Raw genomic sequence first — 115,343 nt, 5'->3', positions numbered from 1 at the left:
TGGTTACGAGGCGACCACCCTGGGTGACATCGCGGACCGGGCCGGTTCGGCGCGCGGCCTGGTCTCGTACTACTTCCCCGGCAAGCGGCAGCTGCTGCAGTCCGCCGTGCACCGGCTGATGCACCGGACGATCCGCGAGGCGCTGGAGCGCGAACCGAGCCCGGCCGAGGGTCCACAGGTGCTCGCGCGGGCGGTGGACGCGGTGCTGGGGCTCGCGAACGAGCGTCCGGTACTGATGCGCACGCACATGGCGGGCATCCTCCAGGCCGAGGGTTTCGTGCAGTGCCCCGAGCAACGGCAGCTCGCGGAGGTGCTGAAGGGCGCAGTGCGGCGGTACGGGGCGCCGGACCCCGACTCCGCGTACCCGTTGCTGCGGGCACTGCTGATGGGGGCGGTCTTCGCGATGCTGCTGCCGGGGGCGGCGATGCCGCTCGCGGAGCTGCGGGCCGAGCTCTTCCAGCGGTACGGACTGGACTGGGAGATGGGGGTGCCGCCGGACGGGGCTCCGCCCGGCGGCACGGTCGCCGCGGGCACGCCGGGCCGGTGAGGAAGCCGGTTCAGCGGCGGTTGTGGCGGGGAGCCAGGTACCCCTCGTCGCGGGCGCCCGCGATGACCTTGAGGGACTTGCGGCGGCTGCGCCCGGTCGCGTACATCACCGCGAGCACCGGGTCCTTGCCCTCCTCCTGGGCCGCCCGGTAGGCCTCGGCTGCGACTCTGCGGCCGGCGCTGCCGCGCGGCCAGGAGGGGCGGGCCCGGCGCTTGCCCGGGGGCTCCTCGTCGAAGCCCGGGCCGCCGGCGCGGAAGCCGCGCGAGGACGTCGCACCGGCTGCGTACTGCTCGGCGACGACCCGGCAGGCGTCCTCCAGCGGGCCTTCGATCCAGTCGGCGAGTGCGGCGAAACCGTCCAGCGACAGCGGTGGTTCGGCCCGCATGTCCTCGACGGCGACCCGCCCCTCGAAGACCACGGCGAGCACGTCGATCCGGGCTCCGTCGGCGAAGGTCAGCCGTACGTTGAACCAGGGCGGAAGGATGTCGCGGCGCGGACCGGCGCCGCAGCCGGCCCCGTCGGGGTCGGCGGTCACGGTGCCGTGGCCCTGCAGTTCCCAGACAGGCCATACCGAAACCGCACCATTGGGTTCATAACGGGCAGTTGCGTCACAATAGGTACTTTCCGTCACATAGGGCAACGTAGCTTCACCCGCCCGCAGCGGCGCCACGGCACGCACGCGCCCTCACCACATGGCACTCCGTTAGCGCAGCACCCCCGGCACCCCTCCGTGGCACTCCCCCGAGCACCTCCCTGCCGCCCTCTGCCGCTGCCGCCGCAGCGGTGCGATGCTGGAGACCCCTGCGGGAGGGAGCTTCGCCGTGCTTCGCGTCGCAGTCGTCGGGTCGGGCCCCAGTGGGGTCTACACGGCCCAGGCCCTGGTCCAGCAGACGGTCGTGCCCGATGTCCGGGTGCACGTACTGGACCGGCTGCCGTGTCCGTACGGCCTGGTCAGGTACGGCGTCGCCCCCGACCACGAGAAGATCAAGTCCCTTCAGGGCACGCTCCGTACGGTCCTGGAGCACGAACGGGTCACCTTCGTGGGCAACATGGAGGCAGGTACGCCCGAACTGCCCGCCCACCGGCTGCTGGAGCTCTACCACGCGGTGGTCTACTGCGTCGGCGCCGCCACCGACCGACGGCTCGGCATTCCGGGCGAGGACCTGCCGGGCAGCTTCTCCGCCACCGAGTTCGTCTCCTGGTACAGCGCCCACCCTGACGCGGACCCGGGCGGCTTCGCGCTGGGGGTGCGGTCGGCGGTGGTGATCGGGGTCGGCAACGTGGCGGTGGACGTGGCGCGGGTACTGGCGCGCGGCGCCGGTGAGTTGCTGCCCACGGACGTGCCGCAGCCCGCCCTGGACCTGCTGTCGGGGTCGACGGTGCGCGAGGTGCACATGGTGGGGCGGCGCGGCCCCTCGCAGGCCAAGTTCACCACCAAGGAACTGCGCGAACTGGGCGCGCTGCCCCAGGCGTCGGTCTCGGTGGAACCGGCCGAACTCGCCCTGGATCCGGCGTACGTCGACCCCTCGGGACTGCCCACCGCGCTGCGCCGCAACGTGGAGGTGCTGCGCGGCTGGGCCGCCGCACCGCCGCCCCCGCGCGCACGCGTACTGCGGCTCCGCTTCCATCTGCGTCCCGTCGAACTCCTCGCCGGGGCGGGCCGGGTGGCCGCCGTACGGTTCGAGAGGACGGTGCCGGACGGGACGGGCGGGGTGCGCGGGACGGGATCGTACGAGGACATCGAGGCGCAGCTGGTGCTGCGTTCGGTCGGCTATCACGGGATGCCGGTGCCGGGGCTGCCGTTCGATCCGGCGCGCGGGACGGTGCCGCACGCGGCCGGGCGGGTGCTGCGGGAGGGTGCGCCCTCGCCCGGGGAGTACGTCGCGGGGTGGATCAAGCGGGGGCCCACGGGGGTGATCGGCACCAACCGGCCTTGCGCGAAGGAGACGGCGGGCTCGCTGCTCGCGGACGCGGCGGTGCTCGCCGAGCGCCGGGTCGCCGATGAACCCCTGGATGTCATGCGGGAGTTGGGGCTGTGTCCGGTGGAGTGGCCGGGGTGGCTGGCGATCGAGGCGGCGGAGTCCTCGCTCGGGGCCTCGCTGGGGCGGCGGTCCGTGAAGATCGCCGACTGGGCGGGGCTGCTGGCGGCGGCGCGCGGCGGGGTGAGCTGACCGGCTTCGGCGGCGGACGGGCTCCGGTTCGGCTGCGGGCGGACCGCCTCGGTTCAGTCGCGGGCGGCCTGCGACTCGGCTGCCTCCAGGACGGTTTCCAGTAGGCCGGGGAAGAGTTCTTCCAGGTCGTCGCCGCGCAGTTCGTTCAGCTTCGTGGTGCCCCGGTAGACCTGCCGGATGAGGCCGCTCTCGCGCAGGACGCGGAAGTGGTGGGTGCTGGTCGACTTGGTGACCGGCAGCCCGAAGGCCGAACAGGCGAGCTCGTCCTCCGCCGTGGCCAGTTCACGCACGATGCGCAGCCGCATGGGGTCGGACAGGGCGTGCAGCACTCCTTCCAGCCGGATGTCGGCGCGGGTGGGGTGGACGAGTTCGCGGCTGCCGGCTGCGGCGGCGGCGGCAGTGGCGGCGGTGGCGGCCATGACGGCCTCCCTTTTGCTCGGAGTACGGGCCCTTCGGCCTCGACGGCATTGTACGAGACCCCTCGTAGTTTGACAGGCGTCGTACTACGATGCTTATCGTACTACCGGCAACCGGCCCTCCGAGAACGGATTCCGCTGTGAGCAACCTCTTCACGCCCTTCACCCTGCGCGAGCTGACCATCCCGAACCGGATCTGGATGGCTCCCATGTGCCAGTACTCGGCCGCACCCGACGGACCCGGGGCGGGAGTTCCGTGCGACTGGCACTTCGCCCACTACGCGGCGCGGGCCGCCGGCGGCACCGGACTGATCCTCGTCGAGGCCACCGCGGTCAGCCCGGAGGGCCGGATCAGCCCGTACGACCTGGGCCTGTGGAACGAGACCCAGCAGGAGGCGTTCCGGCGCGTCACCACCTTCCTGAAGGGGCAGGGCACCGTCCCCGGGATCCAGCTCGGCCACGGTGGCCGCAAGGCGTCGACCGACCGGCCCTGGAAGGGCGGCGAGCCCGTGGGCCCCGAGGCGCACGGCTGGCAGCCGGTCGCCCCCAGCGCGGTGCCCTTCGCCGAGGGGCACCCGGTGCCCGAGTCGCTGAGCACCTCGGACATCGAGCGGATCGTCGGGCAGTTCGCGGACGCCGCGCGCCGGGCGCTCGAAGCGGGCTTCGAGGTGGTCGAGATCCACGGCGCCCACGGCTATCTGATCGGCGAGTTCCTCTCCCCGCACTCCAACCGGCGCACCGACGCCTACGGGGGCTCGTACGAGAACCGCACCCGGTTCCCGCTGGAAGTCGTGGACGCCGTGCGTGCGGTCTGGCCGCAGGAGAAGCCGCTGTTCTTCCGCATCTCCGCGACGGACTGGCTGGAGGACGGCGAGAGCGGGACGCCCGGCTGGACTGCGGACGAGACCGTCCGGTTCGCCGCGCAGCTCCACGAGCACGGTGTCGACCTGCTCGACGTCTCGACCGGCGGCAACGCCTCCGGGGTCCGCATCCCCACCGGGCCCGGGTACCAAGTGCCCTTCGCCGCCCGGGTGAAGAGCGAGACCTCGCTGCCCGTCGCCGCCGTCGGTCTCATCACCGAGGCGGCGCAGGCGGAGAAGATCCTCGCCAACGGGGAGGCCGATGCGGTGCTGCTGGGGCGGGAGTTGCTCCGTAACCCTTCCTTCGCGCGGCAGGCGGCGCGCGAGCTCGGGGCCGAGGTCCGGGTGCCGGACCAGTACCACCGGTCGGTCTGATCAGTAGCCGTGGGCCCTCGGCGGTCAGTCCTTGACGGCGAGCCGTTCCTCCTCGCGGGGCCGCTCCGCCGGGGTGGGCGCGGCGGTCCTGCGCAGGACGGTCAGCGCGATGAGGACGGCGGCGACCAGGAGCGCGGCACCGAGGGTGAAGGCGAACGCGTAACCCGCGCTCAGGGCGTCGGGCGCCGTGCTCGTGCCGGTGCGCTGCTGGGCCGCCGAGCCCAGGGCCGCGAGGCCGAGCGCGGCGCCGAGCTGGCGTGAACTGCCCAGCAGCCCCGAGGCCATGCCCGCCTCGTGGGCCGCGACACCGGCGGTCGCGAGGGAGACGACCGGCCCCAGGCAGAGCCCGAAGCCGATGCCGCCGAGCAGCGAGGGGCCCAGGACGTCCACGAGGAAGGTGCCGTCCGGGGTGATCGTGCCGAACCAGGCCAGCGCGAGCGCGGTCAGGACGCCGCCGCCGGCCAGCAGGACCCGGGGCGGGAACCGGTAGCCCAGCTTGATGGCGAGGACGGAGCCCCCGATCACTCCGAGGGCCATCGGCAGGAACATCACGCCGCTCGCCGCCGGGCCCGCGCCGAGTACCCGCTGGAGGTAGAGGGACATGAAGTAGAAGGACGAGGCCAGTGCCGCGCCGACGAGGAGGTTGAAGGCGTTGGCGCCGACCACCGCGCGGTTGGCGAACAGGCCGAGCCTGACCAGCGGTTCACGGGTGGTGGTCCGCTCCACCTGGAGGAAAGCGGCGAGCAGCGCGACGGCGAGGGCCAGGGTCACCAGAGTGACGGGCGAGGTCCACGCGTACTGGTCGGTGCGCACCACTCCGAACACCAGCAGGGTCATGCCCGCGGTGACCAGCACCCCGCCGAGCACGTCCGGCCGCCCGCCACGGGCCGCCGAAGGCCCGGCCGCGATGCCCCGCCGGGCCATGAGCAGCGCGCCTGCCGCCATCGGTACGTTCACGAACATCACCCACCGCCAGCTCGCGTACTCGGTGAGCACTCCGCCGATCAGGACGCCGAACGCGGCTCCGGCGGCGTTCGTCGCGCTCCACACCCCGAAGGCCTTCACCCGGGCCTTTCCGCTGGGGTAGGCCGAGGCCAGCAGGGCCAGTGCGGCCGGGGCCAGGATCGCGGCGCCGACGCCCTGGGCCGCGCGGGCGGCGACCAGATGGCCGGGTTCCTGGGCGAAGCCGCCCAGGAGCGAGGCGAGGCCGAACAGCCCGAGGCCGAACAGCAGCACCCGCTTGCGGCCGTAGGTGTCGGCCGCCTTGCCGCCCAGCAGGAGCAGCCCGCCGAAGGTGAGGGCGTACGCGTGGATCACCCAGGTCAGTCCCACCGCGCTGAAGCCGAGGCCCGCCGCGATCTGCGGAAGTCCCACGTTCACGACCGACAGGTCCAGCGACACCATGAACTGGACGACGGCCACCACGGCGAGCGTGAGTCCGGGACCGCGGCCCGCCTGTGATCCCCGTTGCTCCTTTCGCCTCTCGCCCGAACTCCCCGCGCGAATAGCCCTGTTGGCCATGGCATGACTCCGTCCCCGCTTCACGTCCCGACTTTCGGAACATGTTCCGAAAGTAGCATCACGGCAGGGCGCTGTGAATACGGGAAGGCGGAAATCGACACCCTTCACGGGGCGGGCAAGCCCGGGGCGGCATGATGGGGCCATGTCCCCCGCACCCGCATCGCAGGGCCGAACCGGCCGCCCGCCCCTGACCTCACGTGCGCAGATCCTGGTCGCGGCCCGCCGGCTCATCGACCGGGACGGCTGGGAGAAACTCACCATCCGCCGGCTGGCCACCGAGGTGGGCATCGGGGCGACGACCCTGTACCACCACATCCGGAACAAGGACGACCTGCTGGTCCTCCTGCTCAACGACTACCTCGGCCGGGTCGAGTACCCCGAACTGCCCGACGATCCGCGCGAACGCATCCTCGTCGCCGCCCTCATCACGCGCGACGTCCTCGCGGAGTGGCCCTGGGCGGTGGAGATCCTCACGGCCGACGGCTTCCTCGGACTGCTCGACGAGTCGGCGCTGTCGATGGTCGAAGTGATCCTGGCGGGGGCGCAGGACTACGGCTGCACGCCCGAGCAGTCGATCGAGTTCTTCCGCAACATCTGGTACTTCACCGTGGGCGAACTCCTCGTCCGCGCCCGCTCCCCGCACCGGAAGCCGGACGGGAAACTCCCCGTCTACCGCACCGGTTTCGACGCCTCGCAGGTGCCGCGGCTGGCGGGTGTCTACGAGCAGTGGGCCGTGGTGGCGGCGCGGGACACCTACGCCGAAGGGCTCCGCGCGTTCGTCGACGGGCTGCTGGCGCGGGCCGTCGCGGCGAACGGGCGGAGCTGATCCGGGCGGTCCCGGTCGTTCCGCGGAGCCGTCCCGGTCACCCGACGGTGAAGGGCTCCGTCGCACCGCTGAAGGGGCCGCCGGTGGCGCTGTCCCCGTGATAGCGCAGGCGGTAGGTGCCGGGCACCGGTCCGTACGGACCGTGCGGGCCGTCGGGAATCGTCCAGGTGACGGTGGCCGTCGAGGTGGTGCGGCCGGTGCGGGCCCAGCGGAAGGTGGTCGACCAGTCGCCGTCGTCGGCGACCCGGGTCCAGGTGCTGTCGCTGTCGTTGTCGCTGCCCGCTCCCCCGGGCTCGTTACGGCGTTCCACGGTGAGGTAAGTGCCGCCCCTGCGCAGGTCGTTGCCGGGGTGGGCGGCGACGAAGGTGGCGGTGACGCGTTCGCCGATGCGGGCGAAGGAGAGTACGTCGCCGTAGGCGCGGCCCTCGTGCGGTTCGTCGGGGGCCGGGGTGCGCTTGGCGATCCGGGCCTCGGGCAGCGGTTCGGGGGTGCCCCGGCGGACGGGCCGGCCCTCGCGCATCGCGGTGGCCAGGGTCGCGGCCGTCTGGCACAGCGCCGGGAGCTGCCACTTGCCGAAGAGCGTGCTGCCGCCCTCGTACTCCTGGGCCTCGTACTCCTCGGGCGTGGTGACGTAGTGGAAGTAGCCGTTGCTGTAGCTCGCGACGAGTACGTCGTCGAGGTCCGCGCCAACGATTCCGGCGACCGTACGGCGCAGTCGCAGGCCCGCGACGATGGTGACCTCGCCGGGGATGCCGAGGAGGTAGAGCCGGCCGACGCGCAGGAGCTGGACGGGAACGCGCTCCTGGACCATGGGCCGCAGCCGGTTGAGCGGGCCCGCGGGCAGGACCAGGGCCTTGGGGGCGTGGGCGGCGCGCAGGGCGGGCGAGAGTGCGTAGATCACCCGCTGGGAGAGGGCGTCCCAGACAGGGTTGCGGCCCTCCCGGAATCCGGCGAAGCCCTTGCCGTCGGCCCAGGCCCCCGCGAGGGCCGCCGCGCCGCCGACCGGCCTGCCGGTGCGGTGGGCGCGGCCGTCGCCGGTGAACTCGGGGCCGACCTCGGTACGGGAGAGGTCGATGTGGGTGATCCGGTGGTCGAGGGGACCGGTCAGCGGGGTGGCCGTGTCGAGGAGTTCGGTGGCCGACCGCTGCTGCCGGGAGCCGGTGATGCGGGTGTTCTCGTACTCGTCCTCGGTGGGCCCGCTGCCCGGGCGGAGATTGAGGTTCGGGGACATGTCACCGGCGTTGGTCTGGGCGAACGCGGTGATCAGGGGCGGGGGTTCGGCCGCCAGATAGTCGGCGCCGGCCTCCAGTCGTTCCCATGTGTAGGCGGCGTACCCCTTGTTGTCGCCGGTGATGAGGGTGTTGGTGTTGGTCATGCTGGTGTTGTGCACGGGGAACCAGTGCACCGCGCCTGCCAGTTGGCCCTCGCGCTCGATCCGCAGCAGGGTGGTGTGCGGGTCGACGGCCTGGGGGAAGTACGCGCGGTCGCGTTCGGGGTTGCGGTCGAAGGCGCGGCGGGAGCGGTTGGCGCTGGTGTCGTGGAGTTCGCCGTGGGCGAGGGAGAGCGCGGCGGGGGCGAGGTCGTCGAGGGCGGCGAGGGCGGCCTGGGTGATGCCGTCGACGATCGCGGCGAAGGTCTTGGGGCGGAAGCCGCCGGTGTTGCTGTTGTAGAGCGCGTGGTGGAAGTAGCCGCCGGGGCCGCAGTGGGTGTGGGTGGCGGTGATCATCACATTGGACTCGCTCCAGCCGTCCGGCAGCCGCCCCACCACCTCCTGGACGAGCCCGCCGGATATCAAGGGCAGGTCGCAGATCACCAGCAGCAGACGGCGGCCGCCCCCGGCCACGCCGTCGGCGGTTCCCCCGGTATTGCCTTCCGCCAGGGCGAAGGCACGCGCGCGCAGGCGCGTGTGGATGCCGGTGGTCTGCTGCTCGGCCTTGCCGTAACCGAGCATTCCGCACTCGGCGGCCTCCCCGGTGATGTCGGCGATGCCCCGGCCGGCCAGGTGACTCATGTGCGCTCGCTCTCCGATGCGGGTGGTACGGGTGGAACGGGTGTGGTGGACGAGGTGGGCGTGGCGGGTGCGGTGGGGGCCTTCGGTGCGGAGCGCTGGAGGAGATACCCCGCCGCGGCCGCCGCGAAGAACATCAATACCCCGTAGGTGGCCCCGGGGACGGCCATTTCACTGCTTCCGAGGATGCCGAGGGAGATGGTGATGGCCAGGGTGGTGTTGTGCAGGCCGATCTCCATGCAGGAGGCGACGGCCTGGCGGCGCTCCACCCGGAACAGCCGGGGCGCCCAGTAGCCGATGGACAGGCTGCACACCAGCAGCGCGGCCGAGACGGGGCCGACCTGGCCGAGGTAGGTGCCCAGGTTGTCGAGTTCCTGGGACGCCGCCCCGACGATGATCAGTACCAGCACGACCACCGAAGCGATCTTGACCGGCCGGTCGGCGCGCTCGGCGAAGCGCGGGGCGCGCGCCCTGACGTACATCCCGATCACGACCGGGATCAGCACGACCGCGAAGACCTGGAGGGTCTTGCCGAACTGGAGCCCCAGCGCGCTGTCGTCGCCCAGGAAGTACTGGGCGGAGAAGTTGAACACCAGGGGCAGGGTGATCACGGAGATCACCGAGTTCACGGCGGTGAGCGTGATGTTGAGGGCCACGTCGCCGCCGTAGAGGTGGCTGAAGAGGTTGGCCGTGGTGCCGCCGGGCGAGGCGGCGACCAGCATCATCCCGGTCGCCAGGACCGGTGACAGGTCGAAGGCGAGCACCAGGCCGAAGCAGACCGCGGGAAGCAGCAGCACCTGGCAGACCAGGGCCACGACGGTGGCCCTGGGATGGGCGAGCACCCGCCGGAAGTCGGCGGGGGTGAGCCCGAGCCCGAGTCCCAGCATGATGACGGCTAGCGCGAACGGCAGTGCTATGGCGGCGAAGCCCATGGCGGCGAGTCCCTGCTCTGGCGGTCCGGAGTACCTGGCGGTGGAACCGCGTTCCGGTCGGTGACCGGCGTACGCGTCATGGCGGGGGCGTAGGAGCGGACGTACGGGTGCGGGCGTACGGGTGCGGGCGTACGGGTGCGGGCGTACGAGCCTGTCAGTCGAAGAGGTCGGGGTCGGAGGCGGTGATCTGGTCGAGCAGCGGCTGGGCCTGGAACCAGCCCGCGAAGGAGCCGCCGAGCTGGCCGCGCGTGATCAGCGCGGTCTCGCGGTCGATGTGCTTCGGGGTGCCCGCGGCCATCGCGAGGAGTTGGGCCTGGCAGGAACGTTCCATGGTGATGAACCACCAGACGGCCTCGGCGACGGTGCCGCCGACGGTCAGCAGGCCGTGGTTCTGGAGGATGACCGCCTTGTACGAGGCGAGGGCCTTGCCGATCCGCTCGCCCTCCTCGGCGTCGCTGACCACGCCCCGGTAGTCGCTGTAGAGGCCGTGGTCCTCGAAGAACGCGCAGGCGTCCTGGGTGATCGGGTCCAGCGGGATGCCGAGGCTGGAGAAGGCCTTGCCGTGCAGGGAGTGCGAGTGCGCGGCGGCGATGGCGTCGGGGCGGGCCTGGTGGACGGCGGCGTGGATGACGAACGCGGCCCGGTTGACGGGGCGGTTGCCGTGCAGGAGTTTGCCCGCGTGGTCGACCAGGATCAGATCGGAGGCCTTGATCAGGCCGAACGCCATGCCGAACGGGTTCACCCAGAAGCGGTCGGGGTGCTCGGGGTCGCGGACGGTGATGTGTCCCGCCACGCCCTCCGAGAAGCCGAATTTGCCGAACAACCGGAATCCGGCGGCGAGTTGCTCCTTGCGGTACTGCCGCTCCTGCTCGACGGTGTCGAAGACCGGGGGCGTCGGGACGGAGGCACCGGGCGGCATGGGGCCCGCTGCGGCGGCGATGACCTGGTCCATGGTGGGTGACGTCACGGCTGACTCTCTTCGGCTCGGCGAAGCGGCGAATTGCCGGGTCGGCGAATTCGGCGTACCGACTGGATGGTTTCCAAGGGTGCGGGGGCTGTCAAGGAATTCGACGGGGAACGCGGGCGAGCACTGCGGAAGACCGCTTGGATAATCCCGGCTTACCGCCCTGACCTGGGCGAATGCCTGCTGCCGGGGCCATTGTCAGTGGTGGGGTGCAGACTGGCCGATACCTGGAGACAACGACGTCTGGGAGGTGTCGGCCATGTCCGACGTACTGCTCGCTGTAGGCACACGCAAGGGACTCTTCCTCGGCCGCAGGCGCGGCGGCGGGGAGTGGGAGTTCGACGGACCCCATTTCAACGCGCAGGCGGTGTACGCGGTGGGGATCGACCGGAGCGGTCCCGCGCCCCGGCTGCTGGTCGGCGGGGACAGCGCACACTGGGGCCCCTCGGTGTTCCACTCCGACGACCTCGGCGCGACGTGGACGGAGCCCGACAAACCGTCCGTCAAGTTCCCGAAGGACACCGGGGCTTCACTGGAGCGGGTGTGGCAGCTCCATCCGGCGGGCCCTTCCGCCCCCGGTGTGGTGTACGCGGGGACGGAGCCCGCCGCGCTGTACCGCTCCGAGGACAGGGGCGAGACCTTCGAGCTGGTCAGGCCGCTGTGGGAGCATCCGACGCGCTCCCAGTGGGAACCCGGCGGGGGCGGTGAGGCGGTGCACACCGTGGTGACCGATCCGCGCGACGCGGACTCGGTGCTGGTGGCGGTGTCGACGGCCGGGGTGTTCCGGTCCCGGGACGGCGGGGCGAGCTGGGCCCCGGCGAACAAGGGGGTGTCGGCGGTCTTCCTGCCGGACCCGAACCCGGAGTTCGGCCAGTGCGTGCACAAGGTCGCCCAGGACTGCGCCGACCCCGACCGGCTGTACCTGCAGAACCACTGGGGAGTCTTCCGCAGCGACAACGGGGGAACCCACTGGACGGACATCGGCGAGGGCCTGCCCTCGACCTTCGGCTTCTCGATGGCGGCGCACCCGCACCGGGGGGACACCGCGTACGTCTTCCCGATCACCGCGGACTCCGACCGGGTGCCCGCCGACCGCAAGTGCCGCGTCTACCGGACCTCGGACGCGGGCAAGAGCTGGCAGCCCCTGTCGGCGGGCCTGCCGCAGGAGGAGCACTTCGGCACGGTGCTGCGCGACGCCCTGTGCACGGACGACAACGACCCGGCGGGCGTCTACTTCGGCAACCGCAACGGCGAGGTGTTCGCGAGCGACGACGACGGCGACAACTGGCAGCAGCTCGCCTCGCACCTGCCGGACGTGCTGTGCGTAAGGGCGGCGGTGATCGGCTGAGCCGTCGCGGCGGCGGCTTTCCGCGTACGGAAGTCGCCGCCGGACGGGCCGGTTTCCCGGTGGGCTACGTGAAGGCCCGGTGCGCTACTTGATGGCCAGGGGGTTGATCGGCGAGCCCACCGCGCGGGTGAACTTCAGGGGCGACCCCGCGTAGAGGAACTCGTACCTGCCGTCGGCCGCGCAGGACGCCGCGAGGCCCTCCAGGTCGAGAATCTCCGCGAGGGTGACGCCCATGTCCCGGATCAGCACCATGTGCAGTTCGAACATGCCCGCCTTGTTCTCCCCCGGCACCACCTCGATGGCGTGGTTGTCCGCACCGACCACCGCGACGTCCCGCTCGCGCAGCCACTGGGCGCAGGCCAGGCCGAGGCCCGGCTCGGTGTCCATGAACGCCGTGGCGTCGCGGTCGGTGGTGAACTTCCGCCACCAGCCGGTGCGCAGCAGCAGGATGTCGCCCCGGCCCACCGTGACGCCGTGGGCCCGTTCGGCCTCCTCCAGGTCGGCCGGGGTGATCACGTGGCCGCCGGGCAGCCAGTCGACGCCGTTCAGCCCGGCGATGTCGAGCAGTACGCCACGGCCGGTGATGCCCCTGGCCTGGGTGTGGATGCCGCAGCGCTGGGCGCCCTTGCTGGTGACGTCCCGGCTGGGGTGGCCGTTGTAGAGCCGGCCGTCGTAGTGGATGTGGGCGAGTGCGTCGTACTGGCTGCCGGACTGGAGCGGCATGAAGACGTAGTCGTCCGCCCAGGTGAGGCCGCCGGGCAGGTCCTGCTCCTGGCCGCTCTCCGACATCAGCCGGATCGGGTTGACGCGGAACCCGCCGGGCTGCGGTCCTTCGGCATCGAGGGGGATGCCCAGGTCGAACACCTCACCGGTGCGGACCAGTTTGGCCGCCTCGACGATGTGCTCGGGGGTGATCAGGTTGGTGGTTCCGCGTTCGTCGTCCGCGCCCCAGCGGCCCCAGTTGCTGAGCCGGGCTCCCAGCGCGCGTACATCAGGCACTTCCCTGTCAGCGGTGGTGGCGGGGTCAGTCATGAGCAGACCTTTCGGTGGTACGGGGCTCCCGTGGAGCCGGGTCACTTCAGGCCGGCCAGATCGATGCCCCGGGTTTCCCGCATCGTCAGCGCCGCGACCGCGCTCAGCAGGCACAGCACGGTGACGTACAGGGTGAAGAGCCAGGGCAGGCCGGCGTTCTGCAGCAGTTGTCCGAGGTAGGGCGCGCTGCCGCCGAACACGGTGTTCGCCAGCGACGTCGCCATGCCTATCCCCCTGCTGCGGAAGCTGGTCGGGAGCATCTCCGAGACCAGGGCGGGGTAGATGGCGGCCATCATGGCCCAGAGCAGGATGGCCACCAGTTCCGAGGCGAACAGCGACCGCGGCTCGGATCCGACCATCAGCGTGATCGGGAAGGCCAGCACGGCACTGCCCAACGCGTAGCCGAGCGCCAGGGGCCTGCGCCCGTAGCGGTCGGAGAGGCGGCCCCAGAACGGCAGGCTCAACAGGCCGATGAACTGGGCCAGGAATCCCGCCGTGAAGGCCTGGTCCGCGGGCATCCCGTGCCGGGTCACGGCGTTGCCGACGCCGAAGACGATCCAGGAGTAGTACATGACGCCGATGCTCGCGGTGATGATCACGATGCGGAGCCCGGCGCCGATCAGCCTGCGCCTCGGCCAGGCCGCCCGCTCGGCCGCCCCGGTGCCGCCGTCCGACCGCCCTTCGAACACCTCGGTCTCCACGGCGGCGCGGCGCAGGTAGAGGGCGAAGACGCCGAGCAGCCCGCCGACCACGAAGGGCACCCGCCACCCCCACGAGGCGAGGGCCTGCGCGGGGAGCGCCGCCGTCAGGGCCGCGCCCAGGCCGGTGGCCAGCAGCGTGCCCGCGGACACCCCGGTGAAGACCGAGCTCGACCAGAGGCCGCGCCGGGCGGGCGGCGCCAGTTCCGACACGTACGCGAAGGCCGCCGCGGACTCGCCGCCGTGCCCGAGGCCCTGGGCGAGCCGGGCGAGGAGCAGGATCACCGAGGACCAGACGCCAATGCTGTCGTAGTCCGGCACCAGGCCGACGACCAGGCTGCTCGCCGCCGTCAGGAGCATCGTCGCGACGAGTACCGCCCGCCGCCCGATCCGGTCGGCCAGCGCGCCGAACAGGATGCCGCCGAGCGGGCGGGTGACGAAGCCGACCGCGAACACGGCGAACGTACTGAGCATCGCCGACAGCGGGTCGGAACCGTCGAAGAGCGCTGCCGCGAGGAAGGTGGCGAAGACCGCGTAGACGTTCCAGTCGTACCACTCCAGCGCGTTGCCCACGACGCTGGCGAAGAGCGACCTGCGCACCACTCGGCGGTCCTGCCCGGCACGCGGAGAGCCGGAACCGGAGTCGGAACAGGAGTCGGAAGCGGAAGCGGAATCTGGCAGCACGGGGTCGGAGACCTTCGCGTTCCGGCGGGTCATGTCAGCCCCGGCGGGTTCACGAGGGAGGTGGTGATCATCGACGATTCCAGCCCCCACTTGCGCATGATCCTCTGGTACGCGCCGCTGTCCATGAGCTGCTGGGTGGCGAGGTGGACGGCCTTCGTCAGCGGGGAGCCGGCCTTCAGCAGGAAGCCGATGTGCTCGTTGTAGATCTTGTTGACGTAGGTGAGCCGGTGCGGCTGGCGTTCGGCGGCGTACTGGAGGAAGACGCTGGACAGGACCAGGACGTCCATCTTGTTCTGGGACAGGGCCAGCATGCTGTCGGCGGTGCCCCGGTAGACGGCGACGCGGTAGTCCTCCTTGCCCTGCGCCGCGCACTTGGCCGCGTTGTTGTGCAGCAGCTCCTCGAAGCTGGTGCCCGCGTTGGTGCCGATGCGCAGTCCGCAGAGGTCGGACACCTGCCGGACCGGCGGCTGTTTGCGCTGGGAGCGCACCAGGAAGCCGAATCCGTCGTCGTAGTACGTGACGAAGTCGCTCTGCTTCTTGCGTTCCTCGGTCACCCCGAAGTTGCCCTGCCCGATGTCGTAACGGCCGGACCGGATCGCCGGGATGATCTGGTCGAAGGTGGCTTCCTCGCTCTCCATCCGCACCCCGAGCACCTTGCCCACCGCCTTCTGCAGGTCGATCTCGACACCGACCAGTTCCTCGGTGTCCTCCGTGTAGTAGCGGACCGGCGCGCTCCCCTTGGCGGCGGTGGCGACCTTGATGCGTCCGGACTCGCGGATTTCCGGGGGGAGTTGGGCCGCGATGGCGGCGACGCGCCGGACCTGGGACACCACGTCCTGCGAGGGGTCGACCTCGCCGGGCAGCCGGGATCCGGAGGTGCCGCACGCGGTCGCCGTCAGCAGGGCGCCCAGCGCGAGCGCCACACGGGCACGGATACGGATACGGATACGGATATGGGCACCGGCCCGCCAGGAGCGCACCCTGCTCATCCGCCCTCCCGGTCCGCAGGGGCGTGCTCCAGGACGCGGGACAGGAACTCCCTGGTCCTGGCTTCGCGCGGATCGCCGAGCACCTGCTCGGGCGGCCCGCTCTCGACGACCGCTCCGGCGTCCAGGAAGACGACCGTGTCGGCGGCCTGCCGGGCGAACGCCATCTCGTGGGTGACGACGACCATGGTCATCCCGCTGGCGGCGAGGTCGCGCATCACGTCCAGGACCTCGCCGACCAGTTCCGGGTCGAGGGCGCTGGTGGGCTCGTCGAAGAGCATCAGCTTCGGTTGCATCGCCAGGGCCCGGGCGATGGCGACGCGCTGCTGCTGGCCGCCGGAGAGCTCGCGCGGATACGCGTCCTGCCGCCCGGCGAGGCCGACCCGCGCCAGCAGTTCGCCCGCGGTGCGTACGGCGTCCTCCCGGGGCGACCTGCGCACCGCCGTCGGGGCTTCGGCCAGGTTCTCCAGCACCGTCATGTGCGGGAACAGGTTGAAGTTCTGGAACACCATGCCGATGTCGGCCCGGTGGCGGGCGACGGCGGACTCCTTGAGTTCGTGGAGCTTGCCGTTGCGGCGCCGGTGGCCGATCAGCCGTCCGTCGATCTCGACGGTGCCGGCCTCGATCCGCTCCAGTTGGTTCAGGCAGCGCAGCAAGGTGCTCTTGCCGGAGCCCGAGGGGCCGATGACACAGGTGACCTCGCCGCGCCGTACGTCCAGGTCGATGCCGTTCAGCACCGGGGCGGTGCCGTAACGCTTGGTCAGGCCGCGCACCCGGACCGTGTCGGACCGGGCCATGCCGGACTCGTTCACCGGGCCTCCTTCACGGACGCCCGGCGGACGCTGCCCCGGGCGTAGTGGCGTTCCACGTAGTACTGGACGGCGGACAGCACGCTCGTCACGACGACGTACCAGAGGGTGGCGACCACCAGCAGCGGGATGATCTGGTAGTTGCGGTTGTAGATGAGCTGGGTGGCGTAGAGGAGGTCCTCGACGGCCAGGACGCTCACCATGGAGGTCCCCTTCAACGTGCCGATCAGCATGTTTCCGGCGGCCGGGATGATCGACCGCATCGCCTGCGGCAGCACGATCCTGCGGAACGTACGGAACCTGCCCAGGCCGAGCGCCTGGGCGGCCTCCGTCTGACCGTGCTCCACGGAGAGCAGGCCGCCCCGGATGATCTCCGCGGCGTACGCGGCCTCGTGCAGTGTCAGTCCGATGAGCGCGGCTGCCGTGGGGCCGATCAGATTGACCATGTCGACGGTGGGCAACGCGGGCCCGCCGAAGGGCAGTCCGAACGTCAGCGTCGGGTAGAGCGCACCGATGTTGAACCAGAACAGCAGCTGTACGAGGAGCGGTGTGGAGCGGAAGAGCCAGACGTACCCCCAGCTCAGCGAGGCGAGCACCGGGTTGCGGGAGAGCCGCATGGTCGCGAGCACCGCGCCCAGCAGGAAGCCGATGACGACCGTCACGGCGGTCAGCCACAGCGTGAGGACGAGCCCGTCCAGCACGCTCTGGGCGGTGAAGTACCGCCACACCACGGGCCAGTCGAAGTTGCGGTTGGTGACCACCGACCGGCCCACCACGAAGAGGACCAGCAGGGCCGCCGCCACGGCCACCCAGCGTCCGTAGTGCCGCAGCGGGACGACCGGTTCGGGGACCTCCTGGGTCCGCGGCGGGGTGCGGGTGCCCAGCCCGCCGCTCATCGCGCCCTCACATCTGGCTCTGCCCCGGGCGCGGCGTCGGCCCCCGCGTCCGCCGTCTGCCGAGGTACCTCGGCAACAGCCCCCGCATCCTTGCCCCGCCCGGCGCGGCCCAGCAGCAGGATGACCAGCAGTGCGGCCAGTGAGGTGCCGACCAGCAGCCACATCGCGGCCTGTTCGCCCGCCGTGAAGAGGGAGTTGAGCAGGGTGTCGGCGTCCTTGCCGGTCACCGAGCCGTGCTCCTTCAGCAGGTCCACCGCCGCGTCGGGGTTGGTGACGGCCTCCTTGGTCCACGGGCCGGTCTCCACGCCCCGCGCGGTGAGGTCGTCCACCAGCGTGCCCTCGGCGGACGAGCGGTAGACCGTCATGCCCAGGGCGAGACCGACCGCCCCGCCGAAGTTGTGGAAGGTCCAGGTGGAGCCGACGGCGAGCCCGGCCATCCGGTCGGGCACCGACGAGAGCGCGGCCACCGCGGCCGGGCCCAGGACGAGCGCCCAGCCGACGCCCATCAGCGCGAACGAGAAGACGACGAAGCCGAGGTTGCTGTCGGGCTCCAGCAGCGACTGGCAGAACGCCGACAGTGCGAACGCCACGAAGCCCAGCGACAGCAGCGGCCTCGGCCCGACCCGCTCGACGAGCCGCCCCACGAACGGCGAGGCGATCGCCATCGTCGCCGTGGTCGGCAGCATCATCAGCCCGATGGTGAGTTCGCCGTAGCCCCGCACCCAGCTCAGGTACAACGGCATCAGGAACAGGGCGAGGGTGTAGAAGAACGCCAGCGCGAAGTCCGCCGACAGGGCGCTGACGAACAGCCGGTTGCGGAACAGTTCGAAGCGGATGATCGGGAACTCCGCCTTCCGCTCCACCAGCACGAACAGCACCAGCGCGACGACCCCGACGGCGAGCGGGCCGAGCACCTGCCAGGACCCCCACCCGAAGGTGTCGTTGAAGGTCAGGCCGAAGATCAGCCCGGACAGCGCGAGCCCGACCAGGACCAGCCCCGGCCAGTCGATCCGCGCCCCGTCCTCGCCGCCGCGCGACTCACGGACGCTGAACGCGCAGATCAGCAGCGCGAGGGCGGTCAGCGGCACGTTGATCCAGAACACCCAGTGCCAGTCCAGCCAGCCCACGATGAATCCGCCGAGCATCGGCCCGACCGCGAGACCGACGCCGTTGACGCCGAACAGCGCGCCGATGGCCCGGCCCCGCTGCTCCTCGGGGAAGGCGTCCGCGACGATGGTGCTGGAGCTGGTGTAGAGCACCGAACAGGCCGCGCCCTGGAGGAAGCGGAAGGCGATCAGCCACTCGATCTCCGAGGCCAGTCCCGCGCCGAGCGACGCGAGACCGAACAGGGCCGCCCCCGCGTAGAGCACCCGGCGCCTGCCGAACAGGTCGGAGAGCCTGCCCGCCGTCACCATGAACATGGACAGCGCCACGATGAAGATGTTGACGATCAGCTGGAGCTGCGCGACGTCCGCGTCCAGCTCCTCGCGGATGGCCGGCGCGGCCGTGTTCACGATCGTGAGATCGATACAGCCCAAGAAGCTCAGGGTGCTGACGCCGACCAGCACCCACCATTTCCGGTTGGTCTCAGTGATCACGCCGCCCCATTCCCACACACACGGTTGTTCTCTCGTTTCCTGTTGTCGTTGGCTTGTGCGCCGCTGCCGTTCACACGGGCGGCGCCGACGGGCCGGGCGCGTCGAGCGGGTCCAGCGCCTCCGCGAGGACCGGCCCGATCGCCTTGAGCGCCTGCGGCCGCATCAACTCGCCGTGCGGCCGGTGCACGTCGTGCTGCACGATGCGGCCGCCGACGTACGGTTCCCACTCCCGGTCGAGCGGCCTGACCTCCGGCACTCCGCCCGCCACCGGTCCGTCCGGCACCGACCGGAACAGCAGCAGGTCCCCGGCGTACCTGCTCGGCTCGAACTCCTGCCGCAGCCGGTAGTGGTGGCGTATGACGTCCACGAGGGCACGGAGTTCGCGCTGCGCGGGCAGTACTCCGGCCGGCGCGCCACCCGCCTGGACCGCCTCCGCGACGCCCTCGGGACCGGTCACCCCTGCCGGGAGTTCCGTCGCGTCCACGCCGACCGCCTCGCACAGCAGCCGCAGCACGTCGCGGTCGATGGGCTCGGCGTCCCTGTCGCGTACGGAGGGGCCGATGTCGACCACCGCGAGGAGGTCCACGCGCTCGCCCGCCGCTTCGAGTTGGGCGGCCATGGTGTGCGCGACGATGCCTCCGAAGGACCAGCCCAGCAGGCGGTAGGGACCGGCGGGCTGGACCGTGCGGATCTGCGCGAGGTAGTCCGCCGCGATCTCCGCGATCGAGGCGGGACGGGCCCCGGGCTCGGTGACGCCCCGGGCCTGGAGCGCGTACACCGGCCTGCGGCGGTCGACGTACGGCAGCAGCCCGGCGTAGGACCAGCCGAGGCCGCCCAGTGGGTGGACGCAGAAGAGCGGCGGCAGTTCGCCCTTGGCACGGAGCGGGAACAGCACGTCCAGCCCGTCGCCCTCGTCGTCGGAGCCGACCCGGCGGGCGAGCCCGGCAGGGGTCGGCGCCTCGAACAGCGCTCGTACGCCGAGCTCCGCACCGAACGCCGAGCGCACCTTCTCCACCAGCCGGGTGGCCAGCAGCGAGTGTCCGCCCAGGTCGAAGAAGTTGTCCTCCACACCGACCGAGGGCAGCCCGAGCACCTCCGCGAACAGGCCCGTCAGCACGTCCTCCACCAGGGTGCGCGGCCGCCGGGATTCGCCTCCGGTGTGGAACACGGGGGCGGGCAGCGCCTTGCGGTCGACCTTGCCGTTGGAGGTCATGGGCATGGTGTCGAGCACCACCACCGCCGCCGGAACCATGTAGTCGGGGAGCCGTCGCCGGGTGAACTCCCGGGCGGCGGCGCCGAGCGTCCCCACGTCACGGGAGGCGGCGGGGCTGTTGCTGAAGGAGGCCCGGTCTCCGACGGGGCGCGCGACGGTCACGACCACAGGCGCGACCACGGGCGCACCCGGCCCGTCCGGGGCGGTGCCCGCTGCCAGGTCCGAGGCGGTGCCCGCCGCCAGGAAGACCGCGTCGAACAGGTCGTCGCCCTCCGGTGACCACAGTGTCCGCACCGGCCGCCCGAGCCCCTCGCCCAGCAGGTGCAGGCTCTCCGGCGCCACCGTGCCGGCAGGCGGCCCGGCGGCGAGGGCGTGGCGGGCGTCGCCCGTCGGGCGTCCCTCTTCCAGCATCCGTACGGCACGGACGTCCGCCGCCAGCCGCCGGTTGGGCACTCCGGTGACCCGCACGGCCGACGGCAGCGCACGCAGCCGCCGCGCCAGCTCTTCCGCGGACCCCACGTCGTGGCCCCAGCGCAGCACGGGCAGCGACCCGGCCGGTACCGAGGGTGGGGCGGCGGTGTGCAGGACGACGTCGTAGCGGTAGCGGGACAGCTCGTTGTCGTACCAGCCCCGCTTGAGGGTGATGCCGGCGGCGGCGAACTCCGGCACGTCGTGGCTGAGGGCGGCGAAGAACTCGGGGGCGACCAGCAGTTCGTTCTCCCGCAGGGCCCGCTGTTCGACCGCGTGGCGTGCGCGGGCCGGTTCCGTCGCGTCGGTGAGGCGGTGCAGCTGGGTCGCCCCGTGGAAGGTGCGGGCCAGACGCAGGTTGCGTACGTCGCCGACGAAGACGGTGCCGCCCGGTGCGAGCAGGGACGTCACGTCGCGCAGGACCTCGGCGAGGTAGGCGCCGCTGGGGAAGTACTGGACGACGGAGTTCAGGACGACGGTGTCGAAGTGCCCCCTCGGCAGCGCGGAGAGGTCGTCGGCGGGCGCGGTGCGCAGCCGTACCCGGTCGCGGAGCGCGGGGTCGGCAGCGACCTTGGCGCCCAGCGCGCCGACGACCTCCTTCGAGAGGTCCGTGCCCCAGTACTCGTCGCACTCCCCCGCCAGCCGGGACAGCAGCAGGCCGCTGCCGACGCCGATCTCCAGGATCCGGCGAGGACGCAGCTCGGCGATGGCCCCGACGGTGCGGTCCAGCCATTCGGTCATCTCGTCCAGCGGGATGGGGGCTTCGTCGTAGCTGGAGTTCCAGCCGGAGAAGTCCGCGCCGAGGGTGTTGGTGTCCGCCGCCCGGTAGACGTCGTTCCAGATCTGCTCCCAGTCGCCGAGCTGCCGGGCGCGCAGTTCGTCCTCCGCCTCGGTGTCCTTGGCCGGTACGACGTAGCCGATGAGCTGCTGGGCCCCGGAGGCGTCGACGCGCGGCGCGACGACAGCACGGGCCACACCGGGGGAGGCGGCGAGCGCACTCTCGACCTCGCCGAGCTCGATGCGGAACCCACGCACCTTGACCTGGTCATCGCCACGCCCCAGGTATTCGATCGTGCCCTCGGCGGTCCAGCGCACGAGGTCACCGGTGCGGTACATCCGCTCACCGTCACCGAACGGATCCGGCAGGAAGCGCTCGGCCGTCAGCCCAGGACGGCCCAGATAGCCACGGGCCAGCCCCACCCCCGCCAGGTAGAGCTCACCGGGAACCCCCACCGGCACCAGCGAAAGCTCCGAATCCAGCACGTACGCACGGGTGTTGGGCAACGGCCGACCGATGGTGACCGGGCTGCCGGGGCTGACCTCGCCGCCCGTGGAGTAGATGGTGGTCTCGGTCGGCCCGTAGAGGTTGCTCAGCCGTACGCCGAGGGTGCAGAGGTCCTCGGCGAGCTCCCTGGGCAGCGCCTCGCCGCCGGTCAGCCCGGTGAGCCCGGTGAGGCTGGTGGGGGCCTCGCTCACCAGGGTCTTCCAGAGGGAGGGAGTGGCCTGGAGGTGTGTCACGTCGTGCGAGGTGATCTCCTTCGCCAGGGCCTGCGGGTCGCGTACGGTGTCGCGGTCGGCCAGGACCAGGGCGATGCCGCTGGTCAGCGGCAGCAGTAGCTCGACCGTCGCGATGTCGAAGGCGAAGGTGGTGATCGCCAGCCAGCGGTCGTCCTCGCCCAGGGCGAACCGGTCCGACAGCGCGGCGAGGAGGTTGTCGAGCGCCCGGTGCGGCAGGACCACACCCTTGGGGCGGCCCGTGGAGCCGGAGGTGTAGATGACGTACGCGGGCTGCTCGGGATGTACGGCGGGCCGGTCGGGGCGTACGTGAGGCCGCTGGGTCGCGGTGTCCGGATCGTCCAACAGGGTCCAGGACGCGCTGAGTTCGTCGAAGCGATCGGCGGTCCCCGTGGTGGAGAGCACCAGGGCGGGAGCCGCGTCGCCCAGTACGTACGCGACGCGTTCGGCCGGGTAGTCCGGGTCCACCGGAAGATACGCCCCACCCGCCTTCAGTACGGCGAGTACGGCGATCACCATGTCGACCGAACGCGGCAACACCAGCCCCACCACGGACTCCGGCCCCACACCACGCGCCACCAACAACCCCGCAAGACGCTCCGACGCAGCGTCCAACTCCCCGTACGACACCCGCCGATCACCGAACACCACCGCATCCGCACCCGGCACCCGAAGCGCCTGCGCCCGGAAACGATCCACCACCGACTCCTCCGGCGCCGGAACCACCGGCCCGTTCCACCCCACCAGCAACCACTCCCGCTCACCGTCGGCCAGCAGGTCGATCCGGTCGAGGGGGAGGTCGGGGGCGTCGACGGCGGCGCGCAGCAGTTGTTCGAGGCGGTCGGAGATCGACTCGGCGGTCTCCCGGTCGAAGACGTCCAGGTTGAACTCGATGTGTCCTTCGAGTCCCTGAGGGTCGCCGTCCTCGGTGCGGTGCTCGAAGAAGTGCAGCACCAGGTCGAACTTCGAGGTGCCGTTGTCGACCGGCAGCGGGGTCACGTCGAGGCCGGGCATGGTCAGCTCGCCCCGGGTGATCTGCCAGGCCAGGCTGACCTGGAAGAGCGGGTGGTGGGCGAGCGAGCGGGTCGGGTTGACGGCTTCCACGACCCGCTCGAAGGGAACGTCCTGGTGGGCGAAGGCGTCGAGGTCCGTCTCGCGGACCCGTGCCACCAGTTCGCGGAACGAGGGCCGGCCCGAGGTGTCGGCACGCAGCACCATGGTGTTGACGAAGAAGCCGACCAGGTCGTCCAACGCCTCGTCCAGCCGGCCCGCCGTGGGCCCTCCGACCGGAACGTCGTCCCCCGCGCCGAGCCGGGACAGTAGGGCGGCGAGTCCGGCGTGCACCACCATGAACAGGCTCGCGTCCGACGCTCGGGCCAACTCAGCGAGTTTGGCGTGCAGTTCGGAGTCGAACCGTACGGTGAAGGTCTCTCCCCTGTGCGACATGACGGCCGGGTGCGGCCGGTCGGTGGGCAGGTCGATGCGGTCGGGAAGTCCCGCCAACTGTTCGCGCCAGTAGTTGACTTGTTGTGAGGTGAGGCTGTTGTGGTCCTGCGGGTCGCCGAGGAGTTCGCGCTGCCAGAGCGCGTAGTCGGCGTACTGGACGGGCAGCGGGGCCCAGTCGGGTGCGTTCCCGGCCCGGCGGGCGGTGTACGCCGTCGCGAGGTCGCGCCACAGCTTCCCCATCGACCAACCGTCGCCGGTGATGTGATGCAGCATCAGGAGAAAGACGTACTGCGGTTCATCCCCTTCGATCTCGTACAGCCAGCCTCGTACGGGGAGTTCCTCGTCGAGCCGGAAGGCGTGGCGGGACGCCTCGCGCATCCTGGCGTCGAGGTCCTGCTCGCGCACGGTGCGGACGGTGACCTCGGGGCGGGCGGCTTCGCCGGTACGGATCTCCTGGCGCGGCACGCCGTCCACGTCGGGGAACACGGTGCGCAGGCTCTCGTGCCGTTCGACGACGTCACCCAGCGCGGCGGTGAGGGCCCGCACGTCGAGTTCGCCGGAGAGCCGGATCGCGGAGGAGATGTTGTACGTCGGGGACGGGCCCTCCACGCGGTACAGGAACCAGAGCCGGGCCTGCGCGAACGACAGCGGCAGCACGTCGGGGCGCGCGCCGCCGCGCAGTGCGGGCCTCGCGGTCCGGGCCCCGGACAGGCGCCGGGCGAGTGCCGCCACGGTGGGCGCCTCGAAGAGTTCCCTGAGGCCGAGTTCGAGGCCGAAGACGGAGCGGATCCGCGCGGCGAGCCGGGTGGCGGTGAGGGAGTGCCCGCCCAGGTCGAAGAAGCTCTCGTCGACGCTCACGTCGTCCAGTCCGAGCACCTGCCCGAACAGCCCGGCGACGACTTCCTCCACGGGCGTCCTGGGGCCGCCCGACGCACCACCGAACACGGGGGCGGGCAGGGCGCGCCGGTCGAGCTTGCCGTTGGGCGTCAGCGGCAGCTCGTCCAGGACGAGCACTGCGGCGGGCACCATGAATTCGGGCAGTCGGCCGCGCAGCCCGTCGCGCACGGCGGTCGGGTCCAGGGTCGTGTTCGTGTTCGGTACGACGTAGCCGATGAGCTGCTGGGCCCCGGAGGCGTCGACGCGCGGCGCGACGACGGCACGGGCCACACCGGGAGCTGCGGCGAGCGCACTCTCGACCTCACCCAGCTCGATCCGGAAGCCACGCACCTTGACCTGATCGTCCCCACGGCCCAGGTATTCGAGGGTCCCTTCGGCGGTCCAGCGGACCAGGTCACCGGTGCGGTACATCCGCTCGCCGTCACCGAACGGATCCGGCAGGAAGCGCTCGGCCGTCAGCCCGGGCCGCCCCAGATAGCCACGAGCCAGCCCCACCCCCGCCAGGTAGAGCTCACCGGGAACCCCCACCGGCACCAACGACAGCTCCGAATCCAGCACGTACGCACGGGTGTTGGGCAACGGCCGACCGATCGGCGGCACCTCCCAACTGTCCCAACCGTCGGCACCAGTTCCTTCGCCGCCGAGGTCGTCGCTCATGGTGGCGCACACGGTCGCCTCGGTGGGGCCGTAGATGTTGACGAGCCGACGGCCCTCGGCCCACGGGGCGAGGAGGCTCTTCGTGCTCGGCTCACCGGCGACGGACAGGGTGAGTCCGGCCGGGAGGCCGTCCGGCGGAACTGCGGCGAGCGCGGTCGGCGGCAGCTTCAGGTGCGTCACCCCGTACCGCCGTACGGTCTCGGTCAGCGCCGGCCCAGGCAGCAGCCGCTCCACCGGTGCGACGACCAGCGTCGCCCCCGAGCAGAGGGCCACGAACATGTCGGACACGGAGGCGTCGAAGCTGGGTGACGCGAACTGCAGCACGCGGCTGTCCGGGCCAACGTCGAGCCGTTCCGCCTGGGCGGTGATCAGGTTGGGCAGCCCCGCGTGCGGGACGACGACTCCCTTGGGACGGCCGGAGGAACCGGAGGTGTAGATGACGTACGCGGGATCCTGTGGCCGTATAGCGCGCTGCGTGCGCGCCAACCCACTATGAATCGCGTCAAGTTCGGAGAGCGTGTCGGGGTCGTCCAGGTTCAGCCACTCGTGCGGGTGCGCACCGCACTGCTGGGCGGGGCCGGTGGCGGAGAGGACGAGAGCGGGGGCCGCGTCGTCCAGCAGGTACGCGACGCGCTCGGCGGGGTAGTCCGGGTCCACCGGCAGGTACGCCCCACCCGCCTTCAGTACGGCGAGTACGGCGATCACCATGTCGACCGAACGCGGCAACACCAACCCCACCACGGACTCCGGCCCCACACCACGCGCCACCAACAACCCCGCGAGACGCTCCGATGCCGCGTCCAACTCCCCGTACGAAACCCGCCGATCACCGAACACCACCGCATCCCCACCGGGCACCCGCGACGCCTGCGCCCGGAAACGATCCACGACCGACTCCTCCGGCGCCGGAACCACCGGCCCGTTCCACCCCACCAGCAACCGGTCCCGCTCACCCTCGGCCAGCAGGTCGACGTCCGCCGGCGCGACAGACGCCGCGTCAGGGGAGGTGAGGGCCCGGACGATTCGGCGGAGCCGGTCCACGTGTGCGTCGACGGCGGCGCGGCCCCCGGCCGAGGTCAGTTCGACCAGTGCCGACGCCCCGTCGGCGAACGGCCGGACCACGACGGCCAGTTCGGCGCGGTCTCGCCCGGGCACCTGGTGGGCCGTCGCCTTGAGCGGTCCGAAACGCGCGGGGGCCGCGTCCGGGGCGCAGCGGACGGTCGCTCCGGTGAACTCTCCTGATCCGCCTCGCAGCGAGAGGTCGCGGGCGATGTCCTCACCCCGGTAACGCTGGTGTGCGCGGGCTTCGGCGGACCGCTCGGACACCTGTCGTACGAGACCGGCCAGGGTCGCGCCGGGCCGCAGGGACAGCCGGAGCGGCAGGATGTTGGCGGCGGGACCGGGCACGCGGTCGAGCGCTGCGCCGGAGCGCGCGGGCAGGGACAGGCCGACCACGAGGTCGCCGCTGCCGGTGAGCCGGTGCAGATAGCAGGCCAGGGCGGCGGTCACCAGGTCGACCGCGTCGTCGCCGGACACCTCGAACGTGCCGATGTACCAGGGCTCTTCGGGATCCGAGGCAGCCTCTGGCGGCCGTACGGGTTCGGGCAGGCCCGCCAACCGGTCGCGCCAGTAGCGCCGGTCGGCGTCCGAGGCCGGAGAGTTCCGGTACTCGTGGTCGCTGTCGACGAGCGTGCGCAGCGGGCCGAACGGCGTGGGAGACGCCTCGTGGCCCGTGGCGCGCGCGTACAGCTCGGCCACCCTGGCGGCGAGGAGCGACATGGCCCACTCGTCCATGACGAGGCGGTGCGGCCCCTGGTACAAGAGGGCCCTGGCCGGTCCGACGAGCAGCAACGCGAAGGAGAACGGGGGCTGCTGAGCGAGGTCCAGCGTCCGGTCAAGGTCCGCCCGCATCCAGGCACGGGCCGCGCGGAGCGGATCGGGCTCGGCACGGAGGTCGACGACGGGGAGGGTCCAGTCGGCGTCGTCCCACCGCCGGAGGATCCCGCCGACACCCTCCTCGCCTTCCCCGCCTTCCGTGAACCTGACGTGGAGCGGCTCCGCCTCGGCGACCGCTTCCCGGAGCGCCGACTCGAAGAGGCGGATGTCGAGGGCACCTTCGAGCTCCGTGTACTCGCCGATGCGCAGGCCGTGCCCTCCGGGGTTGAGTTGGTGCGCCAGCCACGCCTCGTGCTGGGCACGCGAAAGACTGAAACGTGCTTCTTGCGCGTCTTGAGCGGTCATTCGCATTTCCCGTCCCTGAAATCGGCGTGGCGAGGCCGCGCACCGCCGGTGCGGCGGTGCGCTGGGGATGTGGCGTTGGGGTTCCTGGGGGCTGGGGTCAGCTCCAGTAGACGAGCGGCCGGTCCTCACCGAGGTAGCCGATGAAGCTGCCTATCGTGATGCGGGTGGCGTCCTCCGACGGCCGTACGGCGTGGATCAGCCGGGGGTTCAGCAGCGCCAGGTCGCCCGGCTCGGGCTTCACCACCACGGTGGGTTCGGGGAGTTCGGCGCGGTCGATTCCGTAGGCGCGGTCGCCCACCCGGCGCTGGTACTCCTCCTCGTCGAGCTCGATGTCCCACATTTCGAGTTCACCGCCCACTTCGGGAATGTTCACGTAAATGTTGGTGGAGAGCTGCGCCTGCAAATGGGCTTGGTATCCCTCGGGCAGGAACCGTTCCACCCGGTCGCTGTGCGGTACGAGGTCCACGTTGTTCCCCTGGAAACGGCACACTCCGACGAAGCACTTCTCGCCGTTCACCCGCATGAGTTCCGCACCGGCTTTCCAGCGCTCGTCCAGCGCCAGCCGGAGTTCGTCCTCGGGGGAGGCGAAGGGAGCGAATATGCTCCGCAGCCTGGCCATCGCCGGGAGTGCCTCGTCGTGGTACTTGCGTCGTGTCGTCTCGTCGGTTATCTCGGAATAGGGGAACCCGATGCGCCAGAAGTCGCCGTCGACGGTGGATTGTTCGCGTGCACGATAGGAGGAGAGTTCGTCCTGTATCCGCTTCAGGCTCTCCGGGCTGCACCAGTTCTTCACCAGTACGGCGAAGTATTCCTTCTTGGCCACCGCGAGGATGTGCTCGTGCGAGAAGTCGTCCTTTGTCGTCAGCAGAACCCGATCCATGATTCTCCGCTCTCCTACGCGACCGGTTGAAGCACCTCAAGCAGTCAATAGGCAGGCACGGTCAACGGGAAAGTGATTCAGGGGTCAACTTCGTGAAATGGCAGTCAGATTGGTCAACTTGACCAGCCGCACCGCTGGTGAGCGCACCCCTGGGGCGGCTGGGGTCACACGCGACAGGGACGCGCGTACGAAAATCGGGCACCCGCTCTGGAGAGCGGGTGCCCGTATCGGTGGTGCCTGTCGGTGGTGCCTGTCGCTGGCGCGTGTGCGCTCAGCCCTCCAGGTGCGCCAGCCGGGACACTTCGAGCACGGAGCCGAGGAAGTCGTCGATCCTGTCCGCGATTTCACGGACGGCGGCGGTCCCGGCCGCGCGGTCCGCATCGTCACCGGTGCACAGGGCGGCCCCCGCGCCGCCGCCGGCCGCGTAGCGGCGCAGTTCGGCCGCCGCGTTGCGCAGGGTCAGCATGACCATGTTGATCAGCTTCTCCGGCTCCAGAGCGAACACCGGCTCCAGGACCTCGCGGGCGCCTTCCCAGTTGTTCAGCCGGAGCCTGGCCCGCATCAGGTCGACCCTGGCCAGCACGTCCACCGCGTAGAAGCTCTGGCCCGCCGGGAGCCGCTCGGCCCAGTCGAGCGCCGAGGTCAACTCGCGCAGCGCCCACTCGGGTTCGTTCAGCGTCAGCAGGGTGGCTCCGGCGAGGTAGCGCTGTCTGTCGTACTGGAGCGAGAAGAGGCCGATGCAGTTGCTGACGGCGTCGCCCTCCCCCGCGCTCTCCCACTCGCGCAGCGCCTCCACCGCCCGGTCGGCGAAACCGGCCGCCGCCCAGGACCTGGCGGCCATCAGCTTGAGGAAGACGTCGAGCCCGTCCCTGGAGGGCCAGGTCGTCCCGTCGACGGCGTGCTCGGCCGACTCGACGAAATTCCGCGACCAGTAGGACTGCCGGGCCTGCACCACGCGCACCCAGCGCCGCGCCTCGTTGTCGTCGGCGAGGTCCGCGAGGTCCCAGGCGGCGAGCGCCTGGTTGTACGCGGCGTGGCCGTCGCCGAGGTCGTCCGACATCCAGGCCAGCAGGGCGCAGGACTTGGCGCCCAAAGAGAGGAGCACGCGGCGCTGCGCCGGTTTCTGCCGCCCCTGGAGCAACCGCCCCAGCCGGTCCCGCAGCATCACCGCGCGGTAGACCAGCGAGCCAGGCGGTACGTGCAGATAGGAGCTGGAGATGGCGCTCAGCTCGCGCCCCAGCTGTTCCAGGGTCGAGTCGTCCGCGTTGGTCTCGGAGGCGTCCTCGACCAGCCGGGCCGAGCTGCACGAGTCCTTGACCAGCGGAGTGAGGCCGGGCGCGCTGGGTTCGAGCGGCACGGTCGCGGCCGGCGCGGCTCCGTTCGGGCGCGACTGTGGCCATACGGAAGCGATGTCGACCGTCTCCTTCAGGTGCTGTGACAGGACCTGGGCAACGGCTTCAGGAATCTCTCGGCGCGGATACGTACCGCGCAGCCAATGATAGGGAGCTTTGGCACTGACCGTGCCGTCACCGCAGAGCCGATTGATTTCGCGTGCGAGTCGTTCCGGCGACCAATTCAATCGTTCCAGGAAGCCTGCTAATCCTACAGCGCCAGCCATGGGATAGAACGTCACCCCTGTACATATCCCGATCCGAAAGTTCGCCGATTACGGTAACACGACGGGCAACCATAAAGCCACTCATTGTGACGGCAATGTTTCGTCATGAAACCATCGCAGGTAGCGGCCGTGCCAACCGTCCGCCCGAGGGCCCATCAGGTCCTGACAGGCCCTGCCGGGCGGAACGGTCGGCCCCCGACATGATCGGCACTGGCCATGTCCGGCCTCGCCGGTGCGCGATCACCCGGTATGCGATCACCGGGGCGGAATCACCCGCGCAGACTCAGCGGACGCATGTCATTCCAGTGCTCTTCCACATATGCCAGGCAATCCGCCTTCGAACCGGAGAATCCGGCCACTTGCCAACCCTGCGGAATCTCCCGGTCCACCGGCCAGACCGAGTACTGCTCCTCGTCGTTCCGAACGACGGAGTAGGTGCGCTGCTCATCTTCGGACATTCGATACCTCCGTGACGAATAAGCGAATTCCGGAAGCAGTTCGGCCGCCGGGACGAATAGCATAATGGCAGCCGAATAACCGCCCGTCCAGACTGCTTGGAATTCCCCGGAACCGCCATTTCATTCGCCGTGCCGAATGAACAGTCGCCGCACTTCCTACGGCAGTCGCCAGTCCACCGGTTGAACGCCCTGCCCGGCGAGGAGCTCATTGGCCCGGCTGAACGGCCGCGAGCCGAAGAAGCCCCGGTCGGCGGACATCGGGGAGGGATGCGCGGACTCGATCGCCGGAAGGTCTCCCAGCAGGGGCCGCAGATTGCGCGCGTCACGCCCCCACAGGATCGACACCAGCGGCTTCCCGCGCGCCACCAGGGCCCGGATCGCCTGCTCGGTGACCTCTTCCCAGCCCTTGCCCCGGTGCGCGGCGGGCTTGCGCGGAGCCGTCGTGAGCGCCCTGTTGAGCAGGAGGACGCCCTGCTGCGTCCAGGGGGTGAGGTCACCGTTGGAGGGCCTGGGGGTGCCGATGTCGTGGTGCATCTCCAGGAAGATGTTCTCCAGGCTGCCCGGGAGCTTCCGCACGTCCGGGGCCACCGCGAAGCTGAGCCCGATGGCCATTCCCGGCGTGGGATAGGGGTCCTGTCCGACGATCAGGACCCGTACGTCGTCGAAGGGCTGCTGAAACGCACGGAGCACGTTCGGGCCGGAGGGCAGGTACGTGCGGCCGGCCGCGATCTCGGCCCGAAGGAAGTCCCCCATGGCGGCGACTCGTTCGGCTACGGGTTCGAGAGCTCGCGCCCATCCGGGTTCGACAAGCTCGTGCATAGGTCGTGGTGCCATGATCGGTCACTCTACTGGGCTAAACGCGAGGTGGAGGCCCGGACCAACGGGGGTGCCATCGGGCGCTATTCTTCGTCGTCGTCCAGGGAGGGGAGCCCGTGCGTCCAGTGATCGATCCGCTCAGTTACGTCCTCGGGGTCGACTCCGGTGGGTCCGGCATCCGGTTCGCGCTGGCGCGCGCCGGGGACGGTGTGCTGTCGGGGGCGCCCGTGGTGTCCCGCGTCCCGGTGCGGACCGGGCCCGCCGGGATCGATGCCGGGCATCTCGCGGAGCAACTGGTGCCTGCGGCGAAGGAGTTGCTGGAGCGCGTCGGGGGCCGGGAGTTCGCCTCGGTGTGCGTGGGCGCGGCCGGGATGGCGACGCTCGGAGACGATCTGCGGGCGCGGCTGCCGGGCGTGCTGGAGCGGGAATTGGGTGTGCGGCGGCTGGCGCTGGCGGCGGACGGGGTCACGGCGTACGCCGGGGCGCTCGGGCTGCGGGCCGGGGCGGTGGTCGCCGCGGGCACCGGGCTGATCGGGCTGGGTACCGACCTGGTGGAGTGGCGCCGGGCGGACGGGTGGGGGCACCTGCTCGGTGACTGCGGGGGCGGGGCCTGGATCGGGCGAGCCGGTCTTGAGGCGGCGATGCGGGGGCACGACGGGCGGGCCGGGGGTTCTGCCGCACTGCTGGAGCGGCTGCGCGTGGTGTTCGGGGAACCGGCGGAGCTGCCGGGGCAGCTGTACCCGCGGCCGGACCGGGCCGCGCTGCTCGCGTCGTTCGCGCCCGAGGTGGCGGGGTGCGCCGCGGAGGATCCGGTGGCGGCGGCGATCCTGCGGGACGCCGCACGGCACATCGCCGAGACGGCTGCGGCGGTGTGCCCCGGTCCTGACGCGGGGCATGAGCCGGGGGAAGCCGAGGAGCCCGGGCAGGGCAAGGACACCGGGAAAGGCAGCGAGGCGGGTGCGGTGGCGCTCACCGGGGGGCTGCTGAAGCTGGGGGCACCGCTGCTCGGACCGCTCCGGGAGGAGATCGCGGTGCGGCTGCCGCACGCGCGGCTCGTGGCGGCGGCCGGGGACCCCCTGGACGGAGCGCTGGCGGTCGCTTCGGGAATCGCGAAGAGCGGTCCGTCATTTCCGTACGATTCGCACTTGTTGCACGTATCAGGACATCAAACCCGCTGAATTGCCGCGCATTCACCATCATTCAATGGATAAATCGGGACAGATACCTCTCGAATACACCCTCCCCGAACGCCCGCCCCCGCAAAGCCAGTAGCATGCGGCGCCATGAGCTCCCCCACTGGGCCCGCTTCCGGCCTGCCTGTACGAATGCCGCGCCCCCGCCAGCCCGGACGCCACCGTCGTCCGGAGCCTGTGGCGGCTCCCGAGGGCGCGCCCGCCCTTGTTCTCGCCGTTCCCGGCGAGCCGACCACCGCCACGCGCAGCCTGGCGGAAGAACTCCTCAGCATCGCCCGCTCCGAGCTGCCGGGCCTCGACGCCCGGATCGGCTACCTCGACGGTGACGACCAGGGCGAGTACCCGACGCTGGACGCCGTGCTCACGCACGCCGCCGCCGAGCGCACCGCCCGTTACGAGCTGGCCCTGGCCGCCGGACGTGAGGTGTCGGCGCCCGAGGGCCCCGTCGCCGTCGTGGTGCCGCTGCTGGCCGGTCCCGAGGCGTCCACGATGCGCCGCATACGGCAGGCACTCGTGGACAGCCACGCCGCCGCCGAACTGACCGACGTCCTCGGCCCGCACCCGCTGCTCGCCGAAGCCCTGCACGTACGCCTCTCCGAGGCCGGTCTGTCGCGTGCCGACCGCGCCCGGCTGTTCACGGTCGCCACGGCGGCCGACGGCATCGTGCTCGCCACCGTCGGCGGCGAGGAGGCCGTCCAGGCGGCCGGTATCACCGGCATGCTGCTGGCCGCGCGCCTCGCCGTCCCGGTGATGGCCGCGGCCCTCGACGAGGAGGGCTCGATCGCCTCCATCGCCGACCAGCTGCGCGGTTCGGGCTCCGCCAACCTGGCGCTCGCCCCGTACCTGATCGGCCCGGAGGTCGCCCCCGACCTGCTGGAGACGGCCGCGAAGGAGGCGGGCTGCGCGTTCGCCGAGCCGCTCGGCGCGTACCCCGCGATCGGCAAGCTGGTGCTGTCGCAGTACGCGACCGCGCTGGGCATCACGCCCCAGCAGCCGCAGGGCGCCCCGGTCCACTGACCGCGGTCGACCCGTACGAGGAAGGGCCCGCACCGGTTCGCCGGAGTGCGGGCCCTCTCTCGTACTCGCGTGCTCCCGCGCTCGCGTGTTCTCGTGCTCCCGCGCTCCCGTGCGCTCAGCCGAAGACCACGCAGGACGCGGCGGGGGCCTCGATCGAGCCCGCCCGGTGCGGGATCCCGGTCTCCGGGTCGATGTCGAACCAGGTGACGTCGCCGGAGCGCTCGTTGGCCGCGTACAGCCGGCGGCCCGCCGGGTCGAGGGCGAGGTCGCGCGGCCAGTGTCCGCCGCAGGGGACGGTGGTGCGCGGTGCGGGGCGCTCGCCGTCGGCGGAGAGGGAGAACACCGAGATGCTGTCGTGGCCCCGGTTGGCGACCCACAGGAAGCGTCCGTCGCGGGCGACGACGACCTCGGAGGCGTAGCTGGGGCCCTCGGTGCCCGCCGGGAGCAGGGGGACCTCCGAGAGGGGCGTGAGGGTGCCCGTGGCGGCGTCCCAGCGGCAGACGGTGAGGGTGGGCGTGAGTTCGGCCGCCACGTACGCGTGCGTGCCTGCGGGGTGGAAGGCGAGGTGGCGGGGGCCGCTGCCGGGGGTCAGGGCGGTTTCCGCGTGCACGGCGAGGGTGCCGGTGGTGGCGTTGAGCGCGCAGACCCGTACGGAGTCGGTGCCGAGGTCGACGCTCAGCACCCAGCGGCCCGTCGGGTCGGGCAGCACCTGGTGGGCGTGCGGCCCCTCCTGCCGGGACGCGTCCGGGCCGCTGCCCAGATGGTGCAGGACGCCGGAGGGCCCTTCGAGGGTGCCGTCGGCGTGCAGCGGCAGCACGGTGACGCTGCCGGAGCCGTAGTTCGCGGCGAGCAGGTGGCCGTCGGCGGTGGCGAGGTGGGTGGGCGAGCCGCCGCCGACCGGCACCGGCTCCCCCAGCGGGCGGGGCACCGCGTCGCTCACGTCGAACACGGCCGCCGCGCCGTCGTCCGTCTCGCTCACGGTGTAGAGCAGCCGGCCGTCGGCGGCGAGTGCCAGGTACGAGGGGTCGGCGACGGCGTCGGTCGCGCCGAGCGGGGTCAGGGCGCCGGTCAGCGGGTCCACGGCGGCGGCGATGACGCCCCGCCCGCCGGCCGAGGTGAACGAGCCGATGAAGGCCCGCTGGCCGCGTCCCTCCGACGCTCCTGCGGGCTGTGCTTCCGATGCCGTGCTGCTGCTCACCGTGCAGCCCCTTTCCGCGAGTTCGAGTGCGTGCCGGGGCCGACGGTAGCAGGGCGGTCTAGACCAAAGCCGGGGAGTCCGGCCCTCATGCGGGGGCCTCGCCCCTGGCCCGTACCAGTGCGTCGTCGTGGTGCGTGAACAGCGGGCTCAGTTCGGTGTTGTCGTACGTCCGGTGGAAGACCGGGGTGGCCGCGCCCGACATCGGCGGAACGATCCACGACCAGTCGGCGGCGACGTCGCGTCCCTTGGCCTCCTCGCGGTCGATGTGGGTGAGGAAGCGTTCCGCCTCGGTGTGGTGGTCGGCCATGGTGACGCCCGCGCGGTCGAAGGAGTGCAGCATGGCCCGGTTGAGCTCGACGAGCGCGCGGTCCTTCCAGAGGGAGCGGTCGTTGCCGGTGTCGAGGCCGAGGCGGTCGGCGAGGGGGCGCAGGAGGTTGTAGCGGTCGGTGTCGGCGAGGTTGCGGGCGCCTATCTCGGTGCCCATGTACCAGCCGTTGAAGGGGGCGCAGGGGTAGCAGATGCCGCCGATCTCCAGGCACATGTGGGAGATCGCGGGGACGGCGTGCCAGCGCAGGCCCCATTCCTGTGCCCAGGTGTCCTCGGGGTGCTCGATCGGCACTTCGAGTACGGCGTCGGCGGGCAGTTCGTACTGCCGGGGCTTGTCGTCGCTGCCCTGCACGATCAGGGGCAGTACGTCGAAGGGGCTGCCGGGACCGCCGGGCCAGCCGAGGCGGAGGGCGAGGTCGGTGAGACCGGTGTTGCGGGGGTCGCCGACGGTGGCGCCCTCCGGGGTGGTGTATCCGGCGTATCTGATGAGCTGTTCGTTCCAGATGCGAGGGCCGGGGCGGGCGGGGGTGTCCGGGGCGAAGATCGTGATCAGCGGGCGGATGCGGCCGTCGTTGCCCGCTTCGCGGAGGTGGTCGGCGCACTCGCGGGCGACGGTGTCGGCGTCGCTGATGTGGCGGCGGTCGCGGACGCGGAGAGAGTTCCAGTAGAGGCGGCCGATGCAGCGGTTGCTGTTGCGCCAGGCGACACGGGCGCCGAAGGCGAGTTCGCCGGGGGTGTGGCGGTAGGTGCCGGTGGCGTCGATCTCCGCGTGGACGGTGGTGAGGCGGGGGGTGGGGTCGCCGTGGGCGGGTTGTTCTCTGTGGTGGAGGCGGATGAAGTCTTCGGCGAGGTGGTGGAGGGTGGTGGGGGTGAGGGTGTAGGCGCGGTTGGGGGGATCGGTGGGGGTGGGGTGGCTTGGGTGGGGGGCCTGGCCCTGGCCCGGGCCCGGGCCCGAGTGGCTGGAGTGGGTGATAGGGCAGCGGGGGGTGGGGGGTTCGGGGGCGCGGTCGTGGCGGTCGGGGCCGCTGTGGGGGTGGGGCGGGGTGGGGCGGGGGTCGAAGGTGTGGCTCCGCCGGGGGCCGCCCCCTTGCCCGCCCGTTCCGCCCCCGGGGGGCGGCCCCGCCGCCCAAGGAGGCGGGGGTGTGGGCTGCCCCGCCGGCCGAGGGGGCGGGGCATCGCCCGCTGCCCAAGAGGGCTCGGCGGGGGCCGCCGCCCAAGGGGGCTGGGGTGCGGAGACGGGTATCGGGGTGGGGGGTTGAAGATCGTTTTGCATGGTGCTCGCATCCCCAGGCGTCGGCGGATCACGCGGGTCTTGGCCCGGAATTCCGTGTCCTGGGCCGTTCCCACCGCATGATGCCGCCGGGTTTACCCCCGATGTACGCCGATCACCCGGTTACGCGGGGACCAGCGGGGAGCGTGGAGAAGTGCGCAGGGGCGTGGCCAGTGCGGTGAGCGCCCCCTCCAGTTCGGTGAGGTGCGTCAGTGCGGCCTCGGCGCCGGGGTGGTGCCGTTGCGCCGGCATGAGGTTCAGCGGAACCGGTACGACGGCTTCCGCTGTGGCCCGCTCCCCCGCCGGGCCCGCCGGAACCAGCGCTTCCACCGCCGCCTCGACCCGTTCGCAGGCTGCGGTCAGCCGGGCGTCGTGCGAGGCGTCGGGGTCGGCGGCCACCTCGGCGAAGGCGCGGACCAGGCGGGCGCAGTCGTCGAGCAGCGCCACCACCTGACGGGCCCTGGCCTTGCGGGCGCGCAGCGGGCTGAGCGGGTGGAGCAGCGGAGCGAGGGTGAGCCGGACCCGGCCCAGGAGCAGTTCGAGTTCGGCGGCGCGCGGGGCGGGGTCGGCGTGCGCGTCCCCGGCGAGGCGGCGGGCGGCCTCGGTGGTGCACTGGCGGACGCAGTGCAGGGCCCGCTGGATCCACGCGTCGGTGGAGGAGTGCGTGGTGATGGGCAGGATCACGGCCACCGCGAGGGCGGCACCGAGTGCGCCGACGGCGGTCTCCTGGACGCGCAGCAGGAGCAGCCCCGGGTGGAGCACGCCGAGCAGCCCGTACAGCAGTCCCGCCATGACGGTGACGAAGAACATCATCCAGCTGTAGCTCGGACCCGCCGTGTAGAAGATGCCGAAGACGCACACCGCGACGAGGGCCGCCGTGGGCGCGGGCGCGCCGTGCAGCGGGACGGCGATCAGGAGCCCGGCCGCGATGCCGAGGACGGTGCCAAGCACCCGGCGGAAGCCGCGTACCAGGGTCTCGCCGCGCGAGGTGGTGTTGACGAAGATCCACCAGGCGGCGCCGACGGCCCAGTACCAGCGGTCCTGCGAGAGCAGCTGGCCGATGGCGAGGGCGAACGCGCAGGCGGCGGTGACCTGGAACGCCTGCCGGGTGGTCGGCCGGGCGAAGCCGAGTCCGGTCAGCGGGGCCGGTGCGGCGGGCGGCGGGGTGCGCTTCTCGATGCGCCACAGGCCGAAGCGGACCGTGGCCGCCACCGCGACGGCGAGGGCCACCGCCCCGTACAGCTCGGGGAGCTGCCCCGGGACGGCGTGCAGGAACTGGGTGACGAAGAACATCATGAAGCCGAACGTGCCGAGCGCGTGCCCGCGCGGGCCCCATCGCCTGGCGTACGCCCCTGCCAGGACCACGGCGAGGAAGCCCAGGTCACGCGGGAGCGGATGGTCGTGCAGCAGGGTTGCCAGGGCGAGGACGGGGAAGCCGGCGGCGGGCAGCAGTGCCGTGGTGAGGGCCTGGCCCCTGACGGTCGGGTCCTGGACGGTGAAGAGCGCGAGCAGCGCGGCGAGACCCCCGACGATGGACGCGGTCAGCGACATGCCGCACAGTTCGGCGACGGCGACCGCGCCGCCGATGCCGATGACGGCGCGGGTGGAGACCCGCAGGCGCAGCAGTCCGGGATCCGGTGCGTGGAACATCCTCTTCACAGCGGTAGCCCCGCCCCCTCGTGTCGTGTGCCTTGCGCGCCGTTGCTCGTGCCGCGCCCCTGTCCGTGGGCCTCGTGGGCATGGAAAAGGCGCCGCGGGCCGGGGTACGGCGACATCGCCGTACCGGCCGCTGCGCGGCGCCGTGCGAGGCAGCGATCAAGCAGTCAGTACCCAGAGGAAAGCATTAAGTGGGACAGTGGCTCAACTCGCACCGCGAGGACTGGGCCAATGGCCCAGTGCCGGGAAGCAGGACAGGACCACGAGGAGACCAACGGACCATGACCGTCGACGCACTCGACACCCGGATCCTCAGGCTGCTGATCGAGCAGCCGCGCACCAGCGTGCGCGAGTACGCCCGGATCCTGGGCATCGCACGCGGCACCCTCCAGGCGCGGCTCGACCGTCTGGAGCGGGAGGGCGTGATCACCGGAACGGGTCCTACCGTCTCCCCCGCCGCGCTCGGACACCCGGTGCTCGCCTTCGTCCACGTCGAGGTGACCCAGGGGTATCTGGACGAGGTGGGGGACGCGCTGTCCGAGGTGCCGGAGATCGTGGAGGCGTTCTCGATCACCGGTGGCGGGGATCTGCTGACGCGGGTGGTGGCGCGGGACGCGGGGCATCTGGAGGACGTGATCCAGCGGCTGATCCAGCTGCCCGGGGTGGTCAGGACGCGCACGGAAGTGGCGCTGCGGGAGCGGGTGCCGCACCGGCTGCTGCCGCTGGTGGAGGCGGTCGGGAGGGCGGCGGGGGCCCGTGGCGACGGTGCTCGGTGAGCGGTGAGCGGGATCCCGGACGCCGGTGGGCCAAGTTCCCGCGCTCCGATGTCCCAGACTGATCACATGAGCACTTCGCGCACCCTTTCGGTCATCTTCGATCTCGACGGCACGCTGGTGGACAGCGAGCCGAACTATTACGAGGCGGGGCGCAGGCTCCTCGCCCAGTACGGCGTGCCGGACTTCAGCTGGGAGGAGCACACCCGGTACATCGGGATCGGGACGCGCGAGACGCTGGAGTCCCTGCACGCGAAGTACGGGCTCGACGCGGACGTGGACACCCTGCTGGCCGAGAAGAACCGGCTCTACCTGGAGCTGGCCCGCGCCTCGACCGACGTGTTCCCGCAGATGCGGAGGCTGGTGGAGCGGCTGTACGCGGACGGGGTGCCGATGGCGGTGGCGTCGGGGTCGTCGCGGGCCGCGATCGAGGCGGTGCTCGCGGGCACCGGCCTGGACGCGCAGCTCGGCGAGGCGGCGGGCGGGGTGCTCGTGTCGGCGGAGGAGGTGGCGCACGGCAAGCCAGCGCCGGACGTGTTCCTGGCCGCCGCCGCCCGGCTGTCGGCGGAACCCGGCTACTGCGCGGTGTTCGAGGACGCGGCTCCCGGGGTGACGTCGGCGTTCGCGGCGGGGATGCGGTGCGCGGCGATTCCGTACGTACGGGGAAGCGAGAACGATCCGGCGTTCGGCACGGCGGACCTCCTCTTCCGGGGCGGGCACGCGGACTTCACGGCGGAGGCGGCGTACGTCTGGCTGGGGCTCTGACGGCGGCCGGACAGCACGGAGTCACGCACCTCGCAGCGATGGTCTGACGGCCACCGGTCACGGCTCCACCACGATCTGGCAGCGAAGTCCGCGCGTCCTGGAGGAACTGGGTCTGGTCCGGCGGACGCACGGGGTGCGTACCCGGTGGAGAGCGCGGGCTACGGGCCCCTCTGGCGTCCCGCACCGTGCGGCACGCGCCGCAGAAGGCCCGGATCGTCACCGACACCTCACTGCCGGCGAACGAGGCCCATCGGTATGCCCTGGTGGGGCCGCAGATCGTCCGCGCCCGACAGCGGACAGGGCCGTACCGCGGCGGGGCCCATAACGCGTGGCGTATGCCCTTCCGGGATGCCCTCAGTAGTCATGTCCACGCCCATACTCGCGTCGTACGTGTGAAGCACGTGTGGCGCACGGGTAAGGCCCTGCACACATTTGCACGTGCGGCAACGAGCAGCTCTCTCCCACCCCCACCCACGATCGGAGTGGACGTTGCAGCCCACCAGATGGACGGCCACCGTGGCAGCGCTGGCGCTGACCGCGGGCCTCGTGAGTACGCTCGCGGGCACCGCGGCCGCCGCGCAGCAGGAGCCGAAACCCGCCCCGTCCCCGCAGGCCGAACCGGCCGCGCGGGCGATCGCCGCGGCCGACCAGGCCGTGCGGAGCGGGTTCGACACCGCGGTCAACGCCGCGTCGGAAACGTATGAAAGACGCCTGGTCACACCCTGGGTGAAGAACCTCTACTCGGTGTCGTACGAGCGAAGATACCGAGGTCTGCCGGTCGTCGGCGGTGACGCGGTGGTCCTGGCGGACGGCGCGGGCAAGGTGCGCAGCCTCCAGTCGGCGACCTCGGACCGTATCGACGTGTCGATCACGCCCACGGTCAGTGCCGCACGGGCCGAGACCGTCTCCCGTGGCAAGCAGGTCAGGACCGACAAGGTCGACAGCAGCCGACTGGTCGTCAGGGTCAAGGACGGCAAGCAGACCCTCGCCTGGGAAACGGTGCTGACCGGCCGTCAGGCCAAGGCGCCGAGCAAGCTGCACGTCTTCGTGGACGCGCGGACCGGCAAGGTGGTCGACAGTTACGACGACGTGGTCGCGGGCACCGGCAACAGCAAGTGGAACGGCCCCAACCCGCTCACCATCGACACCACCAACTCGAACGGCACCTACTCGCTGCGCGACCCGAACCGCCCCGGCCTGAGCTGCGCGGACTACAACGGCGGCGTCTTCTCCAAGAGCACCGACACCTGGGGCAACGGCAACCCGACCTCCAAGGAGACCGGCTGCGTCGACCTCATGTTCGGCGCCCAGAAGCAGTGGGACATGCTGAGCCAGTGGCTCGGCCGCAACGGCGTCAACGGCCAGGGCCGCAGCTTCCCCGCCAAGGTAGGGCTGAACCAGCTCAACGCGTACTGGGACGGCAGCTCCGTCACCATCGGTCACAACAGCGCCAACGAGTGGATAGCCGGCGCGGACGTCGTCGCCCACGAGTACGGGCACGCCATCGACTCCAACACCCCCGGCGGCACCAGCGGCCAGGAGTCCGGGCTCGGCGAGGCGACCGGTGACATCTTCGGCGCACTGACCGAGGCGTACATGAACCAGCCGGCCCCCTACGACGTCCCCGACTTCACCGTCGGCGAGATGATCAACCTCCAGGGACGCGGCCCGATCCGGAACATGTACAACCCGTCCGCGGTCAACAACGACCCGTCCTGCTACAGCTCCTCGATCCCCGGCACCGAGACGCACGCCGCAGCGGGCCCGATGAACCACTGGTTCTACCTGCTCTCCGAGGGCACCAACCCCGGTGGCGGCAAGCCGAGTTCGAGCACCTGCAACCAGTCGACCCTGACGGGTGTCGGCATCCAGAACGCCGGCAAGATCTTCTACGGCGGAATGCTGCTCAAGACCAGCAGCATGTCGTACAAGAAGTACCGTACGGCGACGCTGAATTCGGCCAAGAACCTCGACCTGGCGACCTGCAACCTGTTCAACAAGACGAAAGCCGCCTGGGACGCGATCAGCGTGCCCGCCCAGCCGGGTGACCCGACCTGCACCCCCGACGGCCAGAACGCCGACTTCTCGATGGGGCTCAACCCCACCTCGGGCACGGTCCAGCAGGGCGCGTCGGTGAACACCACCGTCACCACCAACACCACCTCGGGCAACGCCCAGCAGGTGACGCTGACCGCGAGCGGGCTGCCCGCCGGGGTCACCGCGTCCTTCAACCCGGCCACCGTGCAGTCCGGCCAGTCCTCGACCCTGACGCTGTCCGCCACCGCCAACGCGGCCCCGGGCACCTCCACCATCACCGTCAAGGGCCAGGGCACCACGCTCTCCCACACGGTCGACTACTCACTGAACGTCGGCGGCACCACTCCCCCGACCGACCCGCCGAACATCAGCGTCGACAACGTCCGCGCGCACCTCACCCAGTTCAACACCATCGCCACCCAGAACGGCGGCAACCGCCGTGCGGGCAGCGCCGGTTACATCCAGTCCCTGGCGTATGTGAAGGGCAAGCTGCAGGCGGCGGGCTTCACCGTCACCGAGCAGAACTGCACCACCTGCACGTACCCCTCGAACAACCTGATCGCCGACTGGCCGGGCGGTCCCGCCGACCAGACGATCATGTTCGGCGCGCACCTCGACGGCGTCTCCGCGGGCCCCGGCATCAACGACAACGCCTCCGGCTCCGCGACGCTCCTGGAGAACGCGCTCGTCCTGGCCCAGAAGAACCCGACGATGACCAAGCACGTCCGGTTCGCCTGGTGGACGGACGAGGAGCAGGGCCTCAACGGCTCGGAGTTCTACGTCAACCGGCTCAGCGCGGCCGACCGTGCCGCCATCAAGGGCTACTACAACTTCGACATGGTCGGCTCGACCAACGCCGGCTACTTCATCAACAACGTCAACTCCACCACCTCGGCCCCGCTCAAGGCGTACTGGACCTCGCTGAACCTCGCCCCCGAGGAGAACGTCGAGGGCCAGGGCCGCAGTGACGACGCATCCTTCCAGGCGGTCGGCATCCCGACCTCCGGTTACGCGGCCGGCGCCAGCGCCCGCAAGACGGCGGCCCAGGCACAGAAGTGGGGCGGTACGGCGAACTCGGCGTACGACCCCTGCTACCACAGCGCCTGCGACACCACCAGCAACATCAACGCCACCGTCCTGGACCGCAGCGCCGACGGCGTCGCGCACGGCATCTGGAAGACCTCGGTCGGCACCGGCACCCCGTCCCGGGACTTCTCGGTCGGCGTCAACCCGGCCGCGGGCAGCGCCAACCCGGGCGGCAGCACCACCGCGACCGTCAACACCACCACGGTGAGCGGTGATCCGCAGCAGGTGGCGCTCTCGGTCTCCGGCGCGCCCTCGGGCGTCACCGCGACCGTCAGCCCGGCGACCGTGCAGTCCGGCAGCAACGCCACGCTCAACGTCCAGGTCGGTGCGGCCACCGCGCCGGGCACCTACACCCTGACCGTCACGGGCACCGGCACCGCCACCCGCAGCACCACGTACACCCTGACCGTCGGCGGCGGCACCGGCTGCACACCGCGCCAGCTGGTCACCAACGGCGGCTTCGAGAGCGGCAGCAGCGGCTGGACCGCGACCGAGGGCGTCATCACCACCCAGGCGGGCCAGCCGCCGCACGGCGGCAGCTACAAGGCGTGGCTGAACGGCTGGGGCTCCACCCACACCGACAGCGCCGCCCAGACGCTGACGATCCCGGCGGGCTGTGCCTCGTACAAGCTCTCCTTCTTCCTGCACATCGACACCGACGAGTACGAGAACGTCGTGTACGACCGGTTCACCGTCCAGGTCGGGAACAAGACACTCCAGACCTTCTCCAACGTGGACGCCAACACCGGCTACGCGGAGAAGACCTATGACCTCGCGCAGTTCGCGGGGCAGACCGTCACCCTGAAGTTCAACGGTACGGAGGACCAGTCCCTCCAGACCTCGTACGTGGTGGACGACGTCACCGTCCAGGTGAGCTGACCACCGGGACACCAGACGGCGCCCGCTCCGGCCTCACCGCCGGGGCGGGCGTCGCTGTATGTGGCCGAGGCGTGAGATCCGGCCAACTACCGGACCCAGAGGGGGTGTTGTGACGCAGGACACACCACAACTCCACCATTACTTAGGTAAGCCTAAGCTAAGTTGATCCACGTCGGCCTCCACTCAGGGGGCACTTCTTCCACAGGAGACGTACCCGGTATGTCCACGCTCACTCGTCACCTCCGCCGCACCGCCGCCACCGCCGTCGCCCTCGCCGCGGGCAGCACCCTCGCCCTCACCGCGACCACCACCGCGCACGCGGCGAAGCCCGCCGCCGGATCGACCGTGACCAGCGCGCAACTGACCGCCGGTCTCTACCAGTCCTCGTACTCCGAGCGGAACAACGTCCTGTGGACGACCGCTGCCGTGGGCCGCCCGCCGGTCACCAAGTCCTCGCTCATGAAGGTCGATCCGGGCACGCTCAAAGTGAAGGCCACCTACACCCCGCCGGTCACCGACCCCGCCACCGGCGCCGTCGAGGCCGTCTACGGTGTCGCCGTCGACGACGAGCACAACACCGTCTGGACGACCAACACCCGCAACAACTCGGTCTCCGTCTACAGCCAGCGCGACGGCAAGCACCTGGCCAGCCTGCCGAACGTGGCGCACGCCCGCGAGATCGTCGTCGACGAGCGGCACAACACGGTCTGGGCGAGCGGCTTCGGCGACGGCACCCTGGTCGCCTTCGACTCCCGTACGTTCAAGGAGAAGAAGCGCGTCACCGTCACCGGCTCGCAGCCCACCGGCCTGGCCCTCAACGAGCGCACCGGCACCGTCTACACCGCCGACCTCGGTGGCGACCGCATCATCGAGGTCTCCCCGTACGCCAAGGAGCCCCGCCTCATCCCCACCGGCGACGGCCCCATCTCGGTCGCCCTGTCCGCCGACGGCCGCACCGCGTACACCGCCGACCAGGCCGCGGGCACCCTCTCGGTGGTCGACCTGCGCAAGGGCGCGGTCACCGGGACCGTCCCGACGGGCGCGGGCGCGGTCTCCGTCGCCGCCGACGCGCGCACCGGCCGCGTCCTGGTCGCCAACCGCACCGCCGGCAACGTCACGGTCGTCGACCCGCGCAAGGGCGCCGTCGTCGAGACCCTCGCCACGGGCGCCAACCCGAACCACATCACCACCGTCCGCGGCACCGCCTTCGTCGTGGACAAGTCGGCCGTCGGCCCGGAGCGCCAGGACCAGGCGCACCGCATCCGCATCGGCCGCTGAGACGGCGGACCGGTGACCCGGCGGCCCAGGTCACCGGCTCCGCTGAACACCCGGGATGCCCGGGACCCGAGGTGACGGGTCCCGGGCATCCCTCATGTGCGGGCGCGTACGGGCACGTGGGTACGGCCGTACGTCCGTGGAGAGCCGAGGACGTCCGAGGGGCCCGGCGCGTTCCCGCACCGGGCCCCTCGGACGTCCTCGGCTTCCGCCGGGGATCAGCGGATCACGCGCCGCTCTCCCGCAGCATGTCCTCGCGCTCGACGTACTTCACGCGCTCACGGCCCTCGGCCGCGCCGAGCGCCTTCTCCGCCGCGTCGAGCTTGTACCAGCCCTCCCACGTGGTGAACCGGACGTTCCGCTCGCCGAGGAACGCCTCGACGTCCTCCGGTGCGGGCGCGGCCGGCTCGGGCAGCCGCCCGTTGGTGAAGTCGTCCAGCAGGTTCGCGACCGTCTCGTTGGCGTCGCCCTTGGTGTGCCCGATGAGGCCCACCGGACCGCGCCGGATCCACCCGGTCACGTACGTCGACGTCAGGTGCTCGCCGGACTCCTCGATGACCCGGCCGCCCTCGTCGGGAACGGTCCCCGACGCGACGTCCCAGGGCAGCTTCGGCAGCTCGTCCGAGAGGTAGCCGACGGCCCGGTAGACGGCGCCGAGCTCCCAGTCCTTGAACTCGCCGGTGCCCTTGACGTTGCCGGTGCCGTCCAGCGCGGTGCGCTCGGTGCGCAGCCCGACGACCCGGCCGTCCTCGCCCAGGATCTCCGACGGGTTCTCGAAGAAGTGCAGGAACAGCTTGTGCGGGCGGTCGCCGATGTCGCGGATCGCCCAGTTCTCCAGGGTCTTGGCGACCATGTCGGCCTGCTTGTTGCCGCGCCGGGTGGCGATGGAGCCCTCGTCGTAGTCGATGTCCTCGGGGTCGACGATGACCTCGATGTTCGGCGAGTGGTCGAGCTCGCGCAGCTCCATCGGGCTGAACTTGGCCTGCGCGGGACCGCGCCGCCCGAAGACGTGCACCTCCAGCGCCTTGTTGGCCTTGAGGCCCTCGTGGACGTTCGGCGGGATCTCGGTCGGCAGCAGCTCCTCGGCGGTCTTCGCGAGGATGCGCGCGACGTCGAGGGCGACGTTGCCGACGCCGAGCACGGCGACCTTCTCCGCCTCCAGCGGCCAGGTGCGCGGCACGTCGGGGTGCCCGTCGTACCAGGAGACGAAGTCGGCGGCGCCGTAGGAGCCGTCGAGATCGATGCCCTTGATGTCGAGGGCGCGGTCGGCGGTCGCACCGGTGGAGAAGATCACCGCGTCGTAGAACGAACGCAGGTCGTCGAGGCTGATGTCGCCCGGGTAGTCGACGTTGCCGAACAGCCGCACCTGGGGCTTGTCCAGCACCTGGTGCAGGGCGGTGATGATGCCCTTGATACGGGGGTGGTCGGGGGCGACGCCGTAACGGATCAGGCCGAACGGGGCCGGCATCCGCTCGAAGAGATCGATGGACACACCGGGTTCGACCGCCACCGCGGATTTCAGCAGCGCGTCGGCGGCATAGATACCGGCCGGACCGGCTCCGACAATCGCTACTCGCAGGGGGCGAGGCATGATCAGGTTCCCTTCGAGGAATGGCAAACGGAATCAGCCCGAAGCCTAAACTAAGGCAAACCTAAGTCAGTACCCGGGTCCGACCTATGACCTCATAAGTCATCCTTATGGGATCCCAAACCGGCACACGACATCGGCGGACGCGAAAAACCGACCGACGACGTGCAGGATCGACGGCTCACCGGAGTGTCGGCATGGGAAAGGTCAACGACCGCAGCGCACAGGCGAGGAGGTAGAGCGCGAGCACTGCGGTGGCTGCGGCTTCCGGTGTCGGTCCGGCGAGGTGGACATGGGCCGATTCGCTCCCGTCGTGGTGCGTGAGCATCATCCAGGCCATCGCGGCCATACCGGCCGCGTGGGGAAGCCGTTGTGCGAGCGTGTTCGCCCGGTGCGCCGGGTGGCGGCCCCCAGCTGTCACCAAAAACCACAGCGCGGCGGCCACGAAGAAGGCGGCTGTCGCCCCGAAGGGCAACAGCCGGACCGTACTCCAGGGCATCACCGCCATGGACAGCGCCATGACGGCGTGCAGGAGATGGTCCACCCGCTCACGGCGTCCGGCCCTCGTGGACCAGACGCCGTATCGCAGCCCGTGGGCCGCCAGAGGGACGAAGACGCCGGCTCAGGCCGAGGGGCGGGGGGCCCGCAGGTGCGCCCGCTCCGCAAGTTCCTTCTCATCGACCAGTTCCAGCATGGGCTTGCCCGGCGCGCACAGCATGACGACCACGAACCGGGTCCGGGCGTCGCTCAGCGCGTTGCCGTCCTGATAGTGGATCGCATCGCCACCGGGCTCCCAGAAGGTGCCGCCCGCCTCGACGACGCGCTCCGGTTCGCCTTCGAGCTCGAACCTGACCGCGCCCTCGACGACGTATCCGAAGGCGGGCCCGGAGTGGCGGTGCGGCGGGGTGCCCGGGTCGCCGGGCTCCCACTCGACGTGGACAGTCATCGCTGAGGCGCCCTCGGGGACGGTGAGCGGGCCGGCGTCCTGGAGCATCTGCGCGGCCTTCATCCAGCTCGCCGAGCCGTCCGGGTCGCCGTGGGTGGAGTGGTCGTGTGCTGACGTCTTCTCCGACACTGTGTTGCACCTTCCGTAGGTCTCGAACCGTTCGCCATGGGTGACCGGTCATGCGCCGGCTCTGTGACATCCATTGATGCCTTCTGCCCCGCGACACGTCATCGAGGAGATCCGCCGACGGGTGACGGGCGTTCGCACCGGTCGTCCTCGGCGAGCAGATGTCACAGGTTCCGCGTGTCACCGGTCATCCAGTAGTCAGAAATCTGGACGTCCACCGAGCACTGCAGAGCACACGACAACGGAGCCATGACGTGACCGAACGGATCCAGTTGCCCGACCTGTCGACCGAGAAGGACTTCGACGGGAACGTCTTCGCGCCCATCTACACGACCACCGTGACCGTCGACGGCGGTGCTGCCGCTCACGGAAGGGCCTCCGGGAAGGCGCGCTCGGCAGACGGCGCCCTCGACCTCGACCTGCGCATGCCCGCCGAACTGGGCGGTGACGGCCAGGGAACCAATCCCGAGCAGCTGTTCGCAGCGGGATTCGCAGCCTGCTACCACGGGGCTCTGAGCCTGGTGGCGCGGCAAGCGGCACTGGATCCCGATGCCCTCTCCGTGGCGGCAACCGTGGCCTTCGGGCGTGACCCGGACGACGGGGGCTATCTGCTGCACGTCGACCTGGAGGTGGAGTGGCCCGGTACGGACCCGGGGGTGGCCACCGCCCTGATGCGGAAGGCCGATTCGCTGTGCCCGTACGCACGGATGGCCTGGCAGGGCACACCGACGACCATCAAGCTCATCTCCTGACCGCAGCGCTGCCCGTCGGCCGACGTGGGACGCGACGGCGGGCCATTGAGGTGGTACAGCGGCACACCTTCCGTCCACGGCCCGTGTCACAAAGAAGGGCGAGGCCCGGTCGTCATGGGTGACCACTCCACAGCGATCGGAGCATTCGTGGCTGCCACCGAACAACGTCTTTCCACCACCGTCCTGGTGATCGGCACCGGCGGATCCGGGCTGCGGGCAGCGATCGAGCTGGCGGAAGCCGGCATCGATGTACTCGCCGTCGGCAAGCGGCCCAAGGAGGACACGCACACCTCGCTCGCCGCCGGAGGGATCAACGCGGCCCTGGCGACGATGGACGCCGAGGACAGCTGGCAGCAGCACGCCGCCGACACCCTCAAGGAGAGCTATCTCCTCGGCGATCCCCGCACCGCCCAGATCGTCACCCAGGGCGCCGCCCGGGGAATCGACGACCTGAAGCGCTACGGCATGAACTTCGCCAGGGAAGAGGACGGCCGTATCTCCCAGAGGTTCTTCGGCGCACACAAGTTCCGCCGCACCGCCTTCACGGGCGACTACACCGGCCTCGAAATCCAGCGCACGCTGATCCGCCGCGCGAGTCAGCTGAAGATCCCCGTGCTGGACAGCGTCTACATCACCCGCCTGCTGACGCACGACGGTGCCGTTTTCGGGGCCTACGGCTTCGACCTCACCAGTGGCACCCGCCACCTGATCCATGCGGACGCGGTCATCCTCGCGGCCGGCGGTCACACCCGGATCTGGCGGCGGACCTCTTCGCGGCGCGACGAGAACACCGGCGACTCGTTCCGCCTGGCGGTCGAGGCCGGGGCCCGCCTGCGCGACCCCGAACTCGTCCAGTTCCACCCTTCCGGGATCATCGAGCCGGAGAACGCCGCCGGCACCCTGGTCAGCGAGGCTGCCCGCGGTGAGGGCGGCTTCCTGCGCAACGCCCTGGGCGAGCGCTACATGAGCCGCTACGACCCGCAGCGCATGGAGCTCTCCACGCGGGACCGCGTCGCCCTCGCCTCGTACACCGAGATCAAGGAGGGGCGCGGCACCCCCAACGGCGGAGTCTGGCTCGACGTCTCCCACCTGCCCCGGCAGACCATCATGAGCCGCCTGCCGCGCGTCTATCAGACCCTCCTCGACCTCCAGATGCTCGACATCACCCGTGACCCCGTCGAGGTGGCGCCCACGGCGCACTACTCCATGGGCGGGGTCTGGGTCCGTCCCGAGGACCACAGCACCGACGTCCGCGGCCTGTACGTCATCGGCGAGGCCGCCAGCGGCCTTCACGGTGCCAACCGCCTCGGCGGGAACAGCCTCATCGAGCTGCTGGTCTACGGCCGGATCACGGCTCGGGCCGCCGCCGCGTACGCCGACTCGCTCACCGCTCAGCCCCGCTCCGCGGCGGCCACCCACCAGGCCCGCACCGAGATCGACGAACTGCTCGCCGCCGACGGGCCCGAGAACGTACGCGCCCTTCAGCGCGCCATCCGGAACCTGATGACTGAACACGCCGGCGTCGTCCGGGACGAGACGGGGCTGCGCACCGGCCTGGCGGAACTCGACACCGTGGAAAAGCGCATGACGAACGTCGGGGTCCACCCCGACATCGCCGGATTCCAGGACCTCGCCCACGCCTTCGACCTCAAGTCGGCCGCGCTCTCCGCCCGCGCCACCCTCGAAGCCGCGCTGGAGCGGCGTGAGACCCGTGGCTGTCACAACCGCAGCGACCACCCGGACATGGACCCGGAGCTCCGCGTCAACCTCGTCTGGTCGCCCGTCACCGGAGTCACCCGGGAGAGCATTCCGCCGATCCCTGACGAGATCGCCACGCTCATGGAGAGCATCTCCACCGAGGGAAAGCTCGTCGAATAGATCCGACGCGACCGTGATCCTCCTCTTCCGATCTTTCCGGCAGCTCCTCTGAACAAATAGTCCAGGTTTCCCGCAAACCTGTCACAGAACGAGCTCGCACCCGGTCTTTCTCAGTACAGGCGAAAACGCACCACTCCCTCTTCCGAAAAGGAAACTCATCATGAAGGTCGTAGTCATCGGCGGTACTGGACTGATCGGCTCGAAGCTGGTCGCCAAGCTCAACGAGCACGGTCACGAGGCCGTTGCGGCTGCCCCCAACACGGGCGTCAACACTCTGACGGGTGAGGGCCTGACCGAGGTACTGAACGGCGCCTCGGTCGTGGTCGACGTCTCCAACTCCCCCTCCTTCGAGGACGACGCCGTCATGGAGTTCTTCCGTACTTCGACCGCGAACCTCCTCAAGGCGGAGGCGAACGCCGGGGTTACCCACCACGTCGCACTTTCCGTGGTCGGTACGGAACGGCTCCAGGAAAGCGGCTACTTCCGGGCCAAGCAGGCGCAGGAGGAACTGATCAAGGCCTCCGGAATTCCGTACTCCATCGTCCACGCGACGCAGTTCTTCGAATTCATGAAGGGAATCGCCGCCGCGGCAACCGAGGGGGACACCGTCCGGCTGGCCCCGGTCAAGATCCAGCCCATCCAGTCGGACGACGTGGCCGCCACCGTCGGCCGTACGGCAGTCGGCACCCCGGTCAACGGCGTGGTGGAGGTGGCCGGCCCCGACACGTTCCAGCTGGACGAGCTGATCCGCAAGGGTCTGGCCGCCAAGAACGACCCGCGCAAGGTCGTGACCGACGTGCACGCCCCCTACTTCGGCGCCGAGTTGCAGGAGACCACGCTGCTGCCCGGCCCCGAGGCCCACCTCGCGGAGACCCGTTTCGCCGACTGGCTCGCACAGCAGCACTGAGTCGCCCGGCGCCGGCTCCGAGACACGGGCCGCCACCGGTGCGGGGCCTGTCGTCCGCACTGCGGAACGGCAGGCCCCTTTCCACGTGAACCACCTCGCCACGTCCGTCACAGAAAGGCTGTTCAGCATGTTCACGCAACGCGGTGAAATCGTTCGTCCGGGTCCCGACACGTACCCCGAGGTGACCGGTGACTACATCATCGACCCGGTCCACAGCACGGTCGGCTTCTCGGTCCGGCACGCCATGATCTCCAATGTCCGCGGGAGGTTCGACAAATTCGAGGGCCTCCTCATGCTCGACGGCTCCGACCCTTCCCGCTCGGAGGCCCATGTGAGCGTCCAGACCGAAAGCCTGGACACCGGAATACAGCAGCGCGACGCGCACCTGAGAGGGCCGGACTTTTTCGATTCGGCGGCCTTCCCTCTGATGGCTTTCCGTTCCGTCGGGATCGTCCCACTGGGCGACGACAGGTTCCGCCTTTCCGGGGACCTGCGGATCAAGGACGTCGAACTTCCTCTCGACATCGAGGTCACTTTCGGCGGCGCCGGCGAAGACGCCTATGGGAAATACCGCGTCGGCTTCGAAGGCACGGCCACCCTGCGGCGCTCGGACTGGGGACTCACCTGGAACACGGCGCTGGAAACCGGCGGTGTCCTCGTCAGTGACAAGGTCACCCTGGCCCTGGACATCTCCGCCGTGAGGAACGATCCGACAACAGCTGCCTGACGCACGGAATGCGTGGGGGCGGGTGAGGAACACCTCACCCGCCCCCACGGCGCTTTCACCCACTCGGGAATCTCGGGAATCTCTGGAACTCTGGAATCTCAGGAATCGTGATCACATGAGTCAGCCAATGTTCGCCTCCTGTGCCTGGTACCGGCCGATGCGCGCCCGCCACGCCGGCGAGGAGCATCGCAGCGCCACGGCACTGGAGTTGTTCTTCGACCTCTGCTTCGTCGCCGCCGTCGCCCAGGCGGCCTCCGCGTTCGAGCACGAGATCGCCGCGGGCCGGGCGGGGCACGGTCTGGTCGGCTACGCCCTCGTGTTCTTCGCGATCTGGTGGGCCTGGATGAACTTCACCTGGTTCGCCTCCGCCTACGACACCGACGACGTGCCCTACCGCCTGCTCCCGCTGGTCCAGATCACCGGCTCCCTGGTCCTGGCCGCCGGTACGCCCGCCGCCCTGGAGCACCAGGACTTCACGGTCATCACCTGGGGTTACGTCATCATGCGACTGGCCATGGTCAGCCAATGGCTGCGCGCCGCGTACACGGACAGGCAACGGCGCCGCTCCGCGCTCCGGTACGCCCTGGGCATCTTCGTACTGCAACTCGGCTGGCTGGTGCGCCTGTTGCTGCCCGATCACGGAGGCATCGTCTCGTTCACCGTCCTCGCCGCCCTGGAGCTCGCGGTGCCGGTCTGGGCCGAACGCGCTGCCCGGACCACCTGGCACCCGCATCACATCGCCGAGCGGTACGGCCTGTTCACGCTGATCGTGCTCGGCGAGTCCGTCACGGCCGCCGTCCTCGCCGTCCGCGCGGCCCTGGACGCCGAAGGGGAGCTCGCGCCCGTCCTCGGCGTCGCACTGGGCGGAGTGTTGACCGTCTTCGCCCTGTGGTGGCTGTACTTCGCCCAGGACGCGCCGCACCGCCTGGGCACCTCGACGACGGCCATGCTGTGGGGCTACGGCCACTACGTCGTGTTCGCCGCCGCGGCTGCCGTGGGCGCCGGCCTGGCCGTCAACGTCGCCCGTCTCTCCGGCCACAGCACCTTGACCGAAGCCCAGGCAGGGGCCGCCTACACGGTGCCCGTCGCCGCGTTCATCACCTGCGTGTGGCTCCTGCACCGGCGTACCGTACGGCTGTCCGCCGCAGCCGACGTGCTCCCCCCGGTCGCCGCCCTCGGCGTACTCGCCGCCACTTTCTCCACTGCCGCCGTGCTGTGCGCGGGCGTCGTGGCGGCCCTTCTGGTCGCTGTGTCCCTGGTCGTGGCGCGCCGGGAGGCCGATGAACTCTGAACTTGCGGCCGGTCAGCGTGGGCCAGGGCTCACGCCGCCGGTTCCGGCACGGCCGGAGGCGCTTGTACGGCCGGGGGCTTCCGGTGTACGGCCGGCGGCTTCCGGACCGTTCGGCGCCGTGCCGCGCGGCGTTCCGCCTCCGTCGTGCCGCCCCAGATGCCCTCGACGGGCTCCGCCGCGAGGGCGGCTGCGAGGCACTGCTTCCGTACGGGGCAGCGGCGGCAGACTTCCTTGGCCTCGTCCGCCTGTATCAGCGCGGAAGCACTGTTGAGCGTGCCGACCGGGAAGAAGAGCTCGGGGTCCTCGTATCGGCAGAGCGCCAGGTTGCGCCAGTACATGGAGCACCTCCTGTGGGGTGGGCGAATGCGTTCTCCTGTCAGTTGAGACCGGGCCGCGGGCGAAGGTGTGACAGCAGTTCCCACCCGCAAGTCACTGTCTGACACCGTGTGTCCTGTCGTACGGTACCTCGCCCGTACGTCACCGGCCGGGGCGGTTCCAGGCGAGCAGTTTGTCCGGGTTGAGGATCACCCACACCTGCACGACCAGGGAGCCGGCGATGTCGAGGGTGACGACCGCGGAAACCTGGTCGGCGTAGCGGGCGACGAGGCCGGTTGACCCGTTGACGGAGTGGGTGTGCAGGGTGGTGAGGGGATGCCGCGCGAGCAGCGTCAGCAAGCTGCGGGCGACCTGTTCGCCGCCGTGAACGGGCCGGGTCAGCGCGCGCACCCTGCCTCCGCCGTCGTAGAAGACGGTCGCGTCGGGGTCCAGTAGCGACGCCAGGCGGTCGGCGTCCTCGTCCACACAGGCCTGCCGCACCGCTCGGGCGATCTTGTCCTGCCGGCGTGGCGGCGTGGACTCGGACCTGCGGGCCCGCAGACTCTGGCGGGCCCGTTCCGCCAGTTCGGCGAACTCCGGTTCGGTCTGTCCTACGATGCCGGCGACCGCATGTGGCGCCATGCCGAACACGTCGTGGAGCACGAACGCCGCTCTCTGCGTCGGCGGCAGCTCGCCCAGTGCGCGAAGAGGCACCGCGTCGGCCGGGCCCTCTGGCGCGGCGGCAGCGAGCTCGTGGTTGTCGGGCCCGGCGTCCCCGGGCCCGACGTCCCCGGGGCCGGCCAGCCGTGCGAGGCAGATCCCGCCGACCACCTGGGTCAGCCATGCCCGGGGTTCGGTGACGCGGGCCCGCTCGGTGTCGGAGAGTCCGTACCACTGCCTGTACGCGTCGTTGATCACGCCCTCTCCGGCGATGCGGTTGCCCAGCATCCAGTGGGCAACCTCCAGCAGGTGCCGCCGTTCGTCGAGCAGCTCCACGATCGGCACGTGGTCATCGGCGTGATCCATCCCGCATCCTCCTCTCCAACGGCCCTCCGGGGAACGGCACGCTGTTCTCGTCATCTGTCGGCTTGTCAGCTAGACCGGACAGGAAGGAGAGTTGTGACACCGCGGAGGACAGGAGTAAAGGCATGGTGGGGACGGGATGGATCAGCCGATCGGCTCGGAACCCGCCGGCTGTTCGCTGTGCCTCGGCATGCCACTGGAGACGAAGGCCTCGCGCGGATGCTGGACCGAGGCGAGAGAGACGATGTCGCGGCCATAGAGGGCGGCGGTGATCCACACCGCGAGCACACGCACCTTGCGTTCCCAGGTCGGTACGGCCAGCACGTGGTAGCCGCGGTGCATCAGCCAGGCCGGGAAGCCTTTCACCACCAGGCGCCGGTACTGGAAGATGCCGCGCCCCAGTCCCAGCGTGGCCACCACGCCCAGGCTGTGGTGCGCGTAGTCGCTGGTGGGCCGGCCACGCAGTGCTGCCACGATGTTCTTCGCGAGGAGCTTGCCCTGGCGTACCGCGTGCTGTGCGTTGGGGACCGTGTGCGCGCCGGGCCGCCCGGATGCGAGGTCGGGCACCGAGGCGTCGTCGCCCGCGGCCCACGCGTCGGCCACCGCCTGCTCGTCCGTCCCGACGCGGAGGTCGGCGCGGACAGTCAGCAGGCCGCGCTCGTCGACCGGAAGGTCCGTGTGGTTGTGCACGATGGGGTTGGAAGCGTTGCCGGCCGCCCATACGAGGAGGCCGGAGTCGTACGCCTCACCGTTGGACAGCACGATGTGTCCGGCTTCCGCGGAGATCAGCTGGGTGTTCAGGTGCACCCGTGCGCCCCGCTTCTCCAGCGCACGCACCACGTACTCCCCCGGCCCGTCGCCCACTTCGGGCAGGATCCGGGCCCGGGCCTCGACCAGGTGGAAGACCGGTTCCTGCGGACCGATCTCCGGATAGTGCTTGAGCAGCGCGGCCGCCAGTGCCAGCAGCTCGCCGAACCCCTCGACGCCGGAGAAGCCGCCGCCGACGAAGGTGACGGTCATCAGCCTCCGGCGTTGGCTCCCGTGGGGAAGGGTCGCCGCGCGGTCGAACGAGGTCAGCAACCGGTCGCGGATCGCCACGGCTTCCTCGACGTGCTTGAGCCCGTACGCCTGTTCGCCGAGTCCCGGGATCGGGAACGTGCGGGTGACCGCCCCTGCCGTCACCACGAGCACGTCGTAGGCGAGGTCGATGTCGGGGCCGCTCTCCGGCCGGATGGTCACCGCGCGCTCACCGTGGCGGATCTCCGTGACCGTGCCTGCGACAAGGCGGGTCCGGCGGAGGTGACGCCGCAGCGACACCGCGGCGTGCCGGGCCTCCACCGAGCCCGCCAACACCTCTGGAAGGAAGGGCTGGTACGTCATGTACGGACGCGGGTCGACGACGGTGACCCGTGCTTCGTCCCTGCGCAACTTCTTCTCCAAGCCCCACGCGGTGTAGAAACCCGCGTAACCACCACCCACGATCACGATTTCACGCACGGTTTCCACCGCTCCTCTCGATTTCCCCTTAAGACCGGCCAGAGCCACCTGTTGTGACACGGTGCCGCACTGTCCCTGCCGACCGTGTCACACGAGAAACCTCCGGCCGATTCTTTCGGCAGCCGGGCGGTGTCCCGTACATCGCCTTCTGGCCGGGGAGATCACGATCGTCACCGTCCCCGCGCTGTTGGCGGAGCCGGACGTGCCCCTCGGTGTTTCCCTTCCGGAATGACGACAACTCCCCGGTGGCCCACAGGTCCCGGGGAGTTGTCGTGTGTTCGGCGTCGGTCGGCCCCGGGGGTCTCGCGTCAGTCGGTTCCGAGGGCCTTGCGCAGGACGTGGACGGCCTGTTCGACCGCTGCGCCCGACGCCCCGGTTCCCCGGACCGGGTTCAGCATCATGAAGTCGTGCAGGGTGGCGTTGTAGCGGATGCTCGTGGTCGGTACGCCGGCCTGGAGAAGCTTGCGCGCGTAGGCCTCGCCTTCGTCGCGCAGCACGTCGTTCTCGTCGACGACAACGAACGCCGGCGGCAGCCCGCGAAGGTCCTCCACCGTTGCACGCAGCGGGGACACGGTGATCTCGGCGCGTTCGGCGGGATCGGTGGTGTAGGCGTCCCAGAACCACTCCATGGCCTTCACCGTGAGGTGCGGGCCATGGGCGAAAGTTCGGTAGCTCTCGGTGTCCTGAGCCGCGTCGGTGACGGGGTAGTACAACGACTGATGCAGGAAGGTCACGTCTCCGCGCCGCTTGGCCAGGTGGGTGAGTGCGGCACTCATGTTGCCGCCGACGGAGTCGCCGGCGACCGCCAGACGCGAGGCGTCGAGGCCCTCCTCGGCTCCCTTGGCAGTGATCCACTGCGCGGTGGCGTACGCCTGCTCGACGGCGACGGGATACTTCGCCTCCGGGGACCGGTCGTACTCGACGAAGACCAGGGCTGCCCCGACGCCGACGGCGAGCTCGCGCACGAGGCGGTCGTGAGTACCGGCGTTGCCGAGGATCCAGCCTCCGCCGTGCATGTACAGGATCACGGGCAGTACCCCGGTGCTGCCGACGGGCTTGACGATGCGTACGCGGACCTCGCCGACTTCGGCGGGCACGGTGAGCCACTTCTCGTCCACGTCGGGCTTCTCGACAGGCTGTGCCTGCACGTCGTCGAGCAGCTTGCGGGCGCCCTCGACGCCGAGCTCATGGAGCAGCGGCGGCTTGGCGGTCGCGTCGGCGAAGTCCTGTGCGGCGGGTTCGAGAACGATGTCACTCACGAGATCCCCTTTCCGGGGCATGGGAGGCTTTCCACTCCATGTGACCGGGTGCCGGATCAGGGTGTGACACACCGTGGCAGTGAGCGGCGTGGTGGGATGCTCAGGTGGAGGTCCCCTCGGCAGGGGTCGGCAGCAGGACTCCGTCGACATACAGGTCCACGCGCTCGTTCTCGAACGCGGCCAGGCCCGCGACTCGCTGGGCCTGGATGGTCGGGAAGTCGTAGGTCCAGGCGATGTTCTCGTACCGGGCAGATCCGTTCACGAAGGACCAGTAGCCGCTTGTCCATCGTGTCCGAGTGCTGCAGCCGGGTCCAGTCGATGTGCGTACGGCCGAGGTAGTAGCGCGTCGGCATCCCGGTCTCGAACAGCTTCACGCAGTGCGGGGCCTCGGCCAGTACGACGCCGTCCAGTTCCACCCGGACGCTGCTGGAGGACGGCAGGGCGTCGACCCGGGAGTACGGGCTCCTGGGGTGTACGAACACCGGCTCGTCCTCCTCGAACCAGGAGTCCAGCGCCTCCCACGCGAAGCGCACCGTGCCGTGCAGGAGCTTCGGGGCGCCCTCGCCCCAGACCCATGCCGCGCCCGCGCGGACCTCGGAACCGACCGTCAGCGTGTGCCGGTGCGCGGGGCCGGCGCCGAACTGCGCCGTGTGCTTGTCGTCGTGGAGCACACCAATTCGGTGTCACACATCGCGGGGCGGCTCGGTCAGTCAGCTGTAGAGAGTTCCCTTGTGGAGAGGTTCCGTCATGGACGCGCGCATCAACTACTTCGGCAACGCCCTGGCCGGCAAGGTCATGAGGCACCTGAACTCGGTCGGCCAAGTGGTGCAGTCGGCTCTTCCGGGCGCCACGCAGGAACTGGTGAAGATTCGCGCCAGTCAGATCAACGGCTGCGGCTTCTGCACCGACATGCACACCAAGGACGCTCTCGCCGCAGGCGAGGAGCAGCAGCGTCTGAACCTGATCGCCGTATGGCGGGAGGCCACGGTGTTCAGTGAGGCCGAGCGGGCGGCGCTCGAACTGACGGAACAGGGCACCCGCCTCGCTGACGGTGCGAGCGGCGTCACTGACGAGGTATGGGCGAACGCCGCGAAGCACTACGACGAGGACCAGCTCGCCGCATTGATTTCGCTGGTGGCGGTCATCAACGCGTACAACCGCATCAACGTCATCAACCGGCAGCCCGCCGGAGGTTACAAGCCCGGCATGTTCGGCTGAGACACCGGCTCCGGCCACTGGTCGTCGACCGGTGCCTTGTGGTCAGGCAGGCCCCGCCCAGGGTTTCCCCGCATATCGCCGAACGGGGTTCGCATCTCCATGAAGTGAGCCCGGCAGCGCGCTGCCGGGCTCACCGCCGCATTCACCCACCCACGCCGGGGCCAACGGCCCCTGGATGGAGGAGTTCCAGATGAGAATTGTTGTCGCAGGCGCCACCGGCCTTATCGGCTCCAGAACCGTTGCCAGGCTCCGGGACCATGGAGCGGAGGTCGTACCCGTCTCCCGTGCGAATGGCGTCGATCTCGTCACCGGGCAGGGCCTGGAGCAGGCGTTGCACGGTGCGCGGGTTGTCGTGGACGTCACCGATGCGCCGTCGAGGGACCAGGCGGTGAGTACCGAGTTCTTCACCGTGGCGACCGGCAACCTCCTCCGGGCGGCAGGCGCAGCGGGTGTCGAGCACTACACGGCGCTGTCGGTGGTGGGCGTCGACCGTGTCGAATCGGGCTACTACCGCGCCAAGGCGGCACAGGAGGAGCTGGCGAGGCACTCCGGCATTCCCTGCTCCCTGGTTCGTGCCACACCGTTCTTCGAGTCGGTGGAGGCTGCCGCCACCGCGGGTGCCCGAGCGGACGGGGTACACGTTCCGCCGCTGCTGGTGCGGCCCGTGTCCACGGACGACGTCGCGGCGACGATCGCCCATGTCGCCGTAGGACTGCCCCTGTTCGGGGTGCTCGAAGCCGCCGGGCCCGAAGAGCTGCGGCTCGACGACCTCACCGCTGAACTGGTGACCGCGCTCGGCAGGACCGGCCGGGTCGTCGCCGACGCGCAGTTCCCGTTCTTCGGAGCGCTGGTCACGGAGCGCACTCTGCTTCCGGGCCCGGACGCCCACCTGGGGCACCACACGTTCTCCCAGTGGCTCAAGTCGCACTGACACCTCAGCGGCCGGGTGCCGGCCCGTGAACGCCGCGCCACCGGGTCCGTCGGCTGCGCCTACCACCGGTACGGCACCTCCCATGTCCGCGACCGCACTCCCACCCCATGCCGTGCCAGGAAGGCAGCCATGAGTGATCCGTCCCGGCCCACTGCGTCCTCTGCGCCCAGCGAGCTCGACCAGCTTCCCGACCTCGACCGCGAGGAGACCGCCGAATGAACGACCTGTACCCCGACGCCGAGGGGTGAGTTACCGCCGATGCGGCCGGCCCCGGTTCCGAGAGGAGCCGGGGCCGGCTGTGATTCACCCGTCTCACTGGTGTTGTACGAAGAAATCCGCAGCGGAGTCAGCGCACCTGACGGGCCGCGTCCTTGATGACGGCGGCCACCTTGCCAGGCTGCGAGACGCTCACCGCGTGTGACGCCCGGACCTCACTGATGTGCGCTCCGGCCCGCTCGGCCATGAACTTCTGCGCCTTCGGCGGGATGTTGAGGTCCTCCGTGGCGATCAGGACCCACGAAGGGATGGTCCTCCACGCGGGCTCTGCCGCACCCTCGGCTAGAGCCGCCTCGGTGACGGGCCGCTGCGTGACGGCCATCAGGTCAGTCTCGTCGCGGGGCACGTCCGCGGCGAACTGGCCCCGGAACTTACCGTTCTGGATGTAGAGGTCGGTTCCCCGGCTGCCGTCGGGAGGGGTGATCGGCACGGGGCGCAGCGCCTCGCCGAGGGTGCTGCCGGGGAATTTGCCCGACAGGTCGACCGCACTCTCGCCCTTCTCGGGAAGGAATGCGGCGAGGAAGACCAGAGCCTTGACGTTGGTGTTGCCGGTGGCGGCGTTGCTGATGACCGAGCCTCCGTAGGAGTGGCCCGCCAGGACGATCGGGCCCTTGATGCTGGTCAGAACGTCCTTGAGGTAGTCGGCATCACCGCTGAGGGAGCGCAGCGGGTTGGCGACCGCGACGACCGGATAGCCGTCGTGCCGAAGCTTCTTGACGACACCGTTCCAACTGGTGGAGTCGGCGAACGCACCATGGACCAGGACCACGGTCGGCCTGGGCTGCTGAGGGCGCGACGCAGGGGCGGCCTTGATCGCTGAGGCCGGGGCGGCCGTGGTGGCCAGCAGCCCCGCGAAGATGCTCACAGTGGCAAGTGCGGTGAGCGAGGTGCGCGTGCGGCCTTTGAGGGAGATCCGGTTCATCATGTCGCGATGCCTTTCGGGCGGGAGGTTCGGGGTCGGCCGCCCCTGCGGTCCTCGGGGGGCGGCCTGCACCCGAATGACAGGGGAAGGGCCCACGGTGTGACACAGCATTTCTGTCACAAGCAGGGGCAGCGGTCTGTCTTGCTGGGTATGTCCACTGCCGCAGCGACAGCTCCCACCCTCCCTACGCATGTTGACTCCTACGCCGTCACCGCGGAGTTCTACGACATCCTCCAGGCCCGCGAGGACGAGGTGCGCGTCCGTGACCTCTACGGTTCCGAGGTCGCGAAGGCACGTCTGGGGGTGCTGGACGTCGGTGCGGGCACGGGGCGCGTCACCCTGATGAGCCTGGCGGAGTCCCGGGCCGACATCCATGCCGTCGAGCCCGCCCGGGCCATGCGCACACCTTTGATGACCCGTCTCTCCGGCCTTCCGGCGGGGCTCCGGAACCGAGTGACCGTGTATCCGCACACGCTCGATGAGGCCACCCTGTACCGGGTGGCGGACGTGGCCGTGTGCCACAACACTGTCGCTTGTCTGCCTCCAGCTGCGCGCCACACCCTCTGGCCGGCGATCAGCGCGGCTCTGGTCCCGGGTGGATCACTACTGCTCGGTCTGCCGCCCGACCGCCTCCCCTCCCGGGAGGTCGTACGCGTCTTCCCTGAACGACGGATCGGCGGGCACCAGTACGGCGGGCGCATGGTGATGTCGGCGGCCGATGACCGTATCCAGGCGCGTGCGTGTTACTGGGTCCGCAAGGGGGAGCACGTACTGCGGGAGCACGCCGAGACGTTCTGGATGTGGCCCGCCACACGTGCCGAGATACTCGTTGACCTGGAGCGTCACGGGTTCGCTGTGCAGCCGTGGCACGGCGATGCGGCCGTACTGGCGGTGACTCGCAGGCGTTCGTGAACCAGCGCGGTGTGTCACGGCTCCCGGGGTTGTCCGGTCAATGCGAGTGGGGGGCCGGCCGCCTCCGCCCGGGTACCGATCGTGAAGAAGGATGCCTGATGCCCCAGATCCCCGACGAACACCATGACGCCGCCGCCACCAGTGTGTACCTGGCAGCGGAGTCCGCCGTGCTGGAGGCACGTATCCGTATGCTCCAGTCGACCCTGGACACGGTCGACGCGCGCATCCGGCAAACCTCCGCGAGGCTCCACCAGCTGTGTCACACGCCTCCCTCTCCCGCCACCGGGCAGCTTGTGCCCACGGACGCGCCGGACTGAGCACCACGTTCCTCCGGGCCGTTGCGTTTTCACCGGGACGGTGGCAACAATTGACTCACGGAGCTTCCGTCGAGGAACACACGTGTGGCCTTCTGGTTGCACTCGCGAGGAAGACCATGCTCCCGCATAGACTGTCCTGAAGTACCCATTTCGGCGTCCGGGCCGAGCGGCACCGCAGGTGAGCCGGCCCGGCGTGGCACGAAGGGGCGAGCATGAAAGGAAGTCATGGTCCCGGCAACTCGCGCGGCGCACAACATTGAGACCACTGCTGAGAGCCTCCAGGGGGATCTGGCCCGCCTGGAGCTCCAGAAGCACGCACTGGAGCGGGAGTTGGCCGCTGTTGTCGCCCATCTCGACTCCGTGCAGCGGGCCTTGGGCGCGATGGAGGTCCTGATGGCAGGGGCCGCGGACGCCCCGCCTCCCATGGTCGAGAAGGCTGCGGAAACCGCCACCGCCCCGGCTGCCCCGGAGGAATCGATCCGGGCGCGACGGCGACCGGGCACGCCGAAGCAGGCGAAGAAGCCCGGGAAGGCGAGGAAGCCCGGCAAGCCGGCTTCCTCCGTGGGAATCGGTGAGGAGGACCGGTCCTACGGCAAGTTGACCGAGCAAATCCTGGAGTACTTCGCGCAGGCCGGCGACGTGGACGCCCGGGCCCGTGACGTCGCGGCGGCGCTGGGCCGTGACGCCGACAGTGGCAGCATCAACGCGGTACGCAGCACGCTCGACCGTCTCGTCGGAGCTTCCCGGATCAGCCGGGCCGGCCGCGGACTCTACCGCGCCAAGTAGTCCCAGAAGCGCTCCAGCAGCGGCAGCACGTGCCCAGGACGCCGACTCGCGGGGGATCGAGCGGCGCCCTGGACGGCATCTGCCCGGCCCTGGCCGGGGATGCCGAAGTGTTCCTCTCGGCTGCACGGGGTACATCGCGGGGCCGGGAACACCGTGCTCACAGTATCAAGGAATGACACTGTCTCCGCGTGTGTGTCACACATTCCTTCGGGACACGGTCAATGGAGCACTGCTCGTTCCCCGTCCCCCCTAGGAGTCAGGGTGCTCTCCACCCAGTCGTCGCACATCGTCCGCAGCACGCTCCCGGCCGTGGGCGCCTCTCTCGGCACCATCACCGAGCTGTTCTACCACCGCATGTTCCAGGAACAGCCGGAACTGTTGCGGGGCTTGTTCAACCGCGCGAACCAGGCCAACGGCTCGCAACGCGAGGCCCTCGCGGGTGCTGTCGCGGCCTTCGCGACCGCCCTGGTGGACCGCCCGGGAGAGCGCCCCGACGCGATCCTCGGCCGTATTGCCAACAAGCACGCGTCCCTCGGCATCACCGCCGACCAGTACACCCTCGTGGCCCGCCATCTCCTCGGGGCCGTCGCCGAGGTTCTGGGCGACACTGTCACACCATCGGTGGCGGCGGCCTGGGACGAGGTGTACTGGCTCATGGCCAACGCCCTGATCGCCAGGGAAGCGCGCCTGTACGCCGAGGCCCACGTCGACGACGGCGCCGTCTGGCAGAGGATGGAGATCGCCGAGCGCCACGAGGAGACCCCGGACGCCGCCTCCTTCGTCCTGCGCCGCCCCGACGGGCTGCCCACCGGGCCGTTCGTCCCGGGCCAGTACGTCAGCGTTCGGGTCGAACTCCCCGACGGCGTGCGCCAGATACGTCAGTACAGCCTTTCCTCCGCTCCCGGCCGGAAGACGTGGCGCATCACCGTCAAGCGGGAACGCTCCGCGGATTCCCTCGTGCCCGAGGGGGAGGTTTCCTCCTGGCTGCACGCCCACGCCCGCCCCGGTGACACTCTCGACGTCTCCCTGCCCTTCGGCGACCTCCTGCTCCCGGGCGGCGACAGCCACCTGTTGCTGGCATCGGCCGGTATCGGCATCACTCCCATGCTCGCCATGCTGGAGCACCTGGTCGCCGAGACGCCGGAGCGCCCCGTCACCGTGGTGCACGCCGACCGCTCCCCCGCCCACCACGCCCACCGGCTCGAACTGGCCGAGCTCCTCAGCCGGCTCCCGCACTCCTCGCTGCACCTCTGGTACGAGGACACCGCCGGCCACCCGGAGGCCTCCGCGCCCCACGTCAACGAGGGCTGGGCCGACCTCAGCCGGCTGGCCCTGCCGACAGGGACGACCGCATTCCTGTGCGGGCCGCTGGCCTTCATGCAGATCGTCCGCACGGACCTGCTCACCCACGGACTCAGCCCCGCGGCCATCCACTACGAAGTCTTCGGCCCCGACCTGTGGCTCAGCAAGTGACGCACCCTCATGAGAAACCGCGCCCGTCACCTTCGCCCAGTGCCGCACGCAACCTGGTGCGCGAGGTAACGCCGAGCTTGGTGAACACCTTGCGCAGGTGCCATTCGACCGTACGAGGGCTGAGGAACAGCTCGGCACCGATCTCGGGGTTCGTCATGCCGTCGGCGGCCAGCCGGGCGATGTGCGCCTCCTTCGTCGTGAGGGCCTCCCGGCCGTCAGCCACCTGGGGGCGCACGGATTCGCCGGTGGCCAGGAGTTCCCGCCGGGCACGCTCGGCGAAGGCGGTGGCACCGAAACCGTGCAGCATCTCGTAGGCGGTGCGCAGGTGTTCTCGCGCCTCAGCATGCCGCTCCTGTCGGCGAAGCCATTCGCCGTACACCAAGTGGGTGCGGGCGAGGTAGACGTTGACCTTGCTGCGTTCGAGGTGCTGGATGGCCTCGCGGTACAGCGCGTCGGCGGACGGGCCGTCGCTGAGCAGTGCTCGCGAACGGGCCAGGATGCCCAGGGCCCAAGGTGTGTCCCAGGCCACGGCCCGTTCCTCGATCCGCCTCAGGGCCGAGCCCGCTGCGACGGCTGCGTCCGGGCCGTCGCAGCGGGCGCTCGCCTCGACCAGCTCGGCCAGGGAGAAACCGGAGACCGCCAGGTCTTCGTACTCTCCGGCGCTTTCCACGCTCTCCCGGGCTTCCTGGAACCGGCCCTGGCCGTTGAAAAGAACCGCGAGCAGATATGCGGCGAGGCCGATCGCCCGGCCCTCGCCCCAGGAGGACGCGAGGCGGCCCCCTGCCCTGATCGATTCGGCTGCCCCGGGGTCCTCACCACGCCAGGCCGTGAGCAGCAGGGGGGCATATCCGAGGGCCGAGTTGCCGGTCGTCCGCGTGAGGTCGGTGGCTTCGTCGATCAGTACGGAGGCAGCGTCGAACTCTCCGGTGTGCACGTGCACCGCGGCACGGTAGGACAGGGCCAGCGGAAGGACGTTCAGAGCTCCCGCTTCGCGAGCCGCACGGACCGCGTGCACGGTCAGTTCCCGCCACGACTCGTTGTCCCAGGTCTCGGCAGCGACCAGCCAGGTCAACCAGAGCCAGCGCATGACGTGATGGTGTTCGGCGGCACGCCTGAACTCCTGCAGCGCCTGCTTCAGAAGGGGCGCGGCCGCAGCGCACCCGGCGGTCCATCGCACGGCCAGACCGTCCAGCAGTATGTCCGCCGGTTGTGGAGGGTGCGGCCCACGTGGCGCCGCGCGAGCCGCCTCGGCCACCTCCCGCACTCCCACGGCTCCGTGGAGGCGGCCCGCGAAGACCGCGGCGCCAACTGCTTCGAGGTAGGCCTCCCGCGCCTGTTCGCCGTCGACTCCCTCCAGCTGCCGGGCCGCGTCGAGCAGCAGCGGCAGCGCCTCGCCGCCGCGTCTTCGCGCGAAGACGATCTGCGCGCGGAGCAGGGCCAGTCGTGCCCGCCGCAGTTCGTCCAGCGGGCCGTCCTCCGCCGCGGTGAGAACCTCAAGTGCCGCCTCGTTGGCACCGGCTTCGAACGTGACCTGCGCGGCGGCCAGCAACCTCGCTCCCCGGTCGGCCGGGTCGGGTGTGAGTTCAGCCGCGCGTCTCAAGAACGCGGCCGCTGCGGCGACTCCGCCGCGCGCCCGCGCCCGGTCGGACGAACGGCTCAGCTCCCCGGCCACGGCCTCGTCGGGTTCGAGAGTCGCGTACGCGCGATGCCAGGCTCGGCGGTCCAGGTCGAAACCGGGTGACGTGGCTTCCGCCAACGCCCGGTGCACTTTGCGTCGTTCGCCGGGATGGGCCGCCCGGTAGGTCGCCGAGCGCACCAGCGGATGCCGGAACCGCACCCGCGCCCCGAACTGGATCAGTCCCGCGGCCTCGGCCGCTTCCTCGGCCCGCGGTCCGATGCCCAGCAGTCCGGCGGCGCGCCTCAACAACGTGATGTCGCCGACCGGTTCGGCTGCGGCCACCAGGAGCAGCTGCTGCGCGCCGTCCGGCAGCTCTGCGACGCGTCGCAGGAAGCTCTGCTCGATCCGGCCGGTCAACGGCCACGTGTCAGGACGCCCGAACCCGCCTGCCACGTCCAGCGCGGTCAAGCCCCGCGTCAGTTCCTGCAACGCCAGGGGATTGCCACGGGTCTCGGCGATGATCCGGTCTCTGACCCGCTCGTCCAGCCGTCCGGGGACCGCCGCGTCGAGCAGCGCCCGTGCATCGTTGTCGCGCAGGCCCGTCACCACGAACTCCGGCAACCCCTCCAGGGGGTCCTCGCTCGAAGCGACGGACGTCGAGGTGCGTACGGCGAACACTGTCGCGATGCGCTCGGCGAGCAGCCGCCGGGCCACGAAGGCCAGCGTCTGCGCCGACACACGGTCGATCCACTGAGCATCGTCCACGACGCAGACGACCGGCTGTTCCTCGGCTGCCTCCGCCAACAGGCTGAGCGCCGCCAGCCCGACCATGAAACGGTCCGGCGCTGCCCCCTCGCGCAGACCGAAGGCAACAGCCAGGGCGTGCTGTTGGGGTTGCGGAAGCCGGTCGAGGTGCTTCAACAGGGGCATGCACAGCTGGTACAGCCCGGCGAAGGCCAACTCCCTCTCTGACTCGATGCCGGCCGCCCGCAGGACCTGACACCCCGTCGCGCTCCCGGCCAGGTACCCCATCAAGGCGGACTTGCCGACTCCGGCCTCGCCGCGCAGTACGAGCACCTGGCTGTGCCCCGCCCTGGCTCCGACAACGACCCGGTCCAGCGCCTCGCACTCGCCCCGTCGCCCGCGCAGGCCGTACCGAGGTGCGCCGCTGGACATTCATCACCACCGCGCAGATCAAGGGTGTCGGAATTTGATCATTTCGAGCTGTCCACATGATGCACCACCGCTTGTGGCCTGGACAATCCGCCGAATCAGCGGCGGTCCGAGGCCGACGGGCTCCGGATCCCGTGGGCACCCCCGGGGTCCCTGGCCCCGGGGCCAGGGTGTGGACCAGGCACTCCCCGGGGCGCCGTGGCGGGGCTCGGCGGGCGACGGTGGACACAGCTCACCAACGGTTGCCGCGAACGCACGGTGCCGACCGTGCGGCCTACGGGAACCAAGAACTTTTCACACTGTTCGAGTGGCATGAGGCACAGCGCGTCACACACGGTTTCCGGCCTTCCTTCGGGGCCGAACCGTGTGCCCAGAGGAACTGCTCGTCCGACGTCCCCGGACAACGGCGCCGCTCAGAGCTCTCCCACTCGTCAGAACGGAGACAGCAGGCTCATGCATCCCGACACATCCCACCCCAATGACACGCTGGATGAGGCCATTTCTGTCTTCGTGGAGCTCCGCCCACGTCTCTTCGGCATCGCGTACCGCGTCCTGGGCAGCACGGTCGAAGCCGAGGACGTGGTCCAGGAGGTGTGGCTGCGCTGGCAGAAGACCGACCGCTCAGCGGTGCTGAGCCCGGTGGCATTCCTGTCGAGCGCCACCACCAGGCTGGCCATCAACGTCGCTCAGTCCGCCCGGGTACGCCGCGAGACCTACATCGGCCCCTGGCTGCCCGAACCCGTCGACACCAGCAACGACCCGGAGGCCGGCGCCCAGCAGGCGGAGACCCTCGGGCTGGCGCTGCTCCTCGTACTGGAGAAGCTGCCCCCCACCGAGCGGGCCGCGTACATCCTGCGCGAGGCCTTCGACTACGCGTATTCCGACATCGCCGACATGCTCGGGCTCAGCGTGGTCAACGTACGGAAGATCGTCAGCAGAGCCCGCAAGCACCTTCTGGACGATCAGCGGAAGACCGTGGACGTGGCGGAGCACCGAAAGCTGCTGGAGGCATTCGTCGTCGCGGCGCGGACGGGAAACCTCCACTCCCTGGAGGCGTTCCTTGCCCCGGGACAACCCGTGCCCGGGGAAGCACACGAGCAGACCGGACCTGGTGCCCCTCGGACCGGGCCGGTGCTGCAGAGGGGCGATAAGGTGAACGCAGATCTGAGATGCAGCGCCGGTATCCCTGTCAGAAGGTGATCACCGGCCCGAGGACGCGCAGTCGGCGGGGACGGTATCCATGTCAAGTGAGTTTCCCCGGATACGACTTCACGGTCGGCAGACCGAGTGCAGGGTGCTGGACCGGCTCATCGCGAACGTGCAGGCAGGCCAGAGTTCCGTCCTGGTGGTGCGTGGTGAGGTGGGTATCGGCAAAACCGCGTTGCTCGATTACGCACGGGACAGCGCGGACGGATGCCGAGTGGCCAGGGCGGTGGGTGTCGAGTCCGAGATGGAACTCGCCTTCGGCGGCCTTCATCAGCTGTGTGCACCGTTCCTGGACCGTGTCGGCCGACTGCCCGCACCTCAACGCGACGCGCTCGGCACGGCGTTCGGCATGAGTGCGGGCACTCCGCCGGACCGCTTCCTCGTGGGACTCGCCGTGCTCAGCCTGCTCGCCGACGTAGCGTCGAAAGAGCCGCTGATCTGTGTGGTCGACGACGCCCAGTGGCTGGACGAAGTCACCGTGCAAACGCTCGCGTTCGTCGCCCGGCGTCTGCTCGCCGAGCAGATCGGGCTGGTACTCGCCGTGCGCGAGCCCTCACTCGCCTCGGAGTTGGCAGGGCTGCCGCAACTCACGGTGGAACCGTTGGGCGACAGCGACGCGCGTGCCCTGCTGGACTCGATGATTCCCGGACGGCTCGACGAGCGTGTCCAGAACCGCATCATCGCCGAAACACAGGGAAATCCGCTCGCCCTGCTGGAACTTCCCCAGGGGCTGTCCCCGGCGGAGCTGGCGGGTGGGTTCGGGCGGCCCGACGCGCGACCGCTGGCCAGCCAGATCGAGCAGAGCTTCCTCCGACGTATCCAGGCGCTGCCGCCCACAACACAGCAGTTGCTGCTCATCGCGGCGGCCGAGCCGGTGGGTGACGTCGGTCTGCTGGCCAGGGCGGCGGAGCTGCTGGGGGTCGAGGAGTCCGCCGTCTCACCCGCCGTGACAAGCGGGCTGATCGCCATCGGCACCCGGGTACGGTTCCGGCACCCCGTCGTGCGCTCGGCCGCATACCGGGTGGCGACCGCCGAAGCCCGCCAGCACGTGCACCGTGCTCTGGCCGACGCAACGGATCCCGCCGCGGATCCCGACCGCCGGGCCTGGCACTTGGCGAACGCCACAGGTGGTTCGGACGAGGCCGTGGCCGCGGAGCTGGAACGCTCGGCAGGCAGGGCCCAGGCGCGCGGCGGGATCGCCGCCGCGGCAGCATTCCTGGAGCGGGCAGCCGAGTTGACTCCCGACCCGCTGCTGCGCGGGGAGAGAACCCTGGCGGCCGCCCGGGCCAAGTACCAGGCGGGCGGATACGACACGGCGCGCGAACTCCTGGACGCCGCTGCCATCAGCCCCCTGGACGCACGCCAGCTCGCCCAGTCCGACCTGTTGCGCGGTCGGATCGCGTTCGCTTCCACGACCGCGGGCAACGCTCTGCCGCTCCTCCTCAAGGCGGCCGAGCGCCTTGAGCCGCTGGACCCGGCTCTGGCTCAGGAGACGTACCGCGACGCACTCAATGCCGCGCTCATCACCGACCGGCTGCCGAACGGTCTGCGGCTTCAGGACATCGCCAGGGCCGCACTCGCCTCGCCCGCGGGCCCCTCGTCGAAGGGCCAGACCCTCCTTCTGCGGGGCCTGGCCACCATGATCGTCGACGGATACGCGGCGGGCGCGCCCATGGTCCTGGAGGCGTTGAACACCTTGCGCACGGCGAAAATGTCCGTGGAGGAGAGCCTCGGCTGGTTCCCCCTCGCCGCCCGCATGGCTTTCAACGTCTGGGACTTCCCCAGCAACACAGAGCTCTCCACGAGGCTCGTCGACCTCGCTCGCGAAACAGGGGCGCTGTCGGTCCTGCCGTCCGCCCTGCTGCAACTGGTCTCCAACCGCGTACTGGCCGGCGAGCTCGACCACGCGGACACCTTGATCAAAGAGGCGCAGACCATCGGCGAAGCGACCAGCAGTCGCTACCTCGCCCACTATGTCTCCCTGGTGACCGAGCCATGGAGGGGTCAGGAAGCCTCGACCCTTCAGGCAATCGACGCGATGACCAGGGACGCGGACATGCACCAGGGCCGTCGGGGCCAGGTCCTCGGCTCCAGCCAGTGGGCGAAGGCTGTCCTGTACAACGGACTCGGTCGCTACGAGGAGGCGTACGCCGCAGCGGAGCAGGCTGCCGAGAACCTCCAGGAACTTGGTCTTGCCATCAGGGCGATGGTCGAACTGGTCGAGTCGGCCAGCCGTAGCGGCAGACCGGCCCAGGCCGCCGAAGCCGCCCACAGGATCGACGGGTTCGCGCAGGCCAGCGGCACGGACTGGGCCTTGGGCACCACGGCGATGGTGCGGGCCCAGACCAGCGAGGGGCCTGCCGCCGAAGCCCTCTATCAGGAGGCGGTCGAGCGCCTGGGCCGTACCCGGGTCCACCTCACCTACGCCCGCTCCCATTTGCTGTACGGGGAATGGCTGCGCCGGGAGAACCGTCGCATCGACGCACGTGAGCATCTCAGCGTTGCCTACAAGGCCCTCAGCCGAGTCGGGGCAGAGGGTTTCGCGGAGCGTGCCTGGCACGAGCTGCGCGCCACCGGTGCGACGACGGCCAAGCGCGCTCCCGACATGCGCACGGCGCTGACTGCTCAGGAGGCACAGATCGCGCGCCTCGCCGGTGACGGCATGACGAACCCCGAGATCGGGGCTCAGCTCTTCATCAGCCCCCACACCGTGGAATGGCATCTCCGCAAAGTGTTCGTGAAGCTGGGCATCGCATCCCGCAAACAGATCACAGGTGCGCTGCTCGAAGGCACGGCCGTCACAGCTTGACGGTGGGAGGTCCGACAGCACTGATTGTCACAACACTCGCGTCTCTCCGGTCAGTCCTGATGTAGCACACGTTCCCGCCCGGCACATGAGCTCCACCGCCGAGCGGCCTGTGACTGCAAGACGGCCTATAGAGACGGAAATGCTGTGTCTCCTCCCAGACTTCTGCGCACCGGCGTACTTCGCCCGCTCGCAGCCATCATGACGCTCTTCGCTTGCGTCTTCACCATCAGCGTGCCGCAGGCCGGCGCGGACACCCCGGACGGGACGACCAAAGTCCTGCGGCTGACGCTCGACACCGAGTACAACACCGATAACACTCAGCGGTATCAGGACGTCATCACGCAGCTCCGACAGGCTGCTGGACAGCTCTGGAAAACCGGCGATGTGTACCGGACCCAGACAGGACCTGCGGGACTCATCGCTCTTCGCATTCTGCAGGAAGACGGTAGGGAGCAGGTCACGCTCTACCTCAATCCGAACAACCTGTACATCGGAGGGTTCCGCACAAGGGACGGCAGGCTGTACGCGTTCAACGACTCGTCGCCCAATGTACGCAACGAGATGGCACGAGGTGGCCCGCTCAACACCCTGGACTTCGGCGGCAGTTACACCGAGCTCCGGCGTGTGATCAATCAGAGTGAGGGTTACGGGGAACCGCGGTACGCCAATCTGGGCGTCATGAGTGCGGCCGCGGAGAGTCTGGGTGGTGTACCCGACCGTTATTCCCGGAAAACAATTGCCATCCCCATGATGCTCTTCACCGGAGCGTTCTCCGAAGCTGCCCGATTCACTGTCTACCGCGACGCCTACAGCCATGTGATGAACGGGCACAACACCCTCCTGACGGAAATTTCCAACCACACGCTCCAGCAACTGCGGGCCCATTGGTCGGGACTTTCACGCTGGATGCAGGACGTCGCCAAAGGCCTCGATCCGGCCCCTTACCACATCAATCTGATCGGCACATTCCGCTACTACGGGGACGCCCACGTGTACCTGCGGACAGTCCTCGCCTCGTAACCGCGAAACCACAGGATCCGTCAGCCCTCAAAGATCGGAAGTCGCAGAAGATGTCAGCCTTCTCTCGCATGCTCTCAAGATCTCGCCGCGGAATGGTGCTCCTTCTGGGCATCCTGATGCTGATCCTCGGGACAGGCCCGGCTCCGGCCAGCGCAAATACGCCGAACAACACAAAGAAAACGATCAATCTCACCTTGGCCGAAAATAAACGTCGGGAAGACAACCAAGGTCGCTACAACGCGGCCATCACGGAAATCCGTATGGCAGCAGGCCTGGAAATGCGGCCGAACAGCAACATATGGCGGTCGATGGGAACGTCGGTGGCCGCCGGTCTCATCGAGGTCAACGTGTGGGACGAGGGGGGAACCCTTCTGATCTCCTTCTTCATGAACCCCCAGAATCTCTATATCGGAGGCTTCCGGGCACGCGGGCAGACATACCTCTTCGGAGATGCCTCCCCCAACATCAGAACTGAAGTCGCCCACCATTACGGTCCGGCCATCATTATGGCGCAACGGGGTTCATACGTACGACTTCTTCCCGAACTGACGGAAAACAACGGGCCGGGGGAACCCATGGTGATGAACATTGAGTCCCTCACCGGCGCTATGCGGCGCCTTAATGGCACCACCGGCGATGCCTCTGTAGTGAACAGGGAGCCCACACGGCGCAGCATCGCATCTGACATGATGCGACTGATCGGAATGTTCGCGGAAGGTGCCCGCTTTCCTCTCTTCCGCGACAATTTCGGCCGCGCCCTTGACCTCCCTCAGACCACTGTGATCACCCCGTTGCAGCAGAGGTTGCGCCTCAAGTGGGGAAAGATTTCCGACTGGGCACGCCAGTTCGACAGAAACCCCGGCGGCACTGCGCCCCTGGTTATTGAAGACGTGGCGACTTTCGTAACTTGGGCAGATATCGTGCGCTGGCTGCGTGTCGTGAACGGTAGAGCCCCGAATCAGTCTGTCTGACCACAGAGCTGATAGGTCCCTCTCGATGAGTAATTCGAGGGGGACTTCAGGTTCACGCATTCACGCAATCCGAACAGGAGAAAGCATCGTGTCCGTCAACACCGTTGCCCCCACCTTCTCAGGCCATGTCGCCATCATCACCGGGGCCGGCTCCGGCATCGGCCGGGCCACCGCGATCGCCTTCGCCGAGGCCGGCGCGCACGTACTGGGAGTGGGCCGCCGCGAGGAACCCTTGAAGGAGACAGCCGCGGCCCACGAGAACATCCATGTCATGGCCATCGACGTCTGCGAGGACGAAGCCCCCGCCAGGGTCGTCTCCCACGCGATCCAACAGTGGGGACGCGTCGACTACCTGATCAACAACGCCGGCGCCACAGCCGTCATGCCACTGTCGGAGACCGACAAGCAGACAGTCCTCGACATCTTGGCTCTCAATGTCGTCGCTCCGAGTCTGCTGGCTCATGAGGCCCTGCCTCACTTGCGCGCGACATCCGGAACAATCATCAACGTGTCCAGTACCTACGGCCACCGCCCTATGGCCGGTGGCGCCCACTATGCGGCCACGAAGGCGGCCGTTGAGCAGCTGACTCGCAGCTGGGCCCTCGAACTCGCCGCTGAGGGGGTTCGCGTCAACTCCGTTGCTCCTGGCCCCACCCGCACCGACGTGATGCTCCACGCCGGCCTCACCCCGGAGGCCGCCAACGACATGTACGCCTACGAACGGGACCGCATTCCCACGCACCACATCGCCTCCGCCGACGAGGTGGCCCACTGGATCCTGCGCATGGCAGAACCTGCCGGGCGCCATGCAACGGGTCAGGTGGTCACTGTCGACGGCGGGCTGGAACTCATCTGATCCCGCAGTAAGGACGATCTCGGTGTCGGCGCTCGTCTTCGTCGACACGCCTGCACGTCCTCACAACTGTCTGCGCGAAGTGACGCCGATCTTGCCGAAGATTTTCCGCAGGTGCCACTCCACAGTGCGGGGGCTGGACAGAAGCCGTGCACCGATCTCGGCGTTGGTCAGCCCCTCACGCACCAGCCTGACGATCTGTGTCTCTTTGGGGGTCAGGTTGTCCTCGTTGATTTCGGTGTGCCGGTGAACCGTATCGCCTGCGGCAGACAGCTCGCGGGCGGCACGCTGCGCGAAGCCGCGCATGCCCATGGACGTGAACTGTGCGTGTGCGATGCGCAGTTGCTTGCGAGCGGTGTCATGACGTCCCCTTGCACGCAGCCACTCGCCGTAGACGAGGTGGGCACGCGCTGCTTCTCCACGCAGGCGCGTACGGCCGAGAGCCTCAACCGCCTTGAGGTAGTGGCGTTCCGCTTCCTCGGCCTCCGCACGGAACAGTGCGTACGAGCGGGCTTCGATGCCGATGGCCCAGTCCGTGCTGCTCGCCTGTGTCAGTTCGGTCAGTCGGTCCAAGGCGTCGGCGGCTTGTCCAGGTGTGCCGAGTTTGGCGTGGGCTTCGATGTACTCGACCAGGGACCACACCGGAATGCCCATTTCCAGTTGGCTGTATGCCCGGCTGACCATGCCGGCGGCCTCCGCTGCTTCCTCGAACCGGCCGAGACCGTTGTAGAGCAGCGAGCGCGCCCATCTGCTGACCATCGGGCCCACGCCTTCGCCCCGGTTCTCCACCCCTTCATCAGCCCGTCTGCTGAGCTCGATGCATTCCTCGTCCCGTCCCCTCCAAGCGGCGACGAAGAGTGCGCCGTAGATGGGGGCAGCCGTGCCCACCGCCTCGGCGACCGTCTGCACCTCCTCCGCAAGCGACGCGCCCTCAGCCAGTTCACCGTTGAGTACGTGCACCACACAGCGCATGGTCAGGGCGAAGGGCAGTGCGGTGGCCTGACCGGCCTCTCGCGCAAGGGTGAGATGCCGGTCCGCCAGTACAGACATCGTGTCGTGGTCCCACAGGCCCACGGCAGTGACGCAGATGAGCCAGAGCCAGCGCAGTCCGTCCTCCGCGGGCAGATCCGGTTCTGTGAACGCTTGCAATGCCCTACGAAGATCAGGCACGGCCACCGTGTGGCCCTCGATGATCCGTACCGCCAAGCCGTCGAGCAGGAGGTCCGTCGGACGGGGCGGGTGCGGGGCCGGCAGTGCCCGTGACGCTTTGGCCGCTTCGTACTGGCCGTCGTCGTAGGCCTGTGGGCCGGCGAATATCGCCGCGTTGACGACCTCCAGATACGTGTCCCTGGCCAGCGCCACGTCGTGGGCGGCGAGTTGCCCGGCAGCCTTCAGCAGGAGACCGGGTGCCTCACTTCCCCGGTTCGAGGTGAACGCGATGCGAGCGCGCGTCAAATCCACCTCGCCGCGTCGGCGTTCGTCGACGAAGCCCGTCTCGGCAAGGGCAAGCAGTCGCAGGGCGAGATCGGGGTTGCCCGCTTCGTGGCTCGCCCGTGCGGCGGCCAACGCCCGTTCCTGCCGACGGGCGGAGTCAGGGGTCAGTTCCACTGCACGCGCCAAGAAGGCAGCCGTCGCGGCGACTCCGCCCCGGGTCTCCGCCCGCCCTGCGGAGCGTACGAGTTCCGCGGCGACGGACTCGTCGGGACCGGGAGCACCGTGTGCGGCGTGCCAGGCCCGGCGATCAGGGTCGGCGTCCGCATCCGTGACGTCCGCCAGAACGCGATGGATACCGCGGCGTTGCTCCGGGGCGGCCGCCCAGTAGATGGCCGAGCGCACCATCGGGTGGAAGAAGCGCACGCGGTCACCGATCTCCACAAGGCCGGTTGCCACAGCGTCCGCGACAGCGTCGGCGGCGAGACCCATCTTGCCGACGGCTCGCCGGAGCAACGCCGGTTCGCCGGTGGGATCCACCGCTGCTGCCAGCAGGAACCCGCGCGCTTCTTCCGGTAGTCCGTCGATCCGCCGTACAAAGGCCTTCTGAATGCGATCCTCCACCGGCTGGGTACTCGGAAGGCCGAAGCCACCGGCCAGTTCCACCGGACCGGCCACCTTCGGTAGCTCCATCAGCGCGAGCGGGTTGCCCCTCGACTCGGCAAGGAATCGCCTCAGGACCCGCTCGTCCCACGGCCCCGGCAGCACAGACCGAAGAAGCGCTTCCGCTTCCTGGTCGGCCAGTCCCTCGACGGACAACTCCGGCACGCCGACGGGTTCCACGCCGGCAGCCGAGGCCACGTCCGGTACTCGCGCGGCGAAGACCAGGGCCACCGACTCGGCGAGGAGCCTCCTCGCGGTGAATGCGAGGGCCTGCATGGACGCACGGTCCAGCCATTGCGCGTCGTCCACGATGCACAGCAAGGGCTGGTCACGGGCAACCTCGGACAGCAGACCAAGGACGCCGAGAGCCACGAGGAAACCGTCGGGTGCACGCTTCGACCCCAGCCCCAGAGCCCCGCCGACGGCATCTCGCTGCCCGGGCGGAAGCCGGTCGAGCCGGTCCTCCATGGACGCGCATAGCTGATGCAGCCCGGCGTAGGGCAACTCCATGTCCGACTGCACACTGGTGACGTGGGCGATCCGAAATCCCCGCGCCTGCTCCCTCGTGTACTCAAGCAGTCGGCTCTTCCCCACCCCCGGCTCCCCCCGAAGCACCAGCACACGGCTCTCACCACCGCGCACGGCTTCCAGCAGTCCGTCCAGCAGCGCCCGTTCACGACTCCGTCCCAGGAGCGGCAGCCGTCGGCCGAAGGGCTCAGCCGCACCCGGTATGTCCGCCTCTCCCTGCGGGTCGTCCGACCTGCGAAGAGTAGGCAATTGCTTCGACTGCTGATGCCCAGCGGACACTTACGTACCTCCGTCGTGAAGCCAAGTTCCATTCTGCGACAACCGCGCTGGGGACGTGGCGAGCAGCGCGCCCTCGTCGCGCATCTTGTAGCCGGTGCTCAGGCAGTCGACGACGTTGCGGCCGGCAGGACATCCTCTCGGTCAGCCCAGGAAGCTCAGCCGGACCTTGCGGTTCGGGTTGTCGACGTTTGTGTCGACCAGGCAGACCGACTGCCAGGTGCCCAGCTCCAGGCGCCCCTCGATCACCGGCAGGGTGGCGTGCGGGGGAACCAGCGCCGGGAGTACGTGGTCGCGGCCGTGGCCCGGGCTGCCGTGGCGGTGCTGCCAGCGGTCGTCGGCCGGCAGGAGTGTGTGCAGGGCGGCGAGGAGGTCGTCGTCGCTGCCCGATCCCGTCTCCAGGACGGCGATGCCCGCGGTGGCGTGGGGGACGAAGATGTTGAGGAGTCCGTCGCGGCCGTCCGCCGCTTCGGCGAGGAAGTTCTCGCACTCGGACGTGAGGTCACAGACGGTTTCCGTCGATCCGGTCGTGAGGTGCAGGACGCGGGTGGTGAATGTGTCGGCCATATTTCCATGTTCGCGCACGGGGCCGGAAAACGCTTGCCTGGCGAGACGGGGCATCCGGATGGCGAGACTGCTGTTGACCGTGGTCCGACGCGCTCGCTACGTTCTGCGCCATGTTGCGTTCAGCTCTTCTCACCACGCGCGGTCACATCGACCTGCTGCGGGTGGCCTCGGCCGCGTGTCGCGCGGGCCGACGCGGCTGCTGACGCCCCTCTCTCTCGCTCTTCCTCCCGCTCTGCCTTCCACTCTCGCCCTCACCTCTGAGGCGTGCGCTCCGTCCTGCCGTGACGCGGTTGCCCGACTGCCGCCGCGCGTACGGGTGTTGAGGCACGCTTCCCTGCCCTTTCTGGAGATTCCGCCATGACCGTCAGCCATGCTCCGCCGGATATTTCGCCTTTGTCAGCAGATACGGAGGTGGAGCCGACGCCGCCTCCCGGCCCCGAACTGGAGCCCGTCGAGCCGCGCAGCGCCTCCAAGGGGTGGTTCCGCGCGGTGCCCCGGTGGGTGCGGCGCACCTTCGGGCCGTTGCTGCTGCTGGCGCTCTGGCAGGTGTTGAGCGCCGCCGGGGTGCTGCATCCCGATGTGCTCGCCTCGCCCGGCACGATCGCCCGGGTCGGCGGGCAGCTCATCGCGGAAGGTACCCTGCCCGACGCGATGCTGACGTCCCTTCAGCGGGTGGCCGTGGGACTGGTGCTGGGCGTCTTCGTGGGGGTGACGCTGGCGCTCCTCTCGGGGCTCTCGCGGCTCGGCGAGGATCTGGTCGACGCGAGCGTGCAGATGCTGCGGACCGTTCCGTGGGTCGGGCTGATTCCGCTGTTCATCATCTGGCTGGGCATCGGCGAGGCTCCGAAGGTGGCGCTCATCGCCCTGGGCGTGGCGTTCCACCTGTATCTGAACGTGTACGCCGGGATCCGGGGTGTCGATGCCCAACTCGTTGAAGCGGGCGAGGCGTTGGGGCTCGGCCGCTGGGGTCTCGTACGGCACGTGGTGCTGCCGGGGGCGCTGCCCGGAGCCATGACCGGGCTCAGGTACTCGCTCGCCACCGCCTGGCTGGCGCTGGTCTTCGGCGAGTCGATCAACGCCGATGCCGGAATCGGGTTCCTGATGAACCAGGCGCGGGAGTTCTTCCGTACCGACGTGATCGTGGTCTGCCTGGTCGTGTACGCCTTCCTCGGCCTGATCGCCGATGCCCTCGTCCGTCTCCTCGAAAGGCTGCTGCTGCAATGGCGACCGACCTTCACCGGCCAGTGAGCAAGACCTCCGGCGGTTCCGGCACGGCCGGGGTGTCCCCGGATGCGGTACGGGTGCAGGGGCTGACCCGTTCGTTCGGCGGGCGGCCCGTGATCGACGACCTCGAACTGACCCTGCGGCCGGGTGAGTTCACCGCGCTGCTCGGGCGGAGCGGGTGCGGGAAGTCCACCCTGCTGCGGGTGCTCGCGGGGCTCGACCGGGAGATCGAGGGGACCGTACTGGTGCCCAAGCGGCGGGCCGTGGCCTTTCAGGCGCCCCGGCTGATGCCGTGGAAGCGGGTGTGGCGCAATGTGCTGCTCGGGCTGCCGGGCGATCCGGGGCGGGAGGTGGCGGAGGCCGCGCTCAAGGAGGTCGGGCTTGAACACCGGTCGGCATCCTGGCCGAAGACGCTGTCCGGCGGCGAAGCCCAACGCGCTTCGCTGGCACGGGCGTTGGTGCGCGAGCCGGATCTGCTGCTGCTCGACGAGCCGTTCGGCGCGCTCGACGCACTGACCCGTATCAAGGCACAGCGTCTGGTGGCCGAGCTGTGGCAGCGGCGCGGCTGCGCGGTGCTGCTGGTCACCCATGACGTGGACGAGGCGCTGCTGCTCGCGGACCGGGCGCTGGTGATGCGCGACGGCGTCATCGCGCACGACGAGCGGATCGGCCTGGAGCGTCCGCGCTCGGTGGGCACCCCCGAGTTCGCCGCGCTGCGTGCGCGGCTGCTGGCCGAGCTGGGCGTGGACGAGTCCCTGCCGCACTCCGCGTGAACAGCTTCCTCAAGCCCTCTTCTCGCCTCTCGCAGAAAGAACTTCAGATGAAACGGCAGCTCCCGAAACAGCGTCTCCTGCCCGCCGCCCTGCTCCTCCCCCTCGCCCTGCTGCTCACCGCCTGCGGTGGCACCTCGTCCGCCGGCACCTCCGGATTCGGCGGCGGCGACACCGACGGATCCGGCGACGTCACCCTCAACGTCGGTGACCAGAAAGGTGGTTCGGAGGCGGTGCTGCGGGCCGCCGGGGAGCTGAAGAACCTTCCGTACAAGATCAAGTGGTCGACGTTCACCTCCGGGCCGCCCCTCCTGGAGGCGATCAACGCGAAGGCCGTGGACGTGGGCGGGGTGGGCAACACGCCGCCCGTGTTCGCCGCCGGATCGAAGTCGCGGATCAAGGTGATCGGCGCGTCGCACGGTTCGACGGCGGGCGAGACCCTCGTCGTACGGAAGGACTCGCCGCTGCGGAAGCCCGCCGATCTGAAGGGGAGGTCGGTCGCCGTCGCGCAGGGCAGCTCCGCGCACTACCTGCTCGTCGGCACGCTCAAGAAGGCGGGGCTGACTCTCGCCGACGTACAGCTGAAGTACCTCCAGCCGGCGGATGCGCTGGCCGCGTTCAGCCGGGGGAAGGTCGATGCCTGGGCGGTCTGGGACCCGTACACCTCGCAGGTGCTGCGGACCTCCGGGGCGCGGGTGCTGTCGGACGGGCGCGGGGTGACGAACGGCCTGTCGTTCACGGTCGCCGCGCCCGCCGCGCTGGAGGACCCGGCGAAGTCCAAGGCGCTCGCCGACTACCTCGACCGGCTGGAGCGGGCGCAGGCCTGGGTGTTCAAGCACCCCGACGAGTGGGCGAAGGTCTGGTCGAAGGAGACCGGGCTGCCGTACGAGGTGGCGCTGGACTCCGTGAAGCGGACGAACGGGACGCGGGTCCCGGTCGCCGTCGACGACGCGGCCGTCGCCTCGGAGCAGGCCATCGCCGACACCTTCGCCGAACTCAAGCTGATCCCGGGCAGGTTCGCCTTCAAGGACTTCGTCGACACCCGCTTCAACGGCGACCGCCCGCCGTCCGGCACCGCACCCCTCACCTACGGAAAGGCCTCCTGACCCATGAGCGTCCATCTGCACTGGTTCCTGCCCACCGGCGGCGACGGGCGCACCCTCGTCGACCGGCACGCCTACACGGACGGCGGGATCAGCCGCTCGCGCATCGCCCCGGTGAGCGGGGTGCGGCCACCCGACATCGACTACCTGATCCAGATCGCCAAGGCGGCCGAGCAGTTGGGCTTCGAGGCTGTCCTGACGCCGACCGGGACCTGGTGCGAGGACGCCTGGCTGACGACCGTGGCGCTCGCCCAGCACACGGAGCGGCTGAAGTTCCTGGTGGCGTTCCGGCCGGGGGTGATCTCGCCGACGCTGGCCGCGCACATGGCGGCGACGTACCAGCGGATCACCGGGGGCCGGCTGCTGCTGAACGTCGTCACGGGCGGCGACTCGGTGGAGCAGCGCCGCTTCGGCGACCATCTGGACCACGACCGCCGGTACGAGCGGACCTCGGAGTTCCTGTCGGTGGTGCGCGGGGCGTGGGGCGGCAGGCCGTACGACTTCGAGGGTGAGCACTACCGGATCGAGGGCGGGCTGACCGCCCTGCCGCCGGACCCGCTGCCGGAGATCTTCTTCGGCGGGTCGTCCCCGGCGGCCGGTCCGGTGGCCGCCGATCACGCCGATGTCTATCTGACCTGGGGCGAGCCGCCCGCGCAGGTGAAGCAGAAGATCGACTGGATACGGGAGCTGGCGGCCGAGCGGGGCCGTACGGTCAGGTTCGGCATCCGGCTGCACAGCATTTCGCGGGACTCGGCGCGCGAGGCCTGGGCGACGGCGGACCGGCTGCTCGACGACCTGAGCCCGTCCGCGATCACGGCGGCGCAGGAGGCGCTCGGCAGGAGCGAGTCGGTGGGTCAGCAGCGGATGCTGGCGCTGCACGGCGGCAAGCGGGAGGGTCTGGAGATCTCGCCCAACCTCTGGGCGGGCGTCGGTCTCGTACGGGGCGGGGCCGGGACGGCGCTGGTCGGCAGCCACTCGGACGTGGCGGACCGGATCGAGGAGTACCACGCGCTGGGCATCGAGCACTTCGTGCTGTCCGGGTATCCGCATCTGGAGGAGGCGTACTGGTTCGGGGAGGGGGTGCGGCCGGAGCTGGTGCGGAGGGGGCTGGTGGGGTCGGCTTAATTCGCGTTGGCCGGGTCGGGAAGATTTGCGATGCCGGGTCGGGAAGATCCACGCCCCTCACCCCGTTAGTAGAAACATGAACAACATCGGGGTGCGGGACGTGGACGTCGTGGTCATCGGCGCGGGGCAGGCCGGACTGTCCGCCGCGCACCATCTGCGCAGGTCGGGTCTGGTCCCGGAGCAGGACTTCGTCGTGCTCGACCATGCGCCGAGGCCGGGCGGCGCCTGGCAGTTCCGCTGGCCGTCGCTGACGTACGGCAAGGTGCACGGGATGCACTCGCTGCCCGGGATGGAGCTGACGGGGCTGCCGGATTCGGCTGCCGACCGCCCGTCCTCGGAGGTCATCGGGGAGTACTTCACGGCGTACGAGGAGACCTTCGACCTGCGCGTGCACCGGCCGGTGAACGTGACGGCCGTCCGGGAGGGCGAGGGCGGGCGCCTGCTGGTCGAGTCCTCGGAGGGGGTGTGGGCGGCGCGCGCCCTGATCAGCGCGACGGGCACCTGGGACCGGCCGTTCTGGCCGCGCTACCCGGGACAGGAGCTCTTCCGGGGGCGCCAGCTGCACACCGCGAACTACCCGGGGCCCGAGGAGTTCGCGGGACAGCGGGTCGTGGTGGTGGGCGGCGGTGCGTCCGGGACCCAGCACCTGATGGAGATCGCCCCGGTGGCGGCGGACACGACCTGGGTGACCCGTCGGCCGCCGGTCTTCCGGGAGGGCGAGTTCAACGAGGAGTGGGGCCGGGCCGCCGTGGCACGGGTCGAGGAGCGGGTACGGCTCGGGCTGCCGCCGGAGAGCGTGGTGTCGGTGACGGCGCTGCCGGTGAATGCGGCGATACGGGCGGCGCGGGAGAGCGGTGTGCTGGACCGGCTGCCGATGTTCGACCGGATCACCGAGCACGGCGTGGCCTGGGACGACGGGCGTGAGGTCGAGGCCGACGTCATTCTCTGGGCCACTGGTTTTCGCCCTGCTGTCGACCATCTGGCGCCGCTGCGGCTGCGGGAGCCGGGCGGGGGCATCCGTCTCACGGGGACGCGGGTGACGCGGGACGAGCGCATCCATTTGGTCGGGTACGGGCCTTCGGCCAGCACTATTGGGGCGAATCGGGCGGGGCGGGTGGCGGTGCGGGAGATTCGGGGGTACTTGGGGCGGGTGGGGACGGTGCCGCTGGGCGCGGTCCGGTAGAGGTCCGCGGGGGTGGGCGGGGGCGGAGGCTTGGCGGGGGCGGGGTGTTCGGCTCCGCCGGGGGCCGCCCCCTTGCCCGCCCGTTCCGCCCCCGGGGGGCAGCCCCGCCGCCCAAGGGGGCTCGGCGCGCGGGGCCGCCGCCCAAGGGGGCGGGGGCGGAGGCGGCCGCGCCGTCCGAGGGGGCGGGGCAGCGGGGAGTCAGTTGCTCGTGCTTGCTCGGAGTTTGTTGAACTCGGCGACGTTGCGTTTCTGGACCTCGTAGTCGTCCGTGAATCTGGTGTCGCCGGGCTTCACCGTCACGAAGTACAGCCAGTTGCCCGGTGTCGGGTTACGGGTCGCGCGCATCGCGTCCAGGCCCGGGTTGCCGATCGGGGTCGGGGGCAGGCCCTTGCGCTCGTAGGTGTTGTACGGGCTGTCGATGCGGGTGTCCTCGTGCGTCGTGTCCAAAGTGCTGCGGTTCATGGCGTAGTTGAGGGTCGAGTCCATCTGGAGCGGCATGCCCCGGGCCTCCCGGTTCGCGATCACCCTCGCGACCTTGCCCATGTCGACCGCCGTGTCGGCCTCCGCCTGGACGATGCTCGCGACGATGACGTCGCGGTGCACCTCGGGGCCGCTGCCCAACCGTTCGTTCGCCGTCTTGACCATGTACGCGAGCAGGCTCTCGGCCGTGGTGCCGTCCTTCACCGGGTAGGTCGCCGGGAAGAGGAAGCCCTCCGGATTGCCCTTGGCGCCGGCGGGCAGCGCCAGGTTCGCCGTGCCTGCCGCTTTCTTGGCGGTGCCGGGCGCGGCCCCCACCGCCTTGTCGACCGCCGCGTACACCTGCGAGGCGCGCCAGCCCTCCGGAACCGTGAGGGACTTGGCCTGTCCGCCCTTCTCCTGCTGCCACAGCAGCAGGAACAGCACGCCGACCGCCAGGGCGAGTACGGCGAGGACGAACACCAGCAGGCGCCGACCGCGTCGGGACCTGCGTCGCGTCGGCGGACGCGATGACTCCGGGGACTCGAACTCCATACCGGAACGCTAGCCGCACCGGCGCAAGGACAGCGGGACCCGGAGACCATCGTCACAGCGCCGCGAACACACGAACAGGGGATCGGGTGTTCGCTGGAACGCGTGATCCAGCCGGATTTCGTTGCTCAACTCCCTTGTGACGCACGATGCTTACGGTGCGCAAGCGACGGGCTGCAGACCGTGTTCGCGCAAGTCCCACACATGCACCTTGCACAAGGAGAACCCAAGTCATGAACCTCATCACCGACCTTCTCGCCGGCGCCTTCCACTTCCTGGGCTGGCTGGTCTGACCGAGGTAACGCCGCGGCGCCGCTTCTCCCCCGTCCCAGGGGAGGGGCGGCGTCGCCGCATGTGCGGGCGCACGCCCGCAGCGCCCGCCCCCGCCGCCCGCCGGTCAGGGGCCGACCGGCGCCAGCCGTGCGTCCCTGCGCACCAGTGCCGCATAGCGTCCGTCCCTGGCGAGCAGTTCCTCGTGCGTGCCGCGCTCCTCTATTCGGCCCGCGTCCAGCACCACGATCTGGTCCGCGTCACGGACGGTGGAGAGCCGGTGGGCGATGGTGATCGTCGTACGTCCGGCGGAGAGGGCGTCGATGGCCTGCTGCACCGCATGCTCGGTGCGTGTGTCGAGGGCGCTGGTGGCCTCGTCGAGGATGAGGACGGGCGGGTCGCGCAGGATCGTGCGGGCCAGGGCCAGGCGTTGCTTCTCGCCGCCGGAGAAGCGGTAGCCGCGCTCGCCGACGAGGGTGTCGTAGCCGTCGGGCAGTGAGGCGATGTGGTCGTGGATCTGGGCGGCCTCGGCGGCGGCGCGCAGTTCGTCGTCGGTGGCGTCCGGCTTGGCGAAGCGCAGGTTGTCGGCGACCGAGGCGTGGAAGAGGTAGGTCTCCTGGGAGACCACGCCGACCGTGCGGGCCAGTGAGTCGAAGTCCAGGTCTCGGACGTCGGTGCCGTCGAGGGTGACCCGGCCGCCGGTGACGTCGTACAGCCTGGGGACCAGGTAGCTCAGGGTGCTCTTGCCGGAGCCCGTCGGACCGACGACGGCGAGGCTGCCGCCCGCGGGCACGGTGAGGTCGATGCCGCGCAGGGTGGGGCCCGACTCCTCGTCGTACGCGAAGTCGACGTCCTCGAAGCGGACTTCGCCCTTGGGGGCGGTCAGGCGGACCGGTTCGTCGGGCTCGGTGATGTCCACCGGCAGGTCGAGGTACTCGAAGATCCGCTGGAACAGGGCGAGCGAGGTCTGCATCTGGACGCCGGTCGACAGCAGGCTGACGGCGGGGCGCAGCAGGCCCTGCTGGAGCGAGACGAAGGCGACGAGCGTGCCGAGGGAGACCACCGGCGCCCCCGCGTTCATGCTCAGGCCGGCGGCCCAGTAGATGACGGCGGGCATGGCGGCCATCACGATGCCGATGGTGGACATCCGCCAGCGGCCGGCCATGTTGGAGCGGATCTCCAGGTCGACGAGGCGCTCGGACTCCTCGGTGAAGTTCTTGGTGAGGGAGTCGGAGCGGCCCATGGTGCGGCCGAGCAGGATGCCGCTGACCGACAGGGACTCGGTGACCGTGGCCGACATGGCGGCCATCTGCTTCTGCCGCTTGGTGGTGATCTTCTTGCGCTCGTGGCCGACCTTGCGGCTGATCCACACGAAGACCGGCAGCAGGAGCAGCGAGACCAGGGTGAGCCGCCAGTCGAGCGCGAGCATGGCGACGACCGTGGCGACGACGGCGGTGAGGTTGGAGACCAGGGAGGTCGCCGTGGAGGTGACGGTGGCCTGCATGCCGCCGATGTCGTTGGCGATCCGCGACTGGACCTCGCCGGTGCGGGTCCTGGTGAAGAAGGCCAGCGGCATCCGCTGGAGCTGGGTGTAGACGGCCGTGCGCAGGTCGTGCATGACGCGCTGGCCGACCGTGGTCGATATCAGGGTCTGCAGGACGCCGAAGACGCTGGTGACGACCGCCGTGACGATCATGCCGGCGGCGAGCAGCGTCAGCAGCCCCGTACGGCCCTGGGGGATGGCGACGTCGAGGATCTCGCGCAGCAGGAACGGCGAGGCGACCCCGACCAGCGAGGAGGCGCCGACCAGCAGCACGACGACGGTGAGACGGCCCCGGTAGGGGCGGAACAGCCCGAGGATCCGCCGGATCTCGGCGGGCGGCTGCGCGACGCCCGGTTCTCGGGGCGGCGGTGTCCAGGACTTCTCTTCGGTGCGCATGGGCTCCTTCGGAGGGGTGAGGAAGCGAGACTTCGAGAGCTTAGTTCATTGTTACCTATACTCACAATGCACAAGGTCCTGTTATTGTTCCCGGCATGAGCAACACATCGGATTCCCGTGCCGACTCCCAGGCCGACACCGACGACGGCATGCTGGCCGAGCAGCTGCTGCGGCTGACCCGCCGCCTGCACCGCAGCCAGAAGCGCCAGATGGAGCCGATCGGCATCACCCCCGGCCAGGCCCGGCTGCTGCGCGTGCTCTCCCGCTACTCGCTGAACGAAGGCCCGCCGCCCCGAATGGCCGATCTGGCGCACGGCCTGGAGGTCGTCCCGCGCGCCGTGACCACCCTGGTCGACGCCCTGGAGGAGCAGGGCCGGGTCCGCCGGGTGCCCGATCCGGCCAACCGCCGCGTCATCCGGATCGAGCTCACCGACACCGGCCGCACCACTCTGCGCGCCCTGCGCAACGCGCGCCGTGACGCCGCAGAGGACATCCTTGCTCCATTGACCGCCGCGGACCGCGAGGTGCTCGGCGGACTGCTGTCCACCCTGGTCGACGGGGGTGCGCGCCCCTGCTGACCACCGTGGCCGGGCGGGGCCCGCTCCCCCGCCGGGCCACCGCCGGGCCCGCCCGGCGCGACCGCGAGAGGACCCCCGCCATGCCGCTCCTGGAGCCGAAGCCGGAGGCCCTGCGCCCGACCGCCGACCCGCACGGCCCGGCCGCCGAGCCCGCCCCCGACCGGGTGCCCGCCGCCCTGGCGCACGGCACTCCGGCACCGCTGCGCCGCGAGCTGACCGCGCTGCTGGGCGCCGACAAGGTGCTGTGGAAGGTCTCCGACCTGGTGCGGTACGCGGCGGACGCCAGCCCGTACCGGTTCGTGCCGCAGGTCGTGGTGGTGGCCGAGGACCTCGACGACATCTCCGCCGTCCTCTCCTACGCCCACGGCAAGGGCCGCGAAGTGGTCTTCCGGGCCGCCGGTACGTCGCTCAACGGCCAGGCCCAGGGCGAGGACATCCTGGTCGACGTACGCCGCCACTGGTCCGGCGTCGAGGTGCTGGACGGCGGCGCCCGCGCCCGCATCAAGCCGGGTACCACCGTCGCCCGCGCCAACGCCACGCTCGCCAGGTACGGGCGGGTGCTGGGCCCCGACCCGGCGAGCGCCATCGCGTGCACGATCGGCGGGGTGGTCGCCAACAACGCCTCGGGAATGGCCGCGGGCACCACCCGTAACAGCTATCGCACCCTGGCGTCCCTCACCTTCGTCCTGCCGACCGGCACCGTCGTCGACACGGCTGACCCGCGCGCCGACGAGGACCTCCGGCACGCCGAACCGGCGCTCTGCGAAGGACTGTTGGCGCTCAAGGCGGAGATCGAGGCGGATGCCGCTCTCGTCCGGCGGATCCGCGCCAAGTACGAGATCAAGAACACCAACGGCTACCGGCTCGACGCCTTCCTGGACGGCACGAGTCCCGTCGAGATCCTGCGCGGGCTGATGGTGGGCTCCGAGGGCACCTTCGGCTTCATCGCGGAGACCGTCTTCGACACGCTGCCGCTCGACCGCAGGCTCTCCTCCGCGCTGCTGTTCTTCCCGACCCTGTCGGCAGCGGCGGCGGCCGTCCCCCTCTTCAACGACGCGGGTGCGACGGCGGTCGAGCTGATGGACGGCAACACGCTGCGCGCCTCGGTCAGCGTCGCGGGCGTACCGCAGGACTGGGCCGAGCTGCCGAAGGAGACCACCGCACTCCTGGTGGAGTTCCGGGCGCCCGACGAAGCGGGCCAGGAGGCCTACGAGCGGGCGGCGGCCGAAACTCTCGACCGGCTCGAACTGGTCGCCCCCGTCGCCTCGGTGACCAACGCCTTCACCCGGGACGCGGCGGCCATCGGCGGCTACTGGAAGGCCCGCAAGGCGTTCGTCACCGCCGTCGGCGGCGCCCGCCCCTCCGGTACGACGCTGATCACCGAGGACTTCGCCGTACCCCCCTCCCGGCTGGCCGAGGCGTGCGAGGCGCTGCTCGCGCTCCAGGAGAAGCACGGCTTCGACGCGGCCGTCGCCGGGCACGCCGCGCACGGCAACCTCCACTTCCTGCTCGCCTTCGACGCGGGCGATGCCTCCGACGTCCGCAGGTACGCGGAGTTCATGGACGACTTCTGCCGGATGACGGTCGACCGCTTCGACGGCTCGCTCAAGGCGGAGCACGCCACCGGCCGCAACATCACCCCGTTCCTGGGGCTGGAATGGGGCCCGCGGGCCACCGAACTGATGTGGCGGACCAAGCAGCTCATCGACCCCGACGGCGTGCTCGCCCCGCGCATCGTCCTCAACCGCGACCCCGGCGCCCACCTGCTCGGCCTCAAGACCATCCCGCGCGTGGAGGCGGAGGCGGACCCCTGCATCGAGTGCGGCTTCTGCGAACCGACCTGCCCCAGCGGCGACCTGACCACCACACCCCGTCAGCGCATCGTGCTGCGGCGCGAGATGATGCGCCAGCCGTCCGGCTCCCTCGTCGGCGAGAACCTCCTCAAGTCGTACGGGTACGACGCCGTCGACACCTGCGCGGGCGACTCCACCTGCAAGATCGCCTGCCCGGTCGGCATCGACACCGGCGCCCTGATGAAGGACTTCCGGCACCGCAGGCACTCCCCGCGCGAGGAGCGCATCGCCGAGCTGACCGCGAGGAACTTCAAGGCCGTCGAGGCCTCCGCACGCCTGGCCGTCGCGGCGGCCGACAGGGTCGGCGACCGGCTCCTGTCCGCCGTGACCGGGCTGGCCCGGCGGGCGGTGCGCCCCGACCTGGTCCCGGAGTGGCTGCCGCAGATCCCGGGCGCGGCGCCCCGGAAACTGCCGGCCACCTCCCGCAAGGGTGCCTCGGCCGTCTACTACCCGGCCTGCGTCAACCGCATCTTCGGCGCCCCCGACGGCTACGAGGGCCCCTCGCTCCCGGAGGCGGTGGTCGCCCTGTCCGCGCGGGCCGGAAAGCCGGTGTGGATCCCCGGTGACGTGGCGGGCACCTGCTGCGCGACCATCTGGCACTCCAAGGGGTACGAGGCGGGCAACATCCTGATGGCCAACCGCATCGTGGAGGCCGCCTGGGGCTGGACGGCGGGCGGCGCGTTCCCGCTGGTGGTGGACGCCTCCTCCTGCACCCTGGGCATCGCGCACGAGGTGGTGCCGTACCTCACCGAAGAGAACCGGGAGCTGCACCGCGAACTCGACATCGTCGACTCGGTCGTCTGGGCCGCCGACGAACTGCTCCCGGAACTGACCGTGCTGCGCAGGGCGGGCTCCGCGGTGCTCCACCCGACCTGCTCCATGCGGCACCTGGGCGACGAGGCGCAGTTGCGCGAGGTGGCCGAGGCGTGCGCGGTGGAGGTGGTGGTGCCGGACGACGTACGGTGCTGCGCCTTCGCGGGCGACCGGGGCATGCTGCACAAGGAGCTGACCGACTCGGCCACGGCGCGCGAGGCGGCGGAGATCGCGGAGCGGGAGCAGGCGGCGGGCCGCGAGTACGACGCGTACCTCTCGGCGAACCGCATGTGCGAGGTCGGCATGGACCGTGCGACGGGCCGTTCCTACGCCTCCGTACTGCTGGAACTGGAGCGTGCGACCAGGCCGTAGCCGTCGCGGAAGTCCAAAAGTCCAAGGGTCCGTCACAGGAATCCTGTAGGCCCCCTTGCGCATCAACTGCCCCATCCTTCAGGGTCCTTGACGTGGTCTTTACCAGTCGCGGACGGAACACCCTCCTGGAGGCTCCATGAACGAGACAGCACCACAGGGCGACGACAACGTTTCCCCCGACCAGTCGAACCCCACGGACTCCACCCGCCGCTCCGTACTCAAGGCCGCCGGCGTCGCAGGAGCCGGCATCGGGCTCGGTACGTTCGGCACGGCAGCGGCCGCGCAGGCCGCCCAAGCCGGAGCAGGAGCAGGGGCAGGCGCAGAGTCCGGAGCCGGGGCCCCCGCCGCAGCGGCCCCCGCCGCCCCGCCCCGCCAGGGCAGAACCATGGCGAACGTCCCCTTCGAGCGCCGCTCCACCGTCCGCGTCGGCATCGTCGGCCTCGGCAACCGCGGCGACTCCATGATCGACCTCTATCTCGCCATTCCGAACGTCAAGGTCGTCGCCGTCTGCGACCCCGTCAAGGCCAAGTGCGAGAAGGCCGCGGCCAAGGTCGTCAAGGCGGGCCAGCCGGCCCCCGCGATCTACTCCAAGAACGAGGACGACTACCGCAACCTCTGCAAGCGCGGCGACATCGACTTCGTGTACGTCGCCACCCCGTGGGACTTCCACTACGACATGTGCAAGACCGCCATGCTCAACGGCAAGCACGTCGGCGTGGAGTGTCCGCTCGCCATGCGGCTGGAAGAGCTGTGGGACCTGGTCGACGTCTCGGAGCGCACCAGGCGCCACTGCATGCAGCTGGAGAACTGCTGTTACGGCAAGAACGAGATGCGCGTGCTGCGGATGGCGCACGCGGGCCTCTTCGGCGACCTCCTGCACGGTGCGGGCGCCTACAACCACGACCTGCGCGGCCTGATGTTCGACCCCGACTACTACGAGGGCCCCTGGCGCCGGCTGTGGCACACCCGGCTGCGCGGCGACCTCTACCCCAACCACGGCTTCGGCCCGGTCGGCAACTACATGGACGTCAACCGGGGCGACCGCGCGGTGAGCGTGGTCAGCGTGGGCTCCCCCGCACTCGGCCTGGCCGAGTACCGCGCGAAGCACATGCCGCCGGGCGACCCGAGCTGGAAGGAGTCGTACATCGAGAGCGACCGTACGATCAGCCTCGTCCAGACCGCCAAGGGCCGGGTCATCCGTCTGGAGCACGACGTCTCCACCCCGCACCCGTACAGCAGGATCAACAGCCTCGGCGGCACCCTCGGCGTCTTCGAGGACTACCCGGCGCGGATCTACCTGGAGCCGGCCAACACCAACGACCAGTGGGACGACTTCGGCAAGTACGCCGCCCAGTGGGACCACTGGCTGTGGAAGGAGCACTCCAACCCGCCCGGCGGCCACGGCGGCATGGACTACATCATGATCTTCCGGCTGATGCAGTGCATGCAGCTGGGTCTGGTCCCCGACTTCGACGTGTACGACGCCGCGACCTGGACCGCGCCGGTGCCGCTCAGCCACCTGTCGATCCGGGCCAAGGGCGCGCCGCAGCAGATACCGGACTTCACCCGGGGCGAGTGGAAGAAGGCCCGCCCTGGCGTCGACTCGAAGAAGCCGACCGCCTGACGCGCAGGTGAACCCAAGGGGGGCGGGCTCGGCGGAGCCCGCCCCCCCTCCGCGCGTCCTCAGCTCTTCAGGTACGCCCTGCCCTGTCGCTCACGCACCCGGACGTACCGCTGCCGTGGTCCCTGTGCAGCCAGATCCCGCCGCCCTTCGCCCAGTCGCTGCGCTTGTCGTCCTCGCGGTGGTCGGGGGTCCACCCCTTGACGCCCCGGCGGGGCGGCGGGAGTGGGAGCGGAGCCCCCGGTCCTCCACCAGCGTCCGTCAGCAGTGCCGCCGGTCCTCCACCAGCGTCCCCTGCACCGACTTCACGCTCCGGTCGTAGCAAGTGCCGTCGGAGCCGTACAGCCGGTAGCGCTCGCCGGTCGTGCCGACCGCGTGCCGCTGGTCGCGGGGCACGTTCGCGGTGTACGTCGCATCGCCCCGGTAGACGTCGTCGAACTGGCTGAACGCGGCGCGCCGCCCGTTCACCAGGGTCTGGGTGTCGGCCTTGTCGCCGAGGGAGAGCACGGTCCGCAGCCGGTCGGCCGCGCCGAGCGTGGTCGTGCCGTCCATCGTGTACGTGCGACGGGTCTCGACGGCCTTCGCCGGGCCGTGCTTGCCCCGGGTGGTGACCGTCTCGTCGTCCGTCCACTCGCCCTTGAGCGCGTCCAGGGACTCGCCGTCGGTCCAGCGGTGCACCGAGGTGTTGGTGAGGCTGCGCGCGACGGTGGTCTCGACGCGGCCGCGCGAGGTGTTCACGTATCCGGCCACGGTCAGCCGGTGTCCGCCACGTGTGTCGAGCCGGTGCTCCGAACCGGGCGTGTACTTGGTGGAGTTGACTGGCGTTCCCTCGGCGTGCCGGGTCAGTCCGCCGGTGACGACACGGCTGCCGTGGTCCTGCCAGACCAGCACGTTGACCGGGGTGCTCCAGCCGGTCTGGCCCGCCGGTACGCCGAGGACGCCGACCTCGACCTTGTGCGGACGGCCGTCGTTGAGGAGCCCGGCGAAGGGGGTCAGGTCGTACTGGATGGGCTTGATGTCCAGGGCGCGCGGGCCCGGGACCACGTACCAGAGGAAGGGGTTGGACCAGCCGCCGGTCCACACCGTGGGGAACGGCGCGGCGATCCCGGCCAGTTCGCCGTCGACCTTGATCTGGACCTCGCGGTACGGGCCGTCCGGCGTCTTGCAGGAGTACGGGGCCTGGGCCGGGACCGCGAGGTACCAGTACTCCTCGCAGCCGCCGCCGGAGCCCGTGGCGTACACCTCGGCGAGGATGCGACGCGAATTGCGGGGCGTGGTGAGGGAGTTGGCGTCGAGGCCCTGGAGGGTGAGGACGCGGTCGGGGGTGGCGGCGGGCTTGGTGCGGCCCTCGGCGGCGTAGAAGGTCAGGGTCGCCTTCACGTCGATGATTCCGGTGTACGTCTCGTCGACAACGTTGCCGATCAGCATTTCGACGCCCTGCGTACGGCGGAAGGTGTCGCTGTACCGGGTGACGTCCTTCTCCACGGACCAGGTGATGCCGTCCGGCGAGGGCTGCGGGGTGGACGTCCGCAGTACCTCGACTCCGCCGACGTGGACGTATCCGAGCCTGTCGTACTGGCGGCCCTTGACCTTGCCCTCAAGGCGCAGCACCACCTTGCTCCACCTGTCGCCGCACTTCGCGGGCGGGGTGTAGGTGCCCTTGTACGGGGTGAAGTCGCGGAACTGGGCCTCGCCCAGGGTGACTTCGCAGGAGCGGGTGTGCGGCTTGGCGACCGGTGGGGCGGCGGTCAGCGGGTCGTGCCAGTCGCTGCCGAACTCGGCGGGCGGCACCTCCCCGGCGGCAGGGTTCGCGGCGGCGGCAGGGCCAGCCCCGAAGAGCGCTCCGGCGGCCAGCACCAGGCCGCCGACCATGGACATGACTTTTCGTTGTCTCATGCGACAGGAGTGAAGCGCGGGACGGGCGGGAGCGCCAGGGGTTCCGGCGCGGGCACGCGGTGGATATTGGCGCGTTCCGGGCTGTCCCGGGCATAAATCGATTGCCCCGGCCGGGGTCGGAGCGCGAACCTTGCACGGTTTGCGCCACCCGTCGCGCAGTTCCCGCACCCCCGAGCCGTAGGGCCCCATGCAGATCAAAGACCTTCCGTATTCCGACCCCGGCGAACCCGATGTCCGCTCCGGGGGCCGTTTCCTGCTGTGGCTGGGCCGCAACCAGCTCGGCGGGCAGCTCAAGGCCGTCGGCTGGGGGCTGCTGCACCAGATCGGGGTGGCCGGGCTGCCGCTGGGGGTCGGCATCGCCGTGCAGGCGGTCGTCGACGGTTCCGGCAAGCGCCTCGCGCTGGCCGCCGGACTGCTGGCCCTGCTGGGGGTGGCGGTCGCGGTCGGCGACACCATGCTGCACCGCGTGGCGGTGACCAACTGGATCACCGCCGCCGCCCGGGTCCAGCAGCTGCTGGCCCGCAGGACCGCCGAGCTGGGCGCGGCCCTGACCCGGCGGGTCGCGGCGGGCGAGGTGGTGGCGGTGTCGACCGGCGATGTCGAGAAGATCGGCTGGTTCGTCGAGGCGCTGTCGCGGTTCGCGGCGGCCTTGATGACCCTGGTGATCGTCTGCGTCGGCCTGCTGTTCTACCAGCCCGCACTGGGCGTGGTCGTCGCGATCGGCGTCCCCGCGCTGGCACTCGCCGTGCTGCCGCTGCTGCCCAGGGCCACCCAGCGCGCCGACCTCCAGCGCGAGAAGGCGGGCCGGGCAACGGAGTTGGCGTCCGACACGGTCGCCGGACTGCGGGTGCTGCGCGGCATCGGCGGCGAGGAGCTGTTCCTCGGCCGCTACCGCGAGGCCTCCCAGGAGGTCAGGAAGGCCGCCGTCCGCAGTGCCCGGATGTGGGCGCTGATCGCGGCGGTGCAGGTGCTGCTGCCGGGACTGCTGTTGATCTCGGTGGTCTGGTACGGGGCGACGCTCGCCCTGGCCGGAACGGTGTCGGTCGGCGAACTGGTCACCGTCTACAGCGCGGTGACGCTCCTGATGTACCCGCTGCGCCACTTCGAGGAGATCGCGATGGCGTACTCCTTCTCCAGGCCGTCCGCGAAGCGCGCGGCCCGGGTGCTGGCCCTGCGCCGCACCGCACCCGGCGACGGGCTCGGGGCCGCGCAGTCGCCGACCGGTGACCTGTACGACCCGGTGACCGGACTGCTGGCCCCCGGCGGGGTGTTCACCGCCGTGGTGTGCGGCGACCCGGACGTGGCGGGCCGGCTGGCGGAGCGGCTCGGCGGGCATCCGGCGGGCGCCGAGGAGCGCGAGGACGGCGAGGGCCGCAAGGACAGCGAGGACAGCGAGGACAGCGAGGACGAGACGCGGAAGGTACGGTCCGTGCTGCTCGGCGGGGTCGCCCTCGACGAACTGCCGCTGGACGCCGCCCGCGCCAGTGTCCTCGTACAGGACAAGGATCCGGTGCTGCTGTCGGGCACCCTGCGCGAGCTGCTCGACGTGCCCGCCTCGGGGAAGGTGTCCGCCGAGGACGCCCTCGACGCCGCCCAGTGCACGGACGTACTGGCGGCCCTGGCGCAGGCGTCGGCCCAGAGCGACGGCGACCCGATGAACACCAGGATCACCGAGCGCGGCCGGTCGCTCTCCGGCGGTCAGCGCCAACGCCTCGCCCTGGCGCGCTCGTTGGTGACCGATCCGGAGGTACTGGTACTCGACGAGCCGACGTCCGCCGTCGACTCGCACACCGAAGCCCGGGTAGCAGCGGGTGTCCAACGGCTCAGGGCGGGTTCCACGACCGTCGTCCTGGCCTCCTCCCCGCTGCTGCTCGACCAAGCGGAACGCGTGGTCTTCCTCCACGACGGTGAGGTCGTGGCGGTCGGCGAGCACCGCGAACTGCTGCACACCGAGCCGCGCTACCGGGCGGTCGTCACCCGCGAGACGGACGAGGAAGCCGGGCAACAGGGCGCGGACGTGGTCAGGTTGAAGGAACTGGAAGAGATCGAGGAATCGGCATGAGCAGCGCCACCACAGGGGCCGGGAGGGCCACCGGATTCGGGGTGGCGCCCCCGGAGTACGACCCGGCGGCCCCCGAGTCCGCGACCACCCTGCCCGTCGGCAGTCCGGCGACCGTCAGGTCGTACGTGGGCGATCTGATGAGGCGTCACCGCACGGCGTTCCTCGTGCTCATCGCGCTGAACACCCTCGCGGTGGTGGCGTCGATGGCGGGACCGTACCTCCTCGGCCAGGTGATCGAGGACCTGACCGCAGGGGCGGCGGAACTCCATCTGGAGCGGGTGGCCGCCCTGTTCGCGGTGGCACTCGTCGTCCAGGCGGTCTTCGTGCGGCAGACCCGGCTGCGCGGGGCGATGCTCGGCGAGGAGATGCTCGCGGACCTGCGCGAGGACTTCCTCGTACGGTCGGTGGGCCTGCCGCCGGGCGTGCTGGAGCGGGCGGGCACCGGCGACCTGCTGTCGCGCATCACCACCGACATCGACCGGCTGGCCAACGCGATGCGCGAGGCGGTGCCGCAGCTGGCGATCGGTGTGGTGTGGGCGGCGCTGCTGATCGCCGGCCTCACCGCGACCGCGCCGCCGCTGGCGCTCGCGGTGGTCGTCGCGCTGCCGGTGCTGGTGGTGGGCTGCCGCTGGTACTTCAAGCGGGCGCCGTCGGCGTACCGCTCGGAGGCGGCGGGCTACGCGGCGGTCGCGGCCGTGCTCGCCGAGACGGTCGACGCGGGCCGCACCATCGAGGCGCACCGGCTCGGGGCGCGCCGGGTGGCGCTCTCGGAGCAGCGGGTCAAGGAGTGGACGGCGTGGGAGCGGTACACGATGTACCTGCGCACCGTGCTGTTCCCCGTCATCAACATCACCCACATCACCATCCTGTGCGCCTCGGTCGTCATCGGCGGAATCTTCGTCCTGGAAGGCTGGATGACGGTCGGTCAGCTGACCACGGGCGCGCTGCTGGCGCAGATGCTGGTCGATCCGGTGAACCTGATCCTCCGCTGGTACGACGAGCTGCAGGTGGCCCAGGTGTCCCTGGCACGGCTGGTCGGCGTACGGGACATCGAGCCGGACGCGGGTGACGCGGACGTGACGCCGGACGGGCGCCAACTGCGCTCGGACGACGTGCACTTCGGGTACCGCGAGGGCGTCGACGTACTGCACCAGGTGTCGCTGGACGTGGCGCCGGGGACCCGGGTCGCGCTCGTCGGCCCGTCCGGGGCGGGGAAGTCGACGCTGGGTCGGCTGATGGCGGGCATCTACGCGCCGCGTATCGGCGAACTGACGCTGGGCGGCGCCGAGTTGGCGGCGATGCCTGCGGAGAAGGTGCGGTCGCACGTCGCGCTGGTCAACCAGGAGCACCACGTCTTCGTGGGCTCGCTGCGGGACAACCTGCGGCTGGCCAGGTCCGGGGCCGAGGACGCCGCGCTGTGGGCGGCGCTCGGTGCCGTGGACGCGGACGGCTGGGCGCGAGCGCTGGAGGACGGTCTCGACACGGAGGTCGGCTCGGGCGGTTTCGCGCTGACCCCGGCGCAGGCGCAGCAGATCGCGCTGGCGCGGCTGGTGCTGGCGGATCCGCACACGCTGGTCCTCGACGAGGCCACGTCGCTGCTGGACCCGAGGGCGGCGCGCCATCTGGAACGGTCGCTGGCGAGGGTGCTGGAGGGCCGCACGGTGATCGCCATCGCCCACCGGCTGCACACGGCGCACGACGCCGATGTGATCGCGGTGGTGGAGGACGGCCGGATCGCGGAACTCGGCAGCCACGAGGAACTGGTGGCGGCGGACGGCGCGTACGCGGCCCTGTGGCGGTCCTGGCACGGGTAGGGCACACGGGCAGGTCACAGGAGCGCGAGGAACCCGGGCAACCCGTGCGTGCGGAAGTCCTCCGCGTCCCAGGTGTCCGGGCGGACGCCCGTACCGGCCCAGACGTACGTCCAGCCGTGCGTCCCGCCCTCCAGGGCGATCCGGCGCAGTGCGTACTCGGGTCCCTCGTAGTCGTCGAGGATCCGCCATTCGCGCACCGTCAGGTCCCGCAGGAGCAGGCCCTGCGTGACGCTCCCGGGGGCGGCCACCAGCCCGGGGTAGGGGCGCTGTTCCAGCGCGGCCGCCCGCCAGCCCGGCGCACGGGCGGCCACGCCGGACGGTGTCCGCCGGAGCAGCGCCCCCAGCACCTCCGGGAAGCGCAGCGTGCCGTACACGAAGAGCACGTCGGGGCGCCCGATCCGACCGGGCGTGTGCGGTTCGGGTGTGCGCGGTTCGGGTGTGCGCGGATCGGACGTGTACGGGTCAGACATGTGCGGATCGGGCATGTGCGGAGCCTCCCGGGGAACGGGGCCGAGGTGACCGCCATCCTGCCCGGCACACTCCCCGGCGTCAGCCCCCTCCTCGCGCACCGCGGCCCGGCCTCCCGGAATCGCACACCTCGCGCGCAGCCGCGTTCGCCGTGACCGAAGCTGCGACGAGGAGCCCGAGAACCGCGACGAGTCCGCACGCCGGGATGATCAGGACGGCCGGGTTCCGGCCGTCGGTCACCATCATCACCACCCCCAGCACCACCGAAACGGTTCCCGCCGCATGGGCCGTGCGGAAGGTTGCCGTCAGCAGGGGAGCCGATGCGGCGTGCCCCTTCTCCCACGCGGCGTCCGAGGCCATGGTGGCCCTGGTCCTGATGCCGACCGCGGAGTTCCGCTGGATGCCGCCGCTCGTGACCTGGTTCCTCAGATACCGAACCACCAGGCCCAGCGTGAACAGCCCCGCACCGAACACCAATCCCGCGGCCGGGTCCATGGCTCGTCCTCCAAGAACGTAGATGTCATCGGTACATGGTGGCGGCACGGACTCCCCTACTCCTCCTTCGCGAACTTCGCGAACCGCTCCAGCGCCTCCCCGATCGCCGCCCCCATCCCCTGCCCGCCCCGGTGTCCCGAGTCGTCGAAGATGCGGAGCTCCGCGCCCGGCCAGCGCTTCGCCAGTTCCCACGCCGTGTCCGGCGGCCCCGCGAAGTCGTGGCGGCCCTGCAGGAGCACCCCGGGGATCCCGGCCAGCCGCCCGGCGTCCCGCAGCAGTGCCCCCTCCTCCAGCCACGCCCCGTGCGCGAAGTAGTGCGACGCGATCCGCACCAGGGAGATCCGGCCGCGCTCCGGCCGGTCGCCGTAGACCTTGGTCGCCGTTCCGACCGGTTCGAGCCCGAGCACCGCGTCCTCCCAGGCGCACCAGTCCGCGACCGCCTTGTCCCGTACGGCCAGGTCGGTGCTGGAGGCCCGGCGCGCGTACGCGGCCACCGGATCATCGCGCTCCGCCTCCGGCAGGCCGCCCAGGAAACGGTCGTACGCCTCGGGGAAGAACCGGCCCGCTCCCCCGTACAGCCACGCCGTCTCCGAGCGGCGGGTCGTGGTGACCCCGGCCAGGACGATCTCCGTGACCCGCTCGGGGAACGCCTGCGCGTACGCCAGGATCAGGGTCGATCCCCACGATCCGCCGAACAGCAGCCACCGCTCGATCCCCAGGTGCGTGCGGAGCTTCTCCATGTCGGCGACCAGGTGGGCCGTGGTGTTGTGCTCCAGGCCGGTCGTCGGGTCCGCCACGTGCGGGGTGCTCTTCCCGCAGCCGCGCTGGTCGAAGAGGACCAGGCGGTAGCGGTCCGGGTCGAAGGACCTGCGGTTGCCCGGGCCGCTGCCGGATCCGGGACCGCCGTGCACGACGGCGGCGGGCTTGCCGTCCGGGTTGCCGGAGACCTCCCAGTGGATGTGGTTGCCGTCGCCGACGTCGAGGAGACCTTGGTCGTACGGTTCGGTCATCGGGTACGGGTAGGGCATCGGCCGGGACCTCCGGGGGCGGGAAGGGGTGGGCCGGAGCTCGGGCCCGGACCACCGTACCGCCGCGGTTCCGGGCGATGCGGGGGTCCGGGCCTCCTCAGATGAAGTTGAGCGCCGCCGCCCCGCCCACTCCCCCGAGCAGCATGAACACCGGCATCAGCACCTTTATCTCCACCCAGCTGCCTGCCCGGAAGCGGATCGCCTTCGGCGGGCCGATCGGGTACCAGCGCTTGCGGCCGATCGGGATGGGCCACAGGATCGGGCAGCCCGAGACGGTCAGCGCGTCCCCGATGTCGTGCACCAGCGCGCCCAGCACGATCGGCAGGCCGAGCCACAGGTACTCCTGGCCCGGTGCGTCGAACAGCCAGCCCGCGCCGTTGCCCGGCTTGTCGAGCACCCCGGCCAGGATCCACGCGCTGGTCGCGCCGAGCAGCCACACCAGTACGTCGCTGGAGACCCGGGCGGCCCGCCACAGCAGGCCCTCCACCGCGAGCACCAGGTGGACGAAGAGGATGGCCAGCACCGCCCAGCGGCCGCCCCAGATCGCCGCCGCCGAACAGCCCGCGCCGATGCCGACCGCCCACACCCAGGTGTGGGTGAGGGTGCGGTGGCCGCCGTTGCGCCGGGGGTCGCCGGACATCCGGGTGGCCTTGTAGACGGCGTGCGAGAGTTTGTCGACGATCTCGCACAGGGCCCGCGAGATCGGGCCGAAGGCCCGCGAGATCGTCGCGGACTTGTGGTCGAGGTCGGGGGCGAGTGCCGCTCCCGCGCAGATCAGTGCGCCGACGACCAGGACGGGCCAGGGCATCGGGTGGCCCCAGGCCGCCGCGCCCGCGCCCACCCCCAGCCAGGCGGCCGCCCCGGACAGTGAGTGCGCCGGACCCATCATCGCCGTACCCGCTTCATCCTCGTTCGTACCCGCCTCATGCTCGTTCCCCGCCTCGTGCTCGTACTGGTGCCGGTGCCGGTGCTTGTGCCCGCGCTCGTGTCCGCCCCGTTGCCGTGTGGACCGCGGCGACGGCCACGGTGGTTCCCATTCCCCGCACCGGGCTGCCGAGTTGGCGCCGGGGCCGCGACGGGCTGACCCGTCACCCTATCCAGGATGATCTTGGCGTGGCCCTCCGGTTGCCCGATCCGTGACGACGCCAGGCAAGATGGGGGCGTGACCCTTATCGATCAGCTCCCGCCGAACGCCGACCCCGACACCCTCTTCGAGGCCTTCTCGTCCTGGGCCGAGGACCAGGGCATCACGCTCTACCCGGCGCAGGAAGAGGCGCTGATGGAGGTGGTCACCGGTGCGAATGTGATCTTGTCCACGCCGACCGGTTCCGGAAAGAGCCTGGTCGCGGCGGGTGCGCACTTCACGGCGCTGGCTCAGGACAAGGTCACCTTCTACACGGCGCCGATCAAGGCACTGGTGTCGGAGAAGTTCTTCGAGCTCGCCAAGCTGTTCGGTCACGAGAACGTCGGCATGCTCACCGGCGACGCCTCCGTGAACTCCGACGCCCCGGTCATCGCCTGCACCGCCGAGGTCCTCGCCTCGATCGCGCTGCGCGACGGCAAGGACGCCGACATCGGCCAGGTCGTGATGGACGAGTTCCACTTCTACGCGGAGGCGGACCGCGGCTGGGCCTGGCAGATCCCGATCCTGGAGCTGCCGCAGGCGCAGTTCATCCTGATGTCGGCGACGCTCGGCGACGTCTCGATGTTCGAGAAGGACCTCACCCGGCGCACCGGCCGCCCGACCGCGGTCGTCCGCTCGGCCACCCGTCCGGTCCCCCTCTCCTACGAGTACCGGATGACGCCGATCACCGAGACGCTCACCGAGCTGCTCGACACCCGGCAGTCCCCGGTCTACATCGTGCACTTCACGCAGGCGGCGGCCGTGGAGCGGGCGCAGTCGCTGATGAGCATCAACATGTGCACCAAGGAGGAGAAGGAGAAGATCGCCGATCTGATCGGCAACTTCCGCTTCACCACCAAGTTCGGCCAGAACCTGTCGCGTTACGTCCGCCACGGCATCGGGGTGCACCACGCGGGCATGCTGCCGAAGTACCGCCGCCTGGTGGAGAAGCTGGCGCAGGCCGGACTGCTGAAGGTCATCTGCGGTACGGACACACTCGGCGTCGGCGTCAACGTCCCCATCCGCACGGTGCTGTTCACCGCCCTCACCAAGTACGACGGCACGCGCGTGCGCACCCTGCGGGCCCGCGAGTTCCACCAGATCGCGGGCCGCGCGGGCCGGGCCGGCTTCGACACGGCCGGTTTCGTCGTCGCCCAGGCCCCCGAGCACGTCGTGGAGAACGAGAAGGCGCTCGCCAAGGCGGGCGACGACCCGAAGAAGCGCCGCAAGGTGGTCAGGAAGAAGGCTCCCGAGGGCTTCGTCGCCTGGTCCGAGACCACCTTCGACAAGCTGATCACCTCCGACCCGGAGCCGCTGACCAGCCGTTTCCGCGTCACCCATACCATGCTGCTGTCGGTGATCGCCCGTCCCGGCAACGCCTTCGAGGCGATGCGCCGCCTCCTTGAGGACAACCACGAGCCGCGCAAGGCGCAGCTGCGCCACATCCGCCGCGCCATCGCCATCTACCGCTCGCTGCTCGACGGCGGGGTCGTCGAGCGGCTCGACACGCCCGACGCCGAGGGCCGCATCGTCCGCCTGACGGTCGACCTCCAGCAGGACTTCGCCCTCAACCAGCCCCTGTCGACATTCGCGCTGGCCGCCTTCGACCTCCTGGACCCCGAGTCGCCGTCGTACGCGCTCGACATGGTCTCGGTCGTCGAGTCCACCCTCGACGACCCGCGCCAGATCCTGGGCGCACAGCAGAACAAGGCGCGCGGCGAGGCCATCGGCCAGATGAAGGCCGACGGCATGGAGTACGAGGAGCGGATGGAGCGCCTCCAGGAGGTCTCGTACCCCAAGCCCCTCGAAGAGCTCCTCTGGCACGCGTACAACGTCTACCGCAAGAGCCACCCGTGGGTCGGCGACCACCCGGTCTCCCCCAAGTCGGTCATCCGTGACATGTACGAACGGGCCATGACCTTCGCGGAGTTCACCTCGCACTACGAGCTGGCCCGCACCGAGGGCATCGTGCTGCGCTACCTGGCGAGCGCGTACAAGGCCCTGGAGCACACCATCCCCGACGACCTCAAGTCGGAGGACCTCCAGGACCTGATCGCCTGGCTGGGCGAGCTGGTCCGCCAGGTCGACTCCTCCCTGCTCGACGAGTGGGAGCAGCTGGCCAACCCCGAGATCGAGACGGCCGAGCAGGCGCAGGAGAAGGCCGACCAGGTCAAGCCGGTCACGGCCAACGCACGCGCCTTCCGCGTCCTGGTCCGCAACGCCATGTTCCGCCGCGTGGAACTGGCCGCCCTCGACAACGTCCACGCACTGGGCGAGCTGGACGCCGAGTCCGGCTGGGACGAGGACGCGTGGGGCGAGGCCATGGACGCGTACTGGGACGAGCACGACGACCTCGGTACGGGCCCGGACGCGCGCGGCCCCAAGCTCCTGATGATCGAGGAGGACACGGCACACGGACTGTGGCGGGTCCGGCAGGCGTTCGCCGACCCGGCGGGCGACCATGACTGGGGCATCAGCGCCGAGATCGACCTGGCGGCGTCCGACGAGGAAGCCCGGGCGGTCGTCCGGGTAACGTCCGTCGGCCAGCTCTAGAACCCGTACGCGAACCTGGGAGTCCACACCATGACGAATCCGGCCGAGAGACTCGTCGATCTGCTCGACCTGGAGCAGATCGAGGTCAATATCTTCCGCGGGGCCAGCCCCCAGGAACACCTCCAGCGTGTCTTCGGCGGCCAGGTCGCGGGCCAGGCCCTGGTCGCCGCGGGCCGCACCACCGAGGGCGACCGCCCCGTCCACTCCCTGCACGCGTACTTCCTGCGCCCCGGCCGCCCCGGGGTGCCGATCGTCTACCAGGTGGAGCGGGTGCGCGACGGCCGCTCCTTCACCACCCGCCGGGTCACCGCCGTCCAGCAGGGCCGCACGATCTTCAACCTGACTGCCTCCTTCCACAAGCCGGAGGACGGCGGCATCGAGCACCAGCTCCCGCCCCGCCGCGAGGTCCCGGACCCGGAGACCCTCCCCACGGTCGCCGAGGAGATCCGCGAACACCTGGGCGCCCTGCCCGAACAACTGGAACGCATGGCCCGCCGCCAGCCCTTCGACATCCGTTACGTCGACGGCCTGCGCTGGACCCGCGAGGAGATCGAGGGCGCGGAGCCGCGCAGCGCGGTGTGGATGCGCGCGGTCGGCCCGCTCGGCGACGACCAACTGGTCCACACGTGCGCACTGGCGTACGCGAGCGACACCACCCTCCTCGACGCGGTCCGCCTCCCCGTCGAACCCCTCTGGGGCTCCCGCAACTTCGACATCGCCTCCCTGGACCACGCGATGTGGTTCCACCGCCCGTTCCGTGCGGACGAGTGGTTCCTGTACGACCAGGAGTCCCCGATCGCCACGGGCGGCCGGGGCCTGGCCCGCGGCCGGATCTACGACCGCGAGGGACAGTTGCTGGTGTCGGTGGTCCAGGAGGGGCTGTTCCGGAAGCTGCCCGCTTGATCCGCATGCGCCTGGGCGCGCTGGGAGCGGCGGCGATCACCATCGCCGCCGCTCTCGGCATCCGGGCCGCCGGTTCGGGAGACTTCGCGAAGTACGCGGGGGACGCGCTGTACACGGTGTTGCTGTACGCGCTCGTGGTTGCGGCGGCACCCCGGATCCGCCCATGGCGCGCGGCGGCGCTCGCGCTGGGAATCAGCTGGGCGGTGGAATTCGCCCAGCTGACGCCGCTCCCCGCGGAGTTGAGCGCAAGGAGCACCCTCGCGCGACTGGCCCTCGGCTCGACCTTCAACGCCCCGGACCTGCTCTGGTACGCAGTCGGGGCGACCGCCGCCCTCGGCCTGCATACGCTGCTCCCCGGGGGCGCGGGGAACTGCGCGAGCAACCACCCACCGACCCGCGCGCGGTGAACCCCTGGCCCCGCGGAGCGGTTTAGGTGAAGGGGCGGGGAGGGGCACTGCCCGCCGCAGGCGCGACCCCGCCCGCGGGCCCGGTCGGCGGCGTGGTCGGCGGAGTGGTCGATAGGGCGCGGCTATTGGCGGCATACCCTAATCCGCCGTTGTGGGCGCCCCCTTCCTGCGCGAGTCTGGCCACGTTCTTCGAGAAACGGGCCGGCGCCGGCGCCGGCCCGGTCCAGCGAAGGGGAGGGCATGGCACCCGTTGTGGAGCGTAAAAGTCTCGCGGTCGCACAGCACCTGCGGCTCAATTTCATCGACGGGCAGTGGGTGGCCGCGGAGTCCGGGCAGACCCGGGAGAACGTCAATCCGGCCGACTTCGCCGATGTGATCGGCGAGTTCACCGAGTCCGGCGGGGTGGACGTCGACCACGCGGTCGACGCCGCGTCGGCCGCCCTCGCCTCCTGGCGCGGTCTCGGGCCCGTCAGGCGGGCTGCGTACCTCAGCGAGGCGCACCGCATCCTCGGTGAGCGCGCCGATGAGGTCGCCGCCGCCATCACCCGCGAGCAGGGCAAGCTCCTCGCCGAGGCCCGGGGCGAGGTCGAACGGGCGCGCGCGATACTGGAGTTCACCGCTGGGCAGGCCCGGCTGCTGGGCGGGGTGACGGCCCCGGCCGAGGAGGAGCGGACCTTCGCGTTCACCTTCCGCAAGGCGATCGGTGTCGTCGGGCTCATCGCCCCGTGGAACTTCCCGCTCGCCATCCCCATGTGGAAGGTGGCCCCCGCGCTGCTCGCCGGGTGCACCGCGATACTCAAGCCGTCGCCGCTCACCCCCCTTTCGTCCGCGCTGCTGGTGGAGGTCTTCCAGCAGGCGGGAGTGCCGGACGGGGTGCTCAACCTCGTCCAGGGCGATGTGGCGGCCGGTGAGGCGCTCGTCGCGAACCCCGCCGTGGCCGGTATCAGCTTCACCGGTTCGCTGGCCGTGGGCACCGCCATCCACCAGGGCGGAGCGCACCGACTGCTGCGTACGCAACTGGAGTTGGGCGGCAAGAACGCCGTCATCGTGTGCGACGACGCCGACCTCGACAAGGCCGTGGACGCGGTGGTCAAGGGGGCGTTCGGGCAGGCCGGGCAGCGGTGCAGTGCGACCAGCCGGGCCGTGGTCGACGTACGCGTACGGGACGAGTTCCTGGAGCGCCTGCTGCCGAGGCTCGCGAAGCTGCGGGTCGGCCCCGGCGACGATCCGGACGCGAGGATCTGCCCCGTGGTGAACACCGCCCGGCTCGACGCCGCGCTGGACGCCGTCGCGGGCGCCGTCCGCGACGGCGGGACGGTGCTGTGCGGCGGGGAGATGGAGGTCCGCGAGGACCTGCCCGAGGGCTGTTACGTGCAGCCGACCGTCGTACGGGTGGCGTGGGACAGCGAGTTGGCGCAGGAGGAGGTCTTCGGGCCCGTCCTCGCGGTGATCGACGCCGATGGCTTCGAGAATGCCATGGAGATCGCCAACTCGGTGAAGTACGGCATGTCCGGGACCATCTTCACCGCGTCCCAGTCGCGCGCCTTTGAGGCGATCGACCGCTTCGAGGCGGGCATGCTGCACGTCAACCGGCCCGGGGTGGGCGCGTACGCGCATCTGCCGCACGTCGGCTCGAAGGCCTCGCAGTACGGGCCGCCGGAGTGCTCGCCGGAGGTGTTCGACTTCTATACGGAGTGGCACTCGGCCTGCATCAGTTACTGAGTACCGGGTTCCGCCGCCTCCGCGAGTCTGCGCAGCAGCGGGGCCAGCGAGGTCACTGCGCGGGCCTCGCCCGGTGAGCCGGACCGACGACGCCCGGCCGTCGGTGGGGTCGGGTTCGCGGCACACCAGGCCCCGGTTCTCCAGCGCGACGACGGCCGCGGTGGCGGTGGGCTGCGAGCAGGGCACCTTGGCGGCCAGTTCGCCGATGCGCGCGGGACTCTTCTCATATCCAGGTGCCGCGGTCGTCGGGGCCGCGGCATTCCATGGTCTCGGTCATGGCGTCGACGACGTGCTGCTCGGCGCGCAGTTCACGGTCGTACGAGATCCATCCGCTGATTCCGCACATGCGGGGGCTCCTCCTGCATCCGGGCCGGCCCGCTTCAGGGCCAACCAGCTGTATCGGGCACCTATATTTCGAGGGTGCGTCCGGAGACGGCGGCCCGTCAACCGCCGGGCTGTCGGGGGAAGGGCGCGCGGGCCGGTATCGGCCGACTTTCGACCTGGTCCGCACGGCCGAGGAGAGCCGCACCTCAGGGCCGATCACGGGCCCCGTACGGTTCGTGCATACTTCCGCGCATGACGAACAGTTGGCCGAAACACCTCGACGTGGGCGCCGTGCGCTTCGCGCGCCCCACCGCCCACTACGACGAAGTCCTCGCCTTCTACCGCGACGACCTGGAGCTTCCCGTACTGGCGGCCTGGCGCGGCGACGAGGGGCACGACGGATACGACGGGGTCGTGCTCGGGCTGCCCGGCACCCCCGTGCACATGGAGATCACCCAGCACGGCAATCCGCCGCACATACCGGAGCCGCACCCGGAGAACCAGCTCGTGCTGTACCTGCGCGGACCCGAGGCCGTCGAGGCGGCCGTAGCCAGGCTGCGGGCGCGCGGACACGAACCGGTCGAGGCGGCCAACGCGTACTGGCCGGAACGGGGTTCGGTGCTCTTCGCGGATCCGGACGGCTGGCTCGTCGTCCTCGCGCCGTGGGTGTTCGGCGAGGACCCCGTACCGCAACCGAAGGGCTGACGGGAGAGGGCCGGGCCGGACCGCGAAGGCCGGGCCCCGGCGGTGGTCGACCACCGCCGGGGCCCGGCTCTTTGAGGGTCCGTCAGGCGGGGATTCAGCTGCTCGGGATCAGCTCCTGCGCCAGCCCGAACGACAGCGTCATCCCCGCCCCGCCCACCCCGTTGACGACGGTGACGCCCGGCTCCGGGTTCACCACGAGCTCGGTGCGGCCGTCGCGCAGGGACGGGTAGAAGCCGACCCAGCGCTCGGTGATCTCCGGCTTCGGGAGCTTGGCGAAGGTGCCCAGGTAGTCCAGGACGGCCCGGTTGATCTCCTCGCTCTCGAACGGGTCGAGGGTCCTGGCGTACGCGTGGCTGTCGCCGATGGTGAGGCGGCCGTCGGCGGTCTGGGAGAGCAGGACGTGGATGCCGTTCTCCCGGTGGAAGGGGTACTGCTCCCCCATCCGGTTCGCCAGCTCGGTGCGCGAGGTGCAGTCGTCGAAGGCCGCGTAGTGCAGCAGGGTGAGGCCGCCGCAGAGCATCGGGCCGAGCTCCCACCCGTCGGGCTGGGCGCCGGTGCGCATCATCTGGAGCTTGCAGCGGACGATGCCGGCCTCGGAGAACACCTCGGGGTAGAGGGTCTCGAAGTCGTTGCCGCTGCACACGAAGACGTTGTCCACCCGCCAGTCGCCCGCGGTGGTCGACACGGTGGGCAGGTCGATGCCGCGCACCGTGGTGCCGAAGCGGATGTCGACCCCGTACTCGCTGATCAGGTACTCGGCGACGGCCGGTATCGCGCGGCGCGGGTCCACATTCAGCTCGGTAGGGCTCCACATCGCGGCGAGCAGTCCGTCCTCGACGGCGGTGGAGCTGCGCTCCAGCGCCTCCTGCGCGGTGATCATTTTGGTGCCGTTGGCGCGGGCCGGCTCGGTGATGTCGACGAACTCCTCCAGGACCGCGACCTCGTCGGGGTGGTGGGCGAGGTGGAGGGAGCCGGTGGGCGCGGCCCACAGTCCGGTCTTCTCCGAGATCTCCTGCCATACGGCACGGCTGCGCAGTCCCCGGTCGTACATGGCGCCGCGCTGCTGTCCGACGGACCAGATCATGCCGAAGTTGCGGATGGAGGCGCCCACCGCGTAGTCGTCGCGCTCGAACAGGACGACCTTGTCACCCCGCTTGGCGGCGGCGAGCGCGTGGGCGAGCCCGACGATGCCGCCTCCGACAATCGCGGTGTCGGCACGGTTGACGGCTGCGCTGACCACTGTGTTCCTGACAGACATGCGGGGTCCCCTTCTCAAGACGTACGACAGGTACAAGATCAATTCGGGGTGTATACGGGGCGGCTGCGGGGCGGCGCCCGCGCGAACGCCGCCCCACACGCGAGTTGACTCCCCGTGCTGCTAGGCGGCCCTCGGCACCCTGTTCCAGTGCGGCACCATCAGCGCTCCGGCCAGCAGCGCGGCCACCGCGAAGAGGGTGAACAGGACGCCGCCGGACAGGAACCCGGGCAGCAGCCCGCCCAGGATGGCGCCGACCGAGCCGCAGCCGTTGACCAGCCCGGCGGCCGTACCGGCACCCTTGGCGCTGCCGAAGTCGACCGCTGCCACGCAGGAGATCATCGCGTCGGCGGCGTACACCGAGACCCCGATGACGGCCAGTACGGCGATCATGACGCCGACGCTGCCGGTCGCGGTGAGCGGCATGAACAGGGCCAGCGCCGCAGTCAGGATGCCCAGCGCGATGACGCAGGCGGGCGCCCGGCGTGACGTGAAGACGTGGTCGGAGACCCAGCCGATGATGATCGGCGCGACGACTCCGGCGACCCCGAAGGCGACCGGGATGAGTGTGGCGCCCGCCTTGTCGATCTCGGGGATGCGCTCGGCGACGATCACCGGGCCCCAGAGCAGGATCGCGTACCTGGCCGGCTTGAGCAGGAAGTAGCACAGGCCCAGGGTGAGGACCATGCGGTCGCGGAGGGTCTCATGGTAGAGAGCGAGGCCGGTGAGCTGCTCCTCCTCGGCGTCCCCGGCGGCCGGAACGACGGCGTTCGGGTCGTGGTCCGGGTCCTGGAGCCCCACGTCCTTGGGCGAGTTGCGCTGGAAGAGCAGGAAGAGGCCGAGTACGACGGCGAGGGTCGCGGCACCGGCGAAGAAGGCCGCCTGCCAGCTGTCGAACACCGAGTACGCCATCCAGCCGAGGAACGGCGGGGCGGCCAGGCCGCCGAAGGCGTAGTTGGTGCTCCACAGCCCCAGGACGCGCCCGCGCTCCTTGACGGTGAAGAAGTTGCCCATGTTCTTGCAGAGCGGCGCCCAGCCCGCGGACTGGGAGAGGCCCTGGAGGACCATGGCCCCGCCGAAGACGATGACAGCGCTGCTGAGCCCCATCAGACAGGCGGCGACGATCGCCCCGATCATGCCGCCGATGACGACGACGCGCGGCCCGAACCGGTCGGCCCACATGCCCCACAGGAACTGTCCCGCCGCATAGGCGGCGAGGTAGATGGAGTCGATGACTCCCAGGACCCCTTTGGTGAGAACGGTGTTGACGGCCGGGTCGTCCAGGATGCCCAGCTTGGCGACGGAGAAGGCCTGCCGTACGAAGTAGAAACCGGCGTACGCGACCCAGGTGATCGCGAAGATCTGCCAGCGCCAGCGCGAGGCGCGGGCGGAGCCGAGGACCGGGTTGACCTGGTCCAGCGCTTCTCGGGTGGTGATGGTCTGTGGTGCCTGTGTGGCCTGTGGTGTCTCTTGCGTTCCTTGCGTTCCTTGCTGTGGTACGAGGTCGGCCATGGCGGCGGCGTCCTGTCCTCGACGTGCACGGGTAGGTGGGTGAGCGGTGGTACGGGCACGGCGCGGCCCCGGCGCGCGCCCAGGCAGGCGCACCGGGGCCGGATCAGTGGGGTACTGCGGAGGAGGTCCTGCGGCGGCGGAGGTCAGCCGGTGAGGGAGCGGCCCGCCGCGAGGGCGGTGCCGACCCAGTACGCGTCGAAGTTGCGCAGCCGGTGTCCGGCGGGCAGCTCGACGGGGGCGTTCACCAGGAACGGCACCTTCTGCTCGGTGAGGCCGCCGTGCGAGCGCAGCGGCTCCTTGAAGCCCGAGATGTCGTGGCGCGAGGGCGTCGTACCGAGGGCGGTGTTACGGGTCGCGATGACGACGACGTCGCCGATCCGGTCGCCCGGCAGCTCGAACCGCTCGCAGGCCTCCTCGCGGGTGAGGACGGTGTCGACGCCGTCGATCGCGGCGACCTCGGCGACGAGCGCCGCGATGTCGGCGCCGTCCGGCAGGTGCACGGTGGCGTACGAGCCGAGCGCACCGTGGTGGACGGTGTAGGGGTCGGTGATCGGGAGGATCACACGGGAGGTGCCCTCGCCGAGCTTCCGGTCGAAAAAGTCCTGGAGGAAGACCACCTGGGCGACGCCGTCGGCGTCGGACTTGGCGTTCATGCCGTGGTCGGCGGTGACGACGAGGACCGCGCCGAGGGCGTCGATCTTCTCGAAGTAGCCGTCGAGCATGCCGTAGAAGTCGTTGGCGACGGGCGAGCCGGGGGCGTGCTTGTGCTGGATGTAGTCGGTGAGCGACAGGTACATCAGCTGCGGGGCGTCCTTTTCCAGGACGTCGGCACCGGCGGCCATGACCAGTTCGCTCAGCTCGGCGCTGTACACGGACGGCAGTTCCATACCGACGCGCTCCAGGACCTTGGTGATGCCGTTGTCCTCGTCGGTGACCTGGTCGGCCTTCTCGGCGGAGAAGTTGATGCCGTCGAGAAGGCCGCGGCCGAGGAGCCGGCGCAGCTTGTCCTTGGCGGTGATGCAGACGACCTTGGCACCCGCCCGGGAGAACTCCGAGAAGATGGTCGGCACCCGCAGCAGTTCCGGGGCGTTCATCATGATCTCGGTGCCGGACTCGGTGTCGTAGAAGTAGTTGCCGCAGATGCCGTGCACGGCCGGCGGCTGCCCGGTGGCGATGGAGATGTTGTTGGGGTTGGTGAACGACGGCATCGTGCAGTCGCCGCGCAGATCGGCGCCCCGCTCCAGCATCTTCTCCAGGAACGGCATCCGCCCGTCGGCGATGGCCCGCTCGTGGTAGGCGTCCTCGCTGCCGTCGATGCAGACCACGACGACGGGCCGCCGGGGCCACGGGTAGTCGCGGCCGTTGACCTGAAGCTGCTCCATGTACGGATCCACCTCTGTGTGTCGAAGTCGCGGGGCGGTGGCTGCCGCCCCGTGTGACATAGGTAGCACCCGGCGCACGGGGTCCAGAACCTCTCGGATTGCTATAGCGGCCATAGCCGTATTCAGGCCACCGCGACCCCTCCCCATCCGGCCGGATCGCGGTTAGGCTCACCGCGCGCACAGTTGATCAAGGGGGGCACATGGAGCTCAACCTCCACCGGCTGTGGATCTTCATGCAGGTAGTGGAGCACCAGGGCTTCTCCGCGGCGGCCGGCAAGCTCTACATGAGCCAGCCGTCGGTCTCCAACCAAGTGCGCCGCCTGGAACAGTCGTTGCGCGTCACCCTCATCGACCGCTCCGGCGCCCGGACCCGCCCGACGGCGGAGGGCGAGGTGCTCGCCGAGTACGGCAAGCGGGTCTTCCTGCTCGCCGAGGAAGCCGTCGCCGCGGTGCAGCAGGTCAGCGGTCTGGCCTCGGGCAGGCTGCTGGTCGGCGGTACGACGACGGTGGGCACCTATCTGCTGCCCCCGCTGCTCGCCCGCTACCAGCGGGAACACCCGGGCATCATCTGCGACATCTTCGTCGGCAACAACGAGGCGGTACTGGAACGGCTGCTGGGCGGCGGCATCGGCGTCGCCGTCGTCGCCGGCACCCCGACCGCGAACCAGCTCGTCGTGGAGACCGTCCTCGACGAACGGCTGGTGGTGGTCGCCTCCCCCTCGCACCCGCTGGCCGGTTCCGCCGACGTGCACCCGAGGGACCTGCGCGCTTCCCGCTTCCTGCTGCGCGAGCCGGGCTCGCAGACCCGCGAGCTGCAGGAACAGGTCCTGGGGGACTGGGAGTTGGCGGACGTTCCGCACGGTGACGTGTGGGGTCCCGAGGCAGTGAAGCAGTGCGTGGCGGCCGGGCTCGGGATCACCCTGATCTCGGAGCACGCGGTGGTGGACGACGTACGCTCCGGGGCCCTGGTCGTGGTCCCGGTGACCCCCGCCCCGCGCTCGCGCCCGGTGAACCTGGTCCGCCGCCGCGACCGCCTGCTCTCCCCTGCGGAGCGCGCCTTCATGACCCTGCTCCGCGAGATAGGCAGCTGGCCGCGCGAACTTCCGCACGGGTAGCGGTGGTTGGGTCCTTGGCGCCACCCCCGGTGAAGGGCATCCCGACGGCCCCGGTGGCAGTGGCGACGATAGGATTCAAGGAGCATTACATGATGACGTGCCGGGATCTGGGGGAACCGTGACCGCCCGAGAGCTGAAGTTCCGCAAACTCACCGCCGATCTGCGGCGCGGCATCCAGGACGGCACCTGGCCGCCCGGCAGCAAGCTCCCCACCGAGCGGGCGCTGGCCACCGAGACGGGTCTGTCGGTGACGACGGTCAGACGGGCCTACGAGGACCTGGTCGCCCAGGGGATGGTCGAACGGCGGCAGGGCGCGGGCACGTTCGCCCTCGGCCGTGTCCCCGGAGTCCCGCACCACCGGCGGGTGATCGGCGTCCTGGTCCCGGACACGACGCTCTACTATCCCCGGGTCATCCAGGGCATCCAGGAGGTCCTGGCGGAGGCGGGCGCCCAGTTCGTGCTGGCTTGCTCGCACTACGACCGCCGTACGGAGGACAGCGCGCTCGCCGAACTCCTGCTGTCCGGTGTGCACGGTCTCCTCCTGGTGCCGGGCCTGCACGTCGAGGGCGATCCGGCCCGCCGTGCGGAGGAGCTCCTCGCGCTGCCCGTCCCCGCCGTCCTGGTCGAACGGCGGCTCACGGCTGCGGGCCCCGGCGACCCGACCGAGCACGTCTGCACGGACCACGAGGGCGGCGCGTACGACGCGGTCCGCCACCTGCGCACCCTCGGCCACTCCCGCCTCGGCCTGGTGGTCCGTACGGACGCGGCGACGGCGGCCCCCATCCGGGCCGGATTCGCCCGCGCGGTACGGGACTTCGGGCTGGACACACCGGTGTACGACACGGCCCGGATGGACGAGTGGGACCCGGCGAGGGCGGACGGGTCGGTGGCGTCCCTGGTCGCGGGCAGTGTCACCGGCGCCCTGTGCTTCGGCGACCGCGAGGCGGCCCTGGTCCAGTCGGCCGCCCGCCGGGCCGGTCTCCGTACCCCCGACGACCTGGCCCTGGTCAGCTACGACAACGAGTTCGCGGACGTCGCGGAGATCCCCCTCACCGCGGTCTCGCCGCCCAAGTTCCAGGTGGGCCGGCTGGCCGCCCAGATCCTGCTGCGCCGTCTGGCGGAGGGCGACGCGTCCCCGCTCCACCAGGTGCAGTTGAGGCCGAACCTGGTGATCCGGGCGTCCTGCGGGGCACGGCTGGAGAAGCCGCCGGAAAACTGAGCCAGGTGGGGCCCGGCTCCCCCGCTCACCTCCCGGTCAGCGCGGTGGCGATGCGCCGGGCGACGATCCGGTGGGTGACCCGCATGGCCAGGTCCTCCAGTTCGGCCCGGCCGTCCTCGCCGTCGTACCTGCCGAGCGCCACGACCGCGGCCTCCGCCACCTCGGGGGCGGCCGGCGCCCCGCTCGGCAGGGCGGTCAGCGCGGTGTCGGCGAGCCGGGACAGGGAGGACGCCGTGCCGGGGGCGGGCGGCAGGAGCGGCAGCAGCCAGGCCAGACCGCGCAGGGCCTGGGAGTTGTACGGGTCCACGCGGTGGGCGAAGTCGATGTCGTGGTGCAGATGGGTGCGGAGCGGGACCGGCCGGGGCAGGCCGACGAGGTCGAACCAGCCGCACAGCCGGTGGCGCACCTCCTCGGGGCCGACCCCGGCGATCAGCTCGCGGGCGGTACGGGTCCACTTCGGCGAAGGGGCGCGGGCGGTGAGCGGGGCCCGGTGGGCCATCAGCCGGTGCCACGGCTCGGCGTCCGACGCCAGGTCCTTCAGCGCCCGGTCGGCCCACGGTTCGCCGGGGTTGAGCACGAGGCCCGGGAGTACGGCGATCGCCTCGCGCAGCGCGGGCTCGGCGTGCCGGTCGAGGGCGGTGCGCCGGAACACCGCCAGCACGTCGGGTCCTGGCGGCCGTCCGGCGGCCAGCTCCGCCGTCAGCAGCTCCCAGTCGCGGTTGCCGGACACGATCGTGAACCGGCCGGCCAGGTGAGCGAGCCTGGCCTGCCGCTCGGCCGCGAGCAGCCCCGGGTCGAGCCCGCGGACCACACCGCTCGCCACCACCAGGAGTTCGGCGCGCAGGTAGTCCGCGTCCCGCCCGAACTGCTCGAAGGTGTGCGGGCCCGTGTCCCGCACCGTGGGCAGCTGGTCGGCCCATATCCGTCCCAGCGCGAGCCGGTCGGCGTCGGGGAGCGCGCGCAGCAGCTCCATGTTGGCCTCGCCGGGTCCGGTCATGGACCCGTTGCGGCAGGCCGCCCTGATCACCGCGTGCGCGAGTCCGGTCAGGTCGCCCCGCCCGGCCAGCTCCCGGTACCCGGCGGCCTGCTCCACCAGAACCTGGGGGTCACTCAGCCATCTGCTCATGCTCCCGAGCGTAGGAGGCACCACTGACAATGCGCTGACAATGCCCCCGCGCACCGCGATAACTCATCTATTGCTCACTGATTGCTCATTGTGGGACGGCTCGTCCGCGACCAGAATCAGCCCGGCACCGCCCCGTCCGTACACGCCGTACCACCCCTGGGAGACCCCCATGACCGCCGCTGCCCACGTCACCGCCGAGATCGCCTCGCAGCCCGCCTGCTGGTCCCGGGCGGCCGAACTCGCCGCCGTGGTCGCCGGGCACGGGCTGCCGCAGCCCGGCGAGCGGGTCGCCGTCGTCGGCTGCGGAACCTCCTTCTACATGGCCCGCGCCTACGCCGTGCTGCGCGAGCGCGCGGGCCACGGCGAGACCGACGCGTACGCCGCCTCGGAGGCCGCGCTCGGCCGCCCGTACGACCGGATCGTCGCCATCACCCGCTCCGGTACGACGACGGAGGTGCTGGCCCTCCTCGAAGAGGTGTCGGGGCGCATCCCGGCGCTCGTCCTGACCGGCGTGCCGGAGGGGCCGGTCGCCAGGCACGCGGACGCCGTCGTGGACCTCTCCTTCGCCGACGAGCGGTCCGTCGTGCAGACCCGGTTCGCCACGACCGCGCTCCAACTCCTGCGCGCGGGGCTCGGGTTCGACCTCACCGCCTCGATCACGGACGGTGAGCTCGCGGTGGAGGAGCCGCTGCCGGGGCTCTGGCTGGACCGCGGCCAGTTCACCTTCCTGGGCCGGGGCTGGACGGTCGGCCTGGCCGACGAGGCGGCGCTCAAGCTGCGGGAGGCCGCGCGGGCGTGGACCGAGTCGTACCCGGCGATGGAGTACCGGCACGGCCCGATCAGCATCAGCGACGGGAACAGCCTGGTCTGGTCGTTCGGCGAGCCGCCGGCCGGTCTGGGCGACGAAGTGGCCGCCACCGGCGCCCTGTTCAGCGCGGACGCGCTCGACCCGGTGGCCTCGCTGGTACGTGCGCAGCGGCTCGCGGTGGAACTGGCCGCGCGCCGCCGCATGAACCCCGACCGCCCGCGCAACCTCTCCCGCTCGGTGATCCTCACCGGGGCCGCGGCCTGATTGTCGGTGGGTCGCGTTAGCCTGCGGTCTCGGGACATTTGATGCTCCCGAGCAACCGAGGAGGACACAGCGCATGAGCCTGTACGACATCCCGCTGCGCACCCTGGCCGGCGAGCCGACCAGCCTGGCCGCCCACAAGGGCAAGGCGGTCCTGGTCGTGAACGTCGCGTCCAGGTGCGGCCTGACGCCGCAGTACACCGGCCTTGAGGAGCTCCAGAAGACGTACGCGGACCGGGGGTTCACCGTCCTCGGCGTGCCGTGCAACCAGTTCGCGGGCCAGGAGCCCGGGAGCGCGGAGGAGATCGCGGAGTTCTGCTCGGCGAGCTACGGGGTCTCCTTCCCGCTCCTGGAGAAGATCGAGGTCAACGGCGAGCACCGGCACCCGCTGTACGCGGAGCTGACGTCGTTCGCGGACGCGGAGGGCGAGTCCGGGGACGTCCAGTGGAACTTCGAGAAGTTCCTCGTCTCCCCCGCCGGTGAGACCGTCGGCCGCTTCCGGCCGCGTACGGAGCCGGGGGACACGGTGGTCGTCGCGGCGATCGAGGCGCAGCTGCCGAAGGCGTGAGAGGGCGAGCGGGGGGGGGGGGGGGGGGGGGGGGGCAACAACAACCCCCCCCCCCCCCCCCCCCCCCCCCCCCCCCCCCCCCCCCCCCCCCCCCCCCCCCCCCCCCCCCCCCCCCCCCCCCCT

The 115,343-nt window shown here is 70.6% G+C and carries 90 protein-coding genes and 1 pseudogene (1 of these 91 only partly in view); 47 read left to right on the top strand and 44 right to left on the bottom strand.

Features of this window, described 5'->3' with window-relative positions; genetic code table 11:
* A protein-coding gene (locus tag ACZ5PB_RS18375) for a TetR/AcrR family transcriptional regulator (protein WP_468692317.1) crosses the window boundary here: on the top strand, positions 1-547 show its 3' portion. The gene continues 92 nt to the left of window position 1, outside the view; 547 of the gene's 639 nt are visible here — the last part of the coding sequence; its start codon lies off the left edge, out of view; its stop codon occupies positions 545-547.
* Between the two features lie 10 nt (positions 548-557).
* Here the strand turns inward: ACZ5PB_RS18375 and ACZ5PB_RS18370 are convergent, their stop codons facing one another.
* Complete coding sequence (locus ACZ5PB_RS18370) at positions 558-1,082, bottom strand: DUF6214 family protein (protein ID WP_468692315.1); 525 nt, start codon at positions 1,080-1,082, stop codon at positions 558-560.
* Between the two features lie 286 nt (positions 1,083-1,368).
* Between ACZ5PB_RS18370 and ACZ5PB_RS18365 the strand changes: the two genes are divergently transcribed.
* Positions 1,369-2,718 carry an FAD-dependent oxidoreductase gene (locus tag ACZ5PB_RS18365; RefSeq protein ID WP_468692314.1) on the top strand — a complete coding sequence of 450 codons (1,350 nt, stop codon included), beginning with the start codon at positions 1,369-1,371 and terminating at the stop codon, positions 2,716-2,718.
* A 53-nt stretch (positions 2,719-2,771) separates the two neighbouring features.
* Here the strand turns inward: ACZ5PB_RS18365 and ACZ5PB_RS18360 are convergent, their stop codons facing one another.
* Entirely contained in the window at positions 2,772-3,137 is a 366-nt protein-coding gene (locus ACZ5PB_RS18360) for an ArsR/SmtB family transcription factor (protein WP_468692313.1), read from the bottom strand.
* A gap of 137 nt (positions 3,138-3,274) precedes the next feature.
* Here ACZ5PB_RS18360 and ACZ5PB_RS18355 point away from each other — a divergent pair, with 137 nt between their 5' ends.
* Positions 3,275-4,369, top strand: coding sequence for an NADH:flavin oxidoreductase/NADH oxidase (locus tag ACZ5PB_RS18355; RefSeq protein ID WP_468692312.1), 1,095 nt, complete (start codon positions 3,275-3,277; stop codon positions 4,367-4,369).
* 24 nt (positions 4,370-4,393) lie between these two features.
* On the opposite strand, the gene ACZ5PB_RS18350 is transcribed toward ACZ5PB_RS18355, so the two are convergent.
* Positions 4,394-5,791 (bottom strand): MFS transporter, encoded by a 1,398-nt coding sequence (locus ACZ5PB_RS18350; protein WP_468692310.1) that lies wholly within the window; start codon positions 5,789-5,791, stop codon positions 4,394-4,396.
* A 241-nt stretch (positions 5,792-6,032) separates the two neighbouring features.
* On the opposite strand from ACZ5PB_RS18350, the gene ACZ5PB_RS18345 reads away from it, so the two are divergent.
* Positions 6,033-6,716 (top strand): TetR/AcrR family transcriptional regulator, encoded by a 684-nt coding sequence (locus ACZ5PB_RS18345; RefSeq protein ID WP_468692308.1) that lies wholly within the window; start codon positions 6,033-6,035, stop codon positions 6,714-6,716.
* 37 nt (positions 6,717-6,753) lie between these two features.
* On the opposite strand, the gene ACZ5PB_RS18340 is transcribed toward ACZ5PB_RS18345, so the two are convergent.
* The 3 genes from ACZ5PB_RS18340 to ACZ5PB_RS18330 form a co-directional block, all read right to left on the bottom strand.
* A complete protein-coding gene (locus ACZ5PB_RS18340) occupies positions 6,754-8,727 on the bottom strand; it encodes a neutral/alkaline non-lysosomal ceramidase N-terminal domain-containing protein (RefSeq protein ID WP_468692306.1) in 1,974 nt (657 codons plus the stop codon).
* Positions 8,724-9,656 (bottom strand): bile acid:sodium symporter family protein, encoded by a 933-nt coding sequence (locus ACZ5PB_RS18335; protein ID WP_468692304.1) that lies wholly within the window; start codon positions 9,654-9,656, stop codon positions 8,724-8,726. Before ACZ5PB_RS18335 ends, ACZ5PB_RS18340 begins: the two co-directional genes overlap by 4 nt.
* Before the next feature lie 154 nt (positions 9,657-9,810).
* Positions 9,811-10,575, bottom strand: coding sequence for a class II aldolase/adducin family protein (locus ACZ5PB_RS18330; protein ID WP_468692680.1), 765 nt, complete (start codon positions 10,573-10,575; stop codon positions 9,811-9,813).
* A 304-nt stretch (positions 10,576-10,879) separates the two neighbouring features.
* On the opposite strand from ACZ5PB_RS18330, the gene ACZ5PB_RS18325 reads away from it, so the two are divergent.
* Positions 10,880-11,968, top strand: coding sequence for a WD40/YVTN/BNR-like repeat-containing protein (locus ACZ5PB_RS18325; RefSeq protein WP_468692303.1), 1,089 nt, complete (start codon positions 10,880-10,882; stop codon positions 11,966-11,968).
* An 84-nt stretch (positions 11,969-12,052) separates the two neighbouring features.
* Here the strand turns inward: ACZ5PB_RS18325 and ACZ5PB_RS18320 are convergent, their stop codons facing one another.
* From ACZ5PB_RS18320 to ACZ5PB_RS18270, 11 genes are all read right to left on the bottom strand, one after another.
* Entirely contained in the window at positions 12,053-13,000 is a 948-nt protein-coding gene (locus ACZ5PB_RS18320) for a cyclase family protein (protein WP_468692301.1), read from the bottom strand.
* Positions 13,001-13,041: 41 nt separating this feature from the next.
* Entirely contained in the window at positions 13,042-14,415 is a 1,374-nt protein-coding gene (locus ACZ5PB_RS18315) for an MFS transporter (protein WP_468692300.1), read from the bottom strand.
* Positions 14,412-15,371, bottom strand: a complete 960-nt coding sequence (locus ACZ5PB_RS18310; RefSeq protein ID WP_468692299.1) for an ABC transporter substrate-binding protein — start codon at positions 15,369-15,371, stop codon at positions 14,412-14,414. The genes ACZ5PB_RS18315 and ACZ5PB_RS18310 overlap by 4 nt, the downstream gene beginning before the upstream one ends.
* The gene (locus ACZ5PB_RS18305; protein WP_468692678.1) at positions 15,368-16,165 is read right to left on the bottom strand and encodes an amino acid ABC transporter ATP-binding protein; all 798 of its coding nucleotides are present in this window, start codon (positions 16,163-16,165) and stop codon (positions 15,368-15,370) included. Before ACZ5PB_RS18305 ends, ACZ5PB_RS18310 begins: the two co-directional genes overlap by 4 nt.
* Before the next feature lie 11 nt (positions 16,166-16,176).
* Positions 16,177-17,073, bottom strand: a complete 897-nt coding sequence (locus ACZ5PB_RS18300) for an amino acid ABC transporter permease (protein WP_468692297.1) — start codon at positions 17,071-17,073, stop codon at positions 16,177-16,179.
* Complete coding sequence (locus ACZ5PB_RS18295) at positions 17,070-18,671, bottom strand: MFS transporter (RefSeq protein ID WP_468692295.1); 1,602 nt, start codon at positions 18,669-18,671, stop codon at positions 17,070-17,072. Before ACZ5PB_RS18295 ends, ACZ5PB_RS18300 begins: the two co-directional genes overlap by 4 nt.
* Before the next feature lie 70 nt (positions 18,672-18,741).
* Positions 18,742-27,108 carry an amino acid adenylation domain-containing protein gene (locus ACZ5PB_RS18290; RefSeq protein WP_468692293.1) on the bottom strand — a complete coding sequence of 2,789 codons (8,367 nt, stop codon included), beginning with the start codon at positions 27,106-27,108 and terminating at the stop codon, positions 18,742-18,744.
* Positions 27,109-27,205: 97 nt separating this feature from the next.
* Entirely contained in the window at positions 27,206-27,988 is a 783-nt protein-coding gene (locus ACZ5PB_RS18285) for a 2OG-Fe(II)-dependent halogenase WelO5 family protein (RefSeq protein WP_468692291.1), read from the bottom strand.
* A 271-nt stretch (positions 27,989-28,259) separates the two neighbouring features.
* Positions 28,260-29,345, bottom strand: coding sequence for a hypothetical protein (locus ACZ5PB_RS18280; RefSeq protein ID WP_468692290.1), 1,086 nt, complete (start codon positions 29,343-29,345; stop codon positions 28,260-28,262).
* Positions 29,346-29,875: 530 nt separating this feature from the next.
* Positions 29,876-30,064 carry an MbtH family protein gene (locus ACZ5PB_RS18275; RefSeq protein WP_468692289.1) on the bottom strand — a complete coding sequence of 63 codons (189 nt, stop codon included), beginning with the start codon at positions 30,062-30,064 and terminating at the stop codon, positions 29,876-29,878.
* Between the two features lie 156 nt (positions 30,065-30,220).
* Entirely contained in the window at positions 30,221-30,898 is a 678-nt protein-coding gene (locus tag ACZ5PB_RS18270) for a uracil-DNA glycosylase (protein WP_468692287.1), read from the bottom strand.
* A gap of 98 nt (positions 30,899-30,996) precedes the next feature.
* Between ACZ5PB_RS18270 and ACZ5PB_RS18265 the strand changes: the two genes are divergently transcribed.
* Positions 30,997-32,058 carry an N-acetylglucosamine kinase gene (locus ACZ5PB_RS18265; protein ID WP_468692285.1) on the top strand — a complete coding sequence of 354 codons (1,062 nt, stop codon included), beginning with the start codon at positions 30,997-30,999 and terminating at the stop codon, positions 32,056-32,058.
* Positions 32,059-32,163: 105 nt separating this feature from the next.
* A complete protein-coding gene (locus tag ACZ5PB_RS18260; RefSeq protein ID WP_468692284.1) occupies positions 32,164-33,090 on the top strand; it encodes a sirohydrochlorin chelatase in 927 nt (308 codons plus the stop codon).
* A gap of 115 nt (positions 33,091-33,205) precedes the next feature.
* On the opposite strand, the gene ACZ5PB_RS18255 is transcribed toward ACZ5PB_RS18260, so the two are convergent.
* From ACZ5PB_RS18255 to ACZ5PB_RS18245, 3 genes are all read right to left on the bottom strand, one after another.
* Positions 33,206-34,288, bottom strand: a complete 1,083-nt coding sequence (locus ACZ5PB_RS18255; RefSeq protein ID WP_468692282.1) for a lactonase family protein — start codon at positions 34,286-34,288, stop codon at positions 33,206-33,208.
* Between the two features lie 85 nt (positions 34,289-34,373).
* Entirely contained in the window at positions 34,374-35,588 is a 1,215-nt protein-coding gene (locus ACZ5PB_RS18250) for a nitric oxide synthase oxygenase (RefSeq protein WP_468692675.1), read from the bottom strand.
* 420 nt (positions 35,589-36,008) lie between these two features.
* Complete coding sequence (locus tag ACZ5PB_RS18245; RefSeq protein ID WP_468692281.1) at positions 36,009-37,535, bottom strand: FUSC family protein; 1,527 nt, start codon at positions 37,533-37,535, stop codon at positions 36,009-36,011.
* Between the two features lie 287 nt (positions 37,536-37,822).
* Here ACZ5PB_RS18245 and ACZ5PB_RS18240 point away from each other — a divergent pair, with 287 nt between their 5' ends.
* From ACZ5PB_RS18240 to ACZ5PB_RS18225, 4 genes are all read left to right on the top strand, one after another.
* The gene (locus tag ACZ5PB_RS18240) at positions 37,823-38,317 is read left to right on the top strand and encodes an Lrp/AsnC family transcriptional regulator (RefSeq protein WP_468692280.1); all 495 of its coding nucleotides are present in this window, start codon (positions 37,823-37,825) and stop codon (positions 38,315-38,317) included.
* Positions 38,318-38,383: 66 nt separating this feature from the next.
* The gene (locus ACZ5PB_RS18235) at positions 38,384-39,079 is read left to right on the top strand and encodes an HAD family hydrolase (RefSeq protein ID WP_468692279.1); all 696 of its coding nucleotides are present in this window, start codon (positions 38,384-38,386) and stop codon (positions 39,077-39,079) included.
* Positions 39,080-39,568: 489 nt separating this feature from the next.
* Positions 39,569-43,081 carry a M28 family peptidase gene (locus ACZ5PB_RS18230; RefSeq protein ID WP_468692277.1) on the top strand — a complete coding sequence of 1,171 codons (3,513 nt, stop codon included), beginning with the start codon at positions 39,569-39,571 and terminating at the stop codon, positions 43,079-43,081.
* Positions 43,082-43,300: 219 nt separating this feature from the next.
* Positions 43,301-44,359, top strand: a complete 1,059-nt coding sequence (locus ACZ5PB_RS18225) for a YncE family protein (RefSeq protein WP_468692276.1) — start codon at positions 43,301-43,303, stop codon at positions 44,357-44,359.
* A 223-nt stretch (positions 44,360-44,582) separates the two neighbouring features.
* Here the strand turns inward: ACZ5PB_RS18225 and ACZ5PB_RS18220 are convergent, their stop codons facing one another.
* From ACZ5PB_RS18220 to ACZ5PB_RS18210, 3 genes are all read right to left on the bottom strand, one after another.
* On the bottom strand, positions 44,583-45,947 hold the full coding sequence (locus ACZ5PB_RS18220) for an FAD-dependent oxidoreductase (RefSeq protein ID WP_468692275.1): 1,365 nt from the start codon (positions 45,945-45,947) through the stop codon (positions 44,583-44,585).
* 178 nt (positions 45,948-46,125) lie between these two features.
* Positions 46,126-46,488 carry a DUF5134 domain-containing protein gene (locus ACZ5PB_RS18215; protein ID WP_468692273.1) on the bottom strand — a complete coding sequence of 121 codons (363 nt, stop codon included), beginning with the start codon at positions 46,486-46,488 and terminating at the stop codon, positions 46,126-46,128.
* Between the two features lie 78 nt (positions 46,489-46,566).
* Complete coding sequence (locus tag ACZ5PB_RS18210) at positions 46,567-46,953, bottom strand: cupin domain-containing protein (RefSeq protein ID WP_468692674.1); 387 nt, start codon at positions 46,951-46,953, stop codon at positions 46,567-46,569.
* A 317-nt stretch (positions 46,954-47,270) separates the two neighbouring features.
* On the opposite strand from ACZ5PB_RS18210, the gene ACZ5PB_RS18205 reads away from it, so the two are divergent.
* The 5 genes from ACZ5PB_RS18205 to ACZ5PB_RS18185 all read left to right on the top strand — a co-directional run bounded on the left by ACZ5PB_RS18205 (position 47,271) and on the right by ACZ5PB_RS18185 (position 52,571).
* Positions 47,271-47,768: an Ohr family peroxiredoxin gene (locus ACZ5PB_RS18205; RefSeq protein WP_468692270.1), complete on the top strand. Its 498-nt coding sequence runs from the start codon at positions 47,271-47,273 to the stop codon at positions 47,766-47,768.
* Between the two features lie 147 nt (positions 47,769-47,915).
* Positions 47,916-49,646 carry an L-aspartate oxidase gene (locus tag ACZ5PB_RS18200; protein WP_468692269.1) on the top strand — a complete coding sequence of 577 codons (1,731 nt, stop codon included), beginning with the start codon at positions 47,916-47,918 and terminating at the stop codon, positions 49,644-49,646.
* Positions 49,647-49,806: 160 nt separating this feature from the next.
* Positions 49,807-50,553: an SDR family oxidoreductase gene (locus tag ACZ5PB_RS18195; protein ID WP_468692266.1), complete on the top strand. Its 747-nt coding sequence runs from the start codon at positions 49,807-49,809 to the stop codon at positions 50,551-50,553.
* A gap of 127 nt (positions 50,554-50,680) precedes the next feature.
* On the top strand, positions 50,681-51,280 hold the full coding sequence (locus ACZ5PB_RS18190) for a YceI family protein (RefSeq protein WP_468692670.1): 600 nt from the start codon (positions 50,681-50,683) through the stop codon (positions 51,278-51,280).
* A 115-nt stretch (positions 51,281-51,395) separates the two neighbouring features.
* Entirely contained in the window at positions 51,396-52,571 is a 1,176-nt protein-coding gene (locus tag ACZ5PB_RS18185; protein WP_468692264.1) for a low temperature requirement protein A, read from the top strand.
* 29 nt (positions 52,572-52,600) lie between these two features.
* Here ACZ5PB_RS18185 and ACZ5PB_RS18180 read toward each other — a convergent pair whose 3' ends face one another.
* The 5 genes and pseudogenes from ACZ5PB_RS18180 to ACZ5PB_RS18160 all read right to left on the bottom strand — a co-directional run.
* The gene (locus ACZ5PB_RS18180) at positions 52,601-52,909 is read right to left on the bottom strand and encodes a WhiB family transcriptional regulator (protein ID WP_468692262.1); all 309 of its coding nucleotides are present in this window, start codon (positions 52,907-52,909) and stop codon (positions 52,601-52,603) included.
* Between the two features lie 139 nt (positions 52,910-53,048).
* Positions 53,049-53,912 carry a sigma-70 family RNA polymerase sigma factor family protein gene (locus ACZ5PB_RS18175; protein WP_468692259.1) on the bottom strand — a complete coding sequence of 288 codons (864 nt, stop codon included), beginning with the start codon at positions 53,910-53,912 and terminating at the stop codon, positions 53,049-53,051.
* Positions 53,913-54,053: 141 nt separating this feature from the next.
* Positions 54,054-55,406: an NAD(P)/FAD-dependent oxidoreductase gene (locus ACZ5PB_RS18170; protein ID WP_468692256.1), complete on the bottom strand. Its 1,353-nt coding sequence runs from the start codon at positions 55,404-55,406 to the stop codon at positions 54,054-54,056.
* Positions 55,407-55,714: 308 nt separating this feature from the next.
* A complete protein-coding gene (locus ACZ5PB_RS18165) occupies positions 55,715-56,665 on the bottom strand; it encodes an alpha/beta hydrolase (RefSeq protein WP_468692254.1) in 951 nt (316 codons plus the stop codon).
* Positions 56,666-56,765: 100 nt separating this feature from the next.
* A pseudogene (locus ACZ5PB_RS18160) lies at positions 56,766-57,339 on the bottom strand (DUF427 domain-containing protein); the annotation flags it as partial.
* Between the two features lie 73 nt (positions 57,340-57,412).
* On the opposite strand from ACZ5PB_RS18160, the gene ACZ5PB_RS18155 reads away from it, so the two are divergent.
* Positions 57,413-57,883 (top strand): carboxymuconolactone decarboxylase family protein, encoded by a 471-nt coding sequence (locus ACZ5PB_RS18155; RefSeq protein WP_468692252.1) that lies wholly within the window; start codon positions 57,413-57,415, stop codon positions 57,881-57,883.
* 190 nt (positions 57,884-58,073) lie between these two features.
* On the top strand, positions 58,074-58,814 hold the full coding sequence (locus tag ACZ5PB_RS18150) for an SDR family oxidoreductase (RefSeq protein WP_468692251.1): 741 nt from the start codon (positions 58,074-58,076) through the stop codon (positions 58,812-58,814).
* Positions 58,815-59,160: 346 nt separating this feature from the next.
* Here ACZ5PB_RS18150 and ACZ5PB_RS18145 read toward each other — a convergent pair whose 3' ends face one another.
* Positions 59,161-60,012: an alpha/beta fold hydrolase gene (locus tag ACZ5PB_RS18145; RefSeq protein ID WP_468692668.1), complete on the bottom strand. Its 852-nt coding sequence runs from the start codon at positions 60,010-60,012 to the stop codon at positions 59,161-59,163.
* A gap of 150 nt (positions 60,013-60,162) precedes the next feature.
* On the opposite strand from ACZ5PB_RS18145, the gene ACZ5PB_RS18140 reads away from it, so the two are divergent.
* The 4 genes from ACZ5PB_RS18140 to ACZ5PB_RS18125 all read left to right on the top strand — a co-directional run bounded on the left by ACZ5PB_RS18140 (position 60,163) and on the right by ACZ5PB_RS18125 (position 63,500).
* Positions 60,163-60,924, top strand: coding sequence for a class I SAM-dependent methyltransferase (locus ACZ5PB_RS18140; protein WP_468692250.1), 762 nt, complete (start codon positions 60,163-60,165; stop codon positions 60,922-60,924).
* Between the two features lie 98 nt (positions 60,925-61,022).
* Positions 61,023-61,241, top strand: coding sequence for a hypothetical protein (locus tag ACZ5PB_RS18135; RefSeq protein WP_468692249.1), 219 nt, complete (start codon positions 61,023-61,025; stop codon positions 61,239-61,241).
* A 225-nt stretch (positions 61,242-61,466) separates the two neighbouring features.
* Entirely contained in the window at positions 61,467-62,027 is a 561-nt protein-coding gene (locus ACZ5PB_RS18130) for a hypothetical protein (protein ID WP_468692248.1), read from the top strand.
* Between the two features lie 261 nt (positions 62,028-62,288).
* Positions 62,289-63,500, top strand: coding sequence for a globin domain-containing protein (locus tag ACZ5PB_RS18125; protein ID WP_468692246.1), 1,212 nt, complete (start codon positions 62,289-62,291; stop codon positions 63,498-63,500).
* 7 nt (positions 63,501-63,507) lie between these two features.
* On the opposite strand, the gene ACZ5PB_RS18120 is transcribed toward ACZ5PB_RS18125, so the two are convergent.
* A complete protein-coding gene (locus ACZ5PB_RS18120) occupies positions 63,508-66,294 on the bottom strand; it encodes a helix-turn-helix transcriptional regulator (RefSeq protein WP_468692244.1) in 2,787 nt (928 codons plus the stop codon).
* 450 nt (positions 66,295-66,744) lie between these two features.
* Between ACZ5PB_RS18120 and ACZ5PB_RS18115 the strand changes: the two genes are divergently transcribed.
* The 5 genes from ACZ5PB_RS18115 to ACZ5PB_RS18095 all read left to right on the top strand — a co-directional run bounded on the left by ACZ5PB_RS18115 (position 66,745) and on the right by ACZ5PB_RS18095 (position 73,153).
* The gene (locus tag ACZ5PB_RS18115) at positions 66,745-67,491 is read left to right on the top strand and encodes a sigma-70 family RNA polymerase sigma factor (RefSeq protein ID WP_468692243.1); all 747 of its coding nucleotides are present in this window, start codon (positions 66,745-66,747) and stop codon (positions 67,489-67,491) included.
* A 40-nt stretch (positions 67,492-67,531) separates the two neighbouring features.
* Positions 67,532-70,306, top strand: coding sequence for a helix-turn-helix transcriptional regulator (locus ACZ5PB_RS18110; protein ID WP_468692242.1), 2,775 nt, complete (start codon positions 67,532-67,534; stop codon positions 70,304-70,306).
* 198 nt (positions 70,307-70,504) lie between these two features.
* The gene (locus ACZ5PB_RS18105; protein WP_468692241.1) at positions 70,505-71,326 is read left to right on the top strand and encodes a ribosome-inactivating family protein; all 822 of its coding nucleotides are present in this window, start codon (positions 70,505-70,507) and stop codon (positions 71,324-71,326) included.
* A gap of 92 nt (positions 71,327-71,418) precedes the next feature.
* On the top strand, positions 71,419-72,297 hold the full coding sequence (locus ACZ5PB_RS18100; protein WP_468692240.1) for a ribosome-inactivating family protein: 879 nt from the start codon (positions 71,419-71,421) through the stop codon (positions 72,295-72,297).
* 88 nt (positions 72,298-72,385) lie between these two features.
* Positions 72,386-73,153, top strand: a complete 768-nt coding sequence (locus tag ACZ5PB_RS18095) for an SDR family NAD(P)-dependent oxidoreductase (RefSeq protein WP_468692238.1) — start codon at positions 72,386-72,388, stop codon at positions 73,151-73,153.
* A gap of 60 nt (positions 73,154-73,213) precedes the next feature.
* Here ACZ5PB_RS18095 and ACZ5PB_RS18090 read toward each other — a convergent pair whose 3' ends face one another.
* Positions 73,214-76,051: an ATP-binding protein gene (locus ACZ5PB_RS18090; protein WP_468692236.1), complete on the bottom strand. Its 2,838-nt coding sequence runs from the start codon at positions 76,049-76,051 to the stop codon at positions 73,214-73,216.
* Between the two features lie 141 nt (positions 76,052-76,192).
* A complete protein-coding gene (locus ACZ5PB_RS18085) occupies positions 76,193-76,615 on the bottom strand; it encodes a secondary thiamine-phosphate synthase enzyme YjbQ (RefSeq protein ID WP_468692234.1) in 423 nt (140 codons plus the stop codon).
* Positions 76,616-76,725: 110 nt separating this feature from the next.
* Between ACZ5PB_RS18085 and ACZ5PB_RS18080 the strand changes: the two genes are divergently transcribed.
* The 6 genes from ACZ5PB_RS18080 (at position 76,726) to ACZ5PB_RS18055 (ending at position 82,020) form a co-directional block, all read left to right on the top strand.
* On the top strand, positions 76,726-76,818 hold the full coding sequence (locus ACZ5PB_RS18080) for a putative leader peptide (RefSeq protein ID WP_468692232.1): 93 nt from the start codon (positions 76,726-76,728) through the stop codon (positions 76,816-76,818).
* 154 nt (positions 76,819-76,972) lie between these two features.
* The gene (locus ACZ5PB_RS18075; protein ID WP_468692230.1) at positions 76,973-77,863 is read left to right on the top strand and encodes an ABC transporter permease; all 891 of its coding nucleotides are present in this window, start codon (positions 76,973-76,975) and stop codon (positions 77,861-77,863) included.
* Positions 77,836-78,612: an ABC transporter ATP-binding protein gene (locus ACZ5PB_RS18070; RefSeq protein WP_468692228.1), complete on the top strand. Its 777-nt coding sequence runs from the start codon at positions 77,836-77,838 to the stop codon at positions 78,610-78,612. Before ACZ5PB_RS18075 ends, ACZ5PB_RS18070 begins: the two co-directional genes overlap by 28 nt.
* Positions 78,613-78,659: 47 nt before the next feature.
* A complete protein-coding gene (locus tag ACZ5PB_RS18065) occupies positions 78,660-79,715 on the top strand; it encodes an ABC transporter substrate-binding protein (protein WP_468692226.1) in 1,056 nt (351 codons plus the stop codon).
* Positions 79,716-79,718: 3 nt separating this feature from the next.
* Positions 79,719-80,837, top strand: coding sequence for an LLM class flavin-dependent oxidoreductase (locus ACZ5PB_RS18060; protein WP_468692225.1), 1,119 nt, complete (start codon positions 79,719-79,721; stop codon positions 80,835-80,837).
* A gap of 91 nt (positions 80,838-80,928) precedes the next feature.
* Entirely contained in the window at positions 80,929-82,020 is a 1,092-nt protein-coding gene (locus tag ACZ5PB_RS18055) for an NAD(P)-binding domain-containing protein (protein WP_468692667.1), read from the top strand.
* A 198-nt stretch (positions 82,021-82,218) separates the two neighbouring features.
* Here the strand turns inward: ACZ5PB_RS18055 and mltG are convergent, their stop codons facing one another.
* Together mltG and ACZ5PB_RS18045 are read right to left on the bottom strand one after the other, a co-directional pair.
* The gene (gene mltG / locus ACZ5PB_RS18050) at positions 82,219-83,031 is read right to left on the bottom strand and encodes an endolytic transglycosylase MltG (protein WP_468692224.1); all 813 of its coding nucleotides are present in this window, start codon (positions 83,029-83,031) and stop codon (positions 82,219-82,221) included.
* Positions 83,032-83,425: 394 nt separating this feature from the next.
* The gene (locus ACZ5PB_RS18045; RefSeq protein ID WP_468692221.1) at positions 83,426-85,237 is read right to left on the bottom strand and encodes an ABC transporter ATP-binding protein; all 1,812 of its coding nucleotides are present in this window, start codon (positions 85,235-85,237) and stop codon (positions 83,426-83,428) included.
* A 95-nt stretch (positions 85,238-85,332) separates the two neighbouring features.
* On the opposite strand from ACZ5PB_RS18045, the gene ACZ5PB_RS18040 reads away from it, so the two are divergent.
* From ACZ5PB_RS18040 to ACZ5PB_RS18030, 3 genes are all read left to right on the top strand, one after another.
* Positions 85,333-85,815 (top strand): MarR family winged helix-turn-helix transcriptional regulator, encoded by a 483-nt coding sequence (locus tag ACZ5PB_RS18040; RefSeq protein ID WP_468692220.1) that lies wholly within the window; start codon positions 85,333-85,335, stop codon positions 85,813-85,815.
* Positions 85,816-85,895: 80 nt separating this feature from the next.
* The gene (locus ACZ5PB_RS18035) at positions 85,896-88,853 is read left to right on the top strand and encodes an FAD-binding and (Fe-S)-binding domain-containing protein (RefSeq protein WP_468692219.1); all 2,958 of its coding nucleotides are present in this window, start codon (positions 85,896-85,898) and stop codon (positions 88,851-88,853) included.
* Positions 88,854-88,989: 136 nt separating this feature from the next.
* Positions 88,990-90,477 (top strand): Gfo/Idh/MocA family protein, encoded by a 1,488-nt coding sequence (locus ACZ5PB_RS18030; protein WP_468692218.1) that lies wholly within the window; start codon positions 88,990-88,992, stop codon positions 90,475-90,477.
* A 258-nt stretch (positions 90,478-90,735) separates the two neighbouring features.
* Here ACZ5PB_RS18030 and ACZ5PB_RS18025 read toward each other — a convergent pair whose 3' ends face one another.
* The gene (locus ACZ5PB_RS18025) at positions 90,736-92,370 is read right to left on the bottom strand and encodes a peptide-N4-asparagine amidase (protein WP_468692216.1); all 1,635 of its coding nucleotides are present in this window, start codon (positions 92,368-92,370) and stop codon (positions 90,736-90,738) included.
* A gap of 187 nt (positions 92,371-92,557) precedes the next feature.
* Here ACZ5PB_RS18025 and ACZ5PB_RS18020 point away from each other — a divergent pair, with 187 nt between their 5' ends.
* Both ACZ5PB_RS18020 and ACZ5PB_RS18015 read left to right on the top strand, forming a co-directional pair.
* Positions 92,558-94,432: an ABC transporter transmembrane domain-containing protein gene (locus ACZ5PB_RS18020; protein ID WP_468692214.1), complete on the top strand. Its 1,875-nt coding sequence runs from the start codon at positions 92,558-92,560 to the stop codon at positions 94,430-94,432.
* Positions 94,429-96,246 (top strand): ABC transporter ATP-binding protein, encoded by a 1,818-nt coding sequence (locus tag ACZ5PB_RS18015; protein ID WP_468692212.1) that lies wholly within the window; start codon positions 94,429-94,431, stop codon positions 96,244-96,246. Before ACZ5PB_RS18020 ends, ACZ5PB_RS18015 begins: the two co-directional genes overlap by 4 nt.
* Positions 96,247-96,260: 14 nt before the next feature.
* Here ACZ5PB_RS18015 and ACZ5PB_RS18010 read toward each other — a convergent pair whose 3' ends face one another.
* The 4 genes from ACZ5PB_RS18010 to ACZ5PB_RS17995 form a co-directional block, all read right to left on the bottom strand.
* The gene (locus ACZ5PB_RS18010) at positions 96,261-96,716 is read right to left on the bottom strand and encodes a gamma-glutamylcyclotransferase family protein (protein WP_468692210.1); all 456 of its coding nucleotides are present in this window, start codon (positions 96,714-96,716) and stop codon (positions 96,261-96,263) included.
* 79 nt (positions 96,717-96,795) lie between these two features.
* Positions 96,796-97,209, bottom strand: coding sequence for an SdpI family protein (locus ACZ5PB_RS18005; RefSeq protein ID WP_468692209.1), 414 nt, complete (start codon positions 97,207-97,209; stop codon positions 96,796-96,798).
* A 56-nt stretch (positions 97,210-97,265) separates the two neighbouring features.
* Positions 97,266-98,237, bottom strand: coding sequence for a prolyl aminopeptidase (gene pip / locus ACZ5PB_RS18000; protein ID WP_468692207.1), 972 nt, complete (start codon positions 98,235-98,237; stop codon positions 97,266-97,268).
* A 97-nt stretch (positions 98,238-98,334) separates the two neighbouring features.
* Complete coding sequence (locus ACZ5PB_RS17995; RefSeq protein ID WP_468692205.1) at positions 98,335-99,126, bottom strand: metal-dependent hydrolase; 792 nt, start codon at positions 99,124-99,126, stop codon at positions 98,335-98,337.
* Between the two features lie 273 nt (positions 99,127-99,399).
* Between ACZ5PB_RS17995 and ACZ5PB_RS17990 the strand changes: the two genes are divergently transcribed.
* From ACZ5PB_RS17990 to ACZ5PB_RS17975, 4 genes are all read left to right on the top strand, one after another.
* On the top strand, positions 99,400-101,913 hold the full coding sequence (locus ACZ5PB_RS17990; protein WP_468692204.1) for a DEAD/DEAH box helicase: 2,514 nt from the start codon (positions 99,400-99,402) through the stop codon (positions 101,911-101,913).
* A gap of 30 nt (positions 101,914-101,943) precedes the next feature.
* Positions 101,944-102,816 (top strand): acyl-CoA thioesterase, encoded by an 873-nt coding sequence (locus ACZ5PB_RS17985; RefSeq protein WP_468692203.1) that lies wholly within the window; start codon positions 101,944-101,946, stop codon positions 102,814-102,816.
* A 5-nt stretch (positions 102,817-102,821) separates the two neighbouring features.
* Positions 102,822-103,223, top strand: coding sequence for a ribosomal maturation YjgA family protein (locus tag ACZ5PB_RS17980; RefSeq protein WP_468692666.1), 402 nt, complete (start codon positions 102,822-102,824; stop codon positions 103,221-103,223).
* A gap of 240 nt (positions 103,224-103,463) precedes the next feature.
* Positions 103,464-104,945: an aldehyde dehydrogenase family protein gene (locus ACZ5PB_RS17975; RefSeq protein ID WP_468692201.1), complete on the top strand. Its 1,482-nt coding sequence runs from the start codon at positions 103,464-103,466 to the stop codon at positions 104,943-104,945.
* Positions 104,946-105,168: 223 nt separating this feature from the next.
* Here ACZ5PB_RS17975 and ACZ5PB_RS17970 read toward each other — a convergent pair whose 3' ends face one another.
* A complete protein-coding gene (locus ACZ5PB_RS17970; RefSeq protein ID WP_468692705.1) occupies positions 105,169-105,291 on the bottom strand; it encodes a hypothetical protein in 123 nt (40 codons plus the stop codon).
* Positions 105,292-105,521: 230 nt separating this feature from the next.
* Here ACZ5PB_RS17970 and ACZ5PB_RS17965 point away from each other — a divergent pair, with 230 nt between their 5' ends.
* Positions 105,522-105,974, top strand: coding sequence for a VOC family protein (locus ACZ5PB_RS17965; protein WP_468692200.1), 453 nt, complete (start codon positions 105,522-105,524; stop codon positions 105,972-105,974).
* A gap of 94 nt (positions 105,975-106,068) precedes the next feature.
* Here the strand turns inward: ACZ5PB_RS17965 and ACZ5PB_RS17960 are convergent, their stop codons facing one another.
* The 3 genes from ACZ5PB_RS17960 to phnA all read right to left on the bottom strand — a co-directional run bounded on the left by ACZ5PB_RS17960 (position 106,069) and on the right by phnA (position 110,123).
* A complete protein-coding gene (locus tag ACZ5PB_RS17960; protein WP_468692198.1) occupies positions 106,069-107,232 on the bottom strand; it encodes a TIGR03364 family FAD-dependent oxidoreductase in 1,164 nt (387 codons plus the stop codon).
* A gap of 120 nt (positions 107,233-107,352) precedes the next feature.
* Positions 107,353-108,741 (bottom strand): MFS transporter, encoded by a 1,389-nt coding sequence (locus ACZ5PB_RS17955; RefSeq protein WP_468692197.1) that lies wholly within the window; start codon positions 108,739-108,741, stop codon positions 107,353-107,355.
* A 143-nt stretch (positions 108,742-108,884) separates the two neighbouring features.
* Entirely contained in the window at positions 108,885-110,123 is a 1,239-nt protein-coding gene (gene phnA, locus ACZ5PB_RS17950; RefSeq protein WP_468692195.1) for a phosphonoacetate hydrolase, read from the bottom strand.
* Positions 110,124-110,323: 200 nt separating this feature from the next.
* Here phnA and ACZ5PB_RS17945 point away from each other — a divergent pair, with 200 nt between their 5' ends.
* On the top strand, positions 110,324-111,238 hold the full coding sequence (locus tag ACZ5PB_RS17945) for a LysR family transcriptional regulator (RefSeq protein ID WP_468692194.1): 915 nt from the start codon (positions 110,324-110,326) through the stop codon (positions 111,236-111,238).
* A gap of 118 nt (positions 111,239-111,356) precedes the next feature.
* Complete coding sequence (locus tag ACZ5PB_RS17940; RefSeq protein WP_468692192.1) at positions 111,357-112,457, top strand: LacI family DNA-binding transcriptional regulator; 1,101 nt, start codon at positions 111,357-111,359, stop codon at positions 112,455-112,457.
* Positions 112,458-112,482: 25 nt separating this feature from the next.
* Here the strand turns inward: ACZ5PB_RS17940 and ACZ5PB_RS17935 are convergent, their stop codons facing one another.
* Positions 112,483-113,583 carry a hypothetical protein gene (locus ACZ5PB_RS17935; RefSeq protein ID WP_468692191.1) on the bottom strand — a complete coding sequence of 367 codons (1,101 nt, stop codon included), beginning with the start codon at positions 113,581-113,583 and terminating at the stop codon, positions 112,483-112,485.
* Positions 113,584-113,752: 169 nt separating this feature from the next.
* Between ACZ5PB_RS17935 and ACZ5PB_RS17930 the strand changes: the two genes are divergently transcribed.
* Positions 113,753-114,655, top strand: a complete 903-nt coding sequence (locus tag ACZ5PB_RS17930; RefSeq protein ID WP_468692190.1) for an SIS domain-containing protein — start codon at positions 113,753-113,755, stop codon at positions 114,653-114,655.
* Between the two features lie 73 nt (positions 114,656-114,728).
* Complete coding sequence (locus ACZ5PB_RS17925) at positions 114,729-115,220, top strand: glutathione peroxidase (protein WP_468692189.1); 492 nt, start codon at positions 114,729-114,731, stop codon at positions 115,218-115,220.
* Positions 115,221-115,343 lie beyond the last annotated feature (123 nt).

It is taken from the genome of Streptomyces sp. NPDC032721, from assembly GCF_055579625.1.
This window is presented reverse-complemented; position numbering and strand designations above follow the sequence as displayed.

What these genes read in the sequence shown, in the direction of transcription:
- ACZ5PB_RS17980 (WP_468692666.1), top strand. Translation starts at nt 102,822, where the DNA reads ATGCGCCTGGGCGCGCTGGGAGCGGCGGCGATCACCATCGCCGCCGCT.
- ACZ5PB_RS18045 (WP_468692221.1), bottom strand. Translation starts at nt 85,237, where the DNA reads ATGCGCACCGAAGAGAAGTCCTGGACACCGCCGCCCCGAGAACCGGGC.
- ACZ5PB_RS18180 (WP_468692262.1), bottom strand. Translation starts at nt 52,909, where the DNA reads ATGTACTGGCGCAACCTGGCGCTCTGCCGATACGAGGACCCCGAGCTC.
- ACZ5PB_RS18110 (WP_468692242.1), top strand. Translation starts at nt 67,532, where the DNA reads ATGTCAAGTGAGTTTCCCCGGATACGACTTCACGGTCGGCAGACCGAG.
- ACZ5PB_RS18010 (WP_468692210.1), bottom strand. Translation starts at nt 96,716, where the DNA reads ATGTCTGACCCGTACACGTCCGATCCGCGCACACCCGAACCGCGCACA.
- ACZ5PB_RS18135 (WP_468692249.1), top strand. Translation starts at nt 61,023, where the DNA reads ATGCCCCAGATCCCCGACGAACACCATGACGCCGCCGCCACCAGTGTG.
- ACZ5PB_RS18155 (WP_468692252.1), top strand. Translation starts at nt 57,413, where the DNA reads ATGGACGCGCGCATCAACTACTTCGGCAACGCCCTGGCCGGCAAGGTC.
- ACZ5PB_RS18225 (WP_468692276.1), top strand. Translation starts at nt 43,301, where the DNA reads ATGTCCACGCTCACTCGTCACCTCCGCCGCACCGCCGCCACCGCCGTC.
- ACZ5PB_RS18190 (WP_468692670.1), top strand. Translation starts at nt 50,681, where the DNA reads ATGTTCACGCAACGCGGTGAAATCGTTCGTCCGGGTCCCGACACGTAC.
- ACZ5PB_RS18035 (WP_468692219.1), top strand. Translation starts at nt 85,896, where the DNA reads ATGCCGCTCCTGGAGCCGAAGCCGGAGGCCCTGCGCCCGACCGCCGAC.
- ACZ5PB_RS17995 (WP_468692205.1), bottom strand. Translation starts at nt 99,126, where the DNA reads ATGATGGGTCCGGCGCACTCACTGTCCGGGGCGGCCGCCTGGCTGGGG.
- ACZ5PB_RS18040 (WP_468692220.1), top strand. Translation starts at nt 85,333, where the DNA reads ATGAGCAACACATCGGATTCCCGTGCCGACTCCCAGGCCGACACCGAC.
- ACZ5PB_RS18140 (WP_468692250.1), top strand. Translation starts at nt 60,163, where the DNA reads ATGTCCACTGCCGCAGCGACAGCTCCCACCCTCCCTACGCATGTTGAC.
- ACZ5PB_RS18030 (WP_468692218.1), top strand. Translation starts at nt 88,990, where the DNA reads ATGAACGAGACAGCACCACAGGGCGACGACAACGTTTCCCCCGACCAG.
- ACZ5PB_RS18260 (WP_468692284.1), top strand. Translation starts at nt 32,164, where the DNA reads ATGAGCTCCCCCACTGGGCCCGCTTCCGGCCTGCCTGTACGAATGCCG.
- ACZ5PB_RS18060 (WP_468692225.1), top strand. Translation starts at nt 79,719, where the DNA reads ATGAGCGTCCATCTGCACTGGTTCCTGCCCACCGGCGGCGACGGGCGC.
- ACZ5PB_RS18175 (WP_468692259.1), bottom strand. Translation starts at nt 53,912, where the DNA reads ATGGATCACGCCGATGACCACGTGCCGATCGTGGAGCTGCTCGACGAA.
- ACZ5PB_RS18130 (WP_468692248.1), top strand. Translation starts at nt 61,467, where the DNA reads ATGGTCCCGGCAACTCGCGCGGCGCACAACATTGAGACCACTGCTGAG.
- ACZ5PB_RS18025 (WP_468692216.1), bottom strand. Translation starts at nt 92,370, where the DNA reads ATGAGACAACGAAAAGTCATGTCCATGGTCGGCGGCCTGGTGCTGGCC.
- ACZ5PB_RS18100 (WP_468692240.1), top strand. Translation starts at nt 71,419, where the DNA reads ATGGTGCTCCTTCTGGGCATCCTGATGCTGATCCTCGGGACAGGCCCG.
- ACZ5PB_RS18070 (WP_468692228.1), top strand. Translation starts at nt 77,836, where the DNA reads ATGGCGACCGACCTTCACCGGCCAGTGAGCAAGACCTCCGGCGGTTCC.
- ACZ5PB_RS18285 (WP_468692291.1), bottom strand. Translation starts at nt 27,988, where the DNA reads ATGGATCGGGTTCTGCTGACGACAAAGGACGACTTCTCGCACGAGCAC.
- ACZ5PB_RS18315 (WP_468692300.1), bottom strand. Translation starts at nt 14,415, where the DNA reads ATGACCCGCCGGAACGCGAAGGTCTCCGACCCCGTGCTGCCAGATTCC.
- ACZ5PB_RS17970 (WP_468692705.1), bottom strand. Translation starts at nt 105,291, where the DNA reads ATGTGCGGAATCAGCGGATGGATCTCGTACGACCGTGAACTGCGCGCC.
- ACZ5PB_RS17985 (WP_468692203.1), top strand. Translation starts at nt 101,944, where the DNA reads ATGACGAATCCGGCCGAGAGACTCGTCGATCTGCTCGACCTGGAGCAG.
- ACZ5PB_RS18195 (WP_468692266.1), top strand. Translation starts at nt 49,807, where the DNA reads ATGAAGGTCGTAGTCATCGGCGGTACTGGACTGATCGGCTCGAAGCTG.
- ACZ5PB_RS17925 (WP_468692189.1), top strand. Translation starts at nt 114,729, where the DNA reads ATGAGCCTGTACGACATCCCGCTGCGCACCCTGGCCGGCGAGCCGACC.
- ACZ5PB_RS18360 (WP_468692313.1), bottom strand. Translation starts at nt 3,137, where the DNA reads ATGGCCGCCACCGCCGCCACTGCCGCCGCCGCCGCAGCCGGCAGCCGC.
- ACZ5PB_RS18210 (WP_468692674.1), bottom strand. Translation starts at nt 46,953, where the DNA reads ATGAAGGCCGCGCAGATGCTCCAGGACGCCGGCCCGCTCACCGTCCCC.
- ACZ5PB_RS18085 (WP_468692234.1), bottom strand. Translation starts at nt 76,615, where the DNA reads ATGGCCGACACATTCACCACCCGCGTCCTGCACCTCACGACCGGATCG.
- ACZ5PB_RS18305 (WP_468692678.1), bottom strand. Translation starts at nt 16,165, where the DNA reads ATGGCCCGGTCCGACACGGTCCGGGTGCGCGGCCTGACCAAGCGTTAC.
- ACZ5PB_RS18105 (WP_468692241.1), top strand. Translation starts at nt 70,505, where the DNA reads ATGACGCTCTTCGCTTGCGTCTTCACCATCAGCGTGCCGCAGGCCGGC.
- ACZ5PB_RS17930 (WP_468692190.1), top strand. Translation starts at nt 113,753, where the DNA reads ATGACCGCCGCTGCCCACGTCACCGCCGAGATCGCCTCGCAGCCCGCC.
- ACZ5PB_RS18275 (WP_468692289.1), bottom strand. Translation starts at nt 30,064, where the DNA reads ATGTCCGAAGATGAGCAGCGCACCTACTCCGTCGTTCGGAACGACGAG.
- mltG (WP_468692224.1), bottom strand. Translation starts at nt 83,031, where the DNA reads ATGGAGTTCGAGTCCCCGGAGTCATCGCGTCCGCCGACGCGACGCAGG.
- ACZ5PB_RS18185 (WP_468692264.1), top strand. Translation starts at nt 51,396, where the DNA reads ATGAGTCAGCCAATGTTCGCCTCCTGTGCCTGGTACCGGCCGATGCGC.
- ACZ5PB_RS18325 (WP_468692303.1), top strand. Translation starts at nt 10,880, where the DNA reads ATGTCCGACGTACTGCTCGCTGTAGGCACACGCAAGGGACTCTTCCTC.
- ACZ5PB_RS17965 (WP_468692200.1), top strand. Translation starts at nt 105,522, where the DNA reads ATGACGAACAGTTGGCCGAAACACCTCGACGTGGGCGCCGTGCGCTTC.
- ACZ5PB_RS18115 (WP_468692243.1), top strand. Translation starts at nt 66,745, where the DNA reads ATGCATCCCGACACATCCCACCCCAATGACACGCTGGATGAGGCCATT.
- pip (WP_468692207.1), bottom strand. Translation starts at nt 98,237, where the DNA reads ATGCCCTACCCGTACCCGATGACCGAACCGTACGACCAAGGTCTCCTC.
- ACZ5PB_RS18340 (WP_468692306.1), bottom strand. Translation starts at nt 8,727, where the DNA reads ATGAGTCACCTGGCCGGCCGGGGCATCGCCGACATCACCGGGGAGGCC.
- ACZ5PB_RS18270 (WP_468692287.1), bottom strand. Translation starts at nt 30,898, where the DNA reads ATGGCACCACGACCTATGCACGAGCTTGTCGAACCCGGATGGGCGCGA.
- ACZ5PB_RS18335 (WP_468692304.1), bottom strand. Translation starts at nt 9,656, where the DNA reads ATGGGCTTCGCCGCCATAGCACTGCCGTTCGCGCTAGCCGTCATCATG.
- ACZ5PB_RS18065 (WP_468692226.1), top strand. Translation starts at nt 78,660, where the DNA reads ATGAAACGGCAGCTCCCGAAACAGCGTCTCCTGCCCGCCGCCCTGCTC.
- ACZ5PB_RS18245 (WP_468692281.1), bottom strand. Translation starts at nt 37,535, where the DNA reads ATGTTCCACGCACCGGATCCCGGACTGCTGCGCCTGCGGGTCTCCACC.
- ACZ5PB_RS17945 (WP_468692194.1), top strand. Translation starts at nt 110,324, where the DNA reads ATGGAGCTCAACCTCCACCGGCTGTGGATCTTCATGCAGGTAGTGGAG.
- ACZ5PB_RS18145 (WP_468692668.1), bottom strand. Translation starts at nt 60,012, where the DNA reads ATGAACCGGATCTCCCTCAAAGGCCGCACGCGCACCTCGCTCACCGCA.
- ACZ5PB_RS17975 (WP_468692201.1), top strand. Translation starts at nt 103,464, where the DNA reads ATGGCACCCGTTGTGGAGCGTAAAAGTCTCGCGGTCGCACAGCACCTG.
- ACZ5PB_RS17960 (WP_468692198.1), bottom strand. Translation starts at nt 107,232, where the DNA reads ATGTCTGTCAGGAACACAGTGGTCAGCGCAGCCGTCAACCGTGCCGAC.
- phnA (WP_468692195.1), bottom strand. Translation starts at nt 110,123, where the DNA reads ATGGAGCAGCTTCAGGTCAACGGCCGCGACTACCCGTGGCCCCGGCGG.
- ACZ5PB_RS18120 (WP_468692244.1), bottom strand. Translation starts at nt 66,294, where the DNA reads ATGTCCAGCGGCGCACCTCGGTACGGCCTGCGCGGGCGACGGGGCGAG.
- ACZ5PB_RS18300 (WP_468692297.1), bottom strand. Translation starts at nt 17,073, where the DNA reads ATGAGCGGCGGGCTGGGCACCCGCACCCCGCCGCGGACCCAGGAGGTC.
- ACZ5PB_RS18020 (WP_468692214.1), top strand. Translation starts at nt 92,558, where the DNA reads ATGCAGATCAAAGACCTTCCGTATTCCGACCCCGGCGAACCCGATGTC.
- ACZ5PB_RS18310 (WP_468692299.1), bottom strand. Translation starts at nt 15,371, where the DNA reads ATGAGCAGGGTGCGCTCCTGGCGGGCCGGTGCCCATATCCGTATCCGT.
- ACZ5PB_RS18075 (WP_468692230.1), top strand. Translation starts at nt 76,973, where the DNA reads ATGACCGTCAGCCATGCTCCGCCGGATATTTCGCCTTTGTCAGCAGAT.
- ACZ5PB_RS17955 (WP_468692197.1), bottom strand. Translation starts at nt 108,741, where the DNA reads ATGGCCGACCTCGTACCACAGCAAGGAACGCAAGGAACGCAAGAGACA.
- ACZ5PB_RS18320 (WP_468692301.1), bottom strand. Translation starts at nt 13,000, where the DNA reads ATGACTGACCCCGCCACCACCGCTGACAGGGAAGTGCCTGATGTACGC.
- ACZ5PB_RS18290 (WP_468692293.1), bottom strand. Translation starts at nt 27,108, where the DNA reads ATGACCGCTCAAGACGCGCAAGAAGCACGTTTCAGTCTTTCGCGTGCC.
- ACZ5PB_RS18240 (WP_468692280.1), top strand. Translation starts at nt 37,823, where the DNA reads ATGACCGTCGACGCACTCGACACCCGGATCCTCAGGCTGCTGATCGAG.
- ACZ5PB_RS18220 (WP_468692275.1), bottom strand. Translation starts at nt 45,947, where the DNA reads ATGCCTCGCCCCCTGCGAGTAGCGATTGTCGGAGCCGGTCCGGCCGGT.
- ACZ5PB_RS18080 (WP_468692232.1), top strand. Translation starts at nt 76,726, where the DNA reads ATGTTGCGTTCAGCTCTTCTCACCACGCGCGGTCACATCGACCTGCTG.
- ACZ5PB_RS17935 (WP_468692191.1), bottom strand. Translation starts at nt 113,583, where the DNA reads ATGAGCAGATGGCTGAGTGACCCCCAGGTTCTGGTGGAGCAGGCCGCC.
- ACZ5PB_RS18150 (WP_468692251.1), top strand. Translation starts at nt 58,074, where the DNA reads ATGAGAATTGTTGTCGCAGGCGCCACCGGCCTTATCGGCTCCAGAACC.
- ACZ5PB_RS18345 (WP_468692308.1), top strand. Translation starts at nt 6,033, where the DNA reads ATGTCCCCCGCACCCGCATCGCAGGGCCGAACCGGCCGCCCGCCCCTG.
- ACZ5PB_RS18235 (WP_468692279.1), top strand. Translation starts at nt 38,384, where the DNA reads ATGAGCACTTCGCGCACCCTTTCGGTCATCTTCGATCTCGACGGCACG.
- ACZ5PB_RS18005 (WP_468692209.1), bottom strand. Translation starts at nt 97,209, where the DNA reads ATGGACCCGGCCGCGGGATTGGTGTTCGGTGCGGGGCTGTTCACGCTG.
- ACZ5PB_RS18330 (WP_468692680.1), bottom strand. Translation starts at nt 10,575, where the DNA reads ATGCCGCCCGGTGCCTCCGTCCCGACGCCCCCGGTCTTCGACACCGTC.
- ACZ5PB_RS18015 (WP_468692212.1), top strand. Translation starts at nt 94,429, where the DNA reads ATGAGCAGCGCCACCACAGGGGCCGGGAGGGCCACCGGATTCGGGGTG.